This is a genomic window from Alloactinosynnema sp. L-07, from assembly GCF_900070365.1.
In the GTDB taxonomy this organism is placed as follows: Bacteria; Actinomycetota; Actinomycetes; order Mycobacteriales; family Pseudonocardiaceae; genus Actinokineospora.
In genome coordinates this window covers 5,150,464-5,263,418 of the sequence record NZ_LN850107.1, presented here as the reverse complement: position 1 = coordinate 5,263,418, position 112,955 = coordinate 5,150,464, and the positions used below count along the sequence as shown (strand labels likewise).

Below are 112,955 nucleotides of genomic sequence, written 5' to 3'. Positions count from 1 at the left end.
TACGACCGCACCCTGCTGGGCCTGCGCGGCCGCGACGCCGACGTGCGGCCGGTCTCGCTGGACCTCGACGGCATCGACACCGAGGAACTCGCCGCGCTGCTCGAAGGCGGCCTGCGGCCGACGTTCGCGCACATCATCCCCAACTTCCAGAACCCGGCAGGCTACACGCTGAGCCTGGCCAAGCGCAAGCGCCTGCTGGAGCTGGCCGAGCAGTACGACTTCGTCATCTTCGAGGACGACCCGTACGTGCGGATCCGCTTCGCGGGCGAGACGCTGCCCTCGATGCTGGAGCTCGACGAGGGCCGCGGCCGCGTCGTGTTCGCCAGCTCGTTCTCCAAGACCGTGGCGCCGGGCACCCGCGTCGGCTACCTGGTCGGCTCGGCCGAGCTGATCAAGCGGGTCTTCGTCCGGGCCACCAACACCTACATCTCGCCGAACATGCTCGCCCAGGCGATCGTGCACCAGTTCTGCGTCAGCGGCGGCATGGAGCGCTCCATCGCCACGGTCAACGCGGCGCTGGCCGAGCGGGTGCAGGTGCTGTGCGCGGCGCTGGAGAAGCACATCCCGGAGGCGAAGTTCACCGCCCCTGAGGGCGGCTACTTCATGTGGGTGGACCTCGGCGACGGCGTGGACGTTGCCAAGCTGCTGCCCGCGGCCGAGGAGCGCGGTGTGACCTTCGTCAAGGGCACCGACTTCCTGCTCGAAGGCGGCGAGTCGACGCTGCGCATGGCCTACTCGGGCGTGCGGGTCGACCAGATCGAAGAGGGCATCACCCGCCTGGCCGACGCGCTCGCGTCGCTGCGGGTAACCGCCAGTTGATCGAACGCGGGACCGGCTCGGGGTACTCGGTTGCGGTGCCTCGGGCCGGGTGCCGTATGCTTCCGTGCTTGAGCGCCCTGGCCGGTTCCACTTGGCTATAAAGTGGGTTGGTCAGAGGCGCCTGAGCGCGGCCCATACGGGCCTCGCGAAGGGGTGTAGCTCAATTGGTAGAGCAGCGGTCTCCAAAACCGCAGGTTGCAGGTTCGAGTCCTGTCGCCCCTGCGTTTGCGTCCGAGTGCGGCTGACCCCGCACCGGACCGGGTAGTACACATCGAGTGGAGGATGGCGTGGCCGAGGACAAGGAGCGGGAAGAGGGGCAGGAGCGCCCTTCTCGTCCGGTCACCGCCGCTGCGCGGCGTGAGCGTCGCGGCACGGCCCGTCCGGCCGCCCGCCAGGACGCCGACGGCAAGGTGGACAAGGCCAAGTCCGTGGCCAAGTCCGACGCCGACGCGGCCGACAAGAAGGGCCGCCCGACGCCCAGCCGGGACCGCAAGGACTCGAAGGGCTCGATCTTCGCCCGGATGGCCCGGTTCCTCCGCGAGGTCGTCTCCGAGCTGCGCAAGGTCATCTGGCCCACGCGCAAGCAGATGATCGCCTACACCACCGTGGTGCTGGTGTTCGTGGCCTTCATGATCGCCCTCATCTCGGGCCTTGACCTCGGCCTCGGCAAGGGCGTGTTCTGGCTGTTCGGCTGATTTGCGCCCGACGCGGCGCACCGGTCGAATACCCGGAGCACGTGATTCATGAAAGGAAGCGAGACCAACTGTGACCTCCGAGAACGGCGCCGCCGACGGTAGCGAGCCGACCAGCCTCACCGACGACGAGGAGCTCCTCGAGTCGGCCGACGGCCAGGTCGAGTCCACCGAGGCCGACGCCGCGGACGACTCCGCCGACACTGACGACGCCGCGGAAGACGAAGCGGACGTCGCCGAGGTTCCGGCGCAGGCCGCCCCCATCGACGAGGCCCCGGCCGACCCGGTCGCCGAGATGCGCGACGCGCTGCGCCGCGCCCCGGGCGACTGGTACGTCGTGCACTCCTACGCGGGCTACGAGAACAAGGTCAAGACCAACCTCGAGACCCGGATCCAGACCCTCGACATGGAGGACTACATCTTCCAGGTCGAGGTGCCGACCGAAGAGGTCACCGAGATCAAGAACGGCCAGCGCAAGCAGGTGCAGCGCAAGGTGCTGCCCGGCTACATCCTGGTCCGCATGGAGCTCAACGACCCGTCGTGGTCCGCGGTGCGCAACACCCCCGGTGTGACGGGCTTCGTCGGCGCGACCTCCAAGCCGTCGCCGCTGACCATCGACGAGGTGCTGAAGTTCCTGCTTCCGCAGGTCGAGGAGGCCAAGCCCGCGAAGGGTTCGGCCACCGCGCAGTCGCGCGGCCCGCAGGTCGAGGTGGACTTCGAGATCGGCGAGTCGGTCACCGTCATGGACGGCCCGTTCGCCACGCTCCCCGCCACGATCAGCGAGGTCAACGCCGACGGGCAGAAGCTGAAGGTCCTGGTGTCGATCTTCGGCCGGGAGACCCCGGTCGAGCTGTCGTTCACCCAGGTCTCCAAGATCTGACCGGTCCGCTTCGGGCCGGACAGCCATCGGGGGCGCAGCCATTCGCGCCCGGTGGACAACGCGATAACAGGAAAGTACGGACATGCCACCGAAGAAGAAGAAGCTCGCAGCGATCATCAAGCTGCAGATCAAGGCGGGCCTGGCCAACCCGGCCCCGCCGGTCGGCCCCGCGCTGGGCCAGCACGGCGTCAACATCATGGAGTTCTGCAAGGCCTACAACGCCGCGACCGAGTCGCAGCGTGGCACCGTGGTGCCGGTCGAGATCTCCGTGTATGAGGACCGCTCGTTCGACTTCAAGCTCAAGACCCCGCCCGCCGCGCGCATGCTGCTCAAGGCCGCCGGTGTGGAGAAGGGTTCGGCTGAGCCGCACAAGGTCAAGGTCGCCAAGGTGACCTGGGACCAGGTGCGCGAGATCGCCGAGACCAAGCAGGCCGACCTCAACGCCAACGACATCGACCAGGCCGCGAAGATCATCGCCGGTACTGCTCGGTCGATGGGCATCACGGTCGAATAAGCAGTTCGCAAGACCCAGCAAGTGTGGGAGGACCAGGCGCTGGTCCGCACCACGACTGATCCGGACGCTCGGGATTTCCTGCCCAGGGCGTGCTACGAAATTGAGGAACAGCAATGGCAAAGCGCAGCAAGGCCTACCGTCAGGCCGCCGAGCTGGTGGACAAGGAGCGGCTCTACACCCCGCTCCAGGCCGCTCAGCTCGCCAAGGAGACCTCCAAGGTGAAGCTGGACGCGACCGTCGAGGTCGCCATCCGCCTCGGCGTCGACCCGCGTAAGGCCGACCAGATGGTCCGCGGCACCGTCAACCTGCCGCACGGTACCGGCAAGACCGCCCGCGTCATCGTCTTCGCCACCGGCGACAAGGCCGCTGAGGCCGAGGCCGCCGGTGCCGACGCTGTGGGCTCCGAGGACCTGATCGAGCGCATCCAGGGCGGCTGGCTCGACTTCGACGCCGCGATCGCGACGCCCGACCAGATGGCCAAGGTCGGCCGCATCGCCCGCATCCTTGGCCCGCGTGGCCTGATGCCGAACCCGAAGACCGGCACCGTGACCCCCGAGGTCACCAAGGCGGTCAACGAGATCAAGGGCGGTAAGATCAACTTCCGCGTCGACAAGCAGGCCAACCTGCACATCGTCATCGGCAAGGTCTCGTTCGACCAGGCCAAGCTGGTGGAGAACTACGCCGCCGCGCTCGACGAGATCCTGCGGGCGAAGCCGTCCGCGGCCAAGGGCCGGTTCCTGAAGAAGATCACCTTCAGCACCACCATGGGCCCCGGCATCCCGGTCGATCCGGCCCGCACCCGCAACCTCCTTGAGGATGAAGTGCAGGTCTGATCTCGCATAGACCACGAACGGCCCCGCCTCGGCGGGGCCGTTCGCGTTATGCGGCCTTGTTCTTGTTCTTGTCTATGGCGTTGAGGGCGATGATCACCGCTACGGAGACGATCCACCATCACAGGTCATCCGGTCGGCTGAACGGTGGGGCACGTCTCCTTTGCGTAGTCCGAGATGATCCACTGCTCGCCCCGCGCGTCGGGGATCTTCTTGACCGTCAGCTTCCCGAGCCGGGGCCCGTCGCGGACGATCATTTCGCAGGAGCTGATCACAACGATGCCGTTGATATCAGGAACCAGTTTCATAGGGGGCGGGAAGGTTGGCTCGGCGTAGTCGTTGGCAGTGCCCACCTCGGCGTTCAGCCGCTTCATTGCGGTGAGGCAGTCAGGGGCGTTGAAGGCGTTGGCGAACTTCTGCCCAATCGCTTCGGACTCGAACCGGCTGCAGGCCTGTATAGGGGTGTTTTGGGCGATGTTGTCGTAGAGCATCCGCACGGCTTCCTTCGGTGTATCCGAGTACAGCTGTGTGCGGTTTGTCGAGCCGCCGCCCGTCTGGGCGGCCGGGAGGTTTTCGTTCGGGTCGCCGAAGTAGTGCTGGTAAGCCCATCCGGCCGCGATGAACAGGATCAACAGGAACACCAGGCGGCGGACCCACTTGCCCAGCAGCACCTTCAGCCAGAGCGGGCGGCGCTTGGCCGGGGGGAGTTCGCCGCGCTGGAACTCCTTGAAGCGCTGGAACTCCTGGAACTCGCGCCACTCCGGCGACCCCTGGAACGCTGGCGGGGGTGCTGGGACGTCGCCCGGCGGGACGTAGGGCACCTGGGGGTCGGTCGGCCAGATGCCACGGTCGCCGGAGGCGGGGGGAAGGCCCTTGGGCTCGTCGTTGTCGGCCACGTGTTCATCATGCCGTGGACCCGATTTGGAGACCGCGCCGCGCACCACGTACTCTTGCGAACGGTTCTACCGAAGACCGCTGGTTTCTTCCGACACCCCCGGGTGGACGAAGACGAAGTGCCCCGGACGTGGGCGGCCCGCGCAGGAGGACGAGGAAGTTGCCAAGCGCCATGCGCTTGTTCACGCCCCGTGCCACTGCGCCGGGGCGTTTGTCGTCTCTGGGGTGCGATACCGGCGACACCCACACGAGAGGAGGCGACCATGGCGAAGCCTGAGAAGGTGAACGCAGTCGCCGAGATCGCGGACAAGTTCCGCAACAGCTCGGCTGCCGTCGTCACCGAGTACACGGGCCTCACCGTGTCGCAGCTGACCACGCTGCGTCGCGCTCTCGGCACTGGCACGACCTATCGCGTCGCGAAGAACACCCTCGTCCAGCGGGCCGCCGCCGACGCGGGTGTCCAAGGACTGGAGAGCCTTTTCCTCGGTCCGACCGCGATCGCCTTCGTCGAAGGCGAACCGGTGGACGCGGCGAAGGTCCTGCGCGACTTCGCGAAGGACAACAAGGGTCTGGTCATCAAGGGCGGCTACATGGATGGCCGCCCGCTCACGGTGGAAGAGGTCGCGAAGATCGCGGACCTCGACTCCCGTGAGGTGCTGCTCGCCAAGCTGGCGGGCGCGATGAAGGGCAACCTCAGCAAGGCCGCCGGTCTGTTCCAGGCCCCGGCTTCGCAGATCGCCCGCCTGGCCGCTGCCCTGCAGGAGAAGAAGGCCGCCGAGGGCTCCGCCCCCGCCGCCGAGGCTCCCGCTGAGGACGCTGTCGCAGCCGAGAGCTGAACGAAACCACCCGGAAATACACCGCGCCCGCTAGACCGGGTGTGTTAGTGAAAGGAACCGCCACCATGGCGAAGCTCAGCACCGACGAGCTGCTCGACGCGTTCAAGGAAATGACGCTGCTCGAGCTGTCCGCGTTCGTGAAGCAGTTCGAGGAGACCTTCGAGGTCACCGCCGCCGCCCCCGTCGCCGTCGCCGTCGCCGGTGGCGCCGCTGCTCCGGCTGAGGCCGCTGAGGAGCAGGACGAGTTCGACGTCGTCCTCGAGTCGGCTGGCGAGAAGAAGATCCAGGTCATCAAGGTCGTCCGCGAGGTCGTCTCGGGCCTGGGCCTGAAGGAGGCCAAGGAGCTGGTCGAGGCCGCTCCGAAGGCGATCCTGGAGAAGGTCAACAAGGAGGCCGCCGAGGCCGCCAAGGAGAAGCTCGAGGCCGCTGGCGCCAAGATCTCCGTCAAGTGATCTGACGCTTCACCTCTTCCGACGGGGTCCCCGCGCAACGCGCGGGGACCCCGTTCGGCTTTGGCGCGGCGCCCCGCGCACCCACGCACCCCGCGCACCCACGCACACGCCAATCGCAACGGGCCCGGCAGAACGGCCTGTTTGGGTGGTTCGCCTTGATTTGGGGTGAATGGGCCTAAACTTTGGGCGCGGGTGGGCTTCACTTGGCCCACCTTTTTGACCCGCGCAGGCCCATTCGAGGGGCCCCAAATCAAGGCGAACCACCCAAACAGGCGCCACCGCCCAAGCCGCCCAGCCGCCTAATCCGCGGAGCCGCCTAATCCGCCAAGCCGCCTAATCCCGTCGCTCACCACCGAGCGTTCGGTCAGCCTCGAGCGCTTCGCTCACGGCGGTTCCGAAGCCGCGGCCCAACTCGATCACCACGTCACGGGGCAGGGGATTGTCCGGCCGCGGTGGCGTGAAAAGTTTGCCCGCGGCACGCAGTCGCCGCCGCAGGTCCCGTTGACGTTCGGTACGTTCGTCGCTACTCACTGCCGCATTGTGACCCGGCAAAGCGGGTCGCGCACGCCGTGACCCGCAGGTCAGGACTACTAACTGTGCGCTAGGTCATACCCGGATTCGTGCGGCAAGGCCCATCCAGGTACGTTCCCAACTCGTCGGTAACTTCTCCAGTAACCCGGAGGGTCCGCCGTCGTTGCATGGAAGACACCGTTCACGCAGGCGGAGCGGTCGGTGGAGCTGAGTTCCGGGAGGTTCGATGGGCGCCGAGGTGGTCATCGAGGGTCTGACCAAGTCCTTCGGTAAGCAGGCCATCTGGCGGGATGTCACTTTGACCTTGCCCCCAGGTGAGGTGTCGGTGATGCTCGGCCCGTCGGGTACTGGCAAGTCCGTCTTCCTCAAGTCGATGATCGGCCTGCTCAAGCCCGACCGCGGCAAGTGCGTCATCAACGGCGTCGACATCGTCACATGCAGCGAAGCCAAGCTCTACGAGACGCGCAAACTCTTCGGCGTCCTCTTCCAGGACGGCGCGCTGTTCGGGTCGATGAACCTCTTCGACAACGTGGCGTTCCCGTTGCGTGAGCACACGAAGAAGTCCGAGGCCGAGATCAAGCGGATCGTGCTGGACAAGCTTGAGTTGACCGGTCTGCAAGGCGCCGAGAAGAAGCTTCCCGGTGAGATCTCCGGCGGTATGCGCAAGCGTGCGGGTCTGGCGCGGGCGTTGGTTCTTGACCCGGAGATCATTCTGTGTGACGAGCCGGACTCGGGTCTGGACCCGGTCCGCACGGCGTATCTGTCGCAGTTGCTTATCGATCTGAACGCGCAGATCGACGCCACCATTCTCATCGTCACGCACAACATCAACCTGGCGCGCACGGTGCCGGACAACCTGGGCATGTTGTTCCGCAAGGAATTGGTCATGTTCGGTCCGCGCGAGGTGTTGCTGACCAGTGACGAGCCCGTGGTGGAGCAGTTCCTCAACGGTCGTCGGCTCGGGCCGATCGGCATGTCCGAGGAGAAGGACGCCGCCCAGATGGCCCGCGAGCAGGCGCACGCCGACGCCGGGCACTCTGACGGGTCGTCGGATGAGGACCTGCGTGGTGTCGTCCCGCAGATCGAGCCGACCCCGGGCATGCCGGTCCGCCAGGGCGTTCGCCGACGCAAGGACCGCGTCATGCGCATCCTGCACACGCTGCCGCCGGCGGCGCAGGAAGGCATCATCCAGTCGCTGACCGACGAGGAGCGCGCCCGCTACAACGTGCACTCGCACCTGAAGCCCGCCCCGCAGTCGGTCAACGCGCACCGGCCGCAGCCGGTTCCCCGGCAGGCGCCGCGTCCGGTGGGCGACCCGCCGCAGAGCTTCCACGGCGACCTCTCCGACACCCAGGTGGCTCGGCTGCCCGAGTCGTCATGGCCGCAGCCGCCCGGCGGTGGAAAGTGACCACCGCGACCGCCAACTTCCCCGGAGCCGGGGCACTTCGGGAGACCGGGCGCCTGTTCGCGCTCGGTCTCGACGTAGTGGTCAACGTCTTCCGGCGGCCGTTCCAGGCCCGTGAGTTCATCCAGCAATGCTGGTTCATCGCCAGCGTCACGATCCTGCCGACCGCGCTGGTCGCCATCCCGTTCGGCGCGATCGTGGCGCTGCAACTGGGCACGCTGATCGTGCAACTCGGCGCGCAGTCGTTCACCGGCGCGGCCAGCGTGCTGGCGATCATCCAGCAGGCTGCGCCGCTGGTGACCGCGCTGCTGGTGGCGGGCGCGGGCGGGTCGGCGATCTGCGCCGACATCGGCTCGCGGACCATCCGCGAGGAGATCGACGCCATGGAGGTGCTCGGCGTCTCCCCGGTACAGCGGCTGATCGTGCCCCGCGTGCTCGCGATGATGCTCGTCGCGGTGCTGCTCAACGGCCTGGTCAGCGTCGTCGGCGTGATGGGTGGCTACTTCTTCAACGTCGTACTGCAGGGCGGCACGCCCGGCGCCTACCTGGCCAGCTTCTCGGCCCTGGCGCAGCTGCCCGACCTGTGGATCTCCGAGCTCAAGGCGCTGATCTTCGGGTTCATCGCCGGTGTCGTGGCCGCCTACCGCGGCCTCAACCCGAAGGGCGGCCCGAAGGGCGTCGGCGACGCGGTGAACCAGTCCGTCGTCATCACCTTCCTGCTGCTGTTCTTCGTCAACTTCGTGCTGACCGCGGTCTACCTCACGGTCGTCCCGGCTAAGGGGAGCTGATCATGGCCTCCGTGACCGACACCGCCAAGAAGGTCGTCGACCGTCCACTCCAGACGCTCGACAACCTCGGCGACCAGCTCTCGTTCTACATCCGCGCGCTGGCGTGGATCCCGCGCGCGCTGCGCCGCTACATGCGCGAGACCATGCGGCTGCTGGCCGAGGTCAGCTTCGGCAGCGGCGCGCTCGCGGTCATCGGCGGCACCGTCGGGGTCATGGTCGGCCTGACCGTGTTCACCGGCATCGTCGTCGGCCTGCAGGGCTACGCCGCCCTCGACCAGATCGGCACCGCGGCCTTCTCCGGTTTCGCGTCGGCCTACATCAACACCCGCGAGGTCGCGCCGCTGGTGGCGGGCTTGGCGCTGTCGGCGACGGTCGGCTCCGGCTTCACCGCGCAGCTCGGCGCCATGCGGATCTCCGAGGAGATCGACGCGCTCGAGGTCATGGCCGTGCCCAGCCTGCCGTTCCTGGTGACCACCCGGATCATCGCGGGCTTCATCGCGGTCATCCCGCTCTACATCATCGGTTTGCTGTCGTCGTATTTGGCGTCCAGAACGATCACGGTCTATTTCTATGGCCAATCGGCGGGCACCTACGACCACTACTTCAATCTCTTCTTGCCACCTGAGGACGTGTTCTGGTCCTTCGGCAAGGTGCTGATCTTCGCGATCATCATCATCCTGACCCACTGCTACTACGGCTACAACGCCAGCGGCGGCCCCGCGGGCGTGGGTATCGCCGTCGGCCGCGCGGTGCGGACCACGATCGTGACCGTCGCGCTGGTGAACTTCTTCATCGGCTTCGCGATCTGGGGCACCACCACGACAGTGAGGATCGCGGGATGAGCACGCGAAGCCTCGGCAAGACGATCCGGCGCAGGCTCCTGGGCCTGGCGTTCATCGCGGTGATCATCGGCCTGGTCGCCCTGAGTATCGCGATGTACAACAAGGCGTTCACCCCGGTCGCCAAGGTCACCCTGACCACCGACAAGGTCGGCAACCAGCTCGCGGTGCACTCCGACGTCAAGGTCCGCGGCCTGGTCGTCGGCGAGGTCCGCAAGATCACCCCGACGGCCGACGGCGCCGTGCTGGATCTCGCCATCGATCCCGAGAAGATCGACGTGATCCCCAGCAACGTCGCGGCTCGGTTCCTGCCCAAGACGCTGTTCGGCGAGCGCTATGTGTCGCTGCAGATCCCCGAGCAGGCCGCCGCCGACTCGCTGAGTGCAGGCGACAACATCAAGCAGGACAAAACGATCAAGGCCGTGGAACTGGAGCAGGCCTTCGAGAGCCTGCTGCCGGTGCTGCAGGCGGTGCAGCCGCAGAAGCTGTCGAGCACGCTCACCGCGATCTCGACCGCGCTGCAGGGCCGCGGCAAGGACCTGGGCACCACCCTGGCCGACCTCGGCGAACTCGTCGGCGACATCAACCCGCACCTGCCTCAGCTGCGCGAGGACCTGCGCAGCCTGGCCACGGTCAGCGAGACCTACGGCGACGTCACCCCGGACCTCGTCGCCGCGCTCACCGACCTGACGGTCACCTCCAAGACCGTCGCCGAGCAGCGCGCCAACCTCGACCTGCTGTTCGCCTCGACCACCACCGCGGCCCGCGACCTGGAGTCGTTCCTGCGCGCCAACAGCGCCAACCTGATCCAACTCGCCGACTCCGCCCGTCCGACGCTGGAGACGCTGGCCAGGTACTCCCCGGAGTACCCGTGCCTGCTCAAGCTGATGACCGAGGGCGTGCAGGTGGTCAACCAGGCGCTGGGCATCGGCACCAACAAGCCCGGCCTGCACGCCACCATCGAGGTCACGGTCAACCGCGGCCCGTACAAGCCGGGCAAGGACGAGCCGCGCTACGAAGAGGACCGCGGACCGCGCTGCTACGACTTCGCCCAGTTCCCGCAGCCGTTCCCGCAGACCCCGCCGGACGGCCCGCTCAAGGACGGCGCGTCGATGCCGCCCGCGGCCCGCCCAGCGCAGGACGGTCTGCTGCCCGGATCGAACACCGCGCAGTACACGACCCCCAACGGCGCGGGCGCCGACGGGCTCGGACTGCCCAACTCGCCGCAGGAGATCGCCTTCGTGTCCCAGCTGATCGCCCCGGGCATGGGCTTGAGCCCGGACCAGGTGCCGTCGTGGAGCACGCTGCTGCTCGGCCCGGCCTTCCGCGGCGCGGAGGTGAGCTTCCAATGAGAGGTCTCGCCGCCCCGCTGATCAAACTGGCCCTGTTCATGGCGATCACGATCGCCGCGACCGGCGTGCTGGCGATCAGCATCGCCAACACCAACCTCAGCTCGACCGAGTCCTACACGGCCCGGTTCACCGACGCGACGCTGCTGCTGCCCGGCGACGACGTGCGCATCGCGGGTGTGCGGGTCGGCCAGGTCGAGGAGGTCTCGGTCGCCGACCGCAAGCAGGCGCAGGTCAAGTTCTCCGTCGCGTCCGGCCGCAAGCTGCCCGCGTCGGTCACGGCCACGATCAAGTTCCGCAACCTGGTCGGCCAGCGCTACATCTCGCTGACCCAGGGCGCGGGCTTCGACCCCAACGCCGTGCTCAAGCCGGGCGACAACATCCCGCTGGAGCGCACCCGGCCCGCGCTGGACCTGACCGAACTGTTCAACGGCTTCAAGCCGCTGTTCCGCGCGCTGTCGCCCGACGACGTCAACAAGCTGTCGTACGAGCTGATCACGGTCCTGCAGGGGGAGGGCGGCACGGTGGAGAACCTGCTGGCCCACACCGCGTCGCTGACCACAGCCATCGCCGACAAGGACGCGGTGATCGGCGAGGTGATCACCAACCTCAACGGGGTCCTCGGCGCGGTCAACTCCCGCGGCGAGCAGCTCTCGCAGCTGATCGTGCAGGTTCAGCAGCTGGTCAGCGGCCTGGCCGAGGACCGCAAGCCGATCGGTGACGCCATCGACGCGCTCGGCGGGCTGGCCACCAGCACCTCGGGGCTGCTCCAGCAGGCCCGTGAGCCGCTCAAGCAGGACATCGCCGCGCTCGGCCACCTCACCAGCAACCTCAACGCCAACGAGAAGACCGTCGAGCACTTCATCCAGTTCATGCCGACCAAGCTCAGCACGCTGACTCGCACGGTCAGCTACGGCTCCTGGTTCAACTTCTTCCTCTGCGAGGCCACCGGTGACATCGGCATCCCGGGTCTGATCAGCACACCGATCAACATCCCGATCTTGCCAGCGAACCAGGCGAGGTGTCTGTCGTGAAGCCGTTCCGGTCCCGCAACCCGATCCCGATCGGCATCGTCAGCCTGGTCACCATCGGCCTGCTCATGGTCGCCGCGGTGAACTCCGACGAGCTGCCGGTCATCGGCGGCGGCACGACCTACAGCGCCGAGTTCACCGAGGCCGCGGGCATCCAGCCCGACGACGAGGTACGTGTCGCGGGCATCAAGGTCGGCAAGGTCTCCGACGTCGACCTCGACGGGGACAAGGTGGTCGTCCGGTTCAAGGTCAAGGACGCGTGGGTGGGCGACCGCTCCCGAGCCGAGATCAAGATCAAGACGCTGCTCGGCCAGAAGTTCCTCTCCCTGGAACCAGACGGCACCGAGGTGCTCGACCCGGGCACCCGCATCCCGCGCGAGCGGACCATGGCCCCTTATGACGTCCTAGAGGCCTTCCGCGGCCTGGCCGAGACGGTCAACGAGGTCGACACCGTCCAGCTCGCCAAGAGCTTCGAGGTGATCGCCGAGACCTTCGCCGACACCCCGGACGAGGTGAAGGGCGCGCTCACCGGCCTGCAGTCGCTGTCGCACACCATCTCCTCGCGTGACCAGGAACTGGCCACCCTGCTGAACAACACCAAGCAGATCAGCCAGACCCTCGCCGACCGCGACGCCGAGGTGGTCAAGCTGCTCACCGACGGCAACCTGCTGCTTGGCGAGATCAACAACCGCAAGAAGGCGATCGACGCGCTGCTGACCGGCACCCAGACCCTGGCCACGGAACTACAGGGCCTGGTCGCCGACAACAACGGCCAGCTCGGCCCGGTGTTGCAGAGCCTGGACCAGCTGACCGCCATGCTGCAGCGCAACCAGACCTCGCTGGCCGAGGGCATCAAGAAGTTCGCCCCGTTCGCGCGCCAGTTCAACAACGCGATCGGCTCGGGCCGCTGGTTCGACAACTACATCTGCGGCTTGCTGCCACCCGCGTTCGGTCCGCTGAACCAGCAGGGATGTCTGGGGAACCCATCATGAACATTGCTACCAAAGGCGGGAAGGATCTCGCGCGCACCGTCGCCATCGTGTGTGTGCTGGGGCTGTTCGTCGCCGCGGCGCTGTGGTGGCTGCTCAAGGAAGCCAACGAGAAGCGCTACACCGCGATGTTCCCCAACGTCGTCGGCCTCTACGAGCACAACGACGTGCGGGTGCTCGGGGTCAAGGTCGGCACGATCGACACGGTGACGCCCAAGGGCGACCTGGTCGAGGTGACCATGGTCGTCGACCGCACGGTCAAGGTCCCCGCCGACGCCAAGGCCGTCATCGTGGCGCCGTCGCTGGTCTCCGACCGCTACGTGCAGCTCACCCCCGCCTTCACCGGCGGTGAGGAGATGGCCGCGGGCACGGTGATCCCGAAGGACCGGACGGCCGCGCCGCTGGAGGTCGACGACCTCTACGCCAGCCTGAGCCGGGTCAGCCGCACCCTCGGTCCGAACGGGGTCAACAAGGACGGCGCGCTGTCGGACCTGCTCAACACGCTGGCGAAGAACCTCGACGGCAACGGCCAGGCGGTCAACGACACCGTCACCGACCTCAGCAAGCTGTCCACCACGCTGTCGGGCAACTCGCAGGACCTGTTCGCCACCATCGACAACCTGCAGAAGTTCTCCACCACGCTGGCGGGCAGCGACGAGCAGGTGCGCCAGTTCAACGCCCAGCTCGCCGAGGCCGCGAAGTTCCTGGCGGGCGAGCGGACGAACCTGGCCGCCGCGGTCGACCAGCTCGGGATCGCGCTGGGCTCCGTGCAGCAGTTCATCAACGACAACCGCGGCCGGATCAAGTCCAATGTGGACAAGCTGGCCACGATCACCCAGGTCCTGGTGGACCAGCGCGCCGCCCTCGCCGAGACCCTCGACATCGCGCCGCTGGCACTGAGCAACGTGGTGAACACCTACAACGCCTCGTCCGGCACGCTCGACGCGCGGGCCAACATCAACGAGCTGACCACGCCGCCGATCGTCACGGTCTGCAACCTGGTCCGCCAGGGCACCCCGGCCGGGCTGCCCCCGGCCCTGGCCGATGTGTGCAACCAGCTCGCGCCGGTCGTCCAGGGCCTGGTGCCGCTGCCGTCGCCCGCGCAGGTCATCGAAGGGCTGCGCAGCGGCAAGCTGCCGACGCTGCCCCTGCCCCTGACCGGGGACGCGTTCGGCTCGGGAGGCAACTGATGAGGCTCAAACTCCTGGCCGTGGGCGGTATCGCCGCGCTGACGCTGTCCGGCTGCGGTTTCACCGGCATCTACGACCTGCCGCTGCCCGGCGGTGCCGACCTTGGCGAGGACCCGTACTCGGTCAAGATCCAGCTGCGCGACGTGCTCGACCTGGTCCCGCAGTCCGGGGTCAAGGTCAACGAGGTCGCGGTCGGCCGGGTCGACCAGATCGGCTTCGCCGAGGACGGCTGGACCGCCGAGGTGACGGTCCTGGTCAACCGCGACGTCGAGCTGCCCGCCAACGCGCTGGCCAAGCTGCGCCAGTCCAGCCTGCTCGGTGAGAAGTACATCGAGCTGAGCGCCCCTCCTGGCGACCAGGCCCAGGGCGTCCTGTCGGAGGGCGCGCTGATCCCGGTGGAGCGGACCAACCGCAACACCGAGGTCGAGGAAGTCCTCGGCGCGCTGTCGCTGCTGCTCAACGGCGGTGGCGTCGAACAGCTGCAGACCATCACCAAGGAACTCAACAACGCGCTCGCGGGCAACGAGACCGACATCCGCGCGCTGCTGACCAACGTCAACACCATGGTCACCGAGCTCGACGCGGGCAAGGCCGACATCACCAGGGCCATCGACGGGATCAACCGGCTCGCCAGCTCGCTGAACGCGCAGCGGGACCAGATCGTCGGCGTTATCGACAACATCGGCCCCGGCCTCAAGGTGCTCACCGAGCAGCGCCAGCAGCTCGTCACGATGCTGCAGAGCCTTGACACGCTCTCCGGTGTCGCCGTCGACACGGTGAACAAGAGCCAGGCCGACCTCGTCGCCGACCTCAAGGCGCTCACCCCGACGCTGCTGAAGCTCGGCGAGGCGGGCAACGACCTGCCCAACGCCCTGGAGCTGCTGGTGACCTTCCCGTTCACCGACCAGGCCGTGAAGGGCGTCAAGGGCGACTACTTCAACCTCTACGCCAAGATCGACCTGAACCTGCAGAACGTCATCGACAACCTGGGCCGCAGCAGGCAGAACCCGCTCGACGACCTGCACCTGCCCGGACTCAGCGGCCAGGACGGCGTGCCGTCCAACGCGCCCGCGCCGCTGCCGCTGCCCTCGCTCAACGGCCAGTCCACCACCTCGACGCCCGGCACGCAGTCCGCCGACCGCGGCCTCGGCGGACTCTTCGACGTGCTGCTGGGAGGCGGTTCCTGATGCTCACCAAGACCGTCCGCTTGCAGCTCATCGCGTTCTTCTTGATCGCCGTCGTGGCTGTCGTGTACGCGGCGTTCCGGTTCACCGACCTCGGCCGCGTGTTCGGCGCCGACGGCTACCGGGTGAAGATGGACCTCGTCGAGTCCGGCGGCATCTTCACCAACGCCGAGGTCACCTATCGCGGCGTGAACGTCGGCCGGGTCGGCGAGATCAAGCTGACCCACGACGGCATGCGCATCGACCTGAACATCGACCCGTCGGCACCCGAGATCCCCGCCGACCTCGACGCCGTGGTCGCCAACCGCTCGGCGGTCGGCGAGCAGTACGTCGACCTGCGCCCGCGCCAGGACGGCGGCGCGCCGCTCAAGGAGGGCTCGGTCATCGCCGCGGACCGGACCACGACCCCGGTCAGCACGGACTCGGTCATCCGCGACCTCGAAAGCCTGGCGTCCTCGGTCCCCACCGACTCGCTGCGCACGGTCGTCGACGAGTTGGAGCGCGCGTTCACCGGGACTGGCGACGACCTGCAGGTCCTGCTCGACAACTCGGCGACCTTCACCGCCGCTGCCCGCGAGCACCTGCCGCAGACGATCAAGCTGATCGAGGACGGCGGGGTCGTGCTGAAGACCCAGGCCGCCCAGTCGGGCAACATCCGCTCCTTCGCGGGCGACCTGCGGCTGCTGGCCGAGCAACTGCGGGTGTCCGACCCGCAGATCCGCACCCTGATCGCGGCCACCCCCGGCACCGCCAACGCCGTCACGGGCCTGCTGCGTGAGTCCGGCAACGGGCTGGGCGCGGTGTTCGCCAACCTGCTGACCACGTCGAACATCCTGGTCAGCCGGGTCGACGGGCTGGAACTGGCGCTGGTGGCCTACCCGATCGTCGCGGTCGGTCCGAAGACGGTCGTGCCCGGCGACGGCACCGCCCACCTCGGCCTGGCACTCAACCTGTTCGACCCGCCCGCCTGCACCCGCGGCTACGAGGGCACCGACCGTCGCGACGGCAACGAGCTGGCCGACGTCCCGGAGAACTCGCAGGCCTACTGCGCCGAGCCGGTCGGCAGCCCGATCAACGTGCGCGGCTCGCAGAACGCCCCGTACGGCGGCAAGCCGGTCGCGCCGAGCCAGGACCAGATCGCCGCCAACGAGAACCGCGGCGCCGAGGAACTGGCGACGATGGCGCAGAACAGCATCCCCGGCACCCTGACCCAGCCCGGCCTCGGCGGACTGACCAGCCTCGCCGGTCTGCTCGGGCTGCCTGCCTGACCTCGCCCTTCTCCGTCTACCCTGGAGCGTTATGACCAGCACGGACCTGCGTACCGACGACGTCACCGACGAGGAGCCGAAGCCCCGCCGCGGGCCGGGCGCCTTCGTGTTGATCGCCCTCGGCCTGGTCGTGGTCAGCGCCGCCGCCGCCCTGTGGTTCGGCGTCTCCTGGATGAAGGCCGCGGGCGACGACGACCTGGAACTGTCCCGCATGCGCGACGAGGTCACCAGGGTCGGCGAGCAGGCGATCATCACGTTCAACACGCTGGACTACCGCAAGGTCGACGAGGACCTCGACCGCTGGCTCAACGCCTCGGTCGGCCCGCTGCACGACGAGGTCGTCGGCAGGCGGGCCAGCAGCAAGTCGACCATCGAACAGGCAAAGACGGTCACCACGGCGCGGGTACTCAAGTCAGCCATCACCGACCTGCGCGACCGCGAGGGCAAGGCGACGATCATCGCCGCCATCCGCATCGACGTGACCCCGGACGGCAAGCCCGCCACGGTGAAGTACCAGCGCATCCAGGGTGCGCTGGAGCGCACGGACGCGGGCTGGAAGCTCAGCGGTGTTGGCTTCGTCCCGTTCACGCCCGCCTGACCTCGATCGCCTGATCGCCGAGAGGACCGTCCCACCGTGCCCACCCCGCCGTCCCGCCGCCGCCCGGTCACCCCGCCGACGACCCCCGCCCGCCGCCCCCGGGTCGCGGGCCTGCACCGCCCGAGCGCGACCGAGCCGGTCGAGTCTCCGGAGCCGGTCGAGCCCGTGTCAGTCGAGGACGGTGTTCTCGAGAGCGATGAGGTGCGGGAGGACGTCCACCAAGCGGAGGAGTCGGTGGTCGTCTCCGAGCCGGTTCTCGGTGTCGAGGAAGAGCCTGCTGTCGAAGCTGTCGCTGAGGACGACGAGCCGGTTCCCGCGCCGCGGCCCGCGGGGAAGCGGCGGGCGGCTGGAAGCAGTGTTCCGGTTGATCTGACGACGGCCGAGCAGCGGTCGGGGGTTCGGGTGCTGCCTCGCGACGAGCGGTCGATCGAGGAACTCGCCGCCGCGGCGCGCAACCGTTCCATCAACTTGGCCATCGCGCTCGGGGTGGTGGCGTTGATCTTGGCCGGGCTCGCCATCTGGTTCCGCGGCCAGGCCGACTCGCTGACCGGCGGGGCCGACGGCAACAATCGGGCTCTCACCGACAGCGCCTTGACCAGTGAGGTCAAGGGCAAGCTGACGGTCGCCATCGAGAAGACCCTCTCCTACAACTTCACCGACCTCGACGCCACGGCGAAGGCGGTCAAGGAGCACTTGGCCGGGACCGCTGTGTGCGAGTACGACAAGCTGTTCGGCGTGCTCAAGGAGCAGGCGCCCGCCCAGAAGCTGATCTTGACCACCAAGGTCCGCGATCTCGGCGTGACGCGGCTTGAGGGCGACAAGGCCGACCTGCTGGTGTTCGTAGACCAGTCCACGACGCGCACCGAGCAGAACCAGACCACCGCGAGCGGGGCCCAGTTCGGCATCCGCGCGGAGAAGATCGATGGGGCCTGGAAGATCACCGACTTCGACATGCTCGACCAGCCGCTGCCTGACGGCAAGGCCGCCCCCACCTGCTGAACCCGGCGACCGGATCGCGGCCATCGTGTGGACGTTGAACCGGTGGTATGGGAGTGGTCCACGTCGGGCCGGACGATCGTGCCGCAGGCGCCATCGTGCGGTGCTCGGTGCTTGTAGCAAACGAGTTTCCCCAGGTCAAGCGCCTATCGCTGAGCGGGCTGGCACTGCTGCAAAAGAGGAATCTCGGGCGTGGCATCTTGACTCAGCGACCGTCCGGGGTCACGCTGGTACCCGACAGGACTTCCAGCGGGAGGGCCGAGTGAGCGCGGGCCTCGACAGTCGCCTGTTTTGTGGCTAGACTGCCCCTTTGCGCTGCCCACTTTCCGCACGCCCTTTGCCAAGAGCTAGGATGTTGGGCACCACGGCACCCTTGACAGGCGCGTATACAGCTTGCTAGCGCGAGCGGTACATGTGACTGTCAACCGCTCACTGTCCTGGAAGGACGCATCTTGGCAGTCTCCCGCGCGACCAAGGCCACTGCTGCGACCAACTCCACTGCTTCGAACTCGGGTATCCCCGGAGCCCCTCGCCGGGTTTCTTTCGCGAAGATCCGCGAGCCCCTGGGTACGCCCAACCTGCTGGACCTGCAGATCCAGTCGTTCGAGTGGTTCACCGGTAACGAGATGTGGTTCCAGCGCCGCATCGACGCCGGTGACGAGAACCCTGTCGGCGGCCTTGAGGAAGTCCTCAACGAGATCTCCCCGATCGAGGACTTCTCCGGCTCCATGTCCCTGTCCTTCTCCGACCCGCGCTTCGACGAGGTCAAGGCCTCCGTCGAGGAGTGCAAGGACAAGGACATGACCTACGCGGCGCCGCTGTTCGTCACCGCGGAGTTCACCAACAACACCACTGGCGAGATCAAGAGCCAGACGGTGTTCATGGGTGACTTCCCCGTGATGACCAACAAGGGCACGTTCATCATCAACGGCACCGAGCGTGTCGTGGTCTCGCAGCTGGTCCGGTCTCCCGGCGTCTACTTCGACACGGCGATCGACAAGACCACCGACAAGGACGTCTTCAGCGTCAAGGTCATCCCCAGCCGCGGCGCCTGGCTCGAGTTCGACGTCGACAAGCGCGACACCGTCGGTGTCCGCATCGACCGCAAGCGCCGCCAGCCCGTCACCGTGCTGCTCAAGGCGCTGGGCTGGACCACCGAGGCGATCCGCGAGCGGTTCCACTTCTCCGAGACGCTGCTCGCCACGCTCGAGAAGGACCACACCGCGGGCACCGACGAGGCGCTGCTCGACATCTACCGCAAGCTGCGCCCGGGCGAACCGCCGACGAAGGAGAGCGCGCAGACCCTGCTGGAGAACCTGTTCTTCAAGGACAAGCGCTACGACCTGGCCAAGGTCGGCCGGTACAAGATCAACAAGAAGCTTGGGCTGGCGCTGCCGACGAACACCGGCGTGCTGACCGAGGACGACATCGTCACGACCATCGAGTACCTGGTCCGCCTGCACGCGGGCGACACCTCGATGATCGCGGGCGAGGGCGACAACAAGATCGACATCCCGGTCGAGGTCGACGACATCGACCACTTCGGCAACCGCCGCCTGCGCACGGTGGGTGAGCTGATCCAGAACCAGATCCGGGTCGGCCTGTCCCGCATGGAGCGCGTGGTCCGCGAGCGGATGACCACTCAGGACGTCGAGGCGATCACGCCGCAGACCCTGATCAACATCCGCCCGGTCGTCGCCGCGATCAAGGAGTTCTTCGGAACCTCCCAGCTGTCGCAGTTCATGGACCAGACCAACCCGGTCGCGGGCCTGACCCACAAGCGCCGCCTCTCGGCGCTGGGCCCCGGCGGTCTGTCCCGTGAGCGCGCGGGCATGGAGGTCCGCGACGTCCACCACAGCCACTACGGCCGCATGTGTCCGATCGAGACGCCGGAAGGCCCGAACATCGGCCTGATCGGCTCGCTGTCGAGCTACGCGCGGGTCAACCCGTTCGGCTTCATCGAGACGCCGTACCGCAAGGTCGTCGAGGGTCAGGTCACCGACCAGATCGACTACCTGACCGCCGATGAGGAAGACCGGCACGTCATCGCCCAGGCGAACGCGCCGCTCGACGACCAGAACCACTTCGCCGAGGAGCGCGTCCTCGTCCGCAAGCGGGGCGGCGAGGTCGAGTTCATCGAGCCGTTCGACGTGGACTACATGGACGTCTCGCCGCGCCAGATGGTGTCGGTCGCGACCGCGATGATCCCGTTCCTGGAGCACGACGCCGCCAACCGTGCCCTCATGGGCGCGAACATGCAGCGTCAGGCGGTGCCGCTGCTGCGCAGCGAGTCCCCGCTGGTCGGCACCGGCATGGAGCTGCGCGCCGCGGTCGACGGCGGCGACCTGGTCACCGCGGCCAAGGCCGGTGTGGTCGAGGAGCTCTCCGCCGACTTCATCACGGTCATGGCCGATGACGGCACCCGCCAGACCTACGGGATGCACAAGTTCCGCCGGTCCAACCAGGGCACCTGCATCAACCAGAAGCCGATCATCGCCGAGGGCGACCGCGTCGAGGCCGGTCAGGTCATCGCCGACGGGCCGTGCACCGAAGACGGCGAGATGGCGCTCGGCAAGAACCTGCTCGTGGCGATCATGCCGTGGGAGGGCCACAACTACGAGGACGCGATCATCCTGTCGCAGCGCCTCGTGCAGGACGACGTGCTCACCTCGATCCACATCGACGAGCACGAGATCGACGCGCGCGACACCAAGCTGGGCGCCGAGGAGATCACCCGGGACATCCCGAACGTCTCCGAGGAGGTCCTGGCGGACCTGGACGAGCGCGGCATCATCCGCATCGGTGCCGAGGTCGGCGCGGGCGACATCCTGGTCGGCAAGGTCACGCCCAAGGGCGAGACCGAGCTGACCCCGGAGGAGCGCCTGCTGCGCGCGATCTTCGGTGAGAAGGCCCGCGAGGTCCGCGACACGTCGCTGAAGGTCCCGCACGGCGAGACCGGCAAGGTCATCGGCATCCGCGTCTTCTCCCGTGAGGACGAGGACGAGCTGCCCCCCGGCGTCAACGAGCTGGTCCGGGTCTACGTGGCCCAGAAGCGCAAGATCCAGGACGGTGACAAGCTCGCGGGCCGCCACGGCAACAAGGGCGTCATCGGCAAGATCCTGCCGGTCGAGGACATGCCGTTCCTGGAGGACGGCACCCCGGTCGACGTCGTGCTGAACACCCACGGTGTGCCCCGTCGTATGAACATCGGGCAGATCATGGAGTCGCACCTGGGCTGGATCGCCAAACAGGGCTGGAAGATCGACGGCAACCCGGACTGGGCCTCGAAGCTCCCCGAGGAGCTCTACGAGGTCGAGCCCGACACGAACACCGCCACGCCGGTGTTCGACGGTGCCCGCGAGGACGAGATCACTGGCTTGCTCGGCTCCACCATGCCCAACCGCGACGGTGTGCGGATGGTCAAGGAGGACGGCAAGGCGACGCTGTTCGACGGTCGCAGCGGCGAGCCGTACCCGTACCCGGTCTCGGTCGGCTACATGTACATCCTCAAGCTGCTGCACCTGGTCGACGACAAGATCCACGCTCGCTCGACCGGCCCGTACTCGATGATCACCCAGCAGCCGCTCGGCGGTAAGGCCCAGTTCGGTGGCCAGCGCTTCGGTGAGATGGAGTGCTGGGCGATGCAGGCCTACGGCGCGGCCTACACGCTGCAGGAGCTGCTGACGATCAAGTCCGACGACGTGCTCGGTCGCGTCAAGGTCTACGAGGCGATCGTCAAGGGCGAGAACATCCCGGAGCCGGGCATCCCGGAGTCCTTCAAGGTGCTCCTCAAGGAGCTCCAGTCGCTGTGCCTGAACGTGGAGGTGCTGTCGAGCGACGGCGCCGCCATCGAGATGCGCGACGGGGACGACGAGGACCTGGAGCGCGCTGCGGCGAACCTGGGTATCAACCTCTCCCGCAACGAGTCGGCTTCGGTCGACGACATCGTCAACTGACCTCGCTGCCGCCGCCGGGAGAGACCGGAAACCTCTCCCGGCGGGCAGGCACTGATCCCCCCATTTTCGTGCTGTAACAAAGAAGGGGAGAAGGAACCGACGTGCTGGACGTCAACTTCTTCGACGAATTGCGTATCGGCCTTGCGACTGCGGACGACATTCGGCAGTGGTCTTTTGGTGAGGTCAAGAAGCCCGAAACGATCAACTACCGCACCCTCAAGCCCGAGAAGGACGGCCTCTTCTGCGAGAAGATCTTCGGCCCCACCCGGGACTGGGAGTGCTACTGCGGCAAGTACAAGCGCGTCCGCTTCAAGGGCATCATCTGTGAGCGCTGTGGCGTCGAGGTGACGCGCGCCAAGGTGCGGCGTGAACGCATGGGGCACATCGAGCTGGCCGCCCCGGTCACCCACATCTGGTACTTCAAGGGTGTCCCGTCGCGCCTGGGCTACCTGCTCGACCTGGCGCCGAAGGATCTCGAAAAGATCATCTACTTCGCCGCGTACGTCATCACCTCGGTGAACACCGAGCTGCGCCACAACGACCTCCCGACGCTGGAGTCGGAGATGGGCGTCGAGCGCAAGCAGGTCGAGAACAAGCGTGACGCCGACATCGAGGGCCGCGCCCAGAAGCTCGAAGCCGACCTCGCACAGCTTGAGGCCGAGGGCGCCAAGAGCGACGTGCGCCGCAAGGTCAAGGAGGGCGGCGAGCGGGAGATGCGCCAGCTCCGCGACCGCGCCCAGCGTGAGCTGGACCGGCTCGACGAGATCTGGTCGACCTTCACCAAGCTCGACATCAAGCAGCTCATCGCCGACGAGCTGCTCTACCGCGAGCTGATCGACCGCTACGGCGACTACTTCACCGGCTCGATGGGCGCCGAGGCCATCCAGACCCTGGCGCGCGACTTCGACGTCGACGCCGAGGCCGACATCCTGCGCGACACGATCCGCAACGGCAAGGGGCAGAAGAAGCTCCGCGCCCTCAAGCGGCTCAAGGTCGTCGCGGCGTTCCAGGCGACCCGCAACTCGCCCATGGGCATGGTGCTCGACTGCGTCCCGGTGATCCCGCCGGACCTGCGCCCGATGGTCCAGCTCGACGGTGGCCGCTTCGCCACCTCCGACCTGAACGACCTGTACCGCCGCGTGATCAACCGCAACAACCGGTTGAAGCGACTGATCGACCTCGGCGCGCCCGAGATCATCGTCAACAACGAGAAGCGGATGCTGCAGGAGGCCGTCGACGCGCTGTTCGACAACGGCCGCCGCGGCCGCCCGGTCACCGGGCCCGGCAACCGCCCGCTCAAGTCGCTGTCCGACCTGCTCAAGGGCAAGCAGGGCCGGTTCCGCCAGAACCTGCTCGGCAAGCGAGTCGACTACTCGGGCCGTTCGGTCATCGTCGTCGGCCCGCAGCTCAAGCTGCACCAGTGCGGTCTGCCCAAGGCGATGGCGCTGGAGCTGTTCAAGCCGTTCGTCATGAAGCGGCTGGTCGACCTCAACCACGCGCAGAACATCAAGTCCGCCAAGCGGATGGTCGAGCGCGCGCGCCCGGCCGTGTGGGACGTGCTCGAAGAGGTCATCACCGAGCACCCGGTCATGCTGAACCGTGCGCCCACGCTGCACCGCCTCGGCATCCAGGCCTTCGAGCCGCAGCTGGTGGAAGGCAAGGCCATCCAGCTGCACCCGCTGGTCTGTGAGGCGTTCAACGCCGACTTCGACGGTGACCAGATGGCGGTCCACCTGCCGCTGTCGGCCGAGGCGCAGGCCGAGGCCCGCATCCTGATGCTGTCGTCGAACAACATCCTGTCCCCGGCGTCGGGTCGCCCGCTGGCGATGCCGCGTCTGGACATGGTCACGGGCCTGTACCACCTGACCCGCCTCAAGGAGGACGGGCTGGGCCAGGGCCTGGCGTTCTCCTCGCCCGCCGAGGCGATCATGGCCTTCGACCGCAAGGTCATCGGCCTGCAGTCGATGGTGAAGATCCGCATCAAGGACCGGACCCCCGGCCCCGGCATGCAGCCGGAGGACTGGACCCCGGGTCAGCCATGGCTGGCCGAGACCACCCTGGGCCGCGTGCTGTTCAACGAGCTGCTGCCGCCGGACTACCCGTTCATGAACGAGCCGATGCCGAAGAAGCGTCAGGCCGCGATCGTGAACGACCTCGCCGAGCGGTACCCGATGGTCAAGGTCGCGCAGACCCTCGACAAGCTCAAGGACGCGGGCTTCTACTGGGCCACCCGCTCGGGTGTCACCATCGCCATGTCCGACGTCATCGTGCCGCCCGCCAAGGCCGGGATTCTCGAGGAATACGAGAAGAAGGCCGACACCGTCGAGAAGCGGTACCAGCGTGGTCAGCTCTCCGCCACCGAGCGCAACAACGAGCTCGTCAAGGTGTGGAGCAACGCGACCGAAGAGGTCGCCAAGGCCATGGAGGACAACTACCCCGACGACAACCCGATCCCCACGATCGTGAAGTCGGGCGCGGCGGGCAACATGACCCAGATCCGTCAGCTCTCGGGCATGAACGGTCTGGTCACCAACCCGCGTGGTGAGTTCATCCCGCGACCGATCAAGGCCAACTTCCGTGAAGGCCTGTCGGTGCTGGAGTACTTCATCGCCACCCACGGTGCCCGCAAGGGTCTGGCCGACACCGCGCTGCGCACCGCCGACTCGGGTTACCTGACCCGTCGTCTGGTGGACGTCTCGCAGGACGTCATCGTCCGCGAGGTCGACTGCGGCACCACCCGCGGCGTCGTGATGCCGCTCGGCGAGGAAGGCACGGACGGCAAGGTCTTCCGCGCCCAGCACGTCGAGACCAGCGTCTACGCCCGCTGCGTGTCCGACGACGTCAAGGACTCCGACGGCAACGTGCTGATGAACCGGGCCGACGACCTCGGCGACCCGGCGATCGACATGCTGCTCGCGTCGGGTGTCTCGAAGGTCAAGGTCCGCTCGGTCCTGACCTGTGAGGCCGCGGTCGGCGTCTGCGCCACCTGCTACGGCCGTTCGATGGCCACCGGTCAGCTCGTCGACATCGGCGAGGCGGTCGGCATCGTCGCCGCGCAGTCCATCGGTGAGCCTGGCACGCAGCTGACGATGCGTACCTTCCACCAGGGTGGTGTGGCTGGAGACGACATCACCACCGGTCTGCCGCGTGTCCAGGAGCTGTTCGAGGCCCGCGTGCCGAAGGGCAAGGCGCCCATCGCCGACGTCGACGGCCGCGTGCGGATCGAGGACGGCGACCGCTTCTGGAAGATCACCCTCACGCCGGACGACGGCAGCGAGGAGATCATCTTCGAGAAGCTGTCCAAGCGTCAGCGGCTCGCGGGCACCCCGACCGGCCCGCTGTCTGACGGTGACCACGTGCAGGTCGGCCAGCAGTTGCTGGAAGGCACCCGGGACCCGCACGAGGTCCTGCGCGTCATGGGTCCCCGCGAGGCGCAGCTCCACCTCGTCGAGGAAGTCCAGAAGGTCTACCGCGCCCAGGGTGTGTCGATCCACGACAAGCACATCGAGGTCATCGTCCGGCAGATGCTGCGCCGGGTGACCATCCTCGACAACGGTGCCGCCGAATTCCTGCCCGGCGCTCTCATCGAGCGCGCCGTGTTCGAGGCGGAGAACCGTCGGGTCGTCGCCGCGGGCAACGAGCCCGCGTCCGGCCGTCCGGTGCTGATGGGTATCACGAAGGCGTCGCTCGCGACCGACTCGTGGCTGTCGGCGGCCTCCTTCCAGGAGACCACTCGCGTGCTGACCGACGCGGCCATCAACGGCCGCAGCGACAAGCTCGTGGGCCTGAAGGAGAACGTGATCATCGGTAAGCTGATCCCGGCTGGTACGGGCATCAACAAGTACCGCAACATCCAGGTCCAGCCGACCGAAGAGGCCAGGGTCGCGGCGTACGCGATCCCGTCCTACGACGACGGCTACTACACCCCGGATGTGTTCGGTGCGGGCACCGGTGCCGCCGTTCCGCTGGACGACTACGACTTCGGGCGCGACTACCGCTAGCGCGAAGTAGCTCTATCGGGTGAAGCCCTGGAACCCTTTGGTTCCAGGGCTTCGCCTGTTTTCGCAGTACCGTTGTCTGGTGACATTCTTCGCCGGACCAGACGCTCGATACGCCAAGCAACTGGAAGCCCAGATCGCCAGGGAACCGGATCGGCGCGGGGAACTCCTCGTGGAGGCCGGAGAGCACTGGCACCGCGCGGGCGCCACCAACCGGGCCATCGAACTGCTGATGGAGGCCGCCGCGCTCGGCGGTGACGACGCGGGCTACGCGCGGGTCACGATGGCCGACGTCTTCTTCGATCTCGAATGGCTGCCTGAGGCCCACGCGCAGCTGGAAGCCCTCTGCCGGGAGCTGCCGTCGGCCCCTGGGCCGTTCGAGCTGGCGGGCGAACTGATGGAGGAGCGCGGCGAACTCCAGTGGGCGCTGCGGATGTTCGAGATGGCGCTGGCCCGCTTGGACGAGGAAGAGATGGAACTGCTGCACGAGCCCAGCGACGGACTCTGCTACGCCCACATGCTGATCTCCGCGCGACGGCGGGTCCGGCGGGCGATCGGGCTCCCGGCCGACGACCTGGACAGGTCCATCCCGGAACGCCCCCGGCGCCGGAACGACTGAGGGCGGGCGGCTCGCCCGCCCTCAGTCCACTCAGGATTCGCGGATGTCCTCGACGGTGCGGCCGCCGACACCCCAGTCGCTGGTCTCCACCTCGTCGACCACCACAAAGGTGAGCGACGGGTCCTTGCCGAGTACCTCGCGCAGCAACTCGGTGACCCCGCTGATCAGCTGGGCCTTCTGTGCCTTGGTCGCGCCGTCCCTGGTGATCTTGATGTTGACGTAGGGCATCAGGCCCGCCCGGAGACATAGCCGCCGTCGAGGTTGAGGATGTGGCCGGTGATGAAGCCCGAGTCGACCAGGTAGAGCACCGCGTCGGTGGTCTCGGCGACCTCGCCGACCCGGTCGAGCAGGGCCAGCCCGGCCAGGTCGTCGACGTCGAAGCCCTGGTGCAGCGGGGTGCGGATGATGCCGGGGGCGACCAGGTTGACCCGGATGCCCAGCGGCGCCAGCTCGGCGGCCAGGCTGACCGTCAGCGCGTGCACGCCGCCCTTGGCGGCCAGGGGCGCCGACGCGGGGACGCCGGTCTTGGCGTGGTCGACGAAGACGGTGCCGATGTTGACGATGCTGCCGCCGGTGCCCTGCGCGGCCATCCGCCGCACCACGGCCTGGGTGGTCAGGTAGGTGCCTCTGAGGTTGATGCCGAGGTAGCCGTCGAGTTCGTCCTCGGTGACATCGACGAACGGCTTCACGCCGAAGATTCCCGCGTTGTTGACCAGCACGTCGACCCCGCCGAACCGCTCGACGGCCGCCTGGACGAGGGCCGCGCCGGTCGACGCCGCGCCGATGTCGCCCGCCACGGCGGCGACCTGGGCGGGGGCGCCGAGGCCCGCGGCGGCGTCGGCGAGTTTGGCGGCGTCGCGGCCGTTGATGACGACGTTGCCGCCACGCTTGACGTAGGCGCGGGCGACGTCGAGGCCGATGCCGCTGGAGGCGCCGGTGATGATCGCGGTGGACATGAGTGCTCCTTGGTTGACAAGACGACCAGTCGTCTTGGAATTGGGGCAAAAAAAGAGAGGGCTCAGGGGCGGAAATATCCGTCGAGCAACCTGCGCAGGCACTTGCGCAGGGGCTCGGCGGACTGGTCGACCTTCATCCTGATGACCGCACCCTCCCAGGACTCGATGAGCATGTCGGCCAGGTCGGCGGCGTCCTCGTCGTCGCGGACGAGCCCCAGCCGCTGGCCGTCCGCCAGCGCGTCCCGAATGCCGTTTCGCCAGCTCAGGAAGGCTGTCGCCAGCGCGGTGCGGCAGGACTGGCTCTCGTCCAGCTCGCCCGCGAGGTTGGCCAGTAGGCAGCCGCCCTCGAACCGGGTCCGCTCGAACCCGGCGATCTGGATCTCGAAGAACGCCCGAACGCCGCTGACCGGGTCGGCCGCGCCGTCCAGCGCCGCGGCCAGGGTCTCGGCGGTGCACCGCTGGGTGTGTTCGATCGTGGCCACGCCGAGGGCTTCCTTGCTGGGGTAGTAGTTGTAGAACGAGCCCTTCGGGATCTCCACGCTGTCGAGCAGGTCCTTCAGGCCGGTGCCGTGGTACCCCTGCCTGAGAAAGGCGTTCGCGCTCGCGTCGAGCAGCCGTAGCCGGGTGCCCTCGCTGAGCCGTGGTCGCGCCATGCCACCGACAATACGACCGGTCGTCTTGAAACGCAAGCGGGTTGTTGGCGAGTCGGCTTCGGTCGGTGGGCAGTGCAATGCTGGAGGCATGTGCCGCAACATCCGAGTCCTGCACAACTTCGAGCCCCCGGCCACCGACGACGAGGTCCGCGCCGCGGCGATCCAGTATGTGCGCAAGATCAGCGGGTCGGCCAAGCCGTCCCAGGCCAACCAGGAGGCCTTCGACCGCGCCGTCGACGCCGTGGCCGCGATAACCCAGGAACTCCTCGACGAACTGGTCACCAACGCCTCCCCGCGCGACCGGGAGACCGAGGCGACCAAGGCCAAGGCCCGCGCCGCCGTTCGCTATGGCACCCGTTAAGACTTGACGGGGAACCCTCGGACGCCTGTTGGAGTCTCACGCGCAACCAATTAGCCACAGAGGCGAGAGGCGGCGCGCGATGGGAGACCAGGTCACGGTCGACCCCGGGGAACTCGACGGGTGTGCGGAACTGCTGCGGCACAACGCCCAGCACTTCCTGACGATCAAGGAGCACGCGACCTCCAAGGGCGGTGACACCTCGGGGTTCACCGGGTTGCTGTCGCTGCTCATCCCGGTGGTCGATGGCGTCGTGAGTCTGTACGGGGAGACCCTGGACTTCGCGAACTCCATGATGCTCAAGGAAGCCGACGCGCTGAGCGAGGCCGCGGCGAGCTATGCCAAGGCAGACCGGCTCTGGAGCGACATCTTCCAGCAGATCACCGACCAGATCGACACCCTGTCTGCGCCGACCGTGGGCGGGGGTGCCCGATGACCACCGCGTACGCCGATGTGGAGGACCCGGCCGCGGCTTTGGCCGCGGGCGCGGAGGACCGGCCGGGCAGGCAGTCCACTCAGGAGCTGATCGAGGCCGCGGGCTGGAAGATCCAGGGCGTCAACTGGATTTACGAGAAGGTCACCGGCGAGAACCTCGTTGACGCGCTGATCAAGCCGCTGGTGGGCGACTTCGAGAAGGTCGACGCCAACGCGCACGCCTGGGGTCAGGTGTCCAAGGCGCTGGACTCGGTGCGGCGCAACGTCGACGGGGGAGCCGACCAGCTCGCTCCACATTGGACCGGCGACGCCGCGGACAAGTTCGGCCTGCGGCTGAGCGGGCTGTGGGCGCTGGCCATCGAGGCCGACTCCCAGGTCGCCAGGATCATCGGCGACAAGTTCAAGTCCACCGCCAACACCTGCCGCACCGCGGTGATGGCCGCGCTGACCCTGCTGGACCTGCTGGTCGGCAAGCTGATCGAGGCCGCGATGAAGGCATGGATCCCGGTCGTGGGCTGGGGCCGCGCGGTGTGGATGGTCTGGGACGCGGTCGAGATCGCCGACGGCATCCGCAAGATCATCATCTCGATCCAGACGCTCATCGAGGGCGTGATGGGCATGGTCGATGGCATCAAGGCCATGGGCACCGCGCTGATGAAGCTCAAGGACGTCCGCGACGTCAACGACCTGCTCGACGTGGTCGACTCCTACCAGGACGGCCAGGAGAAGTTCGCCGACGGCAAGGCCGCGGCCAAGTCCGGCGTCATCGGCATCGCCTGGAACGGCTCCCGACTCGACGGCAAGGTGACCAAGGCGGGCGACCGGTACAACACGCAGCCCGCGCCCGCACCCACCGGAGTCGGACCGTGACGTTCCCCTATGACCAGGCCCGGCTGGCCGAACTCATCGGCATGGTCGACGCCCGCCTCGCCGCGGTCGACCAGGCCGTGCTCGACGCCCAGCGCGTCAAGCCCAAGTCGGCCGGACTGTCCGAACAGGACCTCGCGGCGATCGAGCGGCACGTCAACGGGCCCGAGGCGCCCAAGGAACTGCGCGAGCTGGTGGGCCGGATCAAGGACGGCGAGCTGAGCTGGTCGGACATCACCAGCGGCCGCGCGCTCGACGACCCCGGCGTCCAGGCCGCGATGGCCACCGGCCTCGGCGACCTCCGTCGAGCCCACGACGAGATCCAAGAGGGACACACCCCCGAGGAAATCATCAGCGGCGCCGACGAACCTCCACAGATAAAGCGCGACGACGCGTGGTGATCAAGTAACAACCACCGCTAAGACTCAAGCTCCGGGAAATGAGGAACTTTCGTTTCCCGTCGCGGTTCCGTTGCCCCGGACAATCTCGAAGGCCAGTGCCGTGGCTACAGCCAGTGTTCGGACCGGGTGGGTGAGGCCGGGGGTGAGGCGCAGCGTGTCCCGGCGGACCTTGTCGCGGCCGCGCTTGGCCAGAACGCCGAACTCGAACCGGGCGACGTCGCCGAGCAGGCAGAGCACCTGGCCTGCCGGATCGCTGAGCCGGATGTCGCGGTGGCCGTGGTAACGCACCGACCCGATCGGGGTACCGGTCGGGTCGGTGACCCGCACGTCACCCTTGCCGAGGGTGAAGCCCTTCTCGATCGAGAGCACCGGCGTGCCACCCGGGTCGGTCACGGCGAGTTCGAACGGGGTGCTCGCGGAGAACTGGGTCATCCGGACGAGCTTGAGCGCCCCCGGACCCCTGCGTTCGGCGACCGTGGCCAGCAGTGTGTCGCGTTCGTCGCGGACGGTCACCTGGTAGCGAGTGCGCATCAGGACCTTGCCGAAGCCCCAGGGATGCTCGATGACCAGCGTGTCGGCGTGCAATACCCCCATTCGGCCAGCCTATCGCCCAGCCCGGTGATCCATCGGCGGCCCGGCGGCAAGCGGCAAACGAACGTGTGGTGTGGAGTTGCCGCACACCCTAACCATTCAGTGATTCATTGACGGTCCGCGCGTAGGCACGCCTGTGGCCTGACGCTGCCGCAGGGCGCGCGGCCGAACTTCTGTCAGATACTACGTTATGTAGTAATATGCTCTTGTGGAGCAGATACCGATCAGTCAGCTCAATCAAGACACTGCGGGCGCGCTGGCGCGGGTCGCGAACGGCGAGTCGCTGGAAGTGACCAACCGTGGCAGAGTGGTGGCGCGGCTGGTACCGCCTGCTGATGACGCGTACTCCCGGCTCGTCGCCACCGGGTTGCTTGCCCCGGCCACGCTCCGCGGCCCGATCCCGATGCCGGAAGGCGAGATCGACGAGACCGGTGCGGCCAGTGCCGCGCTGATCCAGATGCGCGAGGAAGAGCGCTGGTGATCTATCTGGACAGCTGTGCGATCGTCAAGCTCGTCATACCGGAAGCCGAGTCGCGGGCGCTGAACGTCTGGCTGGCTGAGCGACCCGATGACCGGTTGGTGACATCGAAGCTCTCTGAGGTCGAAGTGACCCGGGCGGTACGCCGGAGCAGGCCAGGTGTACTGGGTGGGGTCTCGACGGTGCTGAGGTACCTGGGGCGACTGGAGATCGGCGACGCGGTTCGTGCGACTGCAGCCGCGTACCTCGATCCCAATCTGCGCACACTTGATGCGATCCATCTGGCCACGGCCCAATCTCTTGAGCTGGCCGGCGGTCCGCTGTCCGCGTTCGTGACCTACGACAAGCGGCTCGCCGCGGCGGCGGAGGAAGTCGGGCTGCCGGTTGTGGCGCCGAGTTGAGGCCTCTGACCAGCGCGGTCTGGCCCTGACCAGCGAACCTCGGCGAGTCGCGGCTCAAGTTCCGAGATCGGTCGGGTCGGCGTCGTAAGATGTGACCTACACACCCCGGCTTGTGTCAACACAGCGCGCTCGGATCTCTTCTCAGAGTCACAGTGGGACCCCGATTTGTCCCAGCGCCCGCGGGGAAGGTATCTTTGCTACTCGCGCCCGACCCATGTCGGGTCGATCCGTGTGCCTGTGCCGCGCGGTCCGCGAACTGGCTGGTCGTTCACCCGATCGCCACGTAGCGGGCTCCTGCCAGTCACGCCGGAGTTCCTTCCGAACCCCGCTGGGATGTTTCACTCCCGCGCGGGTGCTGCTGAGAGCGGGCGACACGCCCGACCTCGGGGGACGGGCGGAACAGCAGGAACCGCAAGTACACAGTGCATATCGGGGCCGGGCAGCCGGCGTCGACATGAAGCAGAGAAAGCCGGTCTATGCCCACGATCCAGCAGCTGGTCCGCAAGGGCCGCCAGGACAAGGTCGCCAAGCAGAAGACTGCGGCTCTCAAGGGGAGCCCGCAGCGGCGTGGCGTGTGTACCCGCGTGTACACCACCACCCCGAAGAAGCCGAACTCCGCACTGCGCAAGGTCGCTCGCGTGAAGCTGACCAGCGGCATCGAGGTCACGGCCTACATCCCGGGCGAGGGTCACAACCTGCAGGAGCACTCCATGGTGCTCGTTCGCGGTGGCCGAGTTAAGGACCTGCCGGGTGTTCGCTACAAGATCATCCGCGGCTCGCTGGACACCCAGGGCGTGAAGAACCGCAAGCAGGCGCGTAGCCGTTACGGCGCGAAGAAGGAGAAGAGCTGATATGCCCCGCAAGGGACCGGCCCCGAAGCGGCCGCTGATCTCCGACCCGGTGTACAGCTCGCCGTTGGTCACCCAGCTCATCAACAAGGTCCTCAAGGACGGCAAGCGTTCGGTCGCCGAGCGCATCGTCTACGGGGCCCTTGAGGGCGCTCGCGACAAGACCGGCACTGACCCGGTCGTGACGCTGAAGCGCGCGCTGGACAACGTGAAGCCGACCATCGAGGTCAAGAGCCGCCGTGTCGGTGGCGCGACCTACCAGGTGCCGATCGAGGTCAAGCCGGGGCGCTCCACCACCCTGGCCCTTCGCTGGCTGGTGTCGTTCTCCCAGGCCCGCCGTGAGAAGACCATGATCGAGCGTCTGATGAACGAACTCCTCGACGCGTCCAACGGCCTTGGCGCCAGCGTCAAGCGTCGCGAGGACACCCACAAGATGGCCGAGTCCAACAAGGCCTTCGCCCACTACCGCTGGTGACAACCGGTCCCGGCCACCCGGCCGGGACTCCAGCGGCGCCGTAGCTGCTCAAGACAGGGGAAGAAACCCGTGGCACTCGACGTGCTCACCGACCTGGCCAAGGTCCGCAACATCGGGATCATGGCTCACATCGACGCGGGCAAGACCACGACGACGGAGCGGATCCTGTTCTACACCGGGATCAGCTACAAGATCGGCGAGGTGCACGACGGCGCCGCGGTCATGGACTGGATGGAGCAGGAGCAGGAGCGCGGCATCACCATCACGTCCGCCGCGACGACCTGCTTCTGGAAAGACCACCAGATCAACATCATCGACACCCCGGGCCACGTCGACTTCACCGTCGAGGTCGAGCGCAACCTGCGCGTCCTCGACGGCGCGGTCGCGGTGTTCGACGGTAAGGAAGGTGTCGAGCCCCAGTCCGAGCAGGTGTGGCGGCAGGCGACCAAGTACGACGTCCCGCGTATCTGCTTCGTCAACAAGATGGACAAGCTCGGCGCGGACTTCTACTTCACCATCCGCACCATCAAGGAGCGCTTGGGCGCCAAGCCCCTGCCGATCCAGATCCCGATCGGCAGCGAGAGCGACTTCATCGGCGTCGTCGACCTGGTCGAGATGAAGGCGCTCACCTGGCGCGGCGAGGTCAAGAAGGGTGAGGACTACACGGTCGAGGAGATCCCGGCCGACCTCACCGAGAAGGCCGCCGAGTTCCGCGAGCAGCTCATCGAGGCCGTCGCCGAGACCGACGACGAGCTCATGGAGCTGTACCTCGCGGGCGAGGAGCTGTCCGTCGAGCAGATCAAGTCCGGTATTCGCCGGATCGTGACCAACCGCTCGGCGTACCCGATCCTGTGTGGTTCGGCGTTCAAGAACAAGGGCGTGCAGCCCATGCTCGACGCCGTGATCGACTACCTGCCCTCGCCGCTGGACCTCCCGCCGGTCGAAGGCACGCTGCAGGACGGCGAGACCGTCGTCAAGCGCGCCCCGAACACCGACGAGCCGTTCGCGGCGCTGGCGTTCAAGATCGCCACGCACCCGTTCTTCGGCAAGCTCACCTACATCCGGGTGTACTCGGGCAAGGCGCCGCAGGGCACGCAGCTGATCAACTCGACCAAGGACCGCAAGGAGCGCATCGGGAAGATCTTCCAGATGCACGCCAACAAGGAGAACCCGGTCGACGAGGCCATGGCCGGTCACATCTACGCGGTGATCGGGCTCAAGGACACCACCACCGGTGAGACCCTGAGCGACCCGGCGCACCCGATCGTGCTCGAGTCCATGACCTTCCCGGACCCGGTCATCCAGGTCGCCATCGAGCCCAAGACGAAGGCCGACCAGGAGAAGCTGGGCACCGCGATCCAGAAGCTGGCCGAGGAAGACCCGACGTTCAAGGTCAACCAGGACGACGAGACCGGCCAGACGATCATCGCGGGCATGGGCGAGCTGCACCTCGACATCCTCGTCGACCGCATGCGGCGCGAGTTCAAGGTCGAGGCGAACATCGGCAAGCCGCAGGTCGCCTACCGTGAGACGATCCGCAAGACGGTGGACAAGCTCGACTACGTCCACAAGAAGCAGACCGGTGGCTCCGGCCAGTTCGCGAAGGTCATCATCAAGCTCGAGCCGATGACCACGGGTGACGGCGCCCTGTACGAGTTCGACAACAAGGTCTCCGGTGGTCGCATCCCGCGGGAGTACATCCCGTCGGTCGACGCCGGTGCGCAGGACGCCATGCAGTACGGCGTGCTCGCGGGCTACCCGCTCGTCGGCTTGAAGCTGACGCTGCTCGACGGTGCCTACCACGAGGTCGACTCCTCGGAAATGGCCTTCAGGGTCGCAGGCTCCATGGCGATGAAGGAAGCCGCCAAGAAGGCCGGTCCCGTGATCCTGGAGCCGATGATGGCGGTCGAGGTGACCACGCCCGAGGACTACATGGGCGAGGTCATCGGCGACCTGAATTCCCGCCGTGGCCAGATCCAGGCCATGGAGGAGCGCAGTGGTGCCCGCATCGTGAAGGCGCTGGTTCCGCTGTCGGAGATGTTCGGGTATGTGGGCGATCTGCGGTCGAAGACCCAGGGTCGTGCCAACTACTCGATGGTGTTCGATTCCTACGCCGAGGTTCCCGCGAACGTGGCGAAGGAAATCATCGCAAAGGCTACGGGGGAATGACCCCGCACCGGAGCACCGCACAGTAGTGCGGGCTCTTCCGGGGGCATCCCGGGTCCGCACATTCGACCCTGAACAAGTACGAGTCCAGGAGGACACCAAGTGGCGAAGGCTAAGTTCGAGCGGAACAAGCCGCACGTCAACATCGGGACCATTGGTCATATCGACCACGGCAAGACCACGCTCACCGCGGCGATCTCCCGGGTCCTGCACGACAAGTTCCCCGACGTCAACCCGCTGATGAACTTCGATCAGATCGACAAGGCGCCGGAAGAGAAGGCGCGTGGCATCACGATCTCGATCGCGCACATCGAGTACGAGACCGGCAAGCGGCACTACGCGCACGTCGACTGCCCGGGGCACGCGGACTACATCAAGAACATGATCACCGGTGCCGCCCAGATGGACGGCGCGATCCTGGTCGTGGCCGCCACCGACGGCCCGATGCCGCAGACCAAGGAGCACGTGCTCCTGGCTCGCCAGGTCGGTGTCCCCTACATCGTCGTCGCGCTGAACAAGTCCGACATGGTCGACGATGAGGAGATCCTGGAGCTCGTCGAGCTCGAGGTCCGCGAGCTGCTGACCGAGTACGAGTTCCCGGGCGACGACCTGCCGGTCGTGCGCGTCTCGGCGCTCAAGGCGCTCGAGGGCGACGCCGAGTGGGGCGAGAAGCTCATGGAGCTCATGAACGCGGTCGACGAGTCGATCCCGGAGCCCGAGCGCGAGGTCGAGAAGCCGTTCCTCATGCCGATCGAGGACGTCTTCACGATCACCGGTCGTGGCACGGTCGTCACCGGCCGTATCGAGCGTGGCATCATCAAGGTGAACGAGACCGTCGAGGTCGTCGGCATCAAGGAAAAGGCCATCTCGACCACGGTCACCAGCATCGAGATGTTCAAGAAGTTCCTCGACGAGGGTCGGGCGGGCGACAACGCGGCGCTGCTGCTGCGTGGCGTCAAGCGTGAGGATGTCGAGCGCGGCCAGGTCGTGGTCCGCCCCGGCACCACCACCCCGCACACCGAGTTCGAGGCGCAGGCGGTCATCCTGAGCAAGGACGAGGGTGGACGTCACACCCCGTTCTTCAACAACTACCGCCCGCAGTTCTACTTCCGCACCACCGACGTGACCGGCGTCGTGACCCTCCCCGAGGGCACCGAGATGGTCATGCCGGGCGACAACACGGGCATGCTCGTGAAGCTGATCCAGCCCATCGCGATGGACGAGGGCCTGCGCTTCGCCATCCGTGAGGGTGGCCGCACCGTGGGTGCGGGTCAGGTCACGAAGATCCTCGCTTAGTTCCACCCCGGGGTGGCCGAGAGTTATCTCGGCCACCCCGGTTTGGATCGCCACACTCGCGTGTGGCATCCTTTATGGGTTGCTCGTTGCGGGGCGGCCGGTCGAATTTCCACCGGCCGCCCCAGCACGAGCGCCGGGGTCCTCTACGGACCCTCGGGATGTTCGGCTAGCCCCCCGTGGCGATGAGACTCCGCTTGGATGCTCGGAATCGACAAGGGATCGGTCTGTGGAATCGGCGCGACACGCCCGACCGCGTGGACCGGGGAGAGCCCTCCCGAGCACTGATTGACTTTTGAACAGGGAAGCGGCGCGGTATCGGCCAGTTTGGGCCGCCGAGGATCGCAACGAGACAGAGGAACGGCAAGCCATTATGGCGGGACAGAAGATCCGCATCCGGCTCAAGGCCTATGACCACGAGGCGATCGACGCGTCCGCGCGCAAGATCGTGGAGACCGTGACGCGCACTGGCGCACGGGTCGTCGGGCCTGTGCCGCTGCCCACCGAGAAGAACGTCTACTGCGTCATCCGCTCGCCGCACAAGTACAAGGACTCGCGCGAGCACTTCGAGATGCGTACGCACAAGCGTCTGATCGACATTCTCGACCCGACGCCGAAGACGGTCGACGCGCTCATGCGCATCGACCTCCCGGCCAGTGTCGACGTCAACATCCAGTAATCGCGTGCGTGGCGAGAGCGGCGGAGAGTAACGAGAGCCATGTCTGACAGGCAGATGAAGGGAATCCTGGGCACGAAGCTCGGGATGACCCAGGTCTTCGACGAGAACAACCGGATCGTTCCGGTGACCGTCGTCAAGGCGGGACCCAACGTGGTCACGCAGATCCGTAGCCAGGATTCCGATGGCTACACGGCGGTTCAGTTGGCGTTCGGCGCCATCGACCCGCGCAAGGTGAACAAGCCCGAGGCCGGGCACTTCGGCAAGGCGGGTGTGACCCCGCGCCGCGTTCTCGCGGAGCTGCGGACCACCGACGCCGCCGAGTACACCCTGGGCCAGGAGATCACCGCGGAGGTGTTCGAGGCCGGTCAGGTCATCGACGCCACGGGGACCACCAAGGGCAAGGGCACCGCCGGTGTCATGAAGCGACACGGCTTCAAGGGTCTGGGCGCCTCCCACGGCACCCAGCGCAAGCACCGCTCCCCGGGTTCGATCGGCGGCTGTGCCACCCCGGGTCGCGTCTTCAAGGGTCTGCGGATGGCCGGTCGCATGGGCAACGTGCGCGTGACCACGCAGAACCTCACCGTGCACCAGGTCGACGGCGAGTCCGGCCTGATCCTGATCAAGGGTGCCGTTCCCGGCCCCAAGGGCGGCCTCGTGTTCCTGAGGACCGCGGCTAAGGGTGGTGTCTGATGACCAGCGTTGACATCAAGACCCCCGCCGGTAAGACCGACGGCAGCGTCGAGCTGCCCGCCGATGTCTTCGACGTGCAGGCGAACATCCCGCTGATGCACCAGGTCGTCGTGGCCCAGATGGCCGCCGCGCGACAGGGCACGCACTCGACGAAGACCCGCGGCGAGGTTTCCGGCGGTGGCAAGAAGCCGTACCGCCAGAAGGGCACCGGCCGCGCCCGCCAGGGCTCGACCCGTGCGCCGCAGTTCGTCGGCGGTGGCGTCGTGCACGGCCCGCAGCCGCGTGACTACGCCCAGCGGACGCCGAAGAAGATGAAGGCCGCCGCCCTGCGCGGTGCCCTCTCCGACCGGGCCCGCGCGGGCCAGGTGCACGTCGTGTCCGGCCTGGTCGAGGGGGACACCCCGTCGACCAAGACCGCGCGCAGGCTGATCGAGTCGGTGACCGCCGCCAAGCGCGTGCTGGTCGTGCTGACCCGTAACGAGGACGTCGCCTGGGTGTCGCTGCGCAACCTGCCGCACGTGCACCTGATCGCGCCGGACCAGCTCAACACCTACGACGTGCTCGTCAACGACGACGTGGTGTTCACCAAGGCCGCCCTGGACGCGTTCCTTTCGCGCCCGGTCCGCGCCGCCAAGTCGGTCGCCAGCTCGGCCGAGATCCAGTCGCTGACCGGCGCCCGCTTCGGCGATGCCAGCCACGACGCGCTGGCGGACGGCTCGCAGCCGGAGGGTTTCCCGATCAAGGGCAACGCCGACTCGATGCTGTACCACGTGCCCGACTCGGCGTTCTACGACCGGACCGTTGCCGAGGTGTGGTTCACCACCGCGGAGGCTGCCGAGGCCGCTGGCTTCCAGCTGCCCCCGTCGCAGCGGAAGTCTGAGGAGGACAAGTGATCCCCGACCACCGCGACATCCTGCTCGCGCCGGTGATCTCCGAGAAGTCCTACGGGCTGCTCGAGGAGAACAAGTACACCTTCGTGGTGGCCCCTGAGGCCAACAAGACCCAGATCAAGATCGCGGTCGAGAAGGTTTTCGGCGTGAAGGTGGTGAGCGTGAACACGCTCAACCGCAACGGAAAGCGCAAGCGCACCCGCACGGGGTACGGCAAGCGCAAGGACACGAAGCGCGCGATCGTCACGCTCTCCCCGGAGAGCAAGCCGATCGAGATCTTCGGCGGCCCGGCCGCGTAAGGGACTGACTAAACATGGGCATCCGCAAATACAAGCCGACCACCCCGGGCCGTCGTGGCTCCAGCGTGGCGGACTTCGCCGAGATCACTCGGTCGACGCCGGAGAAGTCGCTGATCCGTCCCCTGCACGGCAAGGGCGGGCGTAACGCGCACGGCAAGATCACCACCCGGCACAAGGGTGGCGGTCACAAGCGCGCGTACCGCCTCATCGACTTCCGTCGCAACGACAAGGACGGCGTGCCGGCCAAGGTCGCTCACATCGAGTACGACCCCAACCGCACCGCCCGGATCGCGTTGCTGCACTACGCCGACGGCGAGAAGCGCTACATCATCGCGCCGAACAAGCTGTCGCAGGGCGACCCGATTGAGAACGGCCCCCGCGCCGACATCAAGCCGGGCAACAACCTGCCGCTGCGCAACATCCCGGTCGGCACCGTGATCCACGCGATCGAGCTCCGCCCCGGTGGCGGCGCGAAGATCGCCCGGTCCGCGGGCACGAGCGTGCGCCTCGTCGCGAAGGACGGCCCCTACGCCCAGCTGCGTATGCCGTCCGGCGAGATCCGCAACGTCGACGTGCGCTGCCGCGCCACCGTTGGTGAGGTCGGCAACGCCGATCACTCCAACATCAACTGGGGCAAGGCGGGCCGCATGCGGTGGAAGGGCAAGCGCCCGACCGTCCGCGGTGTCGCGATGAACCCGGTCGACCACCCGCACGGTGGTGGTGAGGGTAAGACCTCCGGTGGTCGCCACCCGGTCAACCCCGCGGGTAAGCCCGAGGGCCGCACCCGGCGCAGCAAGCCGAGCGACAAGCTGATCGTCCGCCGCCGGACCACCGGCAAGAACAAGCGCTGAGCAGGGAGGTAGAAGCAATGCCACGCAGCCTGAAGAAGGGCCCGTTCGTGGACGACCACCTGCTCAAGAAGGTGGACGCTCTCAACGAGTCCGGCAAGAAGACCGTGATCAAGACCTGGTCGCGTCGCTCCACGATCATCCCCGACATGCTCGGGCACACGATCGCGGTGCACGACGGCCGCAAGCACGTTCCGGTGTTCGTCTCCGAGGCCATGGTGGGTCACAAGCTGGGCGAGTTCGCCCCGACCCGCACGTTCAAGGGCCACATCAAGGACGACCGCAAGGCCCGTCGCCGCTAGTCGGCACGAACTAACAGAGCAGACAGAGAGAGCAAGGGAAGCAGCGATGAACGCCCGTAACGAAGCTCCGGCGCAGGAGGAATACCCCCGCGCCGTTGCTCGGGCTCGCTACGTTCGCGACACGCCCATGAAGGTGCGCCGCGTCGTCGAGCTCATCAGGGGACGTAGCGCCAGCGAGGCCCTGGCCGTGCTCCAGTTCGCGCCGCAGGCGGCTAGTGAGCCGGTCGCGAAGGTGCTCGCCAGTGCCATTGCCAACGCCGAGAACAACCTCAACCTCGACCCGGACACCCTGTGGGTGTCGACGGTGTACGTGGACGAGGGCCCGACGTTGAAGCGGTTCCGTCCGCGCGCCCAGGGGCGTGCCTACCGGATCCGCAAGCGCACGAGCCACATCACGGTCGAGGTCGAGTCCCGGCCGAAGCCCGCAGCCAAGGCTGCCAAGAAGGGTGGTGCCCGCTAATGGGGCAGAAGATCAACCCACACGGCTTCCGGCTTGGGATCACCACCGACTGGCGGTCCCGTTGGTACGCCGACAAGCAGTACGCGGAGTACGTGGCGGAGGACGTCAAGATCCGCCGCCTGCTGTCCAAGGGCATGGAGCGCGCCGGTATCTCCCGTGTGGAGATCGAGCGCACCCGTGACCGGGTCCGCGTCGACATCCACACCGCCCGGCCGGGCATCGTCATCGGCCGCCGCGGCGCGGAGGCCGACCGTATCCGCGGCGAGCTGGAGAAGCTGACCAAGAAGCAGGTCCAGCTGAACATCCTCGAGGTGAAGAACCCCGAGGCCGACGCCCAGCTCGTGGCCCAGGTGACCGCCGAGCAGCTGTCCAACCGCGTGTCCTTCCGTCGCGCGATGCGTAAGGCCATCCAGTCGGCCATGCGTTCGCCGCACGTCAAGGGCATCCGGGTGCAGTGCGGTGGCCGTCTCGGCGGCGCCGAGATGTCCCGCTCGGAGCACTACCGCGAGGGTCGCGTCCCGCTGCACACGCTGCGCGCGGACATCGACTACGGCTTCTTCGAGGCCCGCACCACCTTCGGCCGCATCGGCGTCAAGGTGTGGATCTACAAGGGCGAGGTCGTCGGCGGCCGTCGCGAGCACGAGGCCCGTTCGGCGGCCCCTTCGGCCGACCGTCGCGAGCCGCGTCGTGAGCGTCCGAACCGCGCGCGTCGTTCCGGTGCCTCCGGCACCACCGCTACCAGCACCGAGGCGGGACGCGCTGCCGCCGAGGCACAGACGAAGGTCGAAGCTCCGGCTGAGACTGCTAGCAACGGGGAGAGCTGAGCAATGCTTATCCCGCGCAGGGTCAAGCACCGCAAGCAGCACCACCCCAAGCGGGCGGGTGCGGCCAAGGGCGGCACCAAGGTCACGTTCGGCGAGTACGGCATCCAGGCCCTGGAGCCCGCCTACGTGACCAACCGGCAGATCGAGTCCGCTCGTATCGCCATCAACCGGCACATCCGCCGTGGTGGCAAGGTGTGGATCAACATCTTCCCGGACCGCCCGCTCACGAAGAAGCCCGCCGAGACCCGCATGGGTTCCGGTAAGGGTTCGCCCGAGTACTGGGTGGCCAACGTCAAGCCGGGTCGCGTCATGTTCGAGATGAGCTTCCCGAACGAGACCGTGGCGCGCGAGGCACTGCGCCGCGCGATCCACAAGCTTCCGATGAAGTGCCGCATCGTCACGCGTGAGGGTGGTGACTTCTGATGGCGGCGACCACCGCGGCAGATCTGCGCGAGCTCAACGAAGAAGAGCTGGTGCTGCGTCTGCGTGAGGCGAAGGAAGAGCTCTTCAACCTTCGTTTCCAGATGGCGACCGGCCAGCTCGACAACAACCGTCGGCTGCGCACGGTCAAGCACGACATCGCCCGGATCTACACCGTCATGCGCGAGCGTGAGCTGGGCCTTTCCACAGCTCCCGAGACCGGTGAAGGTGCCGCATGAGCGAGAACGATGTGACTGAAGTCCGCAACAACCGCAAGGTCCGCGAGGGCCTGGTCGTGTCCGAGAAGATGGACAAGACCATCGTCGTGGCCCTGGAAGACCGCAAGAAGCACCCGCGGTACTCCAAGGTCCTGCGTTCGACGACCAAGGTGAAGGTCCACGACGAGGGCAACACCGCGGGCGTGGGCGACCGGGTCCAGATCATGGAGACCCGTCCGCTGTCGGCGACGAAGCGCTGGCGGCTGGTCGAGATCCTCGAGAAGGCCAAGTAACCAAGCAATCCAGTCAGACCGAGCCTGTCAGGTCGGAAATCTGGCAGGCCAAGAATGGTCAGGAGTTGAAGTGATCCAGCAGGAGTCGCGACTGCGTGTCGCCGACAACACCGGTGCGAAGGAAATCCTTTGCATCCGTGTTCTCGGTGGTTCCGGTCGCCGCTACGCGGGCATCGGCGACATCATCGTCGCCACGGTCAAGGACGCGATCCCCGGCGCCGGTGTGAAGAAGGGTGACGTCGTCAAGGCCGTCATCGTCCGCACCGTCAAGGAGCGTCGCCGTCCGGACGGCTCGTACATCCGGTTCGACGAGAACGCCGCCGTCCTCATCAAGAACGAGGGCGAGCCGCGTGGAACCCGCATCTTCGGCCCGGTCGGCCGCGAGCTGCGCGACAAGAAGTTCATGAAGATCATCTCGCTCGCACCGGAGGTGCTCTGACTCATGAAGAGCAAGATGAAGATCAAGAAGGGCGACACGGTCGTCGTCATCGCCGGTAAGGACAAGGGCGCGAAGGGCAAGGTCATTCAGTCCTACCCCGAACGCGACAAGGTTCTTGTCGAGGGCGTGAACCGCGTCAAGAAGCACACCCGCATCTCGCAGACCCAGCGTGGCGCGCAGTCCGGTGGCATCGTCACCCAGGAAGCGCCCATCCACATCTCCAACGTGATGCTGGTTTCCGAGGGCAAGGCCGTGCGTGTCGGCTACAAGTTCGACGACGAGGGCAACAAGACCCGGATCGCTCGCGGCAAGGGCAACGGGAAGGAGATCTGATCATGACTACCACTGAGAAGATCATCCCGCGGTTGAAGACCCGCTACCGCGAAGAGATCACGGTCGCCCTGCGCGACGAGTACAAGTACGCCAACGTCATGCAGATCCCCGGCGTGGTGAAGGTCGTCGTCAACATGGGTGTCGGCGACGCCGCCCGCGACGGCAAGCTGATCGAGGGCGCGGTCCGCGACCTGGCCACGATCACCGGCCAGAAGCCCGAGGTCCGCAAGGCCCGCAAGTCCATCGCGCAGTTCAAGCTGCGCGAGGGCATGCCGATCGGCGCGCGGGTCACCCTGCGCGGCGACCGCATGTGGGAGTTCCTCGACCGCCTGCTGACGATCGCGCTGCCGCGTATCCGCGACTTCCGCGGCCTGTCGGGCAAGCAGTTCGACGGCAACGGCAACTACACCTTCGGTCTCAACGAGCAGTCGATGTTCCACGAGATCGACCCCGACTCGATCGACCGCCAGCGCGGCATGGACATCACCATCGTCACCACCGCGATCAACGACGAGGAGGGCCGGGCGCTGCTGAAGCACCTGGGCTTCCCGTTCAAGGAGAACTGATGGCCAAGAAGGCTCTTGTCGAAAAGGCTGCCAGGAAGCCGAAGTTCGCGGTGCGCGGCTACACGCGGTGCAACCGTTGCGGCCGCCCGCACTCGGTGTTCCGCAAGTTCGGCCTCTGCCGGATCTGCCTGCGCCAGATGGCTCACCGCGGTGAGCTGCCGGGCGTCAGCAAGTCCAGCTGGTAAGTCGAACCCCAGAATTTCCCCCCAGTTCGCCGCAGGCCCACTGAGTCGTCCGGGACACCCGGACCCGAGGTCGGAACCACGGCGAGAAAGGTTGACAGGTCACCATGACGATGACCGACCCGATCGCAGACTTCTTGACTCGTCTGCGTAATGCCAACTCGGCATACCACGACGAGGTCGTGCTGCCGCACTCGAAGCTCAAGGCGCACATCGCCGAGATCCTTCAGCGTGAGGGCTACATCGCGGGCTTCCGCGACGAAGACGGCGAGAAGGGCAAGAACCTTGTCGTCGAGCTGAAGTACGGCCCGAACCGCGAGCGCAGCATCGCCGGTCTGCGCCGGGTTTCCAAGCCCGGTCTGCGGGTGTACGCGAAGTCGACCAACCTGCCGAAGGTTCTCGGCGGCCTGGGCGTGGCGATCATCTCCACGTCCGGTGGCCTGCTGACCGACCGTCAGGCAAACAAGCAAGGCGTGGGCGGAGAAGTCCTCGCCTACGTCTGGTAGGGGAAGGGGGAGCAACTTATGTCTCGCATCGGAAGGCTTCCGATCCCCGTCCCGACCGGGGTCGACATCAACATCGACGGCCAGAACGTCAGTGTGAAGGGCCCCAAGGGCACCCTGGCGATCACCGTCTCCGAGCCGATCGTCGTCGAGCGCGCCGAGGACGGCACGCTCGCGGTCACGCGGCCCAACGACGAGCGGCAGAACCGTGCGCTGCACGGCCTGACCCGCTCGCTGGTCAACAACCTCGTCGTCGGCGTCACCGCGGGCTACGAGAAGAAGATGGAAATCCACGGCGTGGGTTACCGCGTCGCGGCCAAGGGTTCGGACCTGGAGTTCGCTCTGGGCTACAGCCACCCGGTCAAGGTGACCGCCCCCGATGGCATCACCTTCACGGTGGAGAGCCCGACCAAGTTCTCGGTCTCGGGTATCAACAAGCAGCAGGTCGGTGAGGTCGCCGCCAACATCCGCAAGCTGCGCAAGCCCGACCCGTACAAGGGCAAGGGCGTCCGGTACTCCGGCGAGAAGATCCGCCGCAAGGTCGGAAAGACGGGTAAGTGACATGAGCGAAGCGACTACGAAGCGCAAGCCGGTGGGCACGGATGTCTCGACTGCCCGCCGCGTCGCCAAGACCCGCAGGCACTTCCGGCTCCGCAAGAAGATCAGCGGTACCCCGGAGCGTCCCCGCCTGGTCGTGCACCGGTCCTCGCGGCACATCGCCGTGCAGATCATCGACGACCTCGCGGGCCACACCCTCGCGGCCGCGTCCTCCATCGAGGCGGACGTGCGTGCGGTCGAGGGCGACAAGAAGGCCCACTCGGCCAAGGTCGGCGAGCTGATCGCGGCCCGCGCCAAGGACGCCGGGATCACCACTGTGGTCTTCGACCGCGGCGGCAACAAGTACACCGGCCGCATCGCGGCGCTGGCCGACGCGGCCCGCGGCGCGGGGCTGGAGTTCTGATCATGAAGATCTATAAGGGAAGGAACGCCTGATGCCGGGACGTACGCGGCAGTTCGGCGGCCAGGGCGGACCTGGCGGCCAGGGCGGCGGTCAGGGCGGGGAACGTGGCGAGCGCCGCGACCGCCGGGACCGGCGTGATGGCGACCGCCGGGGCCCCGCCCAGGAGAAGACCCCGCACCTTGAGCGGGTCGTGGCGATCAACCGTGTCGCCAAGGTCGTGAAGGGTGGTCGTCGCTTCAGCTTCACCGCCCTGGTCGTGGTCGGCGACGGCGACGGCATGGTCGGTGTCGGCTACGGCAAGGCCAAGGAGGTGCCCGCCGCGATCGCGAAGGGTGTGGAGGAAGCCAAGAAGAACTTCTTCCGCGTCCCGCGCATCGGCGGCACCATCCCGCACCCCATCCAGGGTGAGAAGGCCGCGGGCGTCGTGCTGCTCCGTCCGGCCAGCGCCGGTACCGGTGTCATCGCCGGTGGCCCGGTGCGTGCCGTGCTGGAGTGCGCCGGTGTCCACGACGTGCTGTCGAAGTCGCTCGGCTCCGACAACGCGATCAACATCGTGCACGCCACCGTCGCGGCCCTCAAGGGTCTGCAGCGTCCCGAAGAGGTCGCGGCTCGCCGTGGCCTCCCGCTCGAGGACGTCGCTCCCGCGGGCATGCTCCGCGCTCGCGCGGCCGCCGCGGCCGCGGGAACGGGGGCCTGACATGGCACAGCTCAAGGTGACCCAGGTCAAGAGCACCATCGGCGAGAAGCACGCGGCTCGCGAGTCCCTGCGGACTCTCGGTCTCCGCAAGATCCGCCAGTCGACGGTGCGCGAGGACAGCCCTGAGGTGCGCGGCCTGATCCACCGTGTCCGCCACCTCGTCAACGTCGAGGAGGTCGACAACTGATGGCAATTAAGATCCACCACCTGCGTCCGGCCCCCGGCGCCAAGTCCGACAAGATCCGCGTCGGTCGTGGTGAGGGCTCCAAGGGCAAGACCGCTGGTCGCGGTACCAAGGGCACCAAGGCGCGCAAGAACGTCCCCGCGCGCTTCGAGGGTGGCCAGATGCCGATCCAGATGCGGCTCCCGAAGCTCAAGGGCTTCAAGAACCGCTTCCGCGTCGAGTACCAGGTCGTCAACGTCGGCGACGTCGCCGTGGCGTTCCCCGACGGCGGCACGGTCGGCATCGCCGACCTCGTCTCGGCCGGGCTGGTCCGCAAGAACACCCTGGTCAAGGTCCTCGGCAACGGCGACCTGAACGGCGTCAAGCTGGACGTCACCGCCGACAAGTTCTCGTCCTCCGCGGTCGAGAAGCTGAACGCGGCAGGCGGCTCGGCGAGCGCGCTGGTCTGATCTAGCACTGCCAACTGTGGCCGGACACGATTACGTGTCCGGCCACAGTGCTGTCCAGGGGCAGGCAGGCGCAGGGAACGAATGTTGAACCACGTGTCCGAATAGGACGCCGCTGCACGTTAAACCGCACGGACCCACAATTCCCGCATAGGACGCCGCTGCACGTCCAAACCGCACCCGCCGCCTGAGCAGCATCGGGTGAAACTGGGCGATCACGCTGTGTCTGGGGGGACGGCGGCCCCTAAGCTGCCTGGCGTGTGGGGTGCCTTATCCGCCACCGCTTTTTCCCCACAGGGGCCGTCGTAGGGGCCCCGGGCACAGCGTGATCGCCCAGTTTCACCCGATGGTGCGGCGCAACCACGCAAGTGCGGGCGGCTGTCATCGAATGTCCTCGATTGTGCACTCGACGAACTCTCGTACCAGTTTCGATGCCAGCGTCCAATGGATGACGGGATCGTCGAACCGAACGAGTGTGCTTTCGATCGGCGTTGGGAAAGGTCTTCCTGGTCGGTAGCGGACTCCGTGCACCCCGGATACCAGTGAGAGTCGAACGCGAACCATCACGTATCCCTGGCGTAGCGCAGGGCAGCTTTGCGCCGCGGAGTGAGCGCACGACCGGCAGGTGGGCGGCTCGGTGACGCCCATGCCTGTGGGCCAGCCTGCCCAGTCGTGCCGGTGATCTTTGAGCAGCCACAACAAGCCACCGTCGTCGGTTGGCGTGGCTGGGCCCGCGCAAACCTGGCACAGGAATTTGCGCATCGCGCGTCGTTGTCGTGATGAGTGGACGAGGCCGAACTCCGGCTTTCCCTGACCAGGCAGCGAAGGCGTTCGATGCCAGAGCACGCCGTTGCTGTCCCGGTCGCCGAGGATCTCGTCCGCGTAGGCGATACCGATCCCACTCGGGTGTTCCACCACGTGGCTGACCAGCGTTTGTTCCGCGCTCCAAGTGGTGACGTATGGAACGACGGGACCGCGCAACGCCGACATCCGGCTCTCCTTCGCATCGCCTGATCACAGGCGACTCATGGCCTGCTACAGCAAGTTACGATCAGGGAGCGGGCGGGAGAACTGACCGCTGGTGCGAGTGCGGCACCGCGCTGGGCATGCGACGGGAGCGTTCTATGGACAGCGGACTGGCAACACTGACCGGCGGGCGGGGTTCACAGTCCATCGGAACGGTGTCCGGGTTCGTGTTCAAGCTGGCGAGGCAGTCGGCGGGGTTGACTCAAGAGAAACTGGCCGAGGCACTCGCGGCGGATGTGACCACCGTTCAGGGCTGGGAATCCGGGCGACGTCCACTAGCGGCCATGGGTGCGGGTGCCTTCCTCCGGCTTTGCGCTCGGCTGTCCCGGCTTGGCGCACCCGCGTCGACTGGCAGGCATCTCCGCGAGGCGATCGAGGCCGACCAGGTGTTGTCGACCGGCGTCTCGGCAGGTAGCTCATGGATCGACGCGGAAGTGCATCCGCTGGCTGCCCGGGTGCATCGTCAGACGATCACCAACTTGATCACGTGGCCGTTCACCCAGCAGCTGCCTCGGCACTTGTGTGAGTTCGTGCCCAAGATCCCGCGAAGAGGTCCGGTGGCCACCTATCCCGCCCTGACAGCCGAGGCGCGGACTAGATTTCTCGATCACCTCCTGACGGTTGCCGAACGAGGAAACCAGGCAGGTGAGGCCTTGCTGCGCAGGCAGTCTGTGTATCTACTCGGATTTGATCACCGACCGCAGACCACGGATTGGCTGCGAGACGAATGGAAGCGAGCCGGGCGCAGACCAGTCAGGGATGGCGACATCGCAGCTCTGTTGGAAGCGCGCTCCGCATCGGTAGCGCTCGCCTCGGTCGGCGACAGGACTCAGCTCCACGACTTCGTCGGCACTACGTTCGGTGGGCGAGCCGAGATCGCAAACCTGACCTACTGGGCGCATTGGATCGGGGAACTCAGTGAGGAACAGACCACTGACGCGTTCATGACGTCCAACGACACGCGATTGTGGAGTGGTGCGAGCCTGCTGCGACATCTCGTCAGCCGACTTGAACCGTGCTCGCCTCACCTGCCGCTGAACCTCTACACCTTGCACGCCCTGGTCGCCTCACGTCCGGAGCTGCTCGACCGAGGGCCCGCGACTCGCGCAAGACTTGCCGGGGTGTTGGACAGGTTGGACTCCAGTGCTGAACTGACCCGGTCTGCGCGCACTCAGGTCGCTGGACTTCTGTACGCGTTGCGCATCGCAAGGGACTAGGAGGAAACGTGTCTGAAGACGCCGCCGCTCTTGCTGCCTTCGGCTACGAACTGGGCGTGCTTAAGCGCATCCGGCGTGCCGGGTGGTGGCATGTCGGAGTGCGTGATCCCGAATCGGTCGCTGAGCACACAATGCGGGTCGCTCAGCTCGCCGCCGTGATCGCTGCCGAGGAAGGTGCCGACCCCGCACGGGCGGCGTTTCTCGCGCTTTGGCACGACACGCAGGAGACGCGGACCGGGGATCTCCCACACACCGCGGCCGACTACCTGAGCAAACCCGATCCCCGGCGGATCACCGTCGACCAGACCGCGAATCTTCCCGATCGTTCCCGCGAGGTCATCCGCGCCGCAGTCGACGAGTACGAGGCCAAAGAGACCGCCGAGGCCCAGTGCGCGAAGGACGCCGACAAGCTGGAGATGCTTCTCCAGGCCGTCGAGTATCGCGACACCGGTGTCCAGCGGGTCGACGGGTGGATCGACTCCGCTCGCAAGGGACTCAAGACCGAGACCGCCCGCCGGATCGCCGAGGCCGCGGTCGCTATCTCGCCGCTCGCCTGGCGTGATCGTTAACCCAGCTAAGCGCGGGAGCGGAGGCGACGGAGCATGCGAGCGTCCTCGAACCCGACAGCACGAGCCGCGGATTCCACCGTGGCGCCGGTGCCGATGAGGTGTTCGGCCCTCTCCAAGCGCAAGGTCTGCTGATAGCGCAACGGCGTCATACCCGTAGCCCGGCCGAACAACCGAGTGACCGTCCGCGGACTGCACCGCCCCACCCGGGCCAGCTCAGTCAGAGGCAGCTGGTCGGACATCCGAGCCTCAATGAGGTCCTGAATCCGATGCACCGTGTCGTTCACATGCGACCTATACCGCAACAGCGCGCTCGACTGGCTTTCGTCGCCATTGCGGCGGGCATAGACGACCATCGTGCGCGCGATTCGGGCCGCGATCGCGGGCCCGTGCCAGGTCGCGACGAGATGGAGGGCCAGGTCGATTCCACTGGCGATGCCCGCCGACGTGACGATCCGGCCGTCGATGACATAGAGGACGTCCCGCACGACGGTCGCCTCCGGATACCGGTGAGCCAACTCTTCTTGCAGGTCGTGGTGGGTGGTGCACCGACGTCCGTCGAGCAGACCCGCGCGGCCCAAGGCGTCGGCGCCCGCGCACACCGAAGCGACGGTGCCACGGTGGGCGCGGAGCCAGGCGAGGGTGACATCGGTGAGGGGACCGGAGGAGCCGAGTCCAGGCGCCGCCCGCCAGCCGGGGACGAACACGACGTCGTCGCCGGTCAAGACGGGCAGGGACGTGTCGGCCTGGAGGACCGGGCCCTGCGTCGACGGCACTTGATCGGCCTCGGCCACGTACGCCAGGTCGTAGGGATACCCGAGATCCCGCGCACTCGAGAAGACCTGCGCGGGCCCGGCGAGATCGAGCAGGTGCACGCCCGGCACCAGCAAGAACAGGACTCTGGTCACGATCCGGTCAGGATACTCCCGGTCAGTTCGTCGACCGTCGCGATCGAGGCGAACCGGCCCGCCAGCACGGACTCGGTCCGCTCGATGATGTCGTTGGTGGACATCACCGCGCCGGTGCGCCAGTGCCGCAGTGGGGTGGTGGCGGTCGCGTCGGTGACGAAGGTGACGCCGAAGCCCAGGTCGGAGCCGACGCGGGCGGTGGTCTCGCAGCACTGTTCGGTGCGGATGCCGCTGATCAGCACCTCCTGGACACCGCGGACCGTCAGTGTCTGCTGGAGGTTGGTCGTGGTGAAGGCGTTGTGGGCGGTCTTGGTCAGCACGGGTTCGCCTTCCGCGGGCGACAGACCGTCGATGAGCCGCACGTGGCCGCTGGCAGGGTCGAACGGGCCCCCGCTGCCCGGCTCGCTGTGCAGGACCCACACGACCAGGCCGTTCTCGGCCCGCGTGAGGTCGACGAGTCGGTTGACCTGGCCGATGAGGCCGGGGTTGGAGTTGTCGGCCCACTCCGCTCTGGTGCGGAAGGACTCCTGGACGTCGATGACGATCAGCGCTTTGGTCACGGCTCGACTCTGCCCAGCGTGAGCCCCGGGCGGTAGGCACGACCAAGCCCGGATGCGGACCGATCTGGCCACGGTGGCGGGCACTACACCAGCAGGTCGGACTGTGTGGCCGCGCGGCATATCGGCGGGCGGGGCCGGTCCTTAGGTTGATCTCCTGACCCCGACGACGTGGAGGTTGCCGTGTTCACCCGTATCGCACTGGCCGTGCTCGGCCTGGTGGCCGTGGGGGTCACCCCCGCCGCCGCGACCGTCCACAGTGGGCACTGCGCAGGCTTCGATCGGCTGCTGGTGCCGGGCGTCGCGCGGCAGGTCGTCTCCTGCCTCGATGACGTGACCACCACCGGCACCGCCGCCTCCGGGCACACCGTGCCCGGCGACTGGGCGGGCCTGACCTCGGCCGGTCTGCCGCGGGTCGCGACGGTGCCCGGGATCCAGGTGGACGGGCACTTCCCGGACACCTCGACGTCGAACACCCACCACGGGTGGAACAGCGACGCGCAGTTCGTGGTGCGGCTGCCCGACGAGTGGAACGGCGGCCTGGTGGTGTCAGGGTCGCCGGGCAACCGCCGCCAGTACGCCAACGACCGCGCCATCGCCGACCAGGTGCTCGCCGCGGGCTACGCGTTCGCCGCGACCGACAAGGGCAACACCGGGCTCGGCTTCCACGCCGACGGCCGCCGCCCCGGCGACGCCGTCGCCGAGTGGAACTCGCGGGTGACCCAGCTGACCGTCGCGGCGAAGATCGTCGTGGCGCAGCGGTACGGCCAGTTCCCGGCGCGCACGTTGATGGCGGGCATCTCCAACGGCGGCTACCTGGTGCGGTGGCAGCTGGAGAACCGGCCGTGGCTCTACGACGGCGGCGTGGACTGGGAGGGCACCCTGTGGACCGAGCGCGGCCCCAACCTGTTGACCTTCCTGCCGCCCGCGCTGGCCGCCTACCCGGCCTACCGCGCCGGTGACCAGACCGCCCACCAGCGGATGCTCGACGCCGGTTTCGCCGCGGGCTCGGAGTTCCTGTGGGACCTGCACTACCGCGTCTACTGGGACCTGACCCAGCGCCTCTACCGCGAAGAGGTCGACCCTGACTTCGACGGCGCGCTCGTGGCCGGGATCCCCTTCTGCGCAGGCGGAACCCCGACCTGCGACACCGACTACGACTACCTCTCCCGGCCGCGCAAGGTGCACACCGCCGTCGAGCGGATCTCGCTGACCGGCCGAATCGGGAAGCCGCTGATCACCCTGCACGGCACCCTGGACGCGCTGCTGCCGATCTCCCAGACCGCCGACACCTACGCCCGCATGATCACCGACAAGGGCCGCGGCGCGTCGCACCGGTACTTCCGCGTCGTCGACGGCAACCACGTCGACGGCTTCGCCGACGCCTTCACGGGCAGGCTGCGCCCCATCGCCCCGTGCTTCCACGCCGCCATCACCGCGTTGGACGGCTGGCTCGACGGGCGGGGAGCGCCGCGCTCGGCGACGATCCCGCGCACGTCCTCAGTGGACGAAGCCACGACCTGCGCGTTGGCGTGAGCCGTCAGGGGCAGCCGGTGTCGGCGACGACGAAGTGTCCAGGCGGGGTCTCCTTCAGCGTGTGCCGCACAAAGGTGTTGTACAGCCCCATTTCCTGGTTCGAGCCGTTGGCGTAGGTGTAGCCGCCCGCGTGGTGGGCCCGGCCCGCGGCGACGTGGCCGTAGTTGTGGTCGGTGTGGCAGACGCCGGTCGGCGGAGTGGTCGTGGTCGAGGTCGGGACCACGCCGCCGACCAGGCCCCAGAACCGGGCGATGTGATACGCCGAGCACATGTTCACGTCAAGGACATAGGCCGCGGTCGTGCCGCACTGGGTGGGTCCGGTGCCGGGGTCGACCGGGTGGCCGTGGTTCATCCCGGTGATCTCGTAGCTCTCCACCACCGACCCGTAGACCTTGTGGGGATAACCGCCGATGGTGTCGCTGACGTCGAGGCTCTGGTCGGTGCCGTGGACGTTGGTCCACTGGTCGACCAGTTCGACCCGGTTGACCGGCTTCACGGTCGTGTCGGCGCTCCCGTGCCAGATCGACACCTTCGGCTTGGGGCCGGTGTGGGCGAACGCCGCCCGTACCTTGTCGCCCCACTGCGCCGGGGTCATCCCAACTCCACGGCTCATGCAGGTGAAGGCCGCGGACACCGTGGTGGCGCAGCGGTAGGGAATCCCCGCGACGATGCCGCCGCCCGCGAACACGTCGGGGTAGGTGGCGAGCATGACCGCCGTCATCGCTCCGCCCGCGGAGAGCCCGGTGACGTAGGTCGACGCCGATCCCATGTCCGCACGCATCCGGTCGACCATCTGCTTGATCGAGAGGGCCTCGCCGGACCCGCGCGCGGTGTCGGCGGTCTCGAACCAGTTGAAGCAGGAGTTGGCGTTGTTGGCCTGCTTCTGCTGCGGCAGGGTCAGCGCGAAGCCGTGGGCGTCGGCGAGCCTGGTCCAGCCGCTGTTTGAACCGTAGCCCGCGGCGTCCTGCGTGCACCCGTGCATGACGACGACGAGCGGCCTGCCGGTGGGCAGTCCGGTGGGGACGTAGCGGAACATCCGCAGGTCGCCTGGGTTGGAGCCGAACCCGGTTACCTCCTCGATGGCCGCCGCGCGGGCGGGACGCTCGGTCGCGACCATCGCGACCAGCAGGGTGAGCACCGCGAGGAGTGCGTCGAACAGGCGAGAGCGGGGCATGGCGTGACCTCCGCGGTGAGGTGAGTGGTCCAGATCACTCAATGCTCGCCGGGTATGCACTCTCTGAACATGTCCGCGCCCGCCACTGCTGGTTCAGGCGATATGTTCAGGACACCCAGAACAAGGAAAGTTGCTGATGGACGAGCGGTTCGAGGAGCACCGGAGCCACCTGCGCGCGGTGGCCTATCGGATGCTCGGCTCGCTCAGCGAGGCCGACGACGCCGTGCAGGAGACCTGGCTGCGGCTGAATCGGACCGACACCAGCGAGGTCGAGAACCTGGCGGGCTGGCTGACCACCGTCGTCGCGCGGGTCTGTCTTAACATCCTGCGTTCCCGCCGCCGGGAAGCCCAGTTCGGGGAGCACGAGCCGGTCATCGGCCGCGACGACGACGGTCACCCCGAGCAGGAGGCGATGGTCGCCGACGAGGTCGGGCTCGCGCTGCTGGTCGTCCTCGACACCCTGAGCCCGGCCGAGCGCCTCGTGTTCGTGTTGCACGACATGTTCGCGGTGCCGTTCGAGGAACTCGGCCCGATGATCGAGAAGACCCCGGCCGCCAGCCGCCAGCTCGCCAGCCGCGCCCGCCGCCGGGTCAAGGGCGCCACCCCGGTACCCGAGGCCGACCTGACCCGCCAGCGTCGAGTGGTCGACGCATTCCTGGCTGCCTCCCGCGGCGGCGACTTCGACGCGCTGGTCGCGCTGCTCGACCCGGACGTGGAACTGCGGGCCGACCGCGCGGCCGGCCCAACCCCGACCCCCATCGCCCTGCGCGGCGCCAAGGTCGTGGCCAGGGGCGCGGGTGCGGCGTCGGCGCGGTCCCGGTTTACCCAGCCCGCGCTGGTCAACGGTGCCGTCGGCCTGGTCATGGCCCCGCTGGGCAAGTTGCGCCTGGCGTTGGCCTTCACGATCGTCGACGGCCTGGTCACCGACATCGACGTCATCGCCGACCCCGACCGCCTCCGCAACCTCAACATCGCGGTGCTCGACTAACCGGTTTGGCCCAGCACCGCGGTCGGGGCCAGACTTCTTGAATGATCGTTCGACTGATCCCGCTGGACGAGGCGGGCACCGAGGCCCTCCTCGCCGTCGCGGTGGCCCAGGCCGAGCCCGCCGAGGTCATGCCCGTCGACGGCCCGACGGGCTGGACCGAGGCCACCAAGGCGGCCTTCCGCGACTTCCACGCCGCCCACCGCGACGGCGCGCTGGGCACGGTGATGTACGCGATCGACGTGCGCGGGGAGACCGCCGGGATGATCCGCCTCGCCCGCGTCGGGCCGGGGGTCGCCGAGACCGGGATGTGGCTCGGGCGCGCCATGCGCAGCAAGGGGGTGGGCGTGGACGCGCTGCGGGCGTTGCTGGAGATCGCCGTCGAGACCGGGTTCCACACCGTGCGGGCCGAGACGACCCCGGACAACACCGCCGCCATCCGGGCCCTGGCCCGCTGCGGCGCGGTGCTGACCACCACCCCGACTTCGGTCACCGCCGAACTGCACCCGACGTCGTGACCGACGACGTCGCCACCCACACGACCCGTCTCGGCCAGGCCGACGCCGGGGAACTGCTCACCCTCCAGCTGGCCGCCTGGGTGCGCGAGGGCCGCGCCGCCGGGACGCTGGAGATCCCTCCGCTGCAGGAGGGCCTGGCCGACGTCGAGACCTCGCTGGGCGACCCAGCGATCACCACCTGGGGCTACCGCGCACCGGCAGGCAGGCTACTGGCCACCGTCCGAACCTCGCTGCTGGACGAGCGGACCGCGTTCGTCGGCAGGCTCGGTGTGGTGCCGGACCTGGTCCGGAAGGGGATCGGCGGGGCGATGCTGCGGCTGGCCGAGTCCCGGCTGCCCGCGGTGTCGCGGATCGAGCTGGTCACCGGCATCCACAGCCTCGACAACCACGCCTTCTACGCCCGTCACGGTTACGTGATCGTGTCGACCGACGAGGCCGAGGGCACGGTTCGGCTGGCGAAAGACCTGCGCGTGTCGTGTGATCGACATAACGTCAGGTTAAGTCGAGATTGACCCGCTTCACCCTGGATGGAAACATCCCCGATCAGTCTCTGGGGGGAGCGGTGACCATGCGCGTGGAGCGGTTGAGGGTGGCCGTGGCGTTTCGGCGCGAAGCGGACAGGTTGGCGGTCGAGTCGGCTCTTGCTCGCGACATGAGAATCGTCGCTCGTGCTGATTGCGCGTCGACGCTGACGGCCACCCTGGCGCAGGTGGCCGCGCATGTACTCGTCGCGGACTGTGATCTTGGCCTCGCCTGCGGTGCCACTCCACCGATGGTGGTGGCGCTGTGGTCCACGGAGCGATCCGATACCCGGTTGGCACAATTCATCCAATCCAAAGGCGAGGGTGTCGCATTCCTTGACGGTGATTCCGGAGAACTGAGTCGGGCGGTGAACGCCGTAGCGGCTGGTGGAGTATGGGTAACGCCGAATCTCGGCGGCGAACTGCTCACCATCGCTCGGTCGAATCCTCGGCCCCGAGAGCGAGCGGTTCCAGCTCTCACTGATCGGGAGACTTCGGTGCTGGGTCTACTCGTCGATGGGCATACCGACGTCGAGATAGCCCGAATGCTTCATCTTGGTGTCCGTACTGTGAAGCATCACACTGCCAATTTGCGGCACAAGTTCGCCGCGAGGAACAGATCGCATCTCGCCGCGCTATCCATGCGCAGCGGTGGGCACGTGAGGGCAACTGTTGCCGGGTAAGTCGGCACCTAGGGACGATACGAGAACCCACCCGGTCGTCGTAGCTTGAGAACGCCCACCTGAACGGCGGGTGGCGCGATCTGAGGGGAACCCATGTTTTCAATGGCAAGGGCGGTTGTGGCCGCCGGTATGACGGCGGCTTTCTTCGCCGTGGCGGCAGGAGTGGCATCCGCCGATGTGGGTGACGGAAGTTCGGACTGCAATTCCATGGAGCACTGCTTCGCGAGGCACGCTAACGGCGGCACCCCGCAGAAGCACTTCTACAACCCGGCCGACCACGGCGCGTACTTATTCCCCGGCGGGTCGACCTTCAAGGGCGAGGCGTCGTCGATCAAAAACCGGGACACAGTGAACGATGTCTACGTTCACGAGGAGTGGGACCTGTTCGAGAACAACGACTACCAGCGGTTCGCGCGCGGCAACTACTGGCAGAACTTCAACGGTGATATCAACGACGACAACGGTCATCACAACTACACCTCGACGAGGTAGCCGACCGGTGTGAGAGCGGGCCAGGCACGGGCGAGTCGCCGTGCCTGGCCTCGTCAGGATGGAGGAACAGCGTGGACACGACCAGGCCCGTACTGTCCATTGTGACCGTGTTGGCGGTGCTGGGCTCGGCGGTGACAGCTTGTTCCACCGCGCCCGAGGCGCAACTGCCCGCGATGCCGCCCGGATCGACCCGGCCGTTCGATCTGTTCCGGGGCGACCACATCGCCCTGATCAACGACGCGCAGATCAAGCTGCAGTCGGAGTGCATGGTCGGCAAAGGGTATTCGCAGTTCGCGCAGCTGGTGAACGTCCGAACCGATGGTGAATTCGGTTTCAATGAGGACCCGTTCGCTCCCCGCACCGAGGAGCAGGCGCAGCGATACGGCCTCGGCAAGCCGCGGCCGGCCAGTCCGCCGAGAGTGTCCGGCAAGGGCGATGGGGCATACAACGCGTCGATCGACCACTGCGAGGAGACCGCCTGGAAGGCGGTGGTCGACACCGGGGTTTTCAGCCAGTACTACCAGCTCGGCAATTCCCTGACCAGTGAATTCTCCGGCAAGTTGGACCAGGTCGGGGTCGACTTCAAACAACCCGTGCTCGACTGTCTCAGGGGCAAGGGATACGTGGGAACCGGCGCGGATCTCGGATCCGTCGAGTCTTTCGGCGTCAAGGTCGGCAGCCTGGTGGGCGCGAGCAGCGTGCCCGAGACGCGACCGGAAAGCGCTGACGGGCTGATTGTTGAACCTTCCAAGCCCGCTCAGGAATATGTGCCGACCGCCGAGGAGACAAAGTTCGCCGTCACCTTGGTGCGCTGCCGGACTGAGACGGGAATGTTCGCGAAGGTCGATGAGGTGGCCAACAACGCGCAGCAGAAGATCGTCGAGGACCACGCGGTCGAGTTCGCCGAACTCAACCCCAAGATGGATATCGCCGCCAAGGAAGCGGCGAAGGTACTCGGTCGATGACGAAGCGCCGCAGGCGGGCTTGGGTGGTCGCGGTGATGGCGACCGCGGCAGGTGTCCTGGTCGGGGTCGGGCTTTGGATCGCTCCGTCGCTGAAGTCGCCGGAGCAGGCCGCGGCGGACGCCGCCGCGCCGCCCGCGTCGTTGGTGACTGTCGCGGTGGAGCGCCGGGCACTGGTGGAGAAGGTGCTGCTGCGCGGCAAGGTCGAAGCGGGGGTCGCGATCAAAGTGGCACCGCCGGTCTCCGGGCCGACCGCTGTCGTCACAAAGGTCCTCGTCGCGCCAAAGGACACTCTGGTCGAGGGAAAGATAGCCATCGAGGTCGCTGGCGAGCCAGTCTATCCGCTCGTGCTGCCGTTCCCCTTGTATCGGGATTTGGTCGACGGCATGACCGGCCCCGATGTCCATGAGGTCCAGAAGGCGCTGCGCCGCCTGGGTTACCCGGCACCGGCGAGCGGAGTCTTCGACGTCGCGACCCAGTCGTCGGTGCGCCGCATGTACCTCGCCCGGGGGTACCGGCCCGCCGAACGCGCCGGTGCGACGTCAGGCGAAGCCACGGCACCCACGCCCACGTCCGCCACCCCGGCTCCGCCGAAGCCCACCGCGCAGGTCGTGCTGCCGAAGTCGCACGTGATCCGAGTCGACCGGGTGAACCGCGTCGTCAGCTTGGTTCCCGTCGTCGTGGGTGACGTGCTGGGCGCGGGCTCGCCCGCGGCTCCGCCGGATGGTGGCGGCCCGAGTGCGCCCGCACCGGGCTCGGTGCTTCTCGAACTCGACGCGGGACAGGCCACTGTCGTGGCGACTGTCGGGCATGACCAAATCTCGTCATTGAAGCCAGGTGGTGCCGCCGAGGTGATCGACGACGTCCTGGGTGCCACCTCCGCCGCGACGGTTCAGAGCATCGGGACCGAACCCAAACAAGGTGCTGACGGCGTCGCCGGGTTCGACGTCCGGTTTTCGTTCGCGGGAACGGCGATGGAGCCGACGCCCAACCACACCGTCCGGATCACCGTCGGCGACGCCACGGCCGCGGCCCCGGTGCTCGCAGTACCGGTGAGCGCCGTGTATTCGATGACGGACGGGACTACGTTCGTCACCGTCGATGACCACGGCAAGACATCCGACCACAAGGTCCGCACCGGCACCAGCGCAGGCGGCTGGGTGGAGATCGTCTCGGCTCCCACGGAACTCCGGGAGGGTGTTCTCGTCGTTGTGGGACGGGAGTCCACATGACGGCTGTGCTCACTCTGTGCGGGGTGACCCGTGTGTACGACGACGGTCACTTGGTAGTCGCGCTTCACCCCACCGACCTGACCGTCGACGCCAGGGACTACGTGACCATCACCGGCCCGTCCGGAGCGGGCAAGTCCACGCTTCTCAACGTCCTCGGGCTCTTGGACAAGCCCAGTGCGGGAACGTACCTGGTGCGCGGCGGCGATGTCGCGGGCATGGCCGAACCCATCCGCGGGGCCGTCCGGGGCCAACTGTTCGGCTTCGTCTTCCAGGCGTTCCACCTGCTGTCTGGTCGGTCCGCACTCGACAACGTCGCCCTGGGCATGCTTTACGGGCCGCACTCGCGCAAGGAACGACGGCGCCGTGCCGTAGCCGCGCTTGAGCGCGTGCACATGGGACACCGGGCGGACGCCGATCCCCGCACGCTGTCCGGGGGAGAGAAGCAGCGGGTGGCTATCGCGCGTGCGATAGCCGGAAACCCCACCGTGCTGTTCTGCGACGAGCCGACCGGAAACCTCGACTCCGCGAACACTGAGAACGTGCTCGAGACGCTCGACGAACTGCATGGCTCCGGCCTGACCCTGATCGTGGTGACCCACGACCAGCAGGTCGCTCTGCGGGGAAACCGGCGACTGACGGTCCTTGACGGTGTCGTCTCCGAGGAGATCAGGTGACTCGGCTGAAGCAGCTAGCCGAACTCGGTCTTAGGCCCGCGAGATTCAGGGCCCCCGACCTCGCCGCGGAATCTTTGCGGTCCATCCTCGGACATCCCGGCCGGTCACTGCTGACCGCCGTGGGGACAGTGCTCGGCGCGGCTGCCTTCGTCGCCACGCTGGGGATCTCTACGACGCTGACCCAGCAGGTGTCGGACAGCTTCGACCTCCGACGGGCGACAGAGGTCGTCGTGCAGCCTGCTGACGGCGGCCCGCGCGCGGCTGAGTCACCGCCCTGGCTGTCCGACACGGCGTTGGCGCGGCTGCGCGGCCTGAACGGGGTCGAGTCCGCCGGACGTCGCATGCTGTTGCCCGAGATGACGGTGGCCCGGTCGTTCGGTCCGGACAAGGGTGCCCCGACCCGGATCATAGGTATCGACGCGGGCGCGGCGGCGGCCATCGAGCCGCGGATCATCTTGGGTCGAGGGATCGACACGTTCCACGATGACCACCGCCAGCGGGTCGCCCTGCTGCCTGCCGGGATCGCGAAGAAGCTGGCCATCGACCGCGTAGGTGTCGCGATCTTCATCGAAGATCGGCCGTACCTGGTCATCGGGATCTTCGATGACGTGCAGCGCAGACCTGAGGTGTTGGCGGGAGTCGTGATCCCTTATGGCACCGCTGCCGCGTTCGCCGGGGCGACCGCCGTGACCCGGGACGTGATCATCAAGACCGCGCCGGGGGCGGCGGCGCTGATCGGCGCCCAAGCTCCGCTGGCCCTGTCGCCAGGGGAGCCCGGCGCCCTCGACGCGACAGCGCCGCCGGATCCGAAGACGTTGCGTCGCGAGGTCGAGTCCAACGTGCTGAAACTGTCGATGATCTTGTCCTTGGTGGCGCTCGCGGTTGGCGCGATCTCTATTGGCAACGCAGCCACGGCACAGATCGGCGCGCGCGTCGGTGAGATCGGCCTGCGCCGCGCGGTAGGCGCCCGCCCAGTGCACATATTCGCCCAGTTGACCGGGGAGACGACCCTGCTCGGCACCGCGGGGGGCTTGATCGGCAGTGTGATGGGTTTGCTCGTAACCGTGGCGGTGTCCTTGTGGAACGGGTGGCAGCCGGTGATCGACCTTCCACTGGCCGTTCTCGCCGTCGCGGGCGGAGCAGCGGCCGGGTTGGTCGCCGGGCTCGTCCCGGCCTGGCGTGCCACGAGGATTCAGCCGGTCGCCGCGCTGCAGCGCTGAGGTCCGCGGGCGTCGACTCGCGCGCAGGCGCGTTGGCAGATCTAATTACGTAGAGCTGGCAATTGGCCGCTGTTACCTTCGTCACCCCCGTTGCGCCGGATGTGTGGCAGGTTTGGCCACCCCACGGGTGATTGGCACGCCTGTTGTGCTGTTAAAGTCGTGGTCACGCTTCGGGGTACCTGTCCTCGAAGCGCTCCTGGCTTGCCAGCACCTGGTGAGTCGGGGCATGTTCCCTGCCGGCGACCAGCCGGTTAAGCCGTTCACCGGCACTGAGCTGCCGGTGACGCCGATGGAGGTTCTTGCGTGCTCAGCGCCTTCCGCTCGGCTCTCGCGACGCCGGACCTGCGCCGCAAGATCCTTTTCACGCTCGGCATCATCGCCGTCTACCGGGTCGGCGCCGCGCTGCCGTCACCGGGCGTGTCCTACCCGAACGTGAAGAAATGCATCGAGGGCGTCCAGTCTGAGGGCATCTTCCAACTGCTGAACTTGTTCAGCGGCGGTGCTCTTCTGCAGCTGTCGGTGTTCGCGCTGGGGATCATGCCCTACATCACCGCGAGCATCATCGTCCAGCTGTTGACCGTGGTCATCCCCCGTTTCGAACAGCTCAAGAAGGAAGGTCAGGCCGGTCAGGGCAAGCTCACGCAGTACACCCGCTACCTGACCATCGCCCTCGCCGTTCTCCAGGCCACCGGCATCGTCGCCATGGCCAACGGCGACCAGCTGTTCGGCAACTGCCCCGAAGACGTCATCCCCAACGGCAGCACCTTCACGCTGATCGTCATCGTCACCACCATGACCGCGGGCACCGCGGTGATCATGTGGTTCGGCGAGCTGATCACCGAGCGTGGTATCGGCAACGGCATGTCGCTGCTGATGTTCGTCAACATCGCGGCCCGCATCCCGTTCGAGGGCAAGAACATCCTCGACAACAAGGGCGGACTGACCTTCGCCATCGTCTGCCTCTTCGGTCTGCTGATCATCGCCAGCGTGGTCTTCGTCGAGCAGGGCCAGCGCCGCATCCCGGTGCAGTACGCCAAGCGCATGATCGGGCGCCGCATGTACGGCGGTACCTCGACCTACCTGCCGCTCAAGGTCAACCAGGCGGGCGTCATCCCGGTCATCTTCGCCTCGTCGCTGCTGTACCTGCCCGACCTGATCAGCAGGCTCGTGGGCACCAGCGACTCGTGGTGGCAGCGCTTCATCACCAACCACCTGACCGACCAGTCGAGCTGGGTCCACATCGGGGTCTACTTCGGGCTGATCATCTTCTTCACCTACTTCTACATCACGATCACGTTCAACGTGACCGAGCGTGCCGACGAGATGAAGAAGTTCGGTGGCTTCATCCCGGGCATCCGCCCCGGACGTTCCACCTCCGACTACCTGAGCTTCGTGCTGAGCCGGATCACCCTGCCCGGTTCGCTCTACCTCGGCATCATCGCCGTTCTGCCGAACTTCTTCCTCGACCTGACCGGTACGGGCCAGAACCAGAACTTCCCGTTCGGCGGCACCGCGGTGCTGATCATGGTCGGCGTCGGTCTCGACACGGTGAAGCAGATCGAGAGCCAGCTCATGCAGCGTAACTACGAAGGGTTCCTCAAGTGACACGTGTTGTTCTCGTTGGACCGCCCGGAGCGGGCAAAGGCACCCAGGCGACCGCGCTGAGCCACAAGCTCGGCGTACCGCACATCTCCACGGGTGACCTGTTCCGGGCGCACATCGCGAACAACACCGAGCTCGGCCAGCAGGTCAAGGCGATCCTTGACTCTGGCGGGCTCGTGTCCGATGAGGTGACCAACCAGATGGTGCGCGAGCGGCTGGCCGAGGAGGACGCCCGCGACGGCTTCCTGCTCGACGGCTTCCCGCGCAACGTGGGCCAGGCCGACGTGCTGGGGCAGATCCTGGCCAAGTCGGACACCAAGATCGACGCCGTGGTCGAGTTCCGGGTCGACGAGGACGTCGTGGTCGAGCGCCTGCTCGCCCGCGGCCGCGCCGACGACAACGAGGACGTCATCCGGCACCGCCAGCAGGTCTACCGGTCGGAGACCGCCCCGCTGCTCGACTACTACGCCGACGTGCTCATCACCGTCGACGCGGTGGGCGAAGTCGACGAGATCACCGGCCGCGTGCTGGACTCGCTGCGCGCTCGGACGTGAGCGGCGGTGGCGTTTTCGCAGGCCTGCGCATGGCCATGCAAACCTGGAAGTCACGAATGATCGAGATCAAGACGCCGGGTGAGCTCGACGCCATGCGGGCCTCCGGCCTGGTCGTGGCGAAGGCCCTGGCCGCGGTGTCAGCCGCGGCCAAGGCCGGGGTCAGCACCGGCGAACTGGACGAACTGGCCGAACAGACCATCCGCGACGCCGGGGCCGTGCCGTCCTTCAAGGGCTACCACGGCTTCCCGGCGAGCATCTGCGCGTCGGTCAACGAGCAGATCGTCCACGGCATCCCCAGCCGGTCCCAGGTCCTCGCCGACGGCGACCTGATCTCCGTCGACTGCGGCGCCATCCTCGACGAGTGGCACGGCGACTCGGCGGTCACCCTCTTCGTCGGCACCATCCGCGACGAGGACCAGGCCCTGTCCGACGCCACCAGGGCGTCGATGCTCGCCGGCATCCAGGCCATCCGCCCCGGCAACCGCCTCACCGACATCTCCCACGCGGTGGAGACCTCGGTGCGCGGATCCGAGCGCGCCGACGGCCGCACCTACGGCATCGTCCGTGAGTACGGCGGCCACGGCATCGGCAGCAGCATGCACATGGACCCGTTCCTGCCGAACTACGGCAAGCCGGGCAAGGGGCCGCGCCTGAAGGTCGGCATGGCGATCGCCATCGAGCCCATGCTCACCTTGGGCACCGAGGAGACCGTCGAGCTGGAGGACGGCTGGACCGTCGTCACCGCAGACGGCACCCGCGCCGCCCACTGGGAACACACCGTCGCCGTCACCGACGACGGCCCCTGGGTCCTCACCGCCCCGGAATAGGCGGGCCGGGTGTCCGCTGTCGCTGAGTATCAGCATCCGATCGGCCCGAACACTGTTGAGCACTGGCGTGCCATCGAGGTCCCTGACGACGGCAGCCGCATCGAGTTGATCTGGGGCTATCACCTCGTGTCGCCTGCACCAGGTGGACCACACCAGTTCGCCACCGACGCGCTCTGCCGCGTACTTTGGGGGGCGGTCGGCGACGCGGGCCTCGCCGACGACCTGTTCCCGATCACCGGCGTGGGTGTAGAGATCACTTCGGCCTTACGGATCGCGCTGATTCCGGATGTCGTCGTCCTCAACACCAGGCCCACCGCGAGGACCCATCCGGCGGTGACCGTCGAATTGGCCGTCGAGGTGTGGTCACCAGGCAACACCCCCCAAGAGCGCGAAACAAAGGTCGCCGCGTATGCCTCGGCAGGCGTGCCCTTTCTGTGGACTTTCGAGCTGAACCACCGCGAGCTGTCCGCGTTCAAGCTGGTCGGAGAGGTCTACCGCCACATCGCGGTGACGGGCGACCCACAGGTGCTGCCCGGTCCGGTCCCGGTCAAGGTCGATCTCCGCGACCTGTTCATCTGAACCGCCCAGGGCGGCAAGACCCCGATTTGGGCGCGTTGTGACCGGCGCGTACACTTGACCGCTGGTGCTATTCGAGTGCCAGTTTCGCCGTGCGTGTCACCCGATGGTGTAGTAGTCGCCGCCGTGTGCCGTGTTCGGCTGAACAATCGACACTGTCACGAAACGCGGAGGACATGGGCAAGAAGGACGGGGCCATCGAGGTCGAAGGCCGCGTGGTCGAGCCACTCCCCAACGCGATGTTCCGCGTCGAGTTGGAGAACGGCCACAAGGTCCTGGCACACATCAGCGGCAAGATGCGGCAGCACTACATCCGCATCCTGCCCGAGGACCGGGTCGTCGTAGAGCTTTCGCCCTACGACCTGTCCCGCGGCCGCATCGTCTACCGCTACAAGTGACCCCCCAGTCACTCTGACTGGGAAGCCACTACTGGTGCTCCCGGACAGTCGGGGGCACGCGGCCGAAGCAGGAGAAAGCAGACGTGAAGGTCAACCCGAGCGTCAAGAAGATCTGCGACAAGTGCAAGGTGATCCGCCGTCACGGCCGGGTCATGGTGATCTGCGAGAACCTGCGCCACAAGCAGCGCCAGGGCTGAGCAGTCGCCTGCAACACCGTCGCCTGATCTGAAGACGACCAGCTACACAGACGAACTTCCCGAACCTGCCGGGTCATACGGACCCGGTTCACGCCCGGACTTCAGGCCGGGTCTCGCAGCCACGAGTCGGCGGCGGGGCGGTAGGGGAGAAGACCTGAAGACGAAACTAGAGGAGAAACCGCCGACATGGCACGACTCGCCGGCGTAGACCTCCCCCGCGATAAGCGGATGGAGATCGCGCTGACCTACATCTTCGGGATCGGCCGCACGCGCTCCAAGGAGCTGCTTGCCGCCACCGAGATCAGCCCGGACCTGCGGGTCAAGGACCTCTCCGACGAGGACCTTGGCAAGCTCCGGGAATTCATCGAAGAGAACTACAAGGTCGAGGGTGACCTGCGCCGCGAGGTTCAGGCCGACATCCGCCGGAAGATCGAGATCGGCTGTTACGAGGGCCTGCGGTGGCGCCGCGGTCTGCCCGTCCGCGGTCAGCGGACCAAGACCAACGCCCGCACTCGCAAGGGTCCGAAGAAGACGGTCGCCGGCAAGAAGAAGGCCGGAAAGAAGTGAGCAAGAGCTGCGAGACCGTGGTCGCCGTTGTTCCTCAGCGGCGACGGAACAGGGCGTTCGTCGCCCTCACCGTCGCGCCCAAGTGCGCCCGCCCGGCGGCACTGCGCGATCTCTACACGGACGCGGGATCACGTATCCGCGAAGCAGCTCCCATCATCACCACCTCGCGCACCAGCTAGGAGAAACCCGACAACATGCCACCGAAGTCTCGTACCGGCGCCGGAGTCAAGAAGGTCCGGCGCAAGGAAAAGAAAAACATCACGCACGGCCACGCCCACATCAAGAGCACGTTCAACAACACCATCGTGTCCATCACGGACCCGACCGGTGCTGTGATCGCGTGGGCATCGTCGGGTCACGTGGGCTTCAAGGGCTCGCGCAAGTCGACGCCGTTCGCCGCGCAGATGGCCGCCGAGAACGCGGCCCGCAAGGCCGCCGAGCACGGCGTCAAGAAGGTCGACGTGTTCGTCAAGGGCCCCGGCTCCGGCCGGGAGACCGCGATCCGCTCGCTGCAGGCGGCGGGCCTCGAGGTCGGCACCATCCAGGACGTGACCCCGCAGCCTCACAACGGCTGCCGCCCGCCCAAGCGGCGCCGGGTCTGAGGAACGGGGAGGAGTAACAAGAAATGGCACGCTACACCGGGCCCGCGACCCGTATCTCGCGTCGTCTCAAGGTCGACCTTGTCGGCGGAGACCAGGCATTCGAGCGCCGTCCGTACCCGCCCGGCCAGCACGGCCGCGGTCGGATCAAGGAGAGCGAGTACCTGCTTCAGCTCCAGGAGAAGCAGAAGGCGCGCTACACCTACGGCATCCTTGAGCGCCAGTTCCGCAAGTACTACCAGGAAGCGGCTCGCCGCGAGGGCAAGACCGGCGAGGTCCTGCTGCAGATCCTGGAGTCGCGCCTGGACAACGTCATCTACCGTGCGGGCCTGGCCCGCACGCGCCGTCAGGCCCGCCAGCTGGTGAGCCACGCTCACTTCCTGGTGAACGGCAAGAAGGTGAACATCCCCAGCTACCAGGTGTCGAAGTTCGACATCATCGACGTCAAGCCGAAGTCGCTGGGCACCCTGCCGTTCGTGGCCGCCAAGGAGTCCTACGGTGACCGGCCGATCCCGGGCTGGCTGCAGGTCGTGCAGTCCAACCTGCGGATCCTGGTCCACCAGCTCCCCGAGCGCGCGCAGATCGACGTTCCGGTCACTGAGCAGCTCATCGTCGAGTACTACTCGAAGTAAGTCGTTTCGGGGCGGTGTCGCCGATCGACACCGCCCCGCCATTTCGGTTGGCGTCAAATAGCGGACGCCCTCGGGAAGGAAGAACCAAGAAGTGCTCATCTCACAGCGACCCAGCCTGGGTGAGGAGCCGGTCAACGAGACCCGCTCCCGTTTCGTCATCGAGCCCCTCGAGCCCGGCTTCGGCTACACGCTCGGCAACTCGATCCGGCGCACGCTGCTGTCCTCGATCCCCGGCGCCTCGGTGACCAGCATCCGCATCGACGGTGTGCTGCACGAGTTCACCACTGTGCCGGGTGTCAAGGAGGACGTCACCGACGTCATCCTCAACCTCAAGGAGCTTGTCGTCTCCTCTGAGGAGGATGAGCCGGTGACGATGTACCTGCGCAAGCAGGGCCCCGGTGAGGTCACCGCGGGGGACATCGTGCCCCCCGCCGGTGTCACGGTGCACAACCCCGACCTGCACATCGCCACCCTGAACGGCAAGGGCAAGCTGGAGATCGAGCTCGTCGTCGAGCGCGGTCGCGGCTATGTCCCGGCAGTGCAGAACAAGCAGGCGGGCGCGGAGATCGGCCGGATCCCGGTCGACTCGATCTACTCGCCGGTCCTCAAGGTGACCTACAAGGTCGAGGCCACCCGTGTCGAGCAGCGGACCGACTTCGACAAGCTGGTCCTCGACGTCGAGACCAAGCCGTCGATCACCCCGCGCGACGCCGTGGCGTCCGCGGGCAAGACGCTGGTCGAGCTGTTCGGACTCGCCCGCGAGCTGAACGTCGACGCCGAGGGCATCGAGATCGGCCCCTCGCCGCAGGAGGCGGACACCATCGCCGCCTACGCGATGCCGATCGAGGACCTCGACCTCACCGTGCGCTCCTACAACTGCCTCAAGCGCGAGGGCATCCACACCGTGGGTGAACTGGTTTCGCGCAGCGAGGCGGACCTGCTGGACATCCGCAACTTCGGTGCGAAGTCGATCGACGAGGTCAAGATGAAGCTCGTCGGCCTCGGTCTCGCGCTCAAGGACAGCCCGCCCGGGTTCGACCCGACGGCTGCCGCGGCGGACTACGCCTCCGACGGCTGGTCGGACAGCGCGGACACCGGCAATGACGACGGCCAGGACTACGCAGAGACGGAGCAGCTCTGACCCAGTCCTGTTAGGACTGGCTGAGCAGCGGATTTCCACAAGGAGCTAGAAATGCCCACCCCAACCAAGGGTGCTCGTCTCGGCGGCGGCGCTGCCCACGAGCGCCTGCTGCTGGCCAACCTGGCCACCTCGCTGTTTCAGCACGGCCGCATCAAGACCACCGAGGCCAAGGCCCGTCGGCTGCGTCCGCTCGCGGAGAAGCTGATCACCAAGGCGAAGCGGGGCGACCTGCACAACCGCCGCGAGATCATGAAGGTCATCCGGGACAAGGACGTCGTTCAGCGTCTCTGCACCGAGATCGGCCCGTTCTTCAGCGACCGCAACGGTGGCTACACGCGCATCACCAAGACGATGCCGCGTAAGGGCGACAACGCCGCGATGGCTGTCATCGAGCTGATCAGCGAGAAGACCGTCACCGCGGAGGCCGAGGCCGCCCGCAAGACCAAGTTCGTCGAGAAGCCCAAGGCTGAGGAGGCTGTCGTCGAGGCGGCCGCTTCGGACGAGGCTCCTTACGGCGAGGGCTCGCACGCTCCGCTGGCCGACGACGCGCAGCCCGAGGGCTTCCCGATCAAGGGCAACGCCGACTCGATGCTGTACCACGTGCCGGACAGCACGTTCTACGACCGCACGGTCGCCGAGGTGTGGTTCGCCACCGCCGAGGCCGCCGAGGCCGCTGGCTTCCAGCTGCCGCCGTCGCAGCGCGAGGAGTCGTCCGAGGACGAGTCCTGACGCACGCTCTGGACGAGCCCGCTGTCCCCTCCGGGGGCGGCGGGCTCGTCCGCGTTCGGCTCGACATCGCTTATGACGGCACGGATTTCTCGGGTTGGGCCCGCCAGCCGTCGCGCCGGACGGTGTGCGGTGTCCTGGAGGACACGTTGTCCATGGTGCTGCGGGTTGATGTCCGCCTGACCGTCGCGGGCCGGACGGATGCAGGGGTGCACGCCACCGGCCAAGTCGCGCACACCGACCTGCCCGCCGACGTCGATCTGTCCACTTTGGTCCCTCGGCTGGCCAGGGCCTTGCCCGCCGACGTCCGGGTCCCCGCGATCCGCGTAGTCCCCTCGGCTTTCGACGCCCGCTTCGGCGCACTGCGAAGGCACTACGTGTACCGAATCCGTGACAACCAAGCCGCGGCGGACCCGCTGGTCCGCGGCCACGTGGTCACCTGGCCCCGACCTCTGGACCTGTCCGCCTTGAATGCGGCGTCAGCGCTGTTGGTCGGCGAACACGACTTCGTGGCCTTCTGCAAACGCCGCGACGGCGCCACCACGATCCGCGAACTCCAACGTCTGGAATGGACCTGCGCGTCCGACGGCTTGCTGTCGGCGTACGTCTCCGCGGACGCGTTCTGTCATTCCATGGTCCGCAGCCTCGTCGGCGCGTTGCTGGCGGTCGGTGAGGGCCGCAAACCGGTCGACTGGCCCGGCTCCATGCTCACCGCCACCGAACGCCCCAGCGCGATCACGGTTGCCCCTGCGCACGGGCTGGCGTTGATCGGAGTGGATTACCCGGCGGACGACGAACTCGCCACCCGCGCCGAGGCGACCCGCAAGGTCCGGACGCTCAACGGGTGAGCCGGTAGCCTGGTGTTGAGTCACCCAGGCGAAAGGCCCGCATGGTGGACGAGATCGGTTACCGGCTCCGCGAGATCCGCCATGCCCGGCGCAAATCACTTGAGGTGGTCGCAGGCCTCGCAGGTATCTCGCCGTCGTACCTGAGCCGTCTCGAATCCGGGAAACGTGCGCTGGATCGCCGCTCGCTGATCGTCGCGCTGGCCACGGCACTGGACGTCGCGCCCACCGAGATCACCACGGTCGCGCTCGCCGCTCCCGGTGACGTGGAGGAGGAACGATCCCTCGGACCCGTTCGTACGGCGCTCCAAGCCGCTTCCTACGGCGAGGCGATGGGCCAGGTTCGGCCTCTCGACGAACTCCGCGACCGCGTCGCATCTGTGCTCGATGACCAGCAGAGTTGTGAATTCGCGCTGGTTGGAGCGGCTCTACCCGGGCTGATCAACGATCTTTACACAACCCTCGTGACGGGAACTGGGGATCAGGCGATCCTGCGCTTGTTGGTGCTGACCCAGGTGCAAGGGACCCAGGGGTGGCTCGGAGACATCGGGGCGAGCCTTGACCTGGCCTGGCAGGCCTCGATCCTGGCCAAACGGGCCAGCGACCGCCTCGATGAGCCGTTGTATCGCGCGGTCAGCGGATTCGGCACGGCGTTCGGATTGATCGGCGCCGGAGGGTTCGACTTGGCCGAGCGGGTACTCGCCGATGCTGACCCAGGGCGTGGCGGACCTGCGGAAATGCAAGCAGGCGGGATGCTCGCGCTGGCTGGTTCCCTGGTCGCGGCCGCCAAGGGAGAGGACGTCGACGCGCGGCTGGACTATGCGGCCGACCTCGCGCTCCACGTCGGTGACGGCAACGAGTTCTGGTTCGGTTTCGGCCCATCGAATGTCGGCGTCTGGCGTATGGCGGTGGCGTTGGAATCGGGGCGTCATGAGGACGCCATTCACATCGCGGAACAGTTGGACCCGGCGGCCCTCCGATCGCCGACGCGCAGATCCGCCTACTGGCGCGACTATGGCCGCGCGTTGGCGAAGATCCCGTCCCGCAGAGCCGACGCCGTCATGATGCTGCGTGCCGCCGAACGGATCTCACCGGCCAGGATCCACCGACACCCGTTCACCCGCGCCGCTATCGGCGAACTCCTTGCGCACGCGCGGGATGACGCGATCGGGCGAGAGATCCGCGCGATGGCGTATCGAGCAGGTGTGCGGAGATAACTCGATCGGGCGACTTTGCCACGGTGGCAAAGTCCGCGGCTGTCCGGGATCGATCCTCGTGTCCTCAAGGAGAGGACACAGGGATGACGATCATGCTGGGTAGCGTCGCGCTGATCGCGGTCGCGGCTGCCGTGCTTGAACCCGCGTTCGCGCGACGACGATTGAGGCGGCAAGAGGACTATCGACTTCGCGCGGTGGTGACGATGCTGCGTGCCTACTCGGGCCGATCCGGGCCGACCCGCCGAGAATGGCGGCGCGGATGACCACGCCGGAACAAGTCGCCCTGGCCGCGAACCTTTGCTCGCGCTTGCCGTCGTGACCTCACGTGGAGGCACCCGGTCGGCCCCCAGCAGGGAAGGGCCGACCGGGTGCAGAACCCCCTAATTACAGGTCAAGCGTCCAGCTGTTGATGTAGCCGACGTCGTACCGGGCCACGTCCTGAACCCGCAGGTTCCACGTCCCGTTCGCCGTCTCCGACGACAGGTTCGCCGTGTACGTGGCGATCACGTTGTCGGCCGAGTCGCTCCCGCTGGAGTTCTTCAACCGGTACGCGGTGCCGTCCGGGGCGACCAGGTCGATGACCAGGTCACCGCGCCAGGTGTGGACGATGTTCACGGCGATGGTGGCCGCCGTGGACGGGGTGCTGGTGCAACCCGAGATGGTGATCGGGCTGTTGACCGTGCTCAGGTCCGGGATCTGCACGTCGTTGCCGTTGGTCACCGCGGCGCAGCCCGGGGGCGGGGGCGGCGGCGTGGTGCCGGAGCCGGTGAAGAGCAGGCGGTTCGCCGAGCCGGTGCCCGGGTTGGTGATCTTGTTGGGCGTGGCGGCGTTGACGATGGCCGCGTTCACCGTGGCCGGGGTGGCCGACGGGTTGGCCGCCAGGTACAGCGCCGCGGCGCCCGCGACGTGTGGGGAGGCCATCGACGTGCCGCTGATGGTGTTGGTCGCGCCCGCGCCGCCGATCCACGCCGAGGTGATGTTCACGCCGGGGGCGAACAGGTCGGTGCAGGTGCCGAAGTTGGAGAACGAGGCGCGGGCGTCGTTGATGTCGCTCGCGTTCACCGACAGGGCCTCGGCGACTCGGGCCGGGGAGTAGTTGCAGGCGTTGGCGTTGGAGTTGCCAGAGGCCACCGCGTAGGTGACGCCCGCGGTGATCGAGCGGCGCACGGCGTCGTCCAGGGTCGTCGACGCGCCGCCGCCGAGGCTCATGTTGGCCACGGCGGGCTTGGTGTGGTTGGCCGTCACCCAGTCGATGCCCGCGATGACACCCGCGTTGGTGCCCGAGCCCGAGCAGTTGAGCACGCGGACCGCGATCAGCCGCACGCCCTTGGCCAGGCCGTAGGCCGAGCCGCCGACGGTGCCCGCGACGTGGGTGCCGTGACCCTGGCAGTCGGTGGCGTCGTTGTCGTTGTCGACGGTGTCCCGACCGCTGACCGCGCGGCCGCCGAAGTCGTTGTGGGTCAGGTTGATGCCGGTGTCGATGATGTAGGCGTTCACGTTCGACGCGGTGGTCGCGTACGTGTACTTCTGGTTCAGCGGCAAGTCCCGCTGGTCGACGCGGTCAAGGCCCCACGACGGCGGGTTGAGTTGGTCGGCCGCGATGCTCATGACCTGGTCGGCTTCGACATAGGCGACCTGGGGGTCGGCGGCGACCTTCTTGGCCTGCTGTTGGGTCATCGCGGCCGCGTAGCCCTTCACCGCGGCCGAGTACCGGTGGTTGATCTTGCCGCCGTACTTGCCCGCCATGGTGTCGGCGGAAGCGCCGCGGGCAGGCGCGTCGTCCTTGAAGACGACGATGTAGCTGTCCTTGACGACGTTCGCGGCGTCGGCGCCGCGGATCTGGGCTTCCGCCGCGATCGCAGGGGGCGCGAGCGTGATCGCCGAGGCGACCGTCGCGACCGTCGCGAGGCCTATGCCTGCCAGCCGCCGCAGCGACTTGGCGCGAGACATACCCATTGCACAGTCTCCTTTGGCCAGGGGCACGCGGCGCTGCCCTCACGCTGGGCCGCGTGCTGTCTTGGAGGTGCTGAAGGTGTTCGCGCGAACGCAGACAACATTGGGTCAACGGCGTTCATTCACGCAAGAGACTTCAAACGTTTGGGATCGGTTTCTATCCACAGATTTACAATCTATGGCAATGGGTTGCGGCGATCAGCGGTTCCCTTACTGCTGAACGTCGCAGCAAGACCAGGGCTGATCAGCGTAGTTGCGACGTTCGGCGTGGATACCCGCCAGTAGTCGCGGGCCCCGTTCACGGGTGTGGCCGTGTCCATTCAGTGCCACACAATCCCGTTCACAGTACCGAAACAAATGCGTCCCGGACGGCATGGGGACCGTCCGGGACGCATTGTCTTGCTTAGACGTCGAGCGTCCAGGAGGCGATATAGCCGGTGTCCTGGGTCGCGATGTCCTGCACCTTGAGTTTCCAGGTGCCATTCGGCTGCTCGGAGCTCAGGTTCACCGTCGCGGTCCCGGTGACATTGTCGGCGGAGTCGCTGTTGCTGGAATTCTTCAGCCGATACGCCGTGCCGTCCGGGGCGATCAGGTCGATGACGACGTCACCGCGCCACGTGTGCCGGATGTCGACGGTGACCGTGCTGGTCGCCGACGCCGCGCCGGTGCAGCCGGACATGCTGATCGAGCTGGTGACCGCCGCGCCGCCGTCCGGGATGTCGACCCGGTCGTTGTTGGTGACCGCCGCGCAGTTGCCCGGCGTGGGCGTGGGCGTCGGCGTGGGCGTGGGAGTCGGGTTGGGGTTGCCCCCGCCGAACACCGTGTAGAGCAGCTTGTTCGGCGACCCGTTGGCCCCGCTGATCTTGTTCGGGGTGCTCGCGCCGAGCACGCCGCTGGCCACCTGCGCGGGCGTCGCCTGCGGGTTGGCCGCCAGGTACAGCGCGATACCGCCCGCGACGTGCGGCGTCGCCATCGACGTGCCGCTGATCGTCTTGGTCGCGGAGCTGCCGCCGATCCACGCCGAGGTGATGTCCTGGCCGGGGGCGAAGATGTCGGTGCACGAGCCGAAGTTGGAGAAGCTCGCGCGCTGGTCGGTGCGGTTGCTCGCGTTCACCGTGATCGCGGCGGGGACCCTGGCGGGCGAGCCGGAGCAGGCGTCCTTGTTGTCGTTGCCGGAGGCGACCGCGTAGGTCACACCGGCGGCGATGGAGCGCTTGACCGCGTCGTCGAGCGCGGTGGAGGCGCCGCCGCCGAGGCTCATGTTCGCCACGGCGGGCTTGGCGTGGTTGGAGGTCACCCAGTCGACACCGGCGATGACGCCCGCGTTGGAGCCGGAACCCTGGCAGTCGAGCACCCGGATGCCGATCAGCTTGACGCCCTTGGCCAGGCCGTAGGCGCTGCCGCCGACCGAACCGGCGACGTGCGTGCCGTGGCCGTTGCAGTCGGTGGCGTCGTTGTCGTTGTCGACGGTGTCCCGGCCGGACCTGGCGCGGCCGCCGAAGTCGGTGTGGGTGTTGTTGATGCCCGTGTCGATGATGTAGGCGTTCACATTCGACGCGGTGGTCGAGTACGAGTACCTGCTGTTCAGGGGCAGGTCGCGCTGGTCGGACCGGTCCAGGCCCCAGGTCGGGTTGGGCTGGTCGGTGCTCGCCCGCATGATCTGGTCGGCCTCGACATAGGCGACCTCCGAGTCGCCCGCGACCCGCTTGGCCTGCTGCGCGGTCATCTTGGCCGCGTAGCCGTTGAGCGTGGTGAATCGGTGGGTGACCTGGCCGCCGTGGCGCTGGGTCAGTGCGTCCGCGGACGCGGCGCTGCGGCCGTCCTTGAACACGACGATGTAGCTGCCGTCCAGCACGTTGGGCCGGTCGGCGCCGAGGATCTGGCCTTCGGCGGCGGTGGCGGGCGCGGTCAGGCCGATACCTGCCGCGACTGTGGCCGCCGCGGCGAGGCCGATCCCGGCGAGTCGCCGTAGCGACTTTGCGCGAGACGTTGCCATTGCACGGTCTCCTTAATGCAGGGGAAAGCGCACGACGCTTCAGCCCTCATGCGGGCGTCGGGTGCTTATCGGAGGTGTTTGGGTGTTCTTGCGAACAAAACTCACGATTGCGCATGTCAATTCGATGGCGCAAGGTATTGGCACGTTTTCGGCCGGACCTCTTATGAACATTTAGCCCCAACGCTGGCAAAATTTGCGCCAAGTGGACCAGTTGACACGCCTGAACGGGTGTGTCTCGCCGCGGTCGAACGGGTCTGGTTCGCCGGAATGGCGGTCCGCCCAAAGTGGACATCCGCCGCCAAACGACACCGCCCCCGGCGCCGTGGCGTCGGGGGCGGTGTCGGGACTTCAGTCAGTCGCCGCGGCGGACCGGGCCGAGGATCTGCTGTTCCTTCTGCGTGGTCACCAGCCGCAGCGGGCGCCACAGGTTGCGGCCGAGGGCGACGACCTGGTCGTCGGCCAGCGTGGTGAGCTGCTGGACCATCGGCGGCGGCAGCCGCCAAATCCGGGCCGCGAGCTGGGCCTGGCCGACGGGCAGCCGCTGCAGCAGCACCAGATCGGCGGCGTTGGCCGTCGCACCCGCCTGCGGATGCATGTACGGCAGCACGTACACCGTGGTCTGCCATGGCGAACGCGGCGGAAACAGTTCCTGCGGGGTCGGGCCGCCGTCGTGCACGACCAGCAGCGGGCCGTCCTCCGACGGCCGGGGCAGCTCGACCGGGCTGAGCCTGCGGATCTGCACCAGGGGCGCCGGGCGGCCGTCCGGGCCGTTGCCCGCCGCCTTCTGCAGCACCTGCCACGACGCTGGCCGCCCGGTCGCCACGACCACCCACGCGCCGACGGCCATCGCCCGCAGCGCCACCTGGCGGGCCAGGTAGAGCCCGCCGACCAGCACGATCCTGGTCGGCGCGGGCCGCAGCGCGGAGATCGTCAGCGGCTCGCCCTGCAGGCCGGAGCCCAGGACCATCCCGCCACGGTCACCCGATGGGCTGACCGCGTCGAGCATCTCCGGGGAGACCATGAACTCGGGCGCGACCCCGGCGTTGCCGCTCTGGGTGTCGAGAAGCCTGGAGGAACTACTCACGCCTGCCCTCCAAGCGGCAGAGTCGCGGCCAGCCCGGCGACCTGGAGCCCGCGCAGCGGGGTCAGGGTGATGCCGATCCGGTCGGAGATCGTCGAGAGCCGGTCGTCGGCGTCGCTGAGCTCGTTGGGGTTGCGGGCGCTGACCCGGACCAGCCCGCGCAGGCCGACCTTGCCCTCGTCGCTGCCCGGCGAGATCGACATGGCCACCGTCGCCGACAGCGCGCGCACGCCGGTGAGCGCGTTGAGGCTGGTGGCGAGCTTGCCCTGGGGCCAGCCGGTGATCGCGTAGCTGGCGTGGCCGATGCCCGCCGCGGTCACCCCGGTCCACCGCTCGCGCAGCGACACCTTGGTGTTGGACCCCGCGACCGAGGTCAGCTCGGCCGCCGAGATCCCGGCCTTGAGCAGCTCGTCGGGGTCCAGCGGCCGGGTCGGCACGCCGCGCGACTCCAGCGCGTTGCGCACGCGCGACAGCGCGCCGATGAGCGCGCGGTGGGCGCCGACGACGCCGCCGCCGCGCTCGCGCACCGCGGCCGGGCAGCGGCGCGGGTCCAGCCGAACGGCCACCCACGTCGTGCGCCGGGCCGCGGCCGCCAGCGGGCCGAGGACCTCCAGATACGAGGCCAGCGCGGGTGAGCTGGGTGGCAGCGCGACGCTGCCGGGGTAGCAGTGCCAGATCACCTGGATCGCGTCGAGCACCACGCCGCGGTCCTCCAGGCAGGGCGCCAGCGCGCCCAGCGGCAGGCTCGGCGTCGAGCCGACCTGGCTGACCAGCGCGGGCGCCGGGTCGACCAGCAACACCGCGGTCCACGTGCCCTCGTGCCAGGCCAGGCCGACCGGCTTGCGCTCGTGGTCGACCGCGTGCGCCACGACCAGGTCAGGCACCGCCAGCCGCAGCAGGTTGACCCTGGGGTCGTCGGGGCCGGTTACCTGGGCGCCGTCCTCGGCGGCCACGGTCTCCATGGTCACCGGGCTTGGCGGCTTGGTCACCCTGGCGTGCGTGCGGAACGTGTAGCGGGTGGTGAGGCCGATCCACTGGGTGAGCCACCGGCCGCGCCAGCGCAGGAACGCCAGGATCAGCGCCGCGCCCGCCACGCCAATGGCGACGTAGAGCAGTTTGAGATCGATCGCCAGCAGGACAAGGCCGATCGCGACGCCGACCTCGAGCACGACCAGGTTCGACACCGGCAGCGCGCCGAGGCTGGCGCCGCGGTGGCGCCTGCGGGCCGCGACTTTGGTCCGCGGCCCGGTCGGTGGCTGCGCGGCGGCCGGAGGGGACCCGCCGGGCCCACCTGGTCCGCCCGGCCCCCCAGGGCCGCCCGGACCCGGTCCGCCAGGTCGGCCCGGACCTCCTGGGCCGGGGCGTCCCGGCGGTGGTGTCCTGCCCTGTCGCGGAGGAGTGGTCACGGACATCCGCTCGTTCTCTTCCCCTCATCGTGCCCCGGTCGGGCCGTCGATTCCCCCCGGTTGGTGGAGAACCCACATACAGCGACGGCCGTACGGCTATCCTGCGGAACCGTACCGCGACGGGGAGAGCAGCAGGCCGAGAATGCCATCAACACCGACTACGAAGTCTCAGGTTCAGGCATACCGCTTCGTGCTGCGCCGGATGCAGTCCGCGCTGGTACGCAAGGACGCGGTGATGCTCCACGACCCGATGCGGACCCATTCCAGGGCCACCATCGTGGGTGTCTGCATCGCCGCTGTCTGCGTGGTCGGCGTGCTGATCTACGGCCTGCTCAGTCCGGCGCCCAAGGCGCCGGACAAGGACGGCATCGTCATCGCCAAGCCGTCCGGCGCGGTCTATGTGCTGCTGACCAACACCGCCAAGGGCAAGGTGCTGGTGCCGACGTTCAACCTCGCGTCGGCCCGCCTGCTGCTCCTGGCGCGCGGCACCAACGGCGGGGCCGCCCAGCAGCCCGGCAGCCAGACCGACGACGGCGGTGGCGGCAACGCGGGACCCGCGGTGCCGGACGTGATCCCCGACGAGAAGCTCGTCGACATCCCGCGTGAGCGGCTCGCGGGCATCCCGGACGGCCCGCAGATGCTGCCCAAGGACGACCAGCGGGTCAGCGGCGACTGGGCGGTGTGCGACGAGTACGCCATCGACCGCAGCCTCCCGGACCCGACCAGCCAGGGCAAGATCGAGACGACGGTCGCCGCCGGGCACACCGACTTCGGCGCCGAACTGGCCGAGAGCGAAGCGCTGCTGGTCGAGGCCGAGAACAAGAAGGTCTATCTCGTCTACCGCACCCCGGCCACGGCGAACATCAAGAACGCCAACACCGTGCGCGCCGAGGTCGACATGACCAACAACCGGGTGAAGTCCGCGCTGAACCTGCGGCCAGAACGGATGCGCAAGATCACCACCGGCTTGCTCAACGCGATCCCGGAGGCGCCCGCGCTCAGGTCGCCGGACATCCCCGGCCGCGGCGGACCCAGTGAGATCAACATCAACGGCCTGCCGGTCGGCTCGGTGGTCAAGATCGAGCGCGCGGGCCAGTTCGACTACTTCGTGATCCTGCGCGACGGCGTGCAGCAGATCAAGAAGACCACCGCCGACCTGATCCGCTTCACGGTGACGGCGGGCGGCGAGGAGATCGCTTCGGTGCGGCCTGACCAGATCCCGTCGGACCCGCCGAAGAGCACCCTCGACGAGCGCACGTTCCCGCAGGTCGTGCCCGAAGCGCTGGCCCCGCTCAACGCCCCCGTGGCCTGCCTGACGTGGAACGTGGTGGGTTCGGGCCCCGACGCCGACGAGCACACCGAGGTCCACGTCGGTACGCAGCTTCCGTTGCCCCGCGCGGCCAACGGGCAGCCCGCCACGGTGCCGATCAGCACCCCGAGCGCCGACGGGCAGCGGCTCGACCACTTTTACATGCCGCCCGGCCGGGCCGCGGTGGTGCGCGGGTCGACGTCCAAACAGGACTTCACCACCGGCCCGATCTACCTGGTCTCCGACCGCGGCGTGAAGTTCGGCGTGCCAGACGCCCGCACGGCCGCCGCGCTGGGCCTGGGCAACCAGCGCCCCGCCCCCGACGCGATCGTGCGCCTGCTGCCCAACGGCGCGTCCCTCAACACCCGGGATGTGCAGCAGACGTTCGACACGGTGCCCGCGTCGCCGGGCCAGTTCCCGTCGACCACCCCTAAAGCGCCCGGGAGCTGACACTTCGGGAACCGGCTTCGACCGCCTACCGTCAGACGGGACAAAAGGCGTTCGAGGAGGCTGGCCGTCGATGGCTGCGATCAAGATCGATCCCGACTGGGTGAGCGGGTACGCGAAGAAGGTCGCGGTCGGCGCGGACACGTTGTCGTCGGCGTCGGAGTTGCTCAACACCGCGCCGCTGACCGCGGAGTCGTTCGGCTCACTCGGCCGCACGGTGCGTATCGCCGAGTCGTACGGCCGGGCCGCCGAGGTCCTGCGCGGGCAGCTCACCCGGGCCGTCGAGTCGCTGGCGTCCGCCGCGGGCAGCCTCGGTGACATCGCCGACACCTACCGAGGGTCCGACGAGGACAGCGTGCAGACGATCAAGCGCAGCGGCCAGGCGTAGGGGGACCGATGGACAGGCGCGGGGCGGACCGATCCATGAACGCTGACCGACACACCGACGAGTGGCGCGTTGGCGCGCGGGATGTCGAGCGGGTGGCCGCACGGCCGGAGGTCGCCGAGTGGCGTGGTGAGCGGGTTCCGGCGGATCAACCTGGCCGCGTCTTGGTGCCGCCGCCGCAGCCGAAGGGCGGTCCGGACGGCCGCGATGTCGAGGCCGACGTCAGCGCCTACCTGGACTTCCTCCAGCGCCTCTGTGTCGATCTGGGTGTGCCGGACCCGGTTGAGGAGTACTTCGCCCCGGTCGTCGGCCGCTGGAGCGACCTGCACGCCGAGGCCGCCCGCTGGGCCGCCGCGGGCCTGCACGCGGACAAGGTCGCCGACGACCTCACCAAGCCCCTCGGCGGCCTCGACGCCGCCTGGCAGGGCGCCGACGCCGAGTCCTTCATCGAGTACATGAACGGCGTCGGCCTCGCGGGCCACGACATGTCCGACGCGATGGCCGCCATGGCCGAGGTCCTCGACGCCACCGCCGACGGCCTGCGCGAGATCGTCACCGACATGGCGGGCCTGCTGGCCGAAGCCGCCGAAACCGCCTCCGAGGCGATGACCCTGCCGGTCCAGGGCGAGGAGCGGACCCGGCAGTACCTCGACCACATGAAGCGGCCGACCAAGGAACTGTTCGAGTCGGTTCGGCAGGTGCTGGAGGCCCTGGTGCGGCTGTGCGAGGGCGTCGACGGCTCCGCGGTCTTCGACAAGATCACCATGCCGCACACCATGCCCGCCGCGAACTGGTCGTACACCCCGGAAATGCCTGCCGTCCCGACGGTCGAGACGCCCGAGACCCCCGCCGACACCCTCAAGTCCGGAAGCGGCGGCGGTGGTGGGGGCGGTGGCGGTGGCGGTGCGATCGGTGGTGGCGCTGGTGCCATGGGCGGCGGCGCTGGGAGCGTCAATCCGCCTCAACCCGGCGGCTACGTCTACGCGGGCGAGGCCGCGGGCGGTGCCGCCGCTGGTCTCCCCGCCGCGGCGGCCAACACGGGCGGCGCCGCGGCGGGCGGCGGCCGTGCCGCGGGCGGCCTCGGGGGCGGCATGCCCATGATGGGCGGCATGGGCGGAATGGGCGGCGGCCAACAAGGCGGCGACGCCGAACACAAGTCGCGCAACCGGGTGGTGGGCAACCCAGAGGACATCTTCGGCAAGCCCACCAAGACTTCCCCGGCGGTCATCGGCGAAGACGACTGATCCCAGCGGCGAGCCGCACTGGGCAACCGACAGAAACACGGCGGGCCTTGATCCACTATCGGATCAAGGCCCGCCGTGGTCTCGCGGTTACTCCGGGGGAATCCACGACACGTGCATGAGGGCTTGGCCCACCTTGCGGCTGACCAAGGTGCCGCGGCCGGGTGGCATCGCCGACGGCTTGACGGTGCCCAGGAGGGCGCCCTCGTCCTTGCTGCCGCTCATGACGATGCCGGGGCTCGCGATCTCGCGCAGTTTGCCGAGGATCGGGTCGAACATGGCTCGCGAGGCGCCGCCGGAGCGGCGGGCGGCGATCATGTGCAGGCCAACGTCCTTGGCTTGGGGGAGGAACTCCGACAAGGGTTGGAGCGGGTTGTTTCCTTGTGGGGCGACCAAGTCGTAGTCGTCGACGATGACGAACAGTTCCGGGCCCTTCCACCAGGAGCGGTTCTTCAACTGTTCCTGGGTGACGTCGGGGCCGGGGAGCCGCTTGAGCATCGAGCCGCGGACGTCCTTGACCATGTCGTTGAGCTGGTTGGACGACACCGCGTAGCCGAGCAGGTGGTTGGTGTCGATGAAGCCCAGCATGGTGCGCCGGTAGTCGACCAGCAGGATGACCGCTTCCTGTGGGGTGTAGCGGTCCATGATGCCGCGCACGATGTTGCGGATCAGGTTCGTCTTGCCGGACTCGCCCTCGGCGAAGGCCATGAAGTGCGGCTCGGCGTCGAAGTCGAGGTAGACCGGGGCCAGTTCGTTCTCGTCGACGCCGATCGGGACCAGTTTGCTGTCGCGGCGGGTGTCCTGGGCCAGCAGGTCCTCGTAGGAGATGACCTCGGGCAGCAGGCGGACCCTGGGCGCCGTGCGGCCGCGCCAGGCGGCCTTGATCTTGGCTACGGCGTCCTGGACGCCGCCCGCGACGTCCTCGGGATTGCTCGACCCGTCGATGCGGGGCAGGCCGGTGAGGAAGTGCAGCTTGTCGCGCGACAGGCCGCGGCCGGGGCGGCCCGCCGGGATGTTGACCGCGACCCGACGGTCCACATCGGACTCGCTCGGGTCGCCGAGGCGCAGCTCGAACCGGGTGCCGAGCAGGTCCTTGAGCGCGGGGCGGATCTCGGCCCAGCGGTTGGCGGCCACGATCACGTGGATGCCGTAGGACAGTCCCTGCGCGGCCAGGTTGACGACCTGCATCTCCAGCGACTCGAACTCCTGGCGGAAGTTCAGCCAGCCGTCGACGATCAGGAAGACGTCGCCGAACGGGTCTTCCTTGATCTCGCCGCGCCGCTTGCGGTTGCGGAAGTCGGTCATCGAGTCGATGCCCAGGTCGCGGAAGAGCTGCTCGCGGGTGGACACCAGGCTCACGACCTCGGCGACCATGCGGCGGGCCTTGTCCGGGTCGATACGCCCGGCGACGCCACCGACGTGCGGCAGGCTGTCGAGCGTGCCCATCGTGCCGCCACCGAGGTCGAGGCAGTAGAACTGCACTTCCTCGGCGGTGTGGGTCAGCGCCATCGACATGATCAGCGTGCGCAGCATCATCGACTTACCCGACTGCGGGCCGCCCGCGATGGCCGCGTGGCCCGCCGCGCCGGAGAAGTCGGCCCACAGCAGGTCGCGGCGCTGCTCGAACGGCTTGTCGATGATGCCCAGCGGCACCTGGAGCCTGCCGTTGCCGTAGAAGCCGACCGGCGACAGGCCGCGGTCCTCGGTGGGCTGCAGCGGCGGGAACAGCGTGTCGAGCGAGTTGGGCTCGTTGAGCGGCGGCAGCCACACCTCGTGCGCGGGCGGGCCCTGGCCGATGAGCCTGCCGACGATGACGTCGAGCTCGCTGGCCTCGGTGCCGCCCTCGGGCTTCTTCTCCTCGACGACCGGTTCGAGCGGCTTCTCGGGTTCCTTGGGGATCTCGACATAGTCGGGCACGAACAGCTTCGCGCGCCGATCGCCGCTGACCGCCGCGGCGGGCCCGGCGGCCTGCATGCCCGCCGGGCGGTACGGCCCGGAGACGTAGGCGGCCTTGAACCGGACCATCGTGCTCGTGTCGTACTTGAGGTAGCCCGAGCCGGGGACCGACGGCAGTTCGAACGCGTCCGGCACGCCGATCGCGGCGCGCGACTCGGCGGCGGAGAACGTCTTGAGGCCGATCCGGTAGGACAGGTGGGAGTCCAGGCCGCGCAGCTTGCCCTCTTCGAGCCGCTGCGAGGCGAGCAGCATGTGCATCTGCAGCGAGCGGCCCAGTCGGCCGACGGCGACGAACAGGTCGATGAAGTCGGGCTTGGCCGACAGCAGCTCGGAGAACTCGTCGACGACGATGAACAGCGCGGGCAGCGGATCGAGGTCGGCGCCGTTCTCGCGGGCCTTCTCGTACTCCCACACGTTCTTGAAGTTGCCGCCGTTCTTCAGCGCCTCCTGGCGCCGGTTCATCTCACCGGCCAGCGCGTCCTTCATGCGGTCGACCAGGGTCAGGTCGCCCTGCAGGTTGGTGATCGTCGCGGCGACGTGCGGCGCGTCGTCCAGACCGAGGAACGTCGCACCACCCTTGAAGTCGACCAGGATGAAGTTCAGCGTCGTGGACGAGTGCGTCGCCAGCATGCCCAGCACGAGCGTGCGCAGGAACTCGGACTTGCCGGAACCGGTGGCGCCGATGCACAGGCCGTGCGGGCCCATGCCTTCCATCGCCGCTTCCTTGATGTCGAGTTCGACGAACTGGCCGAACTCGCCGATGCCGAACGGGACCCGGTAGCGGTCGCGCACCGGGCGCGGCCGCCAGGCCTGCTGCACGTCGAAGGTCATCGGGTCGCCCGGGATGCCGAGCAGTTCGAGCAGCGTGGGGTTGGCGTTCAACGGCTCGTCGTCGCCGGAGTCGGCCGCCGTGGCGCTGAGCCGATACGGCGAGAGCTTGCGGGCCAGGGCTTCGCCCTCGGCGACGCTGAGGTTGTCGGGGTTGGCGAACCACTCCACGCCGCTGGCGCTGCGCGCGCCGAGGCGATCTTCCTCGACGACCAGGCGCAGGCCGCGCCGGGCGGTGAGGTTGCCGAGGCAGTCGGACAGGTCCATCAGCGTGACGCCGACCAGACCCTCCTCCAGGAGAATCTGCTCCTCGCGGGTGACCTCGCCGTCATCGATGACGATCACGATGTGCGGCTGGTCGGGCTGGGGCGGGGCGTTGCGGGTGAACCGCTGCCGGTCGCGCAGCTCCTCGTCGAGCCATTCCTCGATCTGGGCCAGCGAGCCCGCCATCATCCGCAGCTGGCCGATGCCGTCGACCAGGGACGGGTGCTGGGCGTGCGGCAGCCACTTCGCCCACTCCCACTCCTGCTTGGCCTTGCCCGCGGTGACCACGGCGATCAGCACGTCGTCGGGGGTGTGGAAGGTGACGAGCTGGGAGATCAGGGCGCGGGCAAGGCCGCGGGTCAGCTCGCGGTCGCCGGACAGGCCGACCGCGGCGAACCCACGGATGGCGACCTGGATGGGCAGCTCGGGCACGATCGAGTGCGCGCGGACGAACCGGCGCAGCGCCAGCGTGGCGATCGGCTCCAACTCGTCGACAGGGCCGGTCTGCGGCGGCACGAGCCGGGTGGCCAGCCGCTGCGAGCCGCGGCCCGCGCGCAGGTGGCAGAAGTCCGGGTCGGCCTGGCGGCGTTCCCACATGCGCCTGCTCGTGGCGATCGACCACAGGGCCTGCGGGTCGGGGTGGGTCCACTCCAGGGAGGCGCGCTGGTCGAGGCTGGCCTCGCGGGCCCGGTCGCGCATCTGGCCGAGGTAGCGCAGGTAGTCCTTGCGGTCCTCGTTCATCTCGGCCTTCTTCTGGCCGCCGCCACGCCCGCCGCCGCTGCCCGCCATCATGCCGACGGTCGACATCAGGAACATGCCGCCGAACAGCAGGGAGGTGGGGTTTCGCCCGCCCACCTGGAACATGAAGACCATCATGCCGATGGACATCACGATCATGACGCCGGGAAGCAGCTTCATGACGATGTTGCCCGGGATCACCCTGGGCACCTCGGGCGGCGGCTCGAGGTGGACCTCGCCACCCGGCTGCCGCGGCGCGGCAAGCCGGGGCGAACGCTTGAACTGCAGCGTGCTCACCGGACGGACACCTCTTTACCTCGACTGCTGCTTGGAAGAACCTATCGAACCGCCTGGTCCCGCACGGCGGGTTCCGCCTAACCAGTCCGGCCGGTGCGGCGCGGCGAACACCCGCGCCGCCGTCGCGCCCAGGAACAGCACGCTGATCGCGAGCGCCCCCACGGCTCTGGTGGTCAGGTACATCACCGGGACCAGGGCCGCCGCGGCCGCGACCAGCACCAGCGGCGCCCACTCGACCCGGGCGGCGGGCGCGGGCAGCGCGCGGTAGCCCATCAGCGTGTATCCGACGCCGAGGACCATCATCGCCACACCAACGAGCGCGGCGACGCCACCGCTTGCGACGTACAGCAGGGCCGCGGTGCCGAACGACGATCCGACCATCACCAGCCCCAACGTGACCCGCGAGACCCGCCAGCGGCTTACCGGCGTCCAGCCCATCACAGCCGCGGCGACCAGATAGGCCAGCGCGGGCACGGGCGCCCCGAAATGACCGTCGGCTACCACCAGCGACAACACCGCCGCGCCCGCCGCGAGCACACACAGCGCGACCGGCAGCGCCATGCGCATCAGGGAGCCGAACTCCCGCTGACCTTCCACCCCCGACGACCTTCCCCGAGCTGAGATGTTCCCGCGAAACCTACTGATCCGGAGCGGGCCGCACGCCCGCGGTGAGTAACTGGCCCGCGGAGAGGAGGACCACCGCGCCGAACACGATCATGGGCACGCCCGCCCCCGAGATCACCGCGAAATAGATCAGCCCGACCGCTCCCGCCACGGCCACCAAGCCGAGCCCGAACCGGCGCGGGCCGGTGGCGCCCGCGGCGATCATCGTCACGACGGCGGTCGCCATGAACAACCCGCCGAAGACGAGCGACCCCAGGTTCCGAGTGGACAGATAGGCCACCGCGGTCATCAGGACCGCCGCGGCCGCCGCCAGCAGCGGGAACCAGTCCACCACGGAGGTCGGCCCGGCCAGGCCAGGTAAACCAAGCAAGATCACCGCGACGGAGCCGAGCAGCAGGATCGCGCCGAACATCAGCGAAGTGGGGTTGCGTCCACCCTCGACGAAGAACATGACCATGAACGCCAGCGCCGCGCCGACCATGACGAGCCCGAGGCCGATGCGCGCGACCAGAGTCCGGCCCGCGGCCGTCCACGCCATCGTCACCAGGGCCACGAGATAGACCAGCGGCAGCACCAGCGCGCCGGGATGTCTGGTGACCAGGAACCCGAAGACGGCCATGGCCACGGCCCACGCGGCCAGAACGAAGGGAAGCAGCTTCCCGAACGTGGAGACCGACCTCCCCTGCGGACCCTCCGACACGATTCCTCCCCCAGTTGGTCAAGCATTCTCGGGAACCGCCGCACCAGCCGAACCCGGTACGGCCATACTAGGGGCGGTTCCGGCCGGTCCGGGACTCTTCGCGCGGACCTGTGGACAACTCAAGGGGGCAGGCGGTGGCTTCGGGAACGACCGTGTTCAGCCGGGTGACGGTGGTCGCGCCGAGAACGCGAATCGACGTCGCGCTCCCCGCTGACGTATCCGTGGCCGACCTGCTGCCGATGCTGCTGGACATGGCCAAGGAGGCGACCCCGGACGGTGGCGCCCGGCACGGCGGCTGGTGTCTGGCCAAGCTCGGCGACAACCCGCTCGACCCCAGCCGCACCCTCGGCTCGCTGGGCATCGTCGACGGCGACATGCTGCAGCTGCGCAAGCGGGCCGAGAACCCGCCGCCCGCGCTCTACGACGACGTCGTCGATGCCATCGCCGAGTCCACCCCGGACAGCTACCGGCCGTGGACCAAGGCCACGGCCAATCGGATCGGCCACATCTCCGGCGCGCTCGCGCTGATCGCGGGCGCCCTCGCGGTGTTCATGGCGGGCCCGATGTGGGGCGGCGGCAACATCGGCCCGGCGGTCACGGCGGGCGCGGCCAGCGTCATCGCCGTCGCGGTCGGCGCGGTGATCGCGCGGGGCTACCAGGCGCGGACCACCGGCGTGCTGATCGCCGCGGCGGGCGGGCTGCCGCTGGCCTTCGTCAGCGGGCTCTCCATCGTGCCGGGCCACCCCGGCCGGGCCAGCCTGCTGCTGGGCTGCGCGCTGGTGCTGATCATCGCCTCGGCGTCGATCATGCTGATCGGCTCGGGCATCACCACCTTCGTCGCGGCGGGCAGCGCGGCCGTGCTCGGTGTCGTCGCGTTCGGCGTGGCGACGCTGGTCGCCCACCCCGCGCCCGGAATCGCGGCAGGCACCGTCGCGGTGGCGCTCGGCGCCCTGTCGGTGCTGCCCAGGCTGACCATCCAGCTCGCCCGGCTGCCGCTGCCCAACGTCCCCGGCAGCGCGGAAGACCTCAAAGAGGACACCGGCTTCCCGGACTACCGCTCGATCGAGCGGCGCGCGGGCCTGGCCCACGAGTACATGACCGGCATGATCATCGGCTGCGGTCTCGCCGCCGCCATCGGCGCCATCATCGCGGCGAGCTCGCCCGAGATCTCGGGCGTCATCCTGGGTGTCGTGGCCACGCTGGTGCTGCTGCTGCGCGCCCGCACCTACGCCAACGGCAGCCAGGCCGTCGCCCTGCTCGCATCGGGCATGGTCAGCGCCGCGGGGATCCTGCTCGGCTGGCTCACCACGGCCGACCCGTTCTCCCGGCTGCTGTGGGTATTCGGCGCCCTGATGATCCTCGGCGCCGCCGCGCTCGTCCTCGGCGTGATCTTCCCCGAGCAGCGGTTCTCCCCGCCGCTGCGCCGCACGGTCGAGATCATCGAGGCGATCTGCATCGCGTCGGTGCTGCCGATCGCGCTCGCGGTCATGGATCTCTACAGCACCCTGCGGCAGGTCTCGTTCTGATGCGTCGGCTCTCGGCTGTCGTGGCCGCGGCCACGCTGATGATGACGGTGCCCGCGGTGCCGATGGCGCTCGCCCAGCAGGCGCCCGCCACGGAGCCGCCGTCGATGGCGTTCCCGCCGCCGCTGGAACCGGGTTTCCCGATTCCGCAAGGGTCCTCTCCGGACACGACATACAACCGCGCCACCGACTGCATCAGCTCGCTCAACCAGGGCGTCGACCTCAAGAACAAGCCGTGGGGCCAGATGCATCTGCGCTTCGACGAACTCCACCGGTTCGCCACCGGCAAGGACATCCTGGTCGGTGTGATCGACACCGGGGTCAAGGCGCACCCGTACTTCCAGGACCGGCTGCAGGGCGGCGGCGATTTCGTCGCGCCCAACAACGGCCTTGAGGATTGCGACGGGCACGGCACGGAGGTGGCGGGGATCATCGCGGCCAAGCCGCCCGCCGACATCGGATTCAAGGGCATCGCGCCGGACTCGCGCATCCTGTCCATTCGGCAGTCGAGCACCAACTACAAGGGCAAGCGCCCGAACTCGGCCAACCCGAACCAAGAGACCACCGCGGGCACCATCGACACGCTCGCCCAAGCGATCGTCCACGCGGCGAACCAGGGCGTGAAGGTGCTCAACATGTCGATCGACAGTTGTCGCCCGGCCGCCGCGCACGGGATCTCCGCCTCGGAGAAGGGCCTGCAGGCGGCGCTCCGCTACGCCTTCGAGGTGAAGGACGTCGTCCTTGTCGCCTCGGCGGGCAACTCCGGCGAGAACGGCTGCCCCGACGCGACCAACGGCAGCGACCCGAACCGGCCGATCAGCATCGTCACCCCGCCGTGGTTCTCCGAGTACGTGATCTCGGTGGCGGCGATGACCCGCACCGGCGACCCAGCCGAGTTCTCGGTGCAGGGACCGTGGGTGACCGTGGCCGCGCCCGGCACGGAGATCATCTCGCTGGACCCGGCGATCAACAGCAGCGGCCTGGCGAACATGCAGGTCCTGGCGAACGGCAACCGCACCGCCATCCAGGGCACGAGTTTCGCCGCGCCGTACGTGGCCGGTCTCGCGGCCCTCATCAGGGAGAAGTTCCCGACTCTCTCGGCCAAGCAGGTCACGGAGCGGATCAAGATCACCTCGTCGCACCCGGCCGCGCCCGGCGGGCGGGACAACCTGGTCGGCCACGGCATGATCAACCCGATCGGCGCGCTCACCGCGATGATCCCCAGCGAGCAGGGCATCGCCGCGGACGGGGCGCTCGACCTCAAGATCGACCTGCCGCCGCCCGCGGTCAAGGACTGGACGCCGATGCGGGTGGCCGTCATCGGCTCCGGCGCCGGTCTGCTTGCGCTGCTGGTGACCCTCTTGATCGTGCACACGGTGCGCCGCAACCGGCGGGGCGGGCTGGAACCGCGCGGCTCGGCGTGACGGAGCACCACGTAGGGTGACCCGGAACCGGGAGATCACAAGGGGTCGGGAAAGTGGCACTGCGCGTCGCGGTTGACTTCGGCACGTCCAGTACGTGCGTCGCGGTCTCCGTACACGGGCGCGAGCCACAGGTCGTCGTGGTGGACGGGCAGCCGCTGCTGTCCTCGGCGGTCTATGCCGCGCCCGACGGCACCCTGTTCGTCGGCCAGGAGGCCGAGCGCCAGGCCGCGGTCGACCCGTCGCGCTACGAGCCGCACCCCAAGCGCCGCATCGATGAGGCCGAACTGCTGCTCGGCGACGCCGTGATCCCGGTTGGCGCGGTCTTCCGCGCGGTCATCGGCCGCGCCGTCACCGAGGCCAGGCGGGTCGCGGGCGGCGCCCGGATCAACCAGCTCGTGCTGACCCACCCCGCCGACTGGGGCGGCGTGCGCACCCACGTGCTGCGCCAGGCCGCGGCAGGCCTGGCCGAACGCGTCGTGCTGGTCCCCGAGCCGGTGGCCGCCGCGGTGTTCCACTCCGCGAGCTACCCCGCCGGGCCCGGCGGACGCACCCTGGCCGTGCTCGACCTCGGCGGCGGGACCGTCGACGTCAGCGTGGTCCGCACGACCGCGCCCGGTCGGCCCGCGCCGCCGTTCACCGTGCTCGCGACCAAGGGCGACCCGCACTTCGGCGGCGCCGACATCGACGAGCTGCTCCTCGGCCACGTCGGCGAGATGGTCTCGGCGGGCGAACCGGACGCCTGGCGTGCCCTGGTCGAGGGCCGTGACCTGGCCGACCGCCGCCGCAGGCGCGTGCTGCGCCAGGACATCCGCGGCGCGAAGGAGACCTTGTCCCGGCACACCTACACCGATGTGCCGCTGCCGTCGCCGTTCCCCGACGCGCACATCACCCGGGCCGACCTGGAACGCCTGATCGGCGGCGCGGTCGGCCGAGCGGTCGACCTGACCCTGGCGACTGTGCGTGCGGCCGGGCTGGCGCCGCGACAGCTGTCCGGGATCTTCCTCGTCGGCGGTTCCAGCCGGATCCCGCTGGTGGCCAGGCTCGTCGCCGAACGCACCGGGGTCGTGCCGGTGACCCTCGACCAACCGGAGACGGTCGTGGCCAGGGGAGCGCTGCGCGCGGTCGCGGTGGAACCGGAGCACACCGGCGTCGTCGGGCGGCAGGCCGAACTCGGCGACCAGACCCGGCCCGTGGTGCGTGGGCCGGTCCCGCCTCCGCATCCCATCGGCCCGTCGATCCCCCTGCCGGTGCCCGCGCCCGCCCCGCGCCGTGGCCGCGTGATCGCGCTGATCGCGGCCGGTGCGGCCGTGGTCGTCGCGGCGGTCGTGGTGGCGGTGATCAGCCTGGCGGGCCGGGACGAGGCCGACCCCGGCCGGGTGATCGCGCAGTACGAGTACCGGTTCGGCCTGCCCGACGGCTGGACCCAGACCGGCGGCAACCCCGGCCTGCTGCGCACCGAGATCAAGCCGACCGGCGCCGAGAAAGGCGACGACCTGGTGCTCGTCGAGGAGAAACGACTCACCTACGACAGCACCGCGGACCGCGCCCGCGCCATCGGCAAACTCCGCGACGACTTCGAATCCGGCGGCGACGAGTTCTCCGGATTCACGGCCAAGGTGACCTTCGGCGACCGTGAGGTGGTCCGCTACCAGGAGCGACTCGACCGAAAAAGCGCGACGGTCGATTGGTATGTGCTTTTCCAGGGTAGTGCCCAGGTCAGCGTTGGCTGCCAGTACACAGAAGGCGGGCGGGACCGGGTTCTGCCAGCCTGTGAGTCCGTCGTGCGCACGATGGTGATCGAAGGGTGAGGTGCCGTGACCGGTAACAACCAGGGTTTCGCCGAGGCCGTCGTCCGCTTCCGGGCGGAACTCTCGGCCGCGGTCACCCGCTCCCGCCGAGCCGCGGCCGAGGCCCGCGACCAGTCCGCCACCTTCCGCGACCAGACCTCCGCCCTGGCCGACGAGGCCCGGGATGGCAAGGCCGAAGCCGACCCCACCGACGAGACCCACCGCGCCACCGCCGCCGACTGGCGCCGGGCCCAGGGCCTCCCGGTCGCGGAGTTCGCGGCCGTCACCCCCGCGCCCGCTCAGGTACCTGATGACGACGATGAGGATTTCTCCGAGCGCAGCATCATGTTCCGCGGCTGATTCACCGGTCGAATGGCGGCTGAATTCGCCATAGTGAATCCGTTCGGGCGTATTCGCACTGGTAAAACCGGCGCTGACCTGCGGGTTCCGTTGTGGAGCGTTAACTAGAGCAACTACCTGCCTGATCCGCCCACCGAGTCGGAACCGAACCTGGCAAGGTTCCGTCGTAAGGGTTGTACGAACGAAGAACGCGTACCACCAACCACTATCTAGGGGGTAACTCCCGATGTCCGGTTACGGAATCACGCCCGAAGAGATGGCCAAGGCCGCCGTTGATGTCGACAACATCAACGAGGAGTCGCAGAACGCCCTGAACACCCTGCGCAGCAACCTCGACCCGCTGCGCGACAACTGGAAGGGCAACGCCTCGCGGGCCTTCGCCACGCTGATGGACCGCTTCAACGGGGACGCCGCCAAGCTGCACGACGCGCTGGCGGGCATCTCCGAGCAGCTCAAGGCCTCGAACGCGGCCTACGCGCAGCAGGAAGAGGAGTCCTCGCAGTCGCTGTCGAACATCAGCAACGTGCTCGGCGGCTGATTCAGCCCGCTCCTCGCTCTTTAGCTTCGTTCCGCAACACCAAAGACTTGATACAAAGGGAGAATTGAAATGCCTAACGGCGACCAGATCAGCGTCAACTTCGCGGAGGTGGCAGCCGCCTCCCAGTCCCTGTCCTCGACCGCTTCGCAGCTGGAGACCCTGCTCGGCGACCTGAAGGCCCGCCTCGCGCCGCTGCAGGCCGGTTACACCGGTCAGGCCAAGGAGCTGTGGGACGCCAAGCAGCGCGAGTGGAACGACGCCCAGGACAGCCTGCGTCAGGTCCTTGCCTCCATCGGTATGGCCGTCCAGCAGACTGGCGACAACTACGAGCAGACCGAGAAGGCCAACGCTTCGCGCTGGATGTGATCGAACCGCGGTAGCGAGTTCGCCTTTCTTCAACACCCGAGTGGGGCCCGGAGGAAACTCCTGGGCCCTACTCGGGTGTTTGGCTGTCGCGGACTTTGTCGAGTTTTTTTTCCAGTACTTCCACGAGCCTAGGACTGTCGATCTTGCGAAGGATCTCGGCCGCTTCGGCCCGGACACCGGGCGGTCGGGTTCGGTGAGCAGGACAGCCAGCACCAACCGCTGCCGGGCGTGCCCGAGTCCGAGGGGCACGCCGTCCCGCTCGGCCTCGATTCCGCCGAACAGCCGGAACCCGGGTCTCCACGGCCGCCTTCCCGGCCGCCGCCGTGGTCGCTCGTCCGCACTGGTGGGGGTGCGGACGAGCGCCGTGAGGTGGGTGGTGGGGCTCACTATCCGCGGTTAACGAGGGGGGCGTTTTGCTCAGCGGTGGCGCACCCGGTATCTTCTCTCTTTGTTGTGCGGCGCGGGGCGCATTGCTCGACTGGTCGAACGCGAGTCGAGCCGCGTTGCGCGCTTCTGGGTGACCCCATCCGGAAGTGAAGCCCGCACAGGCACCCATGATGCAAGTTGACGATGAGGTAGACCCGTGCCCACGTACAGCCCTAAGCCCGGCGAGGTCGACCGCGCCTGGCACGTGATCGATGCCGAGGACGTGGTGCTCGGCCGTCTCGCGACGCATGTCGCCACGCTCCTGCGCGGCAAGCACAAGCCCACTTTCGCTCCCCACGTGGACACAGGCGACTTCGTCGTCATCGTGAACGCCGAGAAGGTTGTCCTGACCGGCAACAAGCGCGACAACGCGTTCGCTTACCGGCACAGTGGCTACCCCGGCGGTCTGCGCAAGCAGTCCTTCGGTGAGCTGCTCGACACGCGCCCCGACCGGCTGCTGGAGAAGGTCGTCAAGGGGATGCTGCCGAAGAACAAGCTCGGCCGCGCCCAGGGCAAGAAGCTCAAGGTGTACGCGGGCCCGAACCACCCGCACGCCGCCCAGCAGCCCACGCCGTTCGAGATTGCGAAGGTCGTCAAGTGAGTGAAGACGCCGTGACCACCGAGACCGACGAGGTCGTGACCCCCGACGCGGAGGTCACCGAGACCGCCGAGACCGCTGAGGTCACCGAGACCGCTGAGGTCGTCGAGACCCCTGAGGCCGTCGAGGCCCCCGAGGTCGAGGAGACCGTTGAGGTCGCCGACGCCCCCGAGGCGTCCGACGAGGTCGTGGCGGCGGACGAGCCCGCCGACGACGACGAGGCCCCGGCCGCTCCGGCGCGTCCGCACCTGACCTCCGAGACCGCGCAGACCGTCGGCCGCCGCAAGGAGGCCGTGGTCCGCGTCCGGATCACCCCGGGTTCGGGCAAGTTCACCCTCAACGGCAAGAGCCTCGAGGACTACTTCCCGAACAAGGTCCACCAGCAGCTCATCCGCGAGCCCCTGGTGACCGTCGAGAAGCCGGAGTCCTTCGACATCCGCGCCAACCTGCACGGCGGCGGCATCTCCGGTCAGGCCGGTGCGCTGCGCCTGGCGATCGCGCGTGCGCTGATCGAGCTGGACAGCGAGGACCGTCCGGTCCTGAAGAAGGCAGGCTTCCTCACCCGTGACCCGCGGGCCAAGGAGCGCAAGAAGTACGGCCTGAAGAAGGCCCGTAAGGCGCCTCAGTACAGCAAGCGCTGACCTGCGCGTCAGCCCTGGTTCGACCCGGCGGGAGCAGCACGTTCGATATTCGGACTGCTGCTCCCGCCGTCGTTTTTCTTCTACGCTTCCCTTCTTCCCCAGCGCAGCGGAGGTCCTCCATGGCACGGCTGTTCGGTACCGATGGAGTGCGTGGGCTCGCGAACTCCGACCTGACCCCCGAGCTGGCGCTTTCCGTGGCCGCGTCGGCCGCACGGGTGCTCGCCGCGCACGACAGGTCGCACCGCCCCGTCGCGGTTGTGGGCCGGGACCCGCGGGCCAGCGGCGAGATGCTGCAGGCCGCGGTGTGCGCGGGCCTGGCCTCCGCGGGCGCCGACGTCATGCAGGTCGGCGTGCTGCCGACGCCGGGGGTGGCCCACCTCGTCGGTGAGCTGAACGCCGACCTGGGCGTCATGATCTCCGCGTCGCACAACCCGATGCCGGACAACGGCATCAAGCTCTTCGCCGCGGGCGGGCACAAGCTGGCCGACGCGATCGAGGACGAGATCGAGGCAGGCATCGGCCAGGCCGCCCACCGGCCCACCGGCTCGGGTGTCGGCCGCGTCTACGACATCCACGACGCGCACGACCGCTACGTCGCCCACCTGCTCAAGTCCATCCCCAACCGGCTCGACGGGCTCAAGGTCGTGGTGGACTGCGCCAACGGCGCGGCGTGGGCGGCGGCCCCGCAGGCCTACCGCGAGGCGGGCGCCGAGGTCATCGCGCTCCACGCGCTGCCGGACGGGGAGAACATCAACGACGGCTGCGGCTCCACCCACCTGGACGACCTGCGCGCCGCGGTGGTCGCGGAGGGTGCCGACCTCGGCATCGCGCACGACGGTGACGCCGACCGCTGCCTCGCCGTGGACGCCGCGGGCCGGATCATCGACGGCGACCAGATCATGGCCGTCCTCGCCGTGGCCATGAAGGACGCGGGCGAGCTGGTCGAGGACACCCTGGTCGTGACGGTCATGAGCAACCTGGGCCTGCACCTGGCCATGCGCGAGTCGGGCATCGCTCTGCGCTCGACCGCGGTCGGCGACCGGTACGTGCTGGAGGAGATTCGCGCGGGCGGCTACTCGCTGGGCGGCGAGCAGTCCGGCCACGTGCTGATCCCCGGCTACGCCACCACCGGCGACGGCCTGCTCACCGCGATGCGGCTGATGGCGCGGGTCGCGGGCACCGGCAAGCCGCTGGCCGAGCTGGCGGGCGTGATGCGCCAGCTGCCACAGGTGCTGATCAACGTCAAGGTCGACGACAAGGCCACCGTGGCCGCCTCCCCGATGGTCGCCGAGGCCGTCGCCAAGGTCGAGGCCCAACTCGGCGCGGAGGGCCGGGTGCTGCTGCGGCCGTCGGGCACCGAGCAGCTCGTCCGGGTCATGGTGGAAGCCCCCACCCAGGACTTGGCGCAGTCCGCCGCCGATGAACTCGCCGCCGTGGTCGCGGGCGTTCGGTAAGCCGATTCGGGCCAAGGCACCCATTCCCCGGGTGCGCGGGTAAAGCGATCGGTATCTTTCCCGTGGGTGGTCTTCGCGCGTGCAACGCGGTGGGAACCGCGTCCGCTGATCCGGAGTCGCACCCGTGTTGAGAGCTACTGAGGGGAGTCGGTGTGGGCAAGGGCAAAGGCGGCGGGTTCGATTACGACCCCGAGGCCGTCCGCGGGTTCGCTGAGGTCTTCGCCGACGCGCAGCAGCAGGTGACCCAGATCCAGGCCGATATGGGGCAGACGACCGCCAAGGCCGCCGACTTCGGCAAGTCGTGGGCACAGAAGTACGGCACCCAGTTCGAGCAGTACATGGCCGCGCTCGCCGCCGACCTGGCCAATCTGGCCACCCACCTCGGCGAGATCAACGCCAAGCTCAACCAGGGCACCGACCTGACCGTCGAGTCCGACTCCAGCGGCTACACGAGCCTCAAGACGATCGACGAGCAGCTCCAGTCGACCGGCGGCACCACGACCCGACCGGCCCCGTCCGGCCCGGTCGCGGTCTAGGTCGCGGCCGACTTTCCCGGGGGTAGGAAATGAACTTCGAAAAGGCACACGCGTACGACGCGTTCGTGACCAAGAACTCGTCGGTCGGGATCTACGGCGAAGCGTGGGACGTCATCGGTGAGCCGCTCAATCGCGGTGTCGATGAGACACTGCCCGCCTATGACGCCAAGCTGGAACTGAATCTGCGGCCGAAATCCGGCGAGAAGCGCCAAGAGGTCAACGAGCTGCGCTGGGGCAAGATAAAGAAAGACGCCGCGAAGATCGAGGGCCTCGGTCTGGCGATGGAGAACATCGCCTCGGTCATCAAGAAGGGCAAGGACCAGCTCGCTCACGATTGGAAGGGCGAGTCGTTCGAGGCGTTCAAGACCGCCATCGAGCGCGTCGAGAAGACCCTGACCGACTACGCCGCGGCGGCCAAGACCACGGCGACCGGCCTGACCACGGCGATGACCCGGACCGAGACGCTCTACAAGAACTACCAGTCGTCGAGCCAGACGATCCTCACGTTCAGTGACGACTACGGCAAGCCAAACGACTGGCGCAAGGTCACCGGCGACGACATCAACGGCCACCTGGTCGACGTGTGCCCGTGCAGCATGGGCTGCAACAAGGACGAGGACGAGGAATCCCGGATCATCCGGGACAAGATCATCCACCCGGTCGCGTACAAGTTCTACGAGAACGTCTACTGCGGCTTCGGCGACGACTCCTGCAAGACCAACGCGCACTCCACGGTGAACTACTCCAACGACATGCGGGACAAGGTCGCCCAGAAGATCAACCAGTGGTATGTCGCCACGGACAACCTGCGGCACGGCGTCGACGGCCTGCAGACCGCCGCGCTGGAGAACCTGCGGATCATGTCCGAGCTGAAGGTCTTCGGCCGGATGAAGGTGCCCGGGGCGCCGGGCCAGCAGCCGCCGGGGGACGGCAAGGACAAGACCCCTCCCGGTGGCGGCGGTGGCGGCGGTGGCGGCAAGCACGACACCGGCGGTGGTGGCGGTGGCGGCGGCATGCCGAAGATGCCGGAGACGCCGCCGACGCCCCCGCCTGCGGACCTGTCCAGCCTGGAGCAGGACCCGACCAAGACCGACCCGCCGACCGACCCGACCACCATGCCCGCGGGCACGGAACAGCCGGGGGAGACGGTCACCATCGAGGAGGGCGACCGCAAGATCTCGGTCACCAGCCCCGACAGCGAGGGCAAGGTCAAGGTCACCGTCGACGACGGCACCGGCACGCCCAAGACCTACACGATGGACTTCGGTCAGGCTGGCACGCCCGTGCTCGGTCCGGACGGCAAGCCGGTCCTGGGCCCCGACGGCCAGCCGGTGATGAGCGCGGACGGCAAACCGGTCGCGGGCACCGAGCCGGTGCTGGGTCCAGACGGCAAGCCGGTGCTCGGTCCGGACGGTCTGCCGGTCATGGGCGGTCAGACCGGTTTCGGTCCGGACGGCCAGCCGGTCCTGGGGCCGGACGGCCAGGTCATCGAGCCTGGCGCGGACGGCAAATGCGTGATCTCCGACCCGCCGATGACGATCACCGCGGAGCGGCCCGGCGGCGGCGACGTCGTCCTGGTCACCGTGGACGACGGCACCGGCGACCCGACTTCGTACACCTTGGACTACTCCGAGGCGGACAAGCAGGGGCCGACCGTGGGCCAGCCCGCGGCCGGTGTGGTGGGCGGCTCGGTCACCGGCGGCCCGGCCGATCCGGTGACCGGCACGGGCGCGTCCGGCGGCGTTGGCGCGCCGGGATCCCCGGACGGGGTCCCCGCCGCGGGCTTCACACCGCCGGGTGAGGCGGCTCCGGCGGCGTTCGCCGCGCCTGGCCAGGCGGCATGGTCCCTGCCGGGCGAGCCCGCCTATGGCGCCGACGCCGGGACCACGGGCCAGCCGCAGATGACCTCGGCCCAGTCGGTCACCGAGGGCGCCGAGTCGTTCGGTTCGGCGGGCGGTGTGCTCAATGAGCAGAGCAAGGACTTCGGCCCGGCGGACGTCCAGGCCGCGGGTGCGGGTGAGGCGGGCCTGTCCAGCGCGTCCGGCGAGCCCAAGTCCGACTCGCAGCCCGGTGGGGCCGCGGGCTCCGGCATGGGCGGCGGCATGATGGGCGGCGGGGGTGGCGGCGGCGGCGGCCAGGGCGGCGACTCCGAGCGCGCGGGCAGCCAGTGGCGCACCACCGGCAACCTGTTCGACGAGGACTACGCCGATTCGCAGGCAGGCAGCGCCCTGTACGGCGACACCATCTAAGGGGCTCGGCTGTGTACTTGATGGACGAGATCGACGAGGGCGCCACGCTCCGCAAGATCGAGGAAGCCGCGGCGCAGGGCATTCAGGAACTTGAGGACCGCGTCGAGCTGGCGGGCGAGATCGACGGCTCGGTCGCCGAGCGGTCGGCCGAGCAGCAGGAGCAGTTCGCCGAGGCCACAGCGGCGGGCGAGCGCAGCCTCGCGGCCACGCGTGAGCAGGCGAAGGAAGAGACCCAGCCGCCGCCGGGATGGTCGGCACCGGCTAAGCCGACCACGCTGAGCTTCACCAACGAGGACGACGAACCCGGTTACCGGCCCGCGCCACCCGTCCCGGTCAGCGGCGGTTTCGTGCCGCCCGCGGCCCCGCCCGCGCCGGTCGAGCCGCCCGCTCCCGCGCCCAGTGCGGCGAAGTACCTGTCGTTCGGGATCGAGGAGGACGAGGCCGCCCCTGGCTCGGCCCCCGCACCCCGCCCGGCGCCGACCCGCGCCCAACGCCGCGCCGCCGCAGCCGCAGCCGAACCCGAGGACGACGACTGGTCAGGCCACAGTTGGATCAAGCCGTCGTAGCCCGCTCGCCGACCAGTTCGTCATCGCCGTCGTAGGTGATCTCAGCGCCTTTGACGTCCTGTTCGAGCAGTGGCAGGTAGTCGGCGTCGCCGGTCAGGTGCACGAGGAAGAACGCGGTCAGCAGGGCCCGCGCGACGCGCTGGGTGCTGTGTTCAGCCTTGCCGTCGACCAGCAGCGCGCTCCAGTGCCTGCCCTCGGTGAACCCGAGGTGGCTGGCCTTGGGCAGGGTGCGCAGCTGCACCGGGCCACCCCAGGACTTAGCGATCAGCTCCGCGTTGGCCACGGCAGGCGCGACCCGGTCGACGCCCGCGGCCAGGTGCAGGCCCGGCATCCCGCAGGACCGGGCCGCCTCGGTGGCGAACGGCTTGGTCTGCGACGCGGCGAGCGTGGCCACCGCGCGGACCCGGTTGTCCTCGGCTGCGGCCAGCACGGCGCTGCCGCCACCGGTCGAGTGGCCCGCGAGCGCCAGCCGGTCGGGGTCGACGCTGATATCCCCGTCGCCCAGCCGGACGCCCGCCGCGACGTCGAGCGCGGTACGCAGGTCGGCGGCGAGCAGCCGGTGTGAGCCCAACGGGCCGGTGTGGGTGCCGGGCGCGGTGACGACGATGCCCCACGACGCCAGGTGCCGGAACAGGCCGCGATAGCGGACGGGCGGCTGCAGCCAGCCGTGTCCGAAGGCCACCGCGGGCAGGCCCAGGCCGGACTTCGGCGTGAACACCAGCCCGGGCATCCCGATGAGCGCGAGGTCACCGCGCAGAACCTCGTTGGGTCCGGGGCGGGACAGCTCGTCGAACAGGTGCTTGGCCTTGCGTGCCATGCGCGAAGCCTATCGGTGGCCGGGGTCCCGGGTGTGGCGGCGCTGGTTACCCTGGTGCGCGTGTGCGGAATCGTGGGATATGTGGGTCATCGCCAAGCGCTGGACGTCGTGCTGGACGGACTGCGCAGGCTGGAGTACCGCGGATACGACTCGGCGGGCGTCGCGGTCCTGACCGGCGACGCGCTGGCTGTCGAGCGTAAGGCGGGCAGGCTGGCCAATCTGGAGGCCCGGCTCGACGAGGTGGGCCGGGAGGGCTTCGCGGGCACCGCGGGCATGGGCCACACCCGGTGGGCCACGCACGGCGCCCCGGTCGACCGCAACTCGCACCCGCACCGGGACACCACCGGCCGGGTCGCGGTGGTGCACAACGGGATCATCGAGAACTTCGTCGCGCTGCGCAGCGAACTCGAGTCCGCGGGCATCGAGTTCGCCAGCGACACCGACTCCGAGACCGCGGCCCACCTGGTCGCCCTCGCCTACGCCGACGGCGAGACCGCGGGCGACCTGCCCGCCAGCGTCCGGGCCGTGTGCAGGCGGCTGGAAGGCGCGTTCACGCTGGTCGTGAGCCATGTCGACCAGCCGGACCTGATCGTCGCCGCGCGCCGGTCTTCGCCGCTGGTGGTCGGGATCGGCGAGGGTGAGACGTTCGTCGCCTCCGATGTCGCGGCGTTCATCGAGCACACCCGCGAGGCCGTCGAGCTCGGTCAGGACCAGGTGGTCATCATCACCCGCGACGGCTATGAGGTCGTCGACTTCCACGGCGAGCCCGCGCCCGCCAAGCCGTTCACCGTCGACTGGGACCTGTCGGCCGCCGAGAAGGGCGGCCACGAGTACTTCATGCTCAAGGAGATCGAGGAGCAGCCCGAGGCGCTGGCGAACACGCTGCGCGGGCACTTCGTCGACGGCCGCATCGTGCTCGACGAGCAGCGCCTGGCCGACCAGGACCTGCGCGACATCGACAAGGTCTTCGTCGTGGCGTGCGGCTCGGCCTATCACTCCGGCCTTGTCGCCAAGTACGCCATCGAGCACTGGACCCGGCTGCCCGTCGAGGTCGAGCTGGCGTCCGAATTCCGCTACCGCGACCCTGTGCTCGACCGCGACACCCTGGTCGTCGCGGTCTCGCAGTCCGGCGAGACGGCCGACACCCTCGAAGCCGTGCGGCACGCGCGCGAGCAGAAGGCCCGCGTGCTGGCGGTGTGCAACACCAACGGCGCGCAGATCCCGCGCGAGTCCGACGCGGTCCTCTACACCCACGCGGGCCCGGAGATCGGCGTCGCGTCGACCAAGGCGTTCCTTGCCCAGATCGCGGCGAACTACCTGGTCGGCCTGGCCCTCGCGCAGGCGCGCGGCACCAAGTACGCCGACGAGATCGCCCGCGAGTTCCACGAACTTGAGGCGATGCCCGAGGCCGTGCGCCAGGTCCTCGGCACCACCGCGCAGGTCCGGGCGCTCGGTCAGGAGCTCTCCGAGTCGAAGGCGGTGCTGTTCCTCGGCCGCCACGTCGGCTACCCGGTGGCCCTTGAGGGTGCTTTGAAGCTCAAGGAACTGGCCTACATGCACGCCGAGGGCTTCGCCGCCGGTGAGCTCAAGCACGGCCCGATCGCGCTGATCGAGGAGGGCCTGCCGGTGGTGGTGGTCATGCCGTCGCCGAAGGGCCGGGCGGTGCTGCACTCCAAGCTGGTGTCCAACATCAGCGAGATCCAGGCCCGCGGCGCGCGCACGATCGTCATCGCCGAGGAGGGCGACGAGACGGTCCGGCCGTTCGCCGACTCGCTGATCGAGGTGCCCGCCGTGCCGACGCTGCTGCAGCCGCTGGTCTCGACCGTGCCGCTGCAGGTGCTCGCCGCCGAGATCGCCCGCTCACGCGGGTACGACGTGGACAAGCCGCGCAACCTGGCGAAGTCCGTCACGGTCGAATAGCCGATGCGCGGCGTCTGGCGCACCGACCGGGTCCGGGCGGCCGAGGCACTAGTCCTCGCCCGGACACCTCCCGGCGCCCTCATGCGTCGGGCCGCCCACGGCGTCGCGCTGCACACCGCCCGGCTGCTGGCCGCGTCCGGTGGCATCGCTGGTCGCCACGCCGTGCTCCTGGTCGGCTCCGGTGACAACGGCGGCGACGCGCTGTGGGCCGGGGCTTTCCTGCGCAAACGGTCCGTCGGGGTGACGGCGGTGCTGCTTTCGCCGGACCGCGTCCACGCGGAGGGCTTGGCGGCGCTGCGCCGCGCGGGCGGCCGAGTCGGTACCGCGGCGGATCTCGACCGGGCGGACGTGGTGATCGACGGGATCGTCGGCCTGTCCGCCCGGGGCCCGCTGCGGGCGGAAGCCGCAGCTCTGGTCACACGGGTGCGCGCGCCGATCGTGGCCGTCGACCTGCCCAGCGGGGTCGACCCGGACACCGGGGCGGCCGACGGTCCCGCGGTCACCGCCGCGGTCACGGTCACGTTCGGGGCATTGAAGCCGGTGCACTTCCTGAGCCCGCGCTGCGGCACGGTGCACTTCGTCGATCTCGGACTCGATCTTGCCGACCCGGACTTCTCGGTCCTCGACCGCGCCGACGTCGCGGACGCCTGGCCGGTGCCCGGTCCCGCCGACGACAAGTTCACCCAGGGCGTCGTCGGGGTCGCCGCCGGATCGGCCACCTACCCCGGCGCCGCGGTCCTCACGATCGGCGCGGCCGTCCAGGCCACCTCCGGCCTGACCCGGTACGCGGGCCCCGCCGCCGACGAGGTGCGCCAGCGCTGGCCCGAGGTCGTCGCCACCGGCTCGGTCACCGACGCGGGACGCGTGCAGGCCTGGGTCGTCGGCCCCGGCCTCGGCACGGTGAAGGCGTCGCGTGACGTCGTCTCGTCGGTGCTCGCCGCGGGCGTCCCGACCTGTGTGGACGCCGACGGCATCACCCTGCTCGCCCAGCACCCGGACCTCTGGGACGCACGCGACCCGGACGCTCCGGTGCTGCTGACCCCGCACGACCGCGAGTTCGTTCGCCTGGCCTCGCCCCTTGGCATCGAACTTGGCGCGGACCGAGTCGCCGCCGCGCGCGCTTTGGCGGCCCGGTTGGACGTGACCGTGCTGCTCAAGGGTCACGCGACGGTCATCGCGGCACCGGACGGTCGGGTGTTGGTCAACTCGGCGCGGACACATTGGCTGGCAACGGCGGGATCGGGGGACGTGCTGGCCGGCTTGATCGGCGCCCTTCTCGCCGCAGGCCTCGACCCCGCACTCGGGGCGGCCTGCGCGGCGTGGGTACATGTCCGCGCGGCCGAACTCGCGGCGGCGGGGGCTCCGACGCCCGCGTCCTCGATCGTCACGGCGTTGCCGGAAGCCATCAGGGCCGCACTCGGGCGCTGAGTTATCCACATTTCATCCACAGGACAGCCATTCTCAAGATCAATTGCCACCCCATCGCGATAGACTGGCCAAGGGCTGTCCCCCCGGGACGGGTGGGGGCTGCGGCGGTGTCGTTTGTGCTGTTCAGCACCGCTGCGGCGCGTAGGTCGCCCATTCTTCGATCGCCGTGAACGACCGGGCACCCGCGGCCACTGCCGCCGCCACGAGCACCGGAATCGCCACCAACGGATGCCGCACACCCTGCCGCCGCGCGGATCCGGTACCCGCTCCAGGAACACACACGCAGGTCGGCGACCTCATCGGCGCTGATCAACCCCCACCGGTCCAACCCGGCCGGAATCAGCCAGGATGACGCCACAGGCCCGACACCGCGATCATGGGAACTCAACACCCACATGATCAACAAGGGTTGCGCCCGCCCCGCATCCAGGGTGATCGACTTTGCCGGAGCCCTGGCGTCCCCCCGGGAGGGTGGGGGCTGCGCGGGGGTGTGCCACGATTTCCTTATGGCTGCTCAGACGCCCCCGCGGGCCGAGGTCACCGTCGATCTTGGTGCGGTGCGGCACAATGTCGCGCTGCTGGCCGCCCGCGCCGGGGACGCCGAGACGATGGCGGTGGTCAAGGCCGACGGCTACGGCCATGGCGCGGTCGAGGTGGCGCGGGCCGCTCTCGAAGCAGGCGCGACCTGGCTCGGGTCGTGTTCGGCGGCTGAGGCGGCGGCCCTGCGGGCGGCCGGGATCGACGCGCCGATCTTGGCCTGGTTGGACGTGCCGGGGGCCGAGGTGCCGCCGGACGTCGACCTGGCGGTGTCCTCAGTCGAGCAGTTGCGCGGGCTGTCCGGCAGGCGGATCCACCTCAAGATCGATACCGGTCTCTGCCGCAATGGCTGCCCGCACGAGCTGTGGCCGGACCTGGTGAAAGCGGCGGCGGCGTCGGACAACGAGGTCTACGCGGTGTGGTCGCACCTGGCCTGCGCCGACGAGCCCGGCCATCCCTCGGTCGACAGCCAGGCCAAGCGTTTCGCCGACGCGTATCAGGTCGCGCTGGACGCGGGGCTCACTCCCAAGCGGCACCTCGCGAACTCGGCGGCCACTTTGGACCGGCCGGACCTGCGTTTCGACATGGTTCGCGTCGGCATCGCGATGTATGGGCTGAATCCCTTGCCCACCAAGGAAGACCTCCGTCCCGCGATGACCTTCCGCTCGTCGGTCGCGCTCACCAAGCGGATCGACGCGGGCAAGTCTGTCTCCTATGGACAGTCCTGGACCGCGGAGCGCCCGACCACTCTGGCGTTGGTCCCGGTCGGTTACGCGGACGGTGTTCCGCGCCTGCTGTCGGGCCGGTTCGACGTGCTGCTCGGCGGGATCCGCAGGCCGGTGCGCGGGCGCGTCTGCATGGACCAGATCCTGGTCGACTGCGGTGACGACGAGGTCCGCGTCGGCGACGAGGTCGTGCTGTTCGGCCCCGGCGACCGCGGCGAGCCGACCGCGCGGGAGTGGGCCGACACGCTCGGCACGATCGACTACGAGATCGTCACCGGCATGTACCGGCCCAGGCTCGTGCGCAGGTATGTCGGATGAGCATGCGCAACCGCGTGTTGGCCGGGGTCGGGATGGCGGTCGCGGGCGGCGCGCTGGTCGCCGGGGTCGCCAGGGCGCGCAGGCCAGAGGAGCTCTACCCCGACGAGCCGCTGGGCAGGCTGGAACCCGACCGCATCAGCACCGTGGCCGCCGCCGACGGGGTCGCGCTGTCGGTCGAGGAGGTCGACCCGGTCGACGGCGACCCAGAGGTGACCGTCGTGCTGGTGCACGGGTTCGCGCTGAGCCGCAAGTGCTGGCACTTCCAGCGCCGTGACCTGGCCGAACTGACCGGCCCCCGGGTGCGCCAGGTGCTTTACGACCACCGCAGCCACGGCCGCTCCGAGTTGGCCGACGAGTCAACGAGCACGATCGACCAGCTCGCCGCCGACCTCGACGATGTCGTCCGCGCGGTGGCTCCCGAGGGTCCGATCGTCCTCATCGGACACTCGATGGGCGGCATGGCGATCATGGCGCTGGCTGAGTCACGGCCGGAATTGTTCGCCGAACGGGTCAGCGGGGTCGCGCTCATCGGCACATCGGCGGGCGAGGTCGGCCGCCACGGGCTGTCGCGGCCGCTGCTGTCGAAGTACAACCCGCTGACCCGCTATCTCGGCCGGTTCGCCGACTGGCAGCCCGGCCTGGTCGAGCTGGTGCGAGCGAGCGGCGGCCAGTTGACCCGGTCGGCCGTGCGCACGCTCGGGTTCGGGTCGCGCAGCGTGAGCCCGAGTCTGGTCGACTTCCTCATGGAGATGCTGGACGTGACCCCGGTGCGCGTACTCGCCGACTTCATCGAGACCCTGGGCAGCCACAACCGCTACGCCGCGCTCGCCGGGCTCAAGCATTGCCCGGTGCTCGTGCTCAGCGGCGACGCGGACTGGATGACCCCGTTCCAGCACGCCGAGCGGATCGCCCTTGAGTTACCCGACGCGACCCTGGTCCGCGCGCGCGGCGCCGGGCACATGGTCATGATGGAGCAACCCGAGTTCGTGAACGAGCACCTGGTGGCGTTCCTGCGCGAGTGCGTGCCGGGGCCCGAGACCAGGAAGAAGTGGTGGCGGCGTGGCTGAGACGATCGAACTGCCCGCGGTCGAGGACACCCTCGACTTCGGCCGCAGGCTGGGCGCGACCCTGCACGCGGGTGACCTGGTCCTGCTGGCGGGTCCGCTGGGCGCGGGGAAGACGGTGGTGGCCAAGGGGATCGCGGCCGGACTCGGCGTGCAGGGGCGGGTCAGCAGCCCGACGTTCATCATCGCCCGCGAGCACCAGGCGGGCACCCGCGGCATCCCGCTGGTCCACGTCGACGCCTACCGGCTCGGCGGCGACCTCACCGAGCTGGACGACCTGGACCTGGACACCGAACTGGTCGAGGCGGTCGTCGTGGTCGAATGGGGCGACGGCGCCGCCGAGCGGCTCTCCGACGACCACCTGCTCATCCGGCTCGACCGGCGGCCCGACGACACCAGGGTGGCCACCCTGGAACCCCATGGGACGTGGACCAGCCGCCGGATAGGGTGAACGCATGCGCGCGGTGATCTTCGACTGGGGCGGCACGCTGACCCCCTGGGTGACTATGGACATGCACGTCGCCTGGCGGGCCTACGCCGACGTCGTCCACGCCGACGACCCCGAGGCCGCCGACGCGCTCGCCGCCGTCCTGCGCGCCGCCGACGACGCCGCGTGGCACCGCAGCCGCACCGACGCCACCGCGTTTCACCTGCTGGAGATGATGGCCGACGCGGGTCATCCCGCCGAGGAGCGCGCCCTGGTCGCGCTGCGCGCCCATTGGGACCAGGCCACGTACACCGACCCCGAGGTCGCGCCGCTGCTGGCCGAGCTTCGGGGCCGAGGCTTGCGTACCGGCGTGCTGTCCTCGACCTCCTGGCCCGCGGCCTGGCACGAGGAGATCCTGATCCGCGACGGCGTCCGCGACCTGTTCGACGCGTGCGTGTGGAGCAGCGACCTGGAGTACACCAAGCCCCACCGAGTCTCCTTCGAAACCGCGATGCGAGCGGTGGGCGTGGACGACCCGGCCGACTGCGTCTACGTCGGCGACCGCCCCCACGACGACATCAGCGGCGCGAAGGCGGCCGGGATGCGGGCGGTGTTCATCCCGCACAGTGTGATCCCGGTGGAGCAGCAGCTGCCGGTGGAGGTCGAACCGGACGCGGTCCTGCACCGGCTGTCGGACCTGCCCGCGATCCTGGACCGCTGGGTATGACCGAAGCCGACGCTTTCGATGACCTCGAAGACGCGTATTGGTCGAGGCGGGCGGCGGACGTGCTCGCCAAGGCGGAGCCGCCGATCCCGTGGGATGAGGCGGTTGCCCTGCTGGACTCGGGTCAGCAGACGGACTGAGATCCGGCCCAGCGGGTGTTCAACAATCCCCTTGTTGAAACGTAGGATTGTCGAACAATCCCAGACCGGGTGCGATCTAGTAGGCGATACCCCGGACAACGCCCAGGTCGAGCAGGTCCTGCGGGCGGAGGCGGAGTTGTTCCGCCGTCGCCGGGATCTCGCTCGCGTCGCGTTTGAGGATGGCGGCGCAGAGTTCTGGGGCGATGACGGAGAAGTACGCGTCCGGGGTTATCCAGGTGCGGTCGGGTGCGGCGAGTGCGAGGGCGCCGCCGGAGCCGCCCTCGCCGATCACCAGGGTCGTGATCGGCACCCGCGCCGCCGCCACGGTGGCGAACAGGTCCGCGATGGCCGGGCCGACCCCCGCCCGCTCAGCCGCCGCGTCGTTGGCCGCGCCCGGGGTGTCCACCAGGGTCAGCACCGCGAGGTCGAGCCGCTCGGCCAGCCGGATCAGCCGGGCCGCCAGGCGGAACCCGGAAGGCGTCGTCGCGGTGCCGGTCTGCGCGGCGTAGGCGACGGCGTGGTGGCCGACGAGCCCGATCCCGCACAGCATCCCCGGATCGACCCCGCCCGCGCGGTCCCCGGAGATCTCGCGCCGGAGGTCGAAGTAATCGTCCAAATAGGACTCCGCGTGCGGCCTGACCGCCGACCGCGCCTGCCGCACGGCCGCCCAGCCGTCCAGCGCCGCCGCGGACCCCAGCGCGCGGGGTACGGCCGGTGGCTCCGGCGTGCCGGAAGTCAGCAGTACCAACCATTCCGCGAGCACGGCCCCCAGGTCCTCGAACTCGCACACCTCATCGATGTGCCCGTTCGCGAACTGCCCTTCCGAGGTATACGCCGGATCGTCGACATCGACGGCGGGCCGCACGCGGCTGCCTGCGAACCCGACTCGCGCGCCCGCGACCCCGATGGTCACGTCCGCGCCCGCGCCGAGGGAGGCCCACAGTCCGCCCGTCGTCGGGTCGCGCAGCACCGAGACCTGCGGCACCCCGGCCTCCCGCAGCAGCGCCGACTGCCGCGCGACGCGCTGGAGTTGGCGCAGGGACAGCATTCCCTCGTGCATCCGGCTGCCCCCGGTCGCGATCAGCGACACCAGCGGCGTGCGCGTCTCGCGGGCGCGGGTGAACGCGTGCTCGATGCGGTCGCCCGTCTTGGTGCCGACCGACCCGCCGAGGAACCGGAAGTCGAACACGATCAGCACCGCGTCCGTGCCGCCGATCTTGCCCTCGCCGCACACCACCGACTCGGTCTCACCCGAGGCCGCCATGGCGCGCTCCTTCGACGCGCCGTATCCCTCCCACCCGATCGGCCCGTCGCCGGGCGTCGCCGAGCCGGGGAACTCGACGAAGTCCGATGCGACGGCCGCGATGACGTGGCGGGCTCCCTCGTCAGGCATGCAGCGCTCGCTTGGTGACCTTGCCCATCTCGTTGCGGGGCAAGGATTCCAGGAAGCGCACGACCCTCGGCCGCTTGTGCGGGGAGAGCAGCGCGGCGACGTGGTCGGCCAGTTCCTCCGCCGTCGGCCGCTCGCCCGCTGGGACCACCCAGGCCACGATCCGCTCGCCGAGGTCGTCGTCCGGCTCGCCCGTCACCGCGACCTCGGCGACCCCGGGGTGGTCGAGCAGCGCGTTCTCGATCTCGCCCGCGCCGATCTTGTAGCCGCCGCTCTTGATCAGGTCGGTGGCGCGGCGGCCGACGATGCGGATATAGCCCTCGGACTCGCGGACGGCCATGTCGCCGGTGCGGAACCAGCCGTCGCGGAAGGCCTCGGCGGTGGCCTCGGGGCGGTTGAGGTAGCCCAGGAACAGGTTCGGGCCGCGGACCTCGATCTCGCCGATCTCGCCGTCGGCGACCAGCGCTCCCGCCTCGTCGACCAGCCGCACCTCGACGCCGTCGATCGGCGGTCCCACCGTGCCCGGCCGCCGGTCGGCCGACGCGCGCACGCCGCAGTTCATCAGCGTCTCGGTCATCCCGTAGCGCTCGACCACGGCCTGGCCGGTCGCGCGGGTGATCCGCGCGTGGTCGGTGGCGGGCAGCGCGGCCGAACCGGACACCAGCAGCCGCGCCCGACCCACGGCGGCGGCCAGCGCCGGGTCGGCCTCGCAGTCGGCGGCGAGCCGGTGATACATCGTCGGGACGCCGAACATCATCGTCGCGCCGCTGGTCAGCGCGTCGGCGAGCGCGGCGGTGTCGAACCGGCCCAGGTGCCACACCGCGCCGCCCCGACGCAGCGGGCCGAGGACGCCCAGGATCAGACCGTGGACGTGGAACAGCGGCAGCGCGTGCACGACGACGTCGGCCGCGGTCCACTCCCACGCGTCGGCCAGTGCGTCGAGGTTCGTGGCGATCGCGCGGCGGGGCAGCAGGACGCCCTTGGGCGGGCCGGTGGTGCCCGAGGTGTAGACGATGAACGCGGGCGACTCCGGATCGGCCTCGGCGGGTAGTGGCCCGTCGAGCCGCTCGGCCAGGTCGACCACGAAGTCCGCGGACGGCCCGCCGATCGTGACCTCCGGCGCGCTGTCGCCCAGGATGTGCGCCAGCTCCCGTTCGCCGACCTTCGGGTTGATCGGCACCACCGCGGCCCCCGCGAGCAGCGCGCCGACCACGGCGACGCAGGTCTGCGGGGTTGGTTCGGCCCACACCGCGACGCGGCGCGCGGTGCCGAGCCTGGCGGCCACGGCCTTGGCGGCGCCCGCGAGATCGGCGTGGGTCAGGACGGCGCTCCCGAACCGGACGGCTTCCCGCTCGTCCGGCGCGGCCAGGGTGGGCAGCAGCACCCGCCCAACCCTAGTGGTGCGACACCGTCACGGGCAGTTGCGACGATCACGTGCGCAAGCGTTTGCGACCGCGCTATGCGAGCCTTGTCACCGCCCTCGTACTCTTGACAACCGTGCTGGTACTCGCTGTGGACACCGCAACGCCCGCGGTCACCGCCGGCGTCGTCGAACTGACCGATGGACGCCCGCGCGTGCTCGCCGAGTGCGTGACCGTCGACGCCAAGGCGCACGGTGAACTGCTCGCCCCGCACCTGAGAGACGCGCTCGCCGCGGCAGGCCGCACGTTCGCCGAGGTCGACGCGATCGTCTGCGGCATCGGCCCTGGCCCGTTCACCGGGCTACGCGCGGGCATGGTCACCGCCGCCGCGCTCGGCCACAGCCTCGACCGGCCCGTCTTCCCGGTCTGCTCGCTCGACGCCATCGCCGCCGACGTGCCCGGCGAGCGCCTGCTCGTGGTCACCGACGCGCGCCGCCGCGAGGTGTACTGGGCCGCCTACGACGGCACCCGGCTGACCGAGCCCGACGTCAGCGCGCCCGCGGCCGTCGCCGCCCGCGTCGCCGAACTCGGCGTCACGCGCGTGGCGGGCTACGGCGCCAAGCTCTACGACTTCGGCCTGCCCGTCGTCGGCCCAGAGCACCCGAGCCCGGCGGGCCTGGTCGCCGCCGCCGACCTGGAAGGCACCCCCGGCCCGCTCACCCCGCTCTACCTGCGCAGGCCCGACGCCGTCGAGCCGGGCGCGCGCAAGCGGGTGAGCGCGAGATGACCGTGCGCCTGCAGCCGCTGCGACGCGCGGACGCGGCGCGCTGCGCGGAACTGGAGCAGGTGCTGTTCGCGGGCGAGGACCCGTGGAGCGAGTCGGCGTTCGCCGCCGAACTCGACTGGGGCCACTACTACCTCGGCGCCTACGCAAAGGGTCAACTCGTCGGCTACGCGGGCCTGTCGCTGGCGGGCGCGCCGGGGGACATGGAAGCCAGCGTGCACACCATCGGGGTCGACCCGGCGTGGCAGCGCCAGGGCGTCGGCCGGGCCCTGCTGTGCGCCCTGCTGGACCGGGCCGACCAGGAGAACGCCGCGGTGTTCCTTGAGGTCCGCACCGACAACTCATCGGCCATCGCGCTCTACGAGGCGCACGGCTTCACCACAGTCGGCCTGCGCCGGCGCTACTACCAGCCCTCCGGCGCCGACGCCTTCACCATGGTCCGGCCCGAGCGCGCCAGCCTGGAGACCACGTGACGATCATCCTGGGAATCGAGAGCTCCTGCGACGAGACCGGCGTCGGCATCGTGCGCCTGGGCGCCGACGGTGCCGTTGAGCTGCTTGCCGACGAGGTCGCCTCCAGCGTCGAGCAGCATGTGCGCTTCGGCGGCGTGGTGCCCGAGATCGCCAGCCGGGCGCACCTGGAGGCCATGGTCCCGACCATGCGGCGGGCCTTCGACAGCGCGGGCCTCGCACTGTCCGATGTGGACGCGATCACGGTCACCTGCGGCCCCGGCCTGTCCGGCGCGCTGCTGGTCGGGGTGTCGGCGGCCAAGGCGTACGCGATGGCCCTGGACGTCCCGCTCTATGGCGCCAACCACCTCGCGGGCCACGTCGCGGCCGACACGCTCGACCACGGCCCGCTGCCGTCACCGTGCCTGGCCCTGCTGGTTTCCGGCGGCCACAGCCAGCTGCTTCGCATCGACGACCTCTCCGGCAAGATCACCGAGATCGGCTCCACCATCGACGACGCCGCGGGCGAGGCCTACGACAAGGTCGCGCGCGTCATCGGCCTGCCCTACCCAGGCGGCCCCCCGATCGACCGCGCCGCCCAGCGCGGCAACCCGTCGGCCATCGCCTTCCCCCGGGGCCTGACCGGCCCCCGCGACGCCAAGTACGACTTCTCCTTCTCGGGCCTCAAGACCGCCGTCGCCCGCTGGGTCGAGGCCCAGGAACGCGACGGCCTGGAGGTTCCGGTCGACGACGTGTCGGCGTCCTTCCAGGAGGCCGTGGCCGACGTGCTGACCATGAAGGCCGTCCGCGCCGCCACCGATCTCGGCATCGACACGATGATCATCTCCGGCGGCGTCGCGGCCAACTCCCGCCTCAAGGTCCTCGCCGCCGAACGCTGCGCTGCGGCAGGCATCGAATTGCGCGTCCCCCGCCCCCGCCTCTGCACCGACAACGGCGCCATGATGGCCGCACTGGGCGCACACCTCGTGGCGGCGGGCGTGGAGCCGTCGTCGTTGGACCTCTCGGCCAACCCGGCCCTGCCCGTGTCGACGGTGTCTGTCTAGAACTCGCGCCGCATACAGACCCGGGTGTCCGGGTCCAGGCCAATGCTCGCCTCATGCTCGACCAACTCGGCGAGCGCAGGCGTCGGCTCGACCACGCGGAACCCGATCCGCTCGTAGTAGGGCGCGTTCCAGGGGATGTCCCGGAAGGTCGTCAACGTGAGGGCCGCGAGGTCGTTGGCCTTCGCCCACTGCTCGACGTGGTCGATCAGTCGCTGCCCGGTCCGCTGCCCGCGGAACCGCTGATCGAGGCTGACCTGGGCGATGTGCGCGCAGCCACCGACCGCGTCGGCCAGCAGGTACGCCGCGACGATGTCCGCCTCGGCGACCCAGCACCGACCGAGGTACGAGCGCAGTTGTTCGGTCGTGGGTGGCGGCATGTCGGCGATGTCGGCCATCCCGAATGCGCGGAACGGGCCACCCGCGTCGACCTCGATCTCCTGGAGTCGAGGGAAATCCGCGGGCAGCCCGTTCCGAATGATCACCTGGCCGAAGTTACTCGGCGACGGTCTTCCTCCGCCTCCGAGTTACGAACACCGCCACGCCGCCGAGCAGCACCGCCGACAGACCGGCGATCGCGGGCCAGACCACGCTGGCACCGGTGTTCGGGAGGTCGCCCGACCCGGCTTTGGCCTGCGGGGCCGGGGTGGTGGTCGTCGTCTGGACGGGCGCGGCCGTCGTCGTGGTGGGGGTGGTGGTCGGGGTCGGCTGCGGGTTACCCGACTTCACGACCTCCATGTACGAGTCACAGCCGTACTTGCACTTCTTGGTGACGTGGATGTCGCCCCGGGTGTCCTTGCGGGCCCAGCCGCCAGAGAACGCGATGTCGTACACGCCGACCGGGACGTTCTTGAAGTCGGCCTTGCCCTTGGCGTCGGACCTCACGGTGACCACGACCTTCTTCGAGGTCAGGTCGATCAGGCTGACGTCGAGGCCGGGCACCTCCTCGCCGTCCTGGTACCACTCGTCGCTGCCCGACTTGTTCGCGAAGGCGGTGATCGACATGCTGCCGACCGCGTTCTCCGCACCCACGAACGCCCACGCGTTCGCCTCCGGGTTGGCGGAGCTGTCGAAGCCGAAGTCGCACGCCACGTGCACGATGCCGTAGGTGTCCGCGCTCGCGGGCACCTTGCCGGAGACCGTGATCACCT

Annotated in this window: 123 protein-coding genes, 1 tRNA gene and 2 pseudogenes (2 of these 126 only partly in view); 104 read left to right on the top strand and 22 right to left on the bottom strand. The window is 68.6% G+C overall.

Annotation, left to right across the window (positions count from 1 at the left end; all coding sequences use genetic code 11):
- The 6 genes from BN1701_RS23645 to rplA form a co-directional block, all read left to right on the top strand.
- Positions 1–819: the 3' portion of a PLP-dependent aminotransferase family protein gene (locus tag BN1701_RS23645; protein ID WP_054052318.1), read on the top strand. 288 nt of this gene lie to the left of the window's left edge; only the last 819 of its 1,107 coding nucleotides appear in the window; its start codon lies off the left edge, out of view; it ends in the stop codon at positions 817–819.
- A gap of 149 nt (positions 820–968) precedes the next feature.
- Positions 969–1,041 (top strand) — tRNA-Trp (locus BN1701_RS23640).
- Positions 1,042–1,106: 65 nt separating this feature from the next.
- Positions 1,107–1,514, top strand: coding sequence for a preprotein translocase subunit SecE (gene secE, locus BN1701_RS23635; RefSeq protein ID WP_054052317.1), 408 nt, complete (start codon positions 1,107–1,109; stop codon positions 1,512–1,514).
- Between the two features lie 70 nt (positions 1,515–1,584).
- Entirely contained in the window at positions 1,585–2,391 is an 807-nt protein-coding gene (gene nusG, locus BN1701_RS23630; protein ID WP_054052316.1) for a transcription termination/antitermination protein NusG, read from the top strand.
- A gap of 82 nt (positions 2,392–2,473) precedes the next feature.
- The gene (gene rplK, locus BN1701_RS23625; RefSeq protein ID WP_054052314.1) at positions 2,474–2,905 is read left to right on the top strand and encodes a 50S ribosomal protein L11; all 432 of its coding nucleotides are present in this window, start codon (positions 2,474–2,476) and stop codon (positions 2,903–2,905) included.
- A 113-nt stretch (positions 2,906–3,018) separates the two neighbouring features.
- Positions 3,019–3,738 (top strand): 50S ribosomal protein L1, encoded by a 720-nt coding sequence (gene rplA, locus BN1701_RS23620; protein WP_054052312.1) that lies wholly within the window; start codon positions 3,019–3,021, stop codon positions 3,736–3,738.
- Positions 3,739–3,863: 125 nt separating this feature from the next.
- On the opposite strand, the gene BN1701_RS23615 is transcribed toward rplA, so the two are convergent.
- Positions 3,864–4,631: a hypothetical protein gene (locus tag BN1701_RS23615; protein WP_054052310.1), complete on the bottom strand. Its 768-nt coding sequence runs from the start codon at positions 4,629–4,631 to the stop codon at positions 3,864–3,866.
- Positions 4,632–4,892: 261 nt separating this feature from the next.
- Between BN1701_RS23615 and rplJ the strand changes: the two genes are divergently transcribed.
- Positions 4,893–5,465, top strand: a complete 573-nt coding sequence (gene rplJ, locus BN1701_RS23610) for a 50S ribosomal protein L10 (RefSeq protein WP_054052308.1) — start codon at positions 4,893–4,895, stop codon at positions 5,463–5,465.
- Positions 5,466–5,530: 65 nt separating this feature from the next.
- Positions 5,531–5,917, top strand: coding sequence for a 50S ribosomal protein L7/L12 (gene rplL, locus BN1701_RS23605; RefSeq protein WP_054052306.1), 387 nt, complete (start codon positions 5,531–5,533; stop codon positions 5,915–5,917).
- A gap of 333 nt (positions 5,918–6,250) precedes the next feature.
- On the opposite strand, the gene BN1701_RS35950 is transcribed toward rplL, so the two are convergent.
- Positions 6,251–6,448, bottom strand: coding sequence for a hypothetical protein (locus BN1701_RS35950; RefSeq protein WP_157368185.1), 198 nt, complete (start codon positions 6,446–6,448; stop codon positions 6,251–6,253).
- Between the two features lie 226 nt (positions 6,449–6,674).
- On the opposite strand from BN1701_RS35950, the gene BN1701_RS23600 reads away from it, so the two are divergent.
- From BN1701_RS23600 to BN1701_RS23535, 14 genes are all read left to right on the top strand, one after another.
- Positions 6,675–7,856, top strand: coding sequence for an ABC transporter ATP-binding protein (locus BN1701_RS23600; protein ID WP_054052303.1), 1,182 nt, complete (start codon positions 6,675–6,677; stop codon positions 7,854–7,856).
- Positions 7,853–8,641: an ABC transporter permease gene (locus BN1701_RS23595; protein WP_231949683.1), complete on the top strand. Its 789-nt coding sequence runs from the start codon at positions 7,853–7,855 to the stop codon at positions 8,639–8,641. Before BN1701_RS23600 ends, BN1701_RS23595 begins: the two co-directional genes overlap by 4 nt.
- 2 nt (positions 8,642–8,643) lie before the next feature.
- On the top strand, positions 8,644–9,483 hold the full coding sequence (locus BN1701_RS23590; RefSeq protein WP_054052300.1) for an ABC transporter permease: 840 nt from the start codon (positions 8,644–8,646) through the stop codon (positions 9,481–9,483).
- Positions 9,480–10,832, top strand: coding sequence for an MCE family protein (locus BN1701_RS23585; RefSeq protein WP_054052298.1), 1,353 nt, complete (start codon positions 9,480–9,482; stop codon positions 10,830–10,832). Before BN1701_RS23590 ends, BN1701_RS23585 begins: the two co-directional genes overlap by 4 nt.
- Positions 10,829–11,863: an MCE family protein gene (locus tag BN1701_RS23580; RefSeq protein WP_054052296.1), complete on the top strand. Its 1,035-nt coding sequence runs from the start codon at positions 10,829–10,831 to the stop codon at positions 11,861–11,863. The genes BN1701_RS23585 and BN1701_RS23580 overlap by 4 nt, the downstream gene beginning before the upstream one ends.
- A complete protein-coding gene (locus tag BN1701_RS23575) occupies positions 11,860–12,852 on the top strand; it encodes an MCE family protein (protein WP_054052294.1) in 993 nt (330 codons plus the stop codon). Before BN1701_RS23580 ends, BN1701_RS23575 begins: the two co-directional genes overlap by 4 nt.
- Positions 12,849–14,039, top strand: a complete 1,191-nt coding sequence (locus BN1701_RS23570) for an MCE family protein (protein ID WP_054052292.1) — start codon at positions 12,849–12,851, stop codon at positions 14,037–14,039. Before BN1701_RS23575 ends, BN1701_RS23570 begins: the two co-directional genes overlap by 4 nt.
- Positions 14,039–15,226 carry an MCE family protein gene (locus BN1701_RS23565; protein ID WP_054052290.1) on the top strand — a complete coding sequence of 396 codons (1,188 nt, stop codon included), beginning with the start codon at positions 14,039–14,041 and terminating at the stop codon, positions 15,224–15,226. The genes BN1701_RS23570 and BN1701_RS23565 overlap by 1 nt, the downstream gene beginning before the upstream one ends.
- Positions 15,226–16,491, top strand: coding sequence for an MCE family protein (locus BN1701_RS23560; protein WP_054052288.1), 1,266 nt, complete (start codon positions 15,226–15,228; stop codon positions 16,489–16,491). Before BN1701_RS23565 ends, BN1701_RS23560 begins: the two co-directional genes overlap by 1 nt.
- Positions 16,492–16,522: 31 nt before the next feature.
- Entirely contained in the window at positions 16,523–17,089 is a 567-nt protein-coding gene (locus BN1701_RS23555) for a hypothetical protein (RefSeq protein ID WP_054052286.1), read from the top strand.
- A gap of 36 nt (positions 17,090–17,125) precedes the next feature.
- Complete coding sequence (locus BN1701_RS23550) at positions 17,126–18,088, top strand: hypothetical protein (protein ID WP_054052284.1); 963 nt, start codon at positions 17,126–17,128, stop codon at positions 18,086–18,088.
- A gap of 449 nt (positions 18,089–18,537) precedes the next feature.
- Positions 18,538–22,041, top strand: coding sequence for a DNA-directed RNA polymerase subunit beta (locus tag BN1701_RS23545; RefSeq protein WP_054052282.1), 3,504 nt, complete (start codon positions 18,538–18,540; stop codon positions 22,039–22,041).
- Between the two features lie 101 nt (positions 22,042–22,142).
- Positions 22,143–26,042: a DNA-directed RNA polymerase subunit beta' gene (locus BN1701_RS23540; protein WP_054052280.1), complete on the top strand. Its 3,900-nt coding sequence runs from the start codon at positions 22,143–22,145 to the stop codon at positions 26,040–26,042.
- Between the two features lie 79 nt (positions 26,043–26,121).
- Positions 26,122–26,658, top strand: coding sequence for a hypothetical protein (locus BN1701_RS23535; RefSeq protein ID WP_054052278.1), 537 nt, complete (start codon positions 26,122–26,124; stop codon positions 26,656–26,658).
- A gap of 30 nt (positions 26,659–26,688) precedes the next feature.
- Here BN1701_RS23535 and BN1701_RS23530 read toward each other — a convergent pair whose 3' ends face one another.
- The 3 genes from BN1701_RS23530 to BN1701_RS23520 all read right to left on the bottom strand — a co-directional run bounded on the left by BN1701_RS23530 (position 26,689) and on the right by BN1701_RS23520 (position 28,267).
- Positions 26,689–26,886 (bottom strand): 4-oxalocrotonate tautomerase family protein, encoded by a 198-nt coding sequence (locus tag BN1701_RS23530; protein ID WP_054052276.1) that lies wholly within the window; start codon positions 26,884–26,886, stop codon positions 26,689–26,691.
- Positions 26,886–27,614: an SDR family NAD(P)-dependent oxidoreductase gene (locus BN1701_RS23525; protein ID WP_054052274.1), complete on the bottom strand. Its 729-nt coding sequence runs from the start codon at positions 27,612–27,614 to the stop codon at positions 26,886–26,888. Before BN1701_RS23525 ends, BN1701_RS23530 begins: the two co-directional genes overlap by 1 nt.
- Positions 27,615–27,676: 62 nt before the next feature.
- A complete protein-coding gene (locus BN1701_RS23520; RefSeq protein ID WP_054052272.1) occupies positions 27,677–28,267 on the bottom strand; it encodes a TetR/AcrR family transcriptional regulator in 591 nt (196 codons plus the stop codon).
- A gap of 88 nt (positions 28,268–28,355) precedes the next feature.
- On the opposite strand from BN1701_RS23520, the gene BN1701_RS23515 reads away from it, so the two are divergent.
- The 4 genes from BN1701_RS23515 to BN1701_RS23500 all read left to right on the top strand — a co-directional run bounded on the left by BN1701_RS23515 (position 28,356) and on the right by BN1701_RS23500 (position 30,328).
- Positions 28,356–28,628 carry a DUF2277 domain-containing protein gene (locus tag BN1701_RS23515; protein WP_054052270.1) on the top strand — a complete coding sequence of 91 codons (273 nt, stop codon included), beginning with the start codon at positions 28,356–28,358 and terminating at the stop codon, positions 28,626–28,628.
- 79 nt (positions 28,629–28,707) lie between these two features.
- On the top strand, positions 28,708–29,061 hold the full coding sequence (locus BN1701_RS23510) for a hypothetical protein (RefSeq protein ID WP_054052269.1): 354 nt from the start codon (positions 28,708–28,710) through the stop codon (positions 29,059–29,061).
- Positions 29,058–29,930 carry a WXG100 family type VII secretion target gene (locus BN1701_RS23505; RefSeq protein WP_054052267.1) on the top strand — a complete coding sequence of 291 codons (873 nt, stop codon included), beginning with the start codon at positions 29,058–29,060 and terminating at the stop codon, positions 29,928–29,930. The genes BN1701_RS23510 and BN1701_RS23505 overlap by 4 nt, the downstream gene beginning before the upstream one ends.
- Positions 29,927–30,328 (top strand): hypothetical protein, encoded by a 402-nt coding sequence (locus BN1701_RS23500; RefSeq protein ID WP_054052265.1) that lies wholly within the window; start codon positions 29,927–29,929, stop codon positions 30,326–30,328. The genes BN1701_RS23505 and BN1701_RS23500 overlap by 4 nt, the downstream gene beginning before the upstream one ends.
- A 24-nt stretch (positions 30,329–30,352) precedes the next feature.
- Here BN1701_RS23500 and BN1701_RS23495 read toward each other — a convergent pair whose 3' ends face one another.
- Entirely contained in the window at positions 30,353–30,922 is a 570-nt protein-coding gene (locus BN1701_RS23495) for a hypothetical protein (RefSeq protein WP_054052263.1), read from the bottom strand.
- A gap of 205 nt (positions 30,923–31,127) precedes the next feature.
- Here BN1701_RS23495 and BN1701_RS23490 point away from each other — a divergent pair, with 205 nt between their 5' ends.
- From BN1701_RS23490 to rplO, 27 genes and pseudogenes are all read left to right on the top strand, one after another.
- A complete protein-coding gene (locus BN1701_RS23490; protein ID WP_054052261.1) occupies positions 31,128–31,400 on the top strand; it encodes a type II toxin-antitoxin system Phd/YefM family antitoxin in 273 nt (90 codons plus the stop codon).
- Positions 31,397–31,798, top strand: a complete 402-nt coding sequence (locus BN1701_RS23485; RefSeq protein WP_054052259.1) for a type II toxin-antitoxin system VapC family toxin — start codon at positions 31,397–31,399, stop codon at positions 31,796–31,798. The genes BN1701_RS23490 and BN1701_RS23485 overlap by 4 nt, the downstream gene beginning before the upstream one ends.
- A 476-nt stretch (positions 31,799–32,274) precedes the next feature.
- Complete coding sequence (gene rpsL, locus BN1701_RS23480) at positions 32,275–32,649, top strand: 30S ribosomal protein S12 (protein WP_030473471.1); 375 nt, start codon at positions 32,275–32,277, stop codon at positions 32,647–32,649.
- A gap of 1 nt (position 32,650) precedes the next feature.
- Entirely contained in the window at positions 32,651–33,121 is a 471-nt protein-coding gene (gene rpsG / locus BN1701_RS23475; RefSeq protein ID WP_018682836.1) for a 30S ribosomal protein S7, read from the top strand.
- Positions 33,122–33,190: 69 nt separating this feature from the next.
- Complete coding sequence (gene fusA, locus BN1701_RS23470) at positions 33,191–35,290, top strand: elongation factor G (protein ID WP_054052256.1); 2,100 nt, start codon at positions 33,191–33,193, stop codon at positions 35,288–35,290.
- A 99-nt stretch (positions 35,291–35,389) separates the two neighbouring features.
- Positions 35,390–36,583 carry an elongation factor Tu gene (gene tuf, locus BN1701_RS23465; RefSeq protein ID WP_054052254.1) on the top strand — a complete coding sequence of 398 codons (1,194 nt, stop codon included), beginning with the start codon at positions 35,390–35,392 and terminating at the stop codon, positions 36,581–36,583.
- 370 nt (positions 36,584–36,953) lie between these two features.
- Positions 36,954–37,259 (top strand): 30S ribosomal protein S10, encoded by a 306-nt coding sequence (rpsJ, locus tag BN1701_RS23460; protein ID WP_003938093.1) that lies wholly within the window; start codon positions 36,954–36,956, stop codon positions 37,257–37,259.
- Between the two features lie 39 nt (positions 37,260–37,298).
- Positions 37,299–37,949: a 50S ribosomal protein L3 gene (gene rplC, locus BN1701_RS23455; RefSeq protein WP_054052252.1), complete on the top strand. Its 651-nt coding sequence runs from the start codon at positions 37,299–37,301 to the stop codon at positions 37,947–37,949.
- Positions 37,949–38,611, top strand: a pseudogene (gene rplD / locus BN1701_RS23450) (50S ribosomal protein L4); the annotation flags it as partial. The gene rplC and the pseudogene rplD, both read left to right, overlap by 1 nt.
- Before the next feature lie 227 nt (positions 38,612–38,838).
- Positions 38,839–39,138, top strand: a complete 300-nt coding sequence (rplW, locus tag BN1701_RS23445; protein WP_054052248.1) for a 50S ribosomal protein L23 — start codon at positions 38,839–38,841, stop codon at positions 39,136–39,138.
- Between the two features lie 14 nt (positions 39,139–39,152).
- The gene (rplB, locus tag BN1701_RS23440; protein ID WP_054052246.1) at positions 39,153–39,989 is read left to right on the top strand and encodes a 50S ribosomal protein L2; all 837 of its coding nucleotides are present in this window, start codon (positions 39,153–39,155) and stop codon (positions 39,987–39,989) included.
- 17 nt (positions 39,990–40,006) lie between these two features.
- The gene (gene rpsS, locus BN1701_RS23435) at positions 40,007–40,288 is read left to right on the top strand and encodes a 30S ribosomal protein S19 (protein ID WP_018682829.1); all 282 of its coding nucleotides are present in this window, start codon (positions 40,007–40,009) and stop codon (positions 40,286–40,288) included.
- Between the two features lie 46 nt (positions 40,289–40,334).
- Positions 40,335–40,748 (top strand): 50S ribosomal protein L22, encoded by a 414-nt coding sequence (rplV, locus tag BN1701_RS23430; RefSeq protein ID WP_054052244.1) that lies wholly within the window; start codon positions 40,335–40,337, stop codon positions 40,746–40,748.
- A complete protein-coding gene (rpsC, locus tag BN1701_RS23425) occupies positions 40,748–41,572 on the top strand; it encodes a 30S ribosomal protein S3 (RefSeq protein WP_054052243.1) in 825 nt (274 codons plus the stop codon). The genes rplV and rpsC overlap by 1 nt, the downstream gene beginning before the upstream one ends.
- A 3-nt stretch (positions 41,573–41,575) precedes the next feature.
- A complete protein-coding gene (gene rplP / locus BN1701_RS23420; RefSeq protein WP_054052242.1) occupies positions 41,576–41,995 on the top strand; it encodes a 50S ribosomal protein L16 in 420 nt (139 codons plus the stop codon).
- Positions 41,995–42,231 carry a 50S ribosomal protein L29 gene (gene rpmC, locus BN1701_RS23415; protein ID WP_054052240.1) on the top strand — a complete coding sequence of 79 codons (237 nt, stop codon included), beginning with the start codon at positions 41,995–41,997 and terminating at the stop codon, positions 42,229–42,231. Before rplP ends, rpmC begins: the two co-directional genes overlap by 1 nt.
- On the top strand, positions 42,228–42,503 hold the full coding sequence (gene rpsQ, locus BN1701_RS23410; RefSeq protein WP_054052238.1) for a 30S ribosomal protein S17: 276 nt from the start codon (positions 42,228–42,230) through the stop codon (positions 42,501–42,503). The genes rpmC and rpsQ overlap by 4 nt, the downstream gene beginning before the upstream one ends.
- 70 nt (positions 42,504–42,573) lie before the next feature.
- Positions 42,574–42,942 carry a 50S ribosomal protein L14 gene (gene rplN, locus BN1701_RS23405; RefSeq protein ID WP_018682823.1) on the top strand — a complete coding sequence of 123 codons (369 nt, stop codon included), beginning with the start codon at positions 42,574–42,576 and terminating at the stop codon, positions 42,940–42,942.
- 15 nt (positions 42,943–42,957) lie between these two features.
- Positions 42,958–43,275, top strand: a complete 318-nt coding sequence (gene rplX / locus BN1701_RS23400; RefSeq protein WP_054056073.1) for a 50S ribosomal protein L24 — start codon at positions 42,958–42,960, stop codon at positions 43,273–43,275.
- Between the two features lie 2 nt (positions 43,276–43,277).
- Positions 43,278–43,841: a 50S ribosomal protein L5 gene (gene rplE, locus BN1701_RS23395; protein WP_054052236.1), complete on the top strand. Its 564-nt coding sequence runs from the start codon at positions 43,278–43,280 to the stop codon at positions 43,839–43,841.
- Positions 43,841–44,026, top strand: a complete 186-nt coding sequence (locus BN1701_RS23390) for a type Z 30S ribosomal protein S14 (protein ID WP_054052234.1) — start codon at positions 43,841–43,843, stop codon at positions 44,024–44,026. The genes rplE and BN1701_RS23390 overlap by 1 nt, the downstream gene beginning before the upstream one ends.
- Before the next feature lie 104 nt (positions 44,027–44,130).
- Positions 44,131–44,529, top strand: coding sequence for a 30S ribosomal protein S8 (gene rpsH / locus BN1701_RS23385; RefSeq protein ID WP_054052233.1), 399 nt, complete (start codon positions 44,131–44,133; stop codon positions 44,527–44,529).
- 18 nt (positions 44,530–44,547) lie between these two features.
- A complete protein-coding gene (rplF, locus tag BN1701_RS23380; RefSeq protein ID WP_054052231.1) occupies positions 44,548–45,087 on the top strand; it encodes a 50S ribosomal protein L6 in 540 nt (179 codons plus the stop codon).
- A 1-nt stretch (position 45,088) separates the two neighbouring features.
- Positions 45,089–45,487 (top strand): 50S ribosomal protein L18, encoded by a 399-nt coding sequence (gene rplR / locus BN1701_RS23375; RefSeq protein WP_054052230.1) that lies wholly within the window; start codon positions 45,089–45,091, stop codon positions 45,485–45,487.
- A gap of 31 nt (positions 45,488–45,518) precedes the next feature.
- Positions 45,519–46,184, top strand: a complete 666-nt coding sequence (gene rpsE, locus BN1701_RS23370; RefSeq protein WP_054052228.1) for a 30S ribosomal protein S5 — start codon at positions 45,519–45,521, stop codon at positions 46,182–46,184.
- Position 46,185: 1 nt separating this feature from the next.
- Entirely contained in the window at positions 46,186–46,371 is a 186-nt protein-coding gene (gene rpmD, locus BN1701_RS23365) for a 50S ribosomal protein L30 (protein WP_054052227.1), read from the top strand.
- Complete coding sequence (rplO, locus tag BN1701_RS23360; protein WP_157368184.1) at positions 46,368–46,817, top strand: 50S ribosomal protein L15; 450 nt, start codon at positions 46,368–46,370, stop codon at positions 46,815–46,817. The genes rpmD and rplO overlap by 4 nt, the downstream gene beginning before the upstream one ends.
- A 378-nt stretch (positions 46,818–47,195) precedes the next feature.
- Here rplO and BN1701_RS34605 read toward each other — a convergent pair whose 3' ends face one another.
- A complete protein-coding gene (locus BN1701_RS34605; protein WP_157368183.1) occupies positions 47,196–47,804 on the bottom strand; it encodes a hypothetical protein in 609 nt (202 codons plus the stop codon).
- Between the two features lie 134 nt (positions 47,805–47,938).
- On the opposite strand from BN1701_RS34605, the gene BN1701_RS23355 reads away from it, so the two are divergent.
- A complete protein-coding gene (locus BN1701_RS23355; RefSeq protein ID WP_067520861.1) occupies positions 47,939–49,057 on the top strand; it encodes a transcriptional regulator in 1,119 nt (372 codons plus the stop codon).
- Between the two features lie 8 nt (positions 49,058–49,065).
- Positions 49,066–49,626 (top strand): HD family hydrolase, encoded by a 561-nt coding sequence (locus BN1701_RS23350; protein WP_054052221.1) that lies wholly within the window; start codon positions 49,066–49,068, stop codon positions 49,624–49,626.
- Between the two features lie 5 nt (positions 49,627–49,631).
- On the opposite strand, the gene BN1701_RS23345 is transcribed toward BN1701_RS23350, so the two are convergent.
- Together BN1701_RS23345 and BN1701_RS23340 are read right to left on the bottom strand one after the other, a co-directional pair.
- Positions 49,632–50,531, bottom strand: a complete 900-nt coding sequence (locus tag BN1701_RS23345) for a GlxA family transcriptional regulator (protein WP_054052219.1) — start codon at positions 50,529–50,531, stop codon at positions 49,632–49,634.
- On the bottom strand, positions 50,528–51,091 hold the full coding sequence (locus BN1701_RS23340) for an isochorismatase family protein (protein ID WP_054052217.1): 564 nt from the start codon (positions 51,089–51,091) through the stop codon (positions 50,528–50,530). The genes BN1701_RS23345 and BN1701_RS23340 overlap by 4 nt, the downstream gene beginning before the upstream one ends.
- Before the next feature lie 180 nt (positions 51,092–51,271).
- On the opposite strand from BN1701_RS23340, the gene BN1701_RS23335 reads away from it, so the two are divergent.
- A complete protein-coding gene (locus BN1701_RS23335; protein ID WP_231949682.1) occupies positions 51,272–52,624 on the top strand; it encodes a 3-hydroxybutyrate oligomer hydrolase family protein in 1,353 nt (450 codons plus the stop codon).
- Between the two features lie 4 nt (positions 52,625–52,628).
- Here BN1701_RS23335 and BN1701_RS23330 read toward each other — a convergent pair whose 3' ends face one another.
- Positions 52,629–53,798, bottom strand: coding sequence for a PHB depolymerase family esterase (locus BN1701_RS23330; RefSeq protein ID WP_054052215.1), 1,170 nt, complete (start codon positions 53,796–53,798; stop codon positions 52,629–52,631).
- Positions 53,799–53,934: 136 nt separating this feature from the next.
- Here BN1701_RS23330 and BN1701_RS23325 point away from each other — a divergent pair, with 136 nt between their 5' ends.
- The 23 genes and pseudogenes from BN1701_RS23325 to BN1701_RS35945 all read left to right on the top strand — a co-directional run bounded on the left by BN1701_RS23325 (position 53,935) and on the right by BN1701_RS35945 (position 71,229).
- Entirely contained in the window at positions 53,935–54,786 is an 852-nt protein-coding gene (locus tag BN1701_RS23325; RefSeq protein ID WP_054052213.1) for a sigma-70 family RNA polymerase sigma factor, read from the top strand.
- Between the two features lie 41 nt (positions 54,787–54,827).
- A complete protein-coding gene (locus tag BN1701_RS23320) occupies positions 54,828–55,301 on the top strand; it encodes a GNAT family N-acetyltransferase (RefSeq protein WP_054052211.1) in 474 nt (157 codons plus the stop codon).
- The gene (locus BN1701_RS23315) at positions 55,298–55,813 is read left to right on the top strand and encodes a GNAT family N-acetyltransferase (RefSeq protein ID WP_054052209.1); all 516 of its coding nucleotides are present in this window, start codon (positions 55,298–55,300) and stop codon (positions 55,811–55,813) included. The genes BN1701_RS23320 and BN1701_RS23315 overlap by 4 nt, the downstream gene beginning before the upstream one ends.
- A complete protein-coding gene (locus BN1701_RS34600; protein WP_157368181.1) occupies positions 55,810–56,505 on the top strand; it encodes a response regulator transcription factor in 696 nt (231 codons plus the stop codon). The genes BN1701_RS23315 and BN1701_RS34600 overlap by 4 nt, the downstream gene beginning before the upstream one ends.
- Before the next feature lie 93 nt (positions 56,506–56,598).
- Positions 56,599–56,997, top strand: a complete 399-nt coding sequence (locus BN1701_RS23310) for a hypothetical protein (RefSeq protein ID WP_157368180.1) — start codon at positions 56,599–56,601, stop codon at positions 56,995–56,997.
- Between the two features lie 71 nt (positions 56,998–57,068).
- Positions 57,069–57,962 (top strand): hypothetical protein, encoded by an 894-nt coding sequence (locus BN1701_RS23305; RefSeq protein ID WP_054052204.1) that lies wholly within the window; start codon positions 57,069–57,071, stop codon positions 57,960–57,962.
- A complete protein-coding gene (locus BN1701_RS23300; RefSeq protein ID WP_082860010.1) occupies positions 57,959–59,191 on the top strand; it encodes a peptidoglycan-binding domain-containing protein in 1,233 nt (410 codons plus the stop codon). Before BN1701_RS23305 ends, BN1701_RS23300 begins: the two co-directional genes overlap by 4 nt.
- Positions 59,188–59,865 carry an ABC transporter ATP-binding protein gene (locus BN1701_RS23295; protein WP_157368179.1) on the top strand — a complete coding sequence of 226 codons (678 nt, stop codon included), beginning with the start codon at positions 59,188–59,190 and terminating at the stop codon, positions 59,863–59,865. The genes BN1701_RS23300 and BN1701_RS23295 overlap by 4 nt, the downstream gene beginning before the upstream one ends.
- On the top strand, positions 59,862–61,085 hold the full coding sequence (locus BN1701_RS23290) for an ABC transporter permease (protein ID WP_067520858.1): 1,224 nt from the start codon (positions 59,862–59,864) through the stop codon (positions 61,083–61,085). Before BN1701_RS23295 ends, BN1701_RS23290 begins: the two co-directional genes overlap by 4 nt.
- A 303-nt stretch (positions 61,086–61,388) precedes the next feature.
- A complete protein-coding gene (gene secY / locus BN1701_RS23285) occupies positions 61,389–62,690 on the top strand; it encodes a preprotein translocase subunit SecY (protein ID WP_054052198.1) in 1,302 nt (433 codons plus the stop codon).
- Positions 62,687–63,241, top strand: a complete 555-nt coding sequence (locus BN1701_RS23280; protein ID WP_054052196.1) for an adenylate kinase — start codon at positions 62,687–62,689, stop codon at positions 63,239–63,241. The genes secY and BN1701_RS23280 overlap by 4 nt, the downstream gene beginning before the upstream one ends.
- A gap of 56 nt (positions 63,242–63,297) precedes the next feature.
- Complete coding sequence (gene map / locus BN1701_RS23275; protein WP_054056070.1) at positions 63,298–64,068, top strand: type I methionyl aminopeptidase; 771 nt, start codon at positions 63,298–63,300, stop codon at positions 64,066–64,068.
- Between the two features lie 9 nt (positions 64,069–64,077).
- Positions 64,078–64,647: a Uma2 family endonuclease gene (locus tag BN1701_RS34595; protein ID WP_054052193.1), complete on the top strand. Its 570-nt coding sequence runs from the start codon at positions 64,078–64,080 to the stop codon at positions 64,645–64,647.
- Positions 64,648–64,820: 173 nt separating this feature from the next.
- The gene (infA, locus tag BN1701_RS23265) at positions 64,821–65,042 is read left to right on the top strand and encodes a translation initiation factor IF-1 (protein ID WP_005166804.1); all 222 of its coding nucleotides are present in this window, start codon (positions 64,821–64,823) and stop codon (positions 65,040–65,042) included.
- 83 nt (positions 65,043–65,125) lie between these two features.
- Positions 65,126–65,239 (top strand): 50S ribosomal protein L36, encoded by a 114-nt coding sequence (gene rpmJ, locus BN1701_RS23260; protein ID WP_018682809.1) that lies wholly within the window; start codon positions 65,126–65,128, stop codon positions 65,237–65,239.
- A gap of 186 nt (positions 65,240–65,425) precedes the next feature.
- Entirely contained in the window at positions 65,426–65,806 is a 381-nt protein-coding gene (gene rpsM / locus BN1701_RS23255; protein WP_054052191.1) for a 30S ribosomal protein S13, read from the top strand.
- A 194-nt stretch (positions 65,807–66,000) separates the two neighbouring features.
- A complete protein-coding gene (gene rpsK / locus BN1701_RS23245) occupies positions 66,001–66,408 on the top strand; it encodes a 30S ribosomal protein S11 (RefSeq protein WP_054052188.1) in 408 nt (135 codons plus the stop codon).
- A 23-nt stretch (positions 66,409–66,431) separates the two neighbouring features.
- On the top strand, positions 66,432–67,037 hold the full coding sequence (rpsD, locus tag BN1701_RS23240; RefSeq protein WP_054052185.1) for a 30S ribosomal protein S4: 606 nt from the start codon (positions 66,432–66,434) through the stop codon (positions 67,035–67,037).
- 91 nt (positions 67,038–67,128) lie between these two features.
- Positions 67,129–68,178: a DNA-directed RNA polymerase subunit alpha gene (locus BN1701_RS23235; protein ID WP_054052183.1), complete on the top strand. Its 1,050-nt coding sequence runs from the start codon at positions 67,129–67,131 to the stop codon at positions 68,176–68,178.
- A 51-nt stretch (positions 68,179–68,229) separates the two neighbouring features.
- Positions 68,230–68,638, top strand: a pseudogene (gene rplQ, locus BN1701_RS37505) (50S ribosomal protein L17); the annotation flags it as partial.
- Between the two features lie 277 nt (positions 68,639–68,915).
- Positions 68,916–69,752 (top strand): tRNA pseudouridine(38-40) synthase TruA, encoded by an 837-nt coding sequence (gene truA, locus BN1701_RS23225; protein ID WP_172803427.1) that lies wholly within the window; start codon positions 68,916–68,918, stop codon positions 69,750–69,752.
- A 44-nt stretch (positions 69,753–69,796) separates the two neighbouring features.
- A complete protein-coding gene (locus BN1701_RS23220) occupies positions 69,797–70,966 on the top strand; it encodes a helix-turn-helix domain-containing protein (protein ID WP_054056069.1) in 1,170 nt (389 codons plus the stop codon).
- A gap of 83 nt (positions 70,967–71,049) precedes the next feature.
- A complete protein-coding gene (locus tag BN1701_RS35945) occupies positions 71,050–71,229 on the top strand; it encodes a hypothetical protein (protein ID WP_157368178.1) in 180 nt (59 codons plus the stop codon).
- 121 nt (positions 71,230–71,350) lie between these two features.
- Here BN1701_RS35945 and BN1701_RS23215 read toward each other — a convergent pair whose 3' ends face one another.
- The 4 genes from BN1701_RS23215 to eccE form a co-directional block, all read right to left on the bottom strand.
- Positions 71,351–72,922: a S8 family peptidase gene (locus tag BN1701_RS23215; protein WP_054052177.1), complete on the bottom strand. Its 1,572-nt coding sequence runs from the start codon at positions 72,920–72,922 to the stop codon at positions 71,351–71,353.
- 400 nt (positions 72,923–73,322) lie between these two features.
- Positions 73,323–74,915, bottom strand: coding sequence for a S8 family peptidase (locus tag BN1701_RS23210; protein WP_054052175.1), 1,593 nt, complete (start codon positions 74,913–74,915; stop codon positions 73,323–73,325).
- Between the two features lie 352 nt (positions 74,916–75,267).
- Complete coding sequence (locus BN1701_RS23205) at positions 75,268–75,936, bottom strand: hypothetical protein (protein ID WP_054056068.1); 669 nt, start codon at positions 75,934–75,936, stop codon at positions 75,268–75,270.
- A 59-nt stretch (positions 75,937–75,995) separates the two neighbouring features.
- Positions 75,996–77,180 (bottom strand): type VII secretion protein EccE, encoded by a 1,185-nt coding sequence (gene eccE / locus BN1701_RS23200; RefSeq protein ID WP_054052173.1) that lies wholly within the window; start codon positions 77,178–77,180, stop codon positions 75,996–75,998.
- Between the two features lie 364 nt (positions 77,181–77,544).
- Here eccE and eccB point away from each other — a divergent pair, with 364 nt between their 5' ends.
- The 3 genes from eccB to BN1701_RS35940 all read left to right on the top strand — a co-directional run bounded on the left by eccB (position 77,545) and on the right by BN1701_RS35940 (position 80,787).
- Positions 77,545–79,161, top strand: a complete 1,617-nt coding sequence (gene eccB, locus BN1701_RS23195) for a type VII secretion protein EccB (RefSeq protein WP_054052171.1) — start codon at positions 77,545–77,547, stop codon at positions 79,159–79,161.
- Positions 79,162–79,231: 70 nt separating this feature from the next.
- Positions 79,232–79,546: a hypothetical protein gene (locus tag BN1701_RS23190; RefSeq protein WP_054052169.1), complete on the top strand. Its 315-nt coding sequence runs from the start codon at positions 79,232–79,234 to the stop codon at positions 79,544–79,546.
- Positions 79,547–79,581: 35 nt separating this feature from the next.
- Entirely contained in the window at positions 79,582–80,787 is a 1,206-nt protein-coding gene (locus BN1701_RS35940; protein ID WP_157368177.1) for a WXG100 family type VII secretion target, read from the top strand.
- Between the two features lie 87 nt (positions 80,788–80,874).
- On the opposite strand, the gene eccCa is transcribed toward BN1701_RS35940, so the two are convergent.
- The 3 genes from eccCa to BN1701_RS23170 are packed head-to-tail and all read right to left on the bottom strand — an operon-like array spanning position 80,875 to position 86,191.
- Positions 80,875–84,867 carry a type VII secretion protein EccCa gene (gene eccCa / locus BN1701_RS23180; protein ID WP_054052167.1) on the bottom strand — a complete coding sequence of 1,331 codons (3,993 nt, stop codon included), beginning with the start codon at positions 84,865–84,867 and terminating at the stop codon, positions 80,875–80,877.
- A 15-nt stretch (positions 84,868–84,882) separates the two neighbouring features.
- A complete protein-coding gene (locus BN1701_RS23175) occupies positions 84,883–85,464 on the bottom strand; it encodes a hypothetical protein (RefSeq protein ID WP_054052165.1) in 582 nt (193 codons plus the stop codon).
- A gap of 40 nt (positions 85,465–85,504) precedes the next feature.
- Entirely contained in the window at positions 85,505–86,191 is a 687-nt protein-coding gene (locus BN1701_RS23170; protein WP_054052163.1) for a hypothetical protein, read from the bottom strand.
- Positions 86,192–86,325: 134 nt separating this feature from the next.
- Here BN1701_RS23170 and eccD point away from each other — a divergent pair, with 134 nt between their 5' ends.
- The 12 genes from eccD (at position 86,326) to BN1701_RS23110 (ending at position 98,659) form a co-directional block, all read left to right on the top strand.
- Positions 86,326–87,717 (top strand): type VII secretion integral membrane protein EccD, encoded by a 1,392-nt coding sequence (eccD, locus tag BN1701_RS23165; RefSeq protein ID WP_054052161.1) that lies wholly within the window; start codon positions 86,326–86,328, stop codon positions 87,715–87,717.
- Entirely contained in the window at positions 87,717–89,138 is a 1,422-nt protein-coding gene (gene mycP, locus BN1701_RS23160; RefSeq protein ID WP_054052158.1) for a type VII secretion-associated serine protease mycosin, read from the top strand. The genes eccD and mycP overlap by 1 nt, the downstream gene beginning before the upstream one ends.
- Before the next feature lie 53 nt (positions 89,139–89,191).
- Entirely contained in the window at positions 89,192–90,946 is a 1,755-nt protein-coding gene (locus BN1701_RS23155; protein ID WP_054052156.1) for a type VII secretion-associated protein, read from the top strand.
- Positions 90,947–90,952: 6 nt separating this feature from the next.
- Entirely contained in the window at positions 90,953–91,285 is a 333-nt protein-coding gene (locus BN1701_RS23150; RefSeq protein WP_054052154.1) for a hypothetical protein, read from the top strand.
- A gap of 226 nt (positions 91,286–91,511) precedes the next feature.
- A complete protein-coding gene (locus BN1701_RS23145; protein ID WP_054052152.1) occupies positions 91,512–91,823 on the top strand; it encodes a WXG100 family type VII secretion target in 312 nt (103 codons plus the stop codon).
- A gap of 69 nt (positions 91,824–91,892) precedes the next feature.
- A complete protein-coding gene (locus BN1701_RS23140) occupies positions 91,893–92,189 on the top strand; it encodes a WXG100 family type VII secretion target (RefSeq protein ID WP_054052150.1) in 297 nt (98 codons plus the stop codon).
- Between the two features lie 583 nt (positions 92,190–92,772).
- Complete coding sequence (gene rplM, locus BN1701_RS23135) at positions 92,773–93,216, top strand: 50S ribosomal protein L13 (protein WP_054052149.1); 444 nt, start codon at positions 92,773–92,775, stop codon at positions 93,214–93,216.
- A gap of 185 nt (positions 93,217–93,401) precedes the next feature.
- Positions 93,402–93,854: a 30S ribosomal protein S9 gene (gene rpsI / locus BN1701_RS23130; RefSeq protein ID WP_082860009.1), complete on the top strand. Its 453-nt coding sequence runs from the start codon at positions 93,402–93,404 to the stop codon at positions 93,852–93,854.
- Positions 93,855–93,973: 119 nt separating this feature from the next.
- Positions 93,974–95,308, top strand: coding sequence for a phosphoglucosamine mutase (glmM, locus tag BN1701_RS23125; RefSeq protein ID WP_054052146.1), 1,335 nt, complete (start codon positions 93,974–93,976; stop codon positions 95,306–95,308).
- A gap of 152 nt (positions 95,309–95,460) precedes the next feature.
- Positions 95,461–95,844, top strand: coding sequence for a WXG100 family type VII secretion target (locus BN1701_RS23120; RefSeq protein ID WP_054052144.1), 384 nt, complete (start codon positions 95,461–95,463; stop codon positions 95,842–95,844).
- 29 nt (positions 95,845–95,873) lie between these two features.
- Positions 95,874–98,093 carry a hypothetical protein gene (locus tag BN1701_RS23115; RefSeq protein ID WP_054052142.1) on the top strand — a complete coding sequence of 740 codons (2,220 nt, stop codon included), beginning with the start codon at positions 95,874–95,876 and terminating at the stop codon, positions 98,091–98,093.
- A gap of 11 nt (positions 98,094–98,104) precedes the next feature.
- Positions 98,105–98,659 carry a hypothetical protein gene (locus BN1701_RS23110; RefSeq protein ID WP_157368175.1) on the top strand — a complete coding sequence of 185 codons (555 nt, stop codon included), beginning with the start codon at positions 98,105–98,107 and terminating at the stop codon, positions 98,657–98,659.
- Here the strand turns inward: BN1701_RS23110 and BN1701_RS23105 are convergent.
- Positions 98,646–99,476 (bottom strand): dienelactone hydrolase family protein, encoded by an 831-nt coding sequence (locus BN1701_RS23105; protein WP_054052137.1) that lies wholly within the window; start codon positions 99,474–99,476, stop codon positions 98,646–98,648. The two genes, BN1701_RS23110 and BN1701_RS23105, sit on opposite strands and share 14 nt — an antisense overlap.
- 60 nt (positions 99,477–99,536) lie before the next feature.
- Between BN1701_RS23105 and glmS the strand changes: the two genes are divergently transcribed.
- The 7 genes from glmS (at position 99,537) to BN1701_RS35930 (ending at position 106,759) form a co-directional block, all read left to right on the top strand.
- A complete protein-coding gene (glmS, locus tag BN1701_RS23100) occupies positions 99,537–101,396 on the top strand; it encodes a glutamine--fructose-6-phosphate transaminase (isomerizing) (RefSeq protein ID WP_054056065.1) in 1,860 nt (619 codons plus the stop codon).
- A 3-nt stretch (positions 101,397–101,399) separates the two neighbouring features.
- Positions 101,400–102,824, top strand: coding sequence for an NAD(P)H-hydrate dehydratase (locus BN1701_RS23095; RefSeq protein WP_054052136.1), 1,425 nt, complete (start codon positions 101,400–101,402; stop codon positions 102,822–102,824).
- 506 nt (positions 102,825–103,330) lie between these two features.
- The gene (gene alr, locus BN1701_RS23090) at positions 103,331–104,404 is read left to right on the top strand and encodes an alanine racemase (RefSeq protein ID WP_054052134.1); all 1,074 of its coding nucleotides are present in this window, start codon (positions 103,331–103,333) and stop codon (positions 104,402–104,404) included.
- Positions 104,401–105,471 carry an alpha/beta fold hydrolase gene (locus tag BN1701_RS23085; protein ID WP_054052132.1) on the top strand — a complete coding sequence of 357 codons (1,071 nt, stop codon included), beginning with the start codon at positions 104,401–104,403 and terminating at the stop codon, positions 105,469–105,471. Before alr ends, BN1701_RS23085 begins: the two co-directional genes overlap by 4 nt.
- A complete protein-coding gene (gene tsaE / locus BN1701_RS23080; protein ID WP_054052130.1) occupies positions 105,464–105,919 on the top strand; it encodes a tRNA (adenosine(37)-N6)-threonylcarbamoyltransferase complex ATPase subunit type 1 TsaE in 456 nt (151 codons plus the stop codon). The genes BN1701_RS23085 and tsaE overlap by 8 nt, the downstream gene beginning before the upstream one ends.
- 4 nt (positions 105,920–105,923) lie before the next feature.
- Complete coding sequence (locus BN1701_RS23075; protein WP_054052129.1) at positions 105,924–106,622, top strand: HAD family hydrolase; 699 nt, start codon at positions 105,924–105,926, stop codon at positions 106,620–106,622.
- Positions 106,619–106,759 (top strand): hypothetical protein, encoded by a 141-nt coding sequence (locus BN1701_RS35930; protein ID WP_157368173.1) that lies wholly within the window; start codon positions 106,619–106,621, stop codon positions 106,757–106,759. The genes BN1701_RS23075 and BN1701_RS35930 overlap by 4 nt, the downstream gene beginning before the upstream one ends.
- Positions 106,760–106,835: 76 nt before the next feature.
- Here BN1701_RS35930 and BN1701_RS23070 read toward each other — a convergent pair whose 3' ends face one another.
- The gene (locus BN1701_RS23070; protein WP_054052125.1) at positions 106,836–108,152 is read right to left on the bottom strand and encodes a carboxyl transferase domain-containing protein; all 1,317 of its coding nucleotides are present in this window, start codon (positions 108,150–108,152) and stop codon (positions 106,836–106,838) included.
- Positions 108,145–109,530 carry an acyl-CoA synthetase gene (locus tag BN1701_RS23065; RefSeq protein ID WP_054056064.1) on the bottom strand — a complete coding sequence of 462 codons (1,386 nt, stop codon included), beginning with the start codon at positions 109,528–109,530 and terminating at the stop codon, positions 108,145–108,147. The genes BN1701_RS23070 and BN1701_RS23065 overlap by 8 nt, the downstream gene beginning before the upstream one ends.
- 116 nt (positions 109,531–109,646) lie before the next feature.
- Here BN1701_RS23065 and tsaB point away from each other — a divergent pair, with 116 nt between their 5' ends.
- Genes tsaB through tsaD form a run of 3 tightly spaced genes read left to right on the top strand, consistent with a single transcriptional unit; the run spans position 109,647 to position 111,807 of the window.
- A complete protein-coding gene (tsaB, locus tag BN1701_RS23060; RefSeq protein WP_054052122.1) occupies positions 109,647–110,297 on the top strand; it encodes a tRNA (adenosine(37)-N6)-threonylcarbamoyltransferase complex dimerization subunit type 1 TsaB in 651 nt (216 codons plus the stop codon).
- 2 nt (positions 110,298–110,299) lie between these two features.
- Entirely contained in the window at positions 110,300–110,767 is a 468-nt protein-coding gene (gene rimI, locus BN1701_RS23055) for a ribosomal protein S18-alanine N-acetyltransferase (protein WP_054056063.1), read from the top strand.
- On the top strand, positions 110,764–111,807 hold the full coding sequence (tsaD, locus tag BN1701_RS23050; protein WP_054052120.1) for a tRNA (adenosine(37)-N6)-threonylcarbamoyltransferase complex transferase subunit TsaD: 1,044 nt from the start codon (positions 110,764–110,766) through the stop codon (positions 111,805–111,807). Before rimI ends, tsaD begins: the two co-directional genes overlap by 4 nt.
- On the opposite strand, the gene BN1701_RS23045 is transcribed toward tsaD, so the two are convergent.
- The gene (locus tag BN1701_RS23045; RefSeq protein WP_054052118.1) at positions 111,804–112,289 is read right to left on the bottom strand and encodes a GNAT family N-acetyltransferase; all 486 of its coding nucleotides are present in this window, start codon (positions 112,287–112,289) and stop codon (positions 111,804–111,806) included. The two genes, tsaD and BN1701_RS23045, sit on opposite strands and share 4 nt — an antisense overlap.
- Before the next feature lie 10 nt (positions 112,290–112,299).
- Positions 112,300–112,955 carry the 3' end of an LPXTG cell wall anchor domain-containing protein gene (locus BN1701_RS23040; protein WP_172803302.1) on the bottom strand. It continues 1,006 nt past the right edge of the window, so 656 of the gene's 1,662 nt are visible here — the last part of the coding sequence; its start codon lies beyond the right edge, outside the window — the gene reads right to left on this strand; its stop codon occupies positions 112,300–112,302.

What these genes read in the sequence shown, in the direction of transcription:
- rplK (WP_054052314.1), top strand. Translation starts at nt 2,474, where the DNA reads ATGCCACCGAAGAAGAAGAAGCTCGCAGCGATCATCAAGCTGCAGATC.
- rplA (WP_054052312.1), top strand. Translation starts at nt 3,019, where the DNA reads ATGGCAAAGCGCAGCAAGGCCTACCGTCAGGCCGCCGAGCTGGTGGAC.
- rplJ (WP_054052308.1), top strand. Translation starts at nt 4,893, where the DNA reads ATGGCGAAGCCTGAGAAGGTGAACGCAGTCGCCGAGATCGCGGACAAG.
- rplL (WP_054052306.1), top strand. Translation starts at nt 5,531, where the DNA reads ATGGCGAAGCTCAGCACCGACGAGCTGCTCGACGCGTTCAAGGAAATG.
- BN1701_RS23600 (WP_054052303.1), top strand. Translation starts at nt 6,675, where the DNA reads ATGGGCGCCGAGGTGGTCATCGAGGGTCTGACCAAGTCCTTCGGTAAG.
- BN1701_RS23590 (WP_054052300.1), top strand. Translation starts at nt 8,644, where the DNA reads ATGGCCTCCGTGACCGACACCGCCAAGAAGGTCGTCGACCGTCCACTC.
- BN1701_RS23585 (WP_054052298.1), top strand. Translation starts at nt 9,480, where the DNA reads ATGAGCACGCGAAGCCTCGGCAAGACGATCCGGCGCAGGCTCCTGGGC.
- BN1701_RS23580 (WP_054052296.1), top strand. Translation starts at nt 10,829, where the DNA reads ATGAGAGGTCTCGCCGCCCCGCTGATCAAACTGGCCCTGTTCATGGCG.
- BN1701_RS23570 (WP_054052292.1), top strand. Translation starts at nt 12,849, where the DNA reads ATGAACATTGCTACCAAAGGCGGGAAGGATCTCGCGCGCACCGTCGCC.
- BN1701_RS23565 (WP_054052290.1), top strand. Translation starts at nt 14,039, where the DNA reads ATGAGGCTCAAACTCCTGGCCGTGGGCGGTATCGCCGCGCTGACGCTG.
- BN1701_RS23560 (WP_054052288.1), top strand. Translation starts at nt 15,226, where the DNA reads ATGCTCACCAAGACCGTCCGCTTGCAGCTCATCGCGTTCTTCTTGATC.
- BN1701_RS23555 (WP_054052286.1), top strand. Translation starts at nt 16,523, where the DNA reads ATGACCAGCACGGACCTGCGTACCGACGACGTCACCGACGAGGAGCCG.
- BN1701_RS23530 (WP_054052276.1), bottom strand. Translation starts at nt 26,886, where the DNA reads ATGCCCTACGTCAACATCAAGATCACCAGGGACGGCGCGACCAAGGCA.
- BN1701_RS23525 (WP_054052274.1), bottom strand. Translation starts at nt 27,614, where the DNA reads ATGTCCACCGCGATCATCACCGGCGCCTCCAGCGGCATCGGCCTCGAC.
- BN1701_RS23520 (WP_054052272.1), bottom strand. Translation starts at nt 28,267, where the DNA reads ATGGCGCGACCACGGCTCAGCGAGGGCACCCGGCTACGGCTGCTCGAC.
- BN1701_RS23515 (WP_054052270.1), top strand. Translation starts at nt 28,356, where the DNA reads ATGTGCCGCAACATCCGAGTCCTGCACAACTTCGAGCCCCCGGCCACC.
- BN1701_RS23510 (WP_054052269.1), top strand. Translation starts at nt 28,708, where the DNA reads ATGGGAGACCAGGTCACGGTCGACCCCGGGGAACTCGACGGGTGTGCG.
- BN1701_RS23505 (WP_054052267.1), top strand. Translation starts at nt 29,058, where the DNA reads ATGACCACCGCGTACGCCGATGTGGAGGACCCGGCCGCGGCTTTGGCC.
- BN1701_RS23495 (WP_054052263.1), bottom strand. Translation starts at nt 30,922, where the DNA reads ATGGGGGTATTGCACGCCGACACGCTGGTCATCGAGCATCCCTGGGGC.
- rpsL (WP_030473471.1), top strand. Translation starts at nt 32,275, where the DNA reads ATGCCCACGATCCAGCAGCTGGTCCGCAAGGGCCGCCAGGACAAGGTC.
- rpsG (WP_018682836.1), top strand. Translation starts at nt 32,651, where the DNA reads ATGCCCCGCAAGGGACCGGCCCCGAAGCGGCCGCTGATCTCCGACCCG.
- rpsJ (WP_003938093.1), top strand. Translation starts at nt 36,954, where the DNA reads ATGGCGGGACAGAAGATCCGCATCCGGCTCAAGGCCTATGACCACGAG.
- rplC (WP_054052252.1), top strand. Translation starts at nt 37,299, where the DNA reads ATGTCTGACAGGCAGATGAAGGGAATCCTGGGCACGAAGCTCGGGATG.
- rplB (WP_054052246.1), top strand. Translation starts at nt 39,153, where the DNA reads ATGGGCATCCGCAAATACAAGCCGACCACCCCGGGCCGTCGTGGCTCC.
- rpsS (WP_018682829.1), top strand. Translation starts at nt 40,007, where the DNA reads ATGCCACGCAGCCTGAAGAAGGGCCCGTTCGTGGACGACCACCTGCTC.
- rplV (WP_054052244.1), top strand. Translation starts at nt 40,335, where the DNA reads ATGAACGCCCGTAACGAAGCTCCGGCGCAGGAGGAATACCCCCGCGCC.
- rpsC (WP_054052243.1), top strand. Translation starts at nt 40,748, where the DNA reads ATGGGGCAGAAGATCAACCCACACGGCTTCCGGCTTGGGATCACCACC.
- rplP (WP_054052242.1), top strand. Translation starts at nt 41,576, where the DNA reads ATGCTTATCCCGCGCAGGGTCAAGCACCGCAAGCAGCACCACCCCAAG.
- rpmC (WP_054052240.1), top strand. Translation starts at nt 41,995, where the DNA reads ATGGCGGCGACCACCGCGGCAGATCTGCGCGAGCTCAACGAAGAAGAG.
- rpsQ (WP_054052238.1), top strand. Translation starts at nt 42,228, where the DNA reads ATGAGCGAGAACGATGTGACTGAAGTCCGCAACAACCGCAAGGTCCGC.
- rplX (WP_054056073.1), top strand. Translation starts at nt 42,958, where the DNA reads ATGAAGATCAAGAAGGGCGACACGGTCGTCGTCATCGCCGGTAAGGAC.
- rplE (WP_054052236.1), top strand. Translation starts at nt 43,278, where the DNA reads ATGACTACCACTGAGAAGATCATCCCGCGGTTGAAGACCCGCTACCGC.
- BN1701_RS23390 (WP_054052234.1), top strand. Translation starts at nt 43,841, where the DNA reads ATGGCCAAGAAGGCTCTTGTCGAAAAGGCTGCCAGGAAGCCGAAGTTC.
- rpsH (WP_054052233.1), top strand. Translation starts at nt 44,131, where the DNA reads ATGACGATGACCGACCCGATCGCAGACTTCTTGACTCGTCTGCGTAAT.
- rplF (WP_054052231.1), top strand. Translation starts at nt 44,548, where the DNA reads ATGTCTCGCATCGGAAGGCTTCCGATCCCCGTCCCGACCGGGGTCGAC.
- rplR (WP_054052230.1), top strand. Translation starts at nt 45,089, where the DNA reads ATGAGCGAAGCGACTACGAAGCGCAAGCCGGTGGGCACGGATGTCTCG.
- rpsE (WP_054052228.1), top strand. Translation starts at nt 45,519, where the DNA reads ATGCCGGGACGTACGCGGCAGTTCGGCGGCCAGGGCGGACCTGGCGGC.
- rpmD (WP_054052227.1), top strand. Translation starts at nt 46,186, where the DNA reads ATGGCACAGCTCAAGGTGACCCAGGTCAAGAGCACCATCGGCGAGAAG.
- BN1701_RS34605 (WP_157368183.1), bottom strand. Translation starts at nt 47,804, where the DNA reads ATGTCGGCGTTGCGCGGTCCCGTCGTTCCATACGTCACCACTTGGAGC.
- BN1701_RS23355 (WP_067520861.1), top strand. Translation starts at nt 47,939, where the DNA reads ATGGACAGCGGACTGGCAACACTGACCGGCGGGCGGGGTTCACAGTCC.
- BN1701_RS23330 (WP_054052215.1), bottom strand. Translation starts at nt 53,798, where the DNA reads ATGCCCCGCTCTCGCCTGTTCGACGCACTCCTCGCGGTGCTCACCCTG.
- BN1701_RS23325 (WP_054052213.1), top strand. Translation starts at nt 53,935, where the DNA reads ATGGACGAGCGGTTCGAGGAGCACCGGAGCCACCTGCGCGCGGTGGCC.
- BN1701_RS23320 (WP_054052211.1), top strand. Translation starts at nt 54,828, where the DNA reads ATGATCGTTCGACTGATCCCGCTGGACGAGGCGGGCACCGAGGCCCTC.
- BN1701_RS23310 (WP_157368180.1), top strand. Translation starts at nt 56,599, where the DNA reads ATGTTTTCAATGGCAAGGGCGGTTGTGGCCGCCGGTATGACGGCGGCT.
- BN1701_RS23300 (WP_082860010.1), top strand. Translation starts at nt 57,959, where the DNA reads ATGACGAAGCGCCGCAGGCGGGCTTGGGTGGTCGCGGTGATGGCGACC.
- BN1701_RS23295 (WP_157368179.1), top strand. Translation starts at nt 59,188, where the DNA reads ATGACGGCTGTGCTCACTCTGTGCGGGGTGACCCGTGTGTACGACGAC.
- map (WP_054056070.1), top strand. Translation starts at nt 63,298, where the DNA reads ATGATCGAGATCAAGACGCCGGGTGAGCTCGACGCCATGCGGGCCTCC.
- infA (WP_005166804.1), top strand. Translation starts at nt 64,821, where the DNA reads ATGGGCAAGAAGGACGGGGCCATCGAGGTCGAAGGCCGCGTGGTCGAG.
- rpsM (WP_054052191.1), top strand. Translation starts at nt 65,426, where the DNA reads ATGGCACGACTCGCCGGCGTAGACCTCCCCCGCGATAAGCGGATGGAG.
- rpsK (WP_054052188.1), top strand. Translation starts at nt 66,001, where the DNA reads ATGCCACCGAAGTCTCGTACCGGCGCCGGAGTCAAGAAGGTCCGGCGC.
- rpsD (WP_054052185.1), top strand. Translation starts at nt 66,432, where the DNA reads ATGGCACGCTACACCGGGCCCGCGACCCGTATCTCGCGTCGTCTCAAG.
- BN1701_RS35945 (WP_157368178.1), top strand. Translation starts at nt 71,050, where the DNA reads ATGACGATCATGCTGGGTAGCGTCGCGCTGATCGCGGTCGCGGCTGCC.
- BN1701_RS23215 (WP_054052177.1), bottom strand. Translation starts at nt 72,922, where the DNA reads ATGGGTATGTCTCGCGCCAAGTCGCTGCGGCGGCTGGCAGGCATAGGC.
- BN1701_RS23210 (WP_054052175.1), bottom strand. Translation starts at nt 74,915, where the DNA reads ATGGCAACGTCTCGCGCAAAGTCGCTACGGCGACTCGCCGGGATCGGC.
- BN1701_RS23205 (WP_054056068.1), bottom strand. Translation starts at nt 75,936, where the DNA reads ATGGTCTCCCCGGAGATGCTCGACGCGGTCAGCCCATCGGGTGACCGT.
- eccB (WP_054052171.1), top strand. Translation starts at nt 77,545, where the DNA reads ATGCCATCAACACCGACTACGAAGTCTCAGGTTCAGGCATACCGCTTC.
- BN1701_RS23190 (WP_054052169.1), top strand. Translation starts at nt 79,232, where the DNA reads ATGGCTGCGATCAAGATCGATCCCGACTGGGTGAGCGGGTACGCGAAG.
- BN1701_RS35940 (WP_157368177.1), top strand. Translation starts at nt 79,582, where the DNA reads ATGAACGCTGACCGACACACCGACGAGTGGCGCGTTGGCGCGCGGGAT.
- mycP (WP_054052158.1), top strand. Translation starts at nt 87,717, where the DNA reads ATGCGTCGGCTCTCGGCTGTCGTGGCCGCGGCCACGCTGATGATGACG.
- BN1701_RS23145 (WP_054052152.1), top strand. Translation starts at nt 91,512, where the DNA reads ATGTCCGGTTACGGAATCACGCCCGAAGAGATGGCCAAGGCCGCCGTT.
- BN1701_RS23140 (WP_054052150.1), top strand. Translation starts at nt 91,893, where the DNA reads ATGCCTAACGGCGACCAGATCAGCGTCAACTTCGCGGAGGTGGCAGCC.
- glmM (WP_054052146.1), top strand. Translation starts at nt 93,974, where the DNA reads ATGGCACGGCTGTTCGGTACCGATGGAGTGCGTGGGCTCGCGAACTCC.
- BN1701_RS23115 (WP_054052142.1), top strand. Translation starts at nt 95,874, where the DNA reads ATGAACTTCGAAAAGGCACACGCGTACGACGCGTTCGTGACCAAGAAC.
- BN1701_RS23105 (WP_054052137.1), bottom strand. Translation starts at nt 99,476, where the DNA reads ATGGCACGCAAGGCCAAGCACCTGTTCGACGAGCTGTCCCGCCCCGGA.
- BN1701_RS23095 (WP_054052136.1), top strand. Translation starts at nt 101,400, where the DNA reads ATGCGCGGCGTCTGGCGCACCGACCGGGTCCGGGCGGCCGAGGCACTA.
- alr (WP_054052134.1), top strand. Translation starts at nt 103,331, where the DNA reads ATGGCTGCTCAGACGCCCCCGCGGGCCGAGGTCACCGTCGATCTTGGT.
- BN1701_RS23085 (WP_054052132.1), top strand. Translation starts at nt 104,401, where the DNA reads ATGAGCATGCGCAACCGCGTGTTGGCCGGGGTCGGGATGGCGGTCGCG.
- BN1701_RS23075 (WP_054052129.1), top strand. Translation starts at nt 105,924, where the DNA reads ATGCGCGCGGTGATCTTCGACTGGGGCGGCACGCTGACCCCCTGGGTG.
- BN1701_RS35930 (WP_157368173.1), top strand. Translation starts at nt 106,619, where the DNA reads ATGACCGAAGCCGACGCTTTCGATGACCTCGAAGACGCGTATTGGTCG.
- BN1701_RS23070 (WP_054052125.1), bottom strand. Translation starts at nt 108,152, where the DNA reads ATGCCTGACGAGGGAGCCCGCCACGTCATCGCGGCCGTCGCATCGGAC.